The 112932-nt window shown below is 65.7% G+C and carries 105 protein-coding genes and 2 tRNA genes (2 of these 107 running past the window's edge); 71 read left to right on the top strand and 36 right to left on the bottom strand.

Features of this window, described 5'->3' with window-relative positions; all coding sequences use genetic code 11:
* On the top strand, nt 1-34 hold the 3' portion of the coding sequence (locus ACORJG_RS07730; protein WP_427792998.1) for an amidohydrolase family protein. 1238 nt of this gene lie to the left of the window's left edge; the window shows 34 of its 1272 coding nt (coding positions 1239-1272); the start codon falls outside the window, past its left edge; it ends in the stop codon at nt 32-34.
* A 95-nt stretch (nt 35-129) separates the two neighbouring features.
* On the opposite strand, the gene ACORJG_RS07725 is transcribed toward ACORJG_RS07730, so the two are convergent.
* The 3 genes from ACORJG_RS07725 to gltX all read right to left on the bottom strand — a co-directional run bounded on the left by ACORJG_RS07725 (nt 130) and on the right by gltX (nt 3444).
* Nucleotides 130-519 carry a cupin domain-containing protein gene (locus tag ACORJG_RS07725; protein WP_427792872.1) on the bottom strand — a complete coding sequence of 130 codons (390 nt, stop codon included), beginning with the start codon at nt 517-519 and terminating at the stop codon, nt 130-132.
* 139 nt (nt 520-658) lie between these two features.
* Nucleotides 659-1960, bottom strand: a complete 1302-nt coding sequence (gene gltA, locus ACORJG_RS07720; RefSeq protein ID WP_427792871.1) for a citrate synthase — start codon at nt 1958-1960, stop codon at nt 659-661.
* Nucleotides 1961-2028: 68 nt separating this feature from the next.
* A complete protein-coding gene (gltX, locus tag ACORJG_RS07715) occupies nt 2029-3444 on the bottom strand; it encodes a glutamate--tRNA ligase (protein ID WP_427792869.1) in 1416 nt (471 codons plus the stop codon).
* A gap of 58 nt (nt 3445-3502) precedes the next feature.
* Here gltX and ACORJG_RS07710 point away from each other — a divergent pair, with 58 nt between their 5' ends.
* On the top strand, nt 3503-5596 hold the full coding sequence (locus ACORJG_RS07710; RefSeq protein WP_427792867.1) for a ComEC/Rec2 family competence protein: 2094 nt from the start codon (nt 3503-3505) through the stop codon (nt 5594-5596).
* 198 nt (nt 5597-5794) lie between these two features.
* Here ACORJG_RS07710 and lexA read toward each other — a convergent pair whose 3' ends face one another.
* From lexA to ACORJG_RS07695, 3 genes are all read right to left on the bottom strand, one after another.
* Complete coding sequence (lexA, locus tag ACORJG_RS07705) at nt 5795-6499, bottom strand: transcriptional repressor LexA (RefSeq protein WP_346530062.1); 705 nt, start codon at nt 6497-6499, stop codon at nt 5795-5797.
* A gap of 156 nt (nt 6500-6655) precedes the next feature.
* Nucleotides 6656-8743, bottom strand: a complete 2088-nt coding sequence (locus ACORJG_RS07700) for a prolyl oligopeptidase family serine peptidase (RefSeq protein ID WP_427792865.1) — start codon at nt 8741-8743, stop codon at nt 6656-6658.
* 118 nt (nt 8744-8861) lie between these two features.
* The gene (locus ACORJG_RS07695; protein WP_427792864.1) at nt 8862-12083 is read right to left on the bottom strand and encodes an autotransporter outer membrane beta-barrel domain-containing protein; all 3222 of its coding nucleotides are present in this window, start codon (nt 12081-12083) and stop codon (nt 8862-8864) included.
* Nucleotides 12084-12366: 283 nt separating this feature from the next.
* Here ACORJG_RS07695 and ACORJG_RS07690 point away from each other — a divergent pair, with 283 nt between their 5' ends.
* The gene (locus ACORJG_RS07690; RefSeq protein ID WP_427792862.1) at nt 12367-13617 is read left to right on the top strand and encodes a glycosyltransferase; all 1251 of its coding nucleotides are present in this window, start codon (nt 12367-12369) and stop codon (nt 13615-13617) included.
* Nucleotides 13618-13725: 108 nt separating this feature from the next.
* Here the strand turns inward: ACORJG_RS07690 and ACORJG_RS07685 are convergent.
* Nucleotides 13726-13802: transfer RNA gene (locus tag ACORJG_RS07685), tRNA-Asp, on the bottom strand.
* Nucleotides 13803-14250: 448 nt separating this feature from the next.
* Between ACORJG_RS07685 and ACORJG_RS07680 the strand changes: the two genes are divergently transcribed.
* The 21 genes from ACORJG_RS07680 (at nt 14251) to ACORJG_RS07580 (ending at nt 32989) form a co-directional block, all read left to right on the top strand.
* Nucleotides 14251-14628 (top strand): NADH-quinone oxidoreductase subunit A, encoded by a 378-nt coding sequence (locus tag ACORJG_RS07680; RefSeq protein ID WP_427792860.1) that lies wholly within the window; start codon nt 14251-14253, stop codon nt 14626-14628.
* A complete protein-coding gene (locus ACORJG_RS07675) occupies nt 14598-15209 on the top strand; it encodes a NuoB/complex I 20 kDa subunit family protein (RefSeq protein ID WP_427792858.1) in 612 nt (203 codons plus the stop codon). The genes ACORJG_RS07680 and ACORJG_RS07675 overlap by 31 nt, the downstream gene beginning before the upstream one ends.
* On the top strand, nt 15206-15829 hold the full coding sequence (locus ACORJG_RS07670; RefSeq protein WP_427792856.1) for an NADH-quinone oxidoreductase subunit C: 624 nt from the start codon (nt 15206-15208) through the stop codon (nt 15827-15829). The genes ACORJG_RS07675 and ACORJG_RS07670 overlap by 4 nt, the downstream gene beginning before the upstream one ends.
* Nucleotides 15830-15921: 92 nt before the next feature.
* Nucleotides 15922-17100, top strand: a complete 1179-nt coding sequence (locus tag ACORJG_RS07665; protein ID WP_427792997.1) for an NADH-quinone oxidoreductase subunit D — start codon at nt 15922-15924, stop codon at nt 17098-17100.
* Nucleotides 17097-17282, top strand: a complete 186-nt coding sequence (locus ACORJG_RS07660; RefSeq protein WP_346530048.1) for a hypothetical protein — start codon at nt 17097-17099, stop codon at nt 17280-17282. Before ACORJG_RS07665 ends, ACORJG_RS07660 begins: the two co-directional genes overlap by 4 nt.
* Nucleotides 17282-17956, top strand: a complete 675-nt coding sequence (gene nuoE, locus ACORJG_RS07655; RefSeq protein ID WP_427792854.1) for an NADH-quinone oxidoreductase subunit NuoE — start codon at nt 17282-17284, stop codon at nt 17954-17956. Before ACORJG_RS07660 ends, nuoE begins: the two co-directional genes overlap by 1 nt.
* Nucleotides 17956-18225 (top strand): hypothetical protein, encoded by a 270-nt coding sequence (locus tag ACORJG_RS07650; protein ID WP_346530044.1) that lies wholly within the window; start codon nt 17956-17958, stop codon nt 18223-18225. Before nuoE ends, ACORJG_RS07650 begins: the two co-directional genes overlap by 1 nt.
* Before the next feature lie 6 nt (nt 18226-18231).
* Nucleotides 18232-19545: an NADH-quinone oxidoreductase subunit NuoF gene (gene nuoF / locus ACORJG_RS07645; protein WP_346530042.1), complete on the top strand. Its 1314-nt coding sequence runs from the start codon at nt 18232-18234 to the stop codon at nt 19543-19545.
* A gap of 5 nt (nt 19546-19550) precedes the next feature.
* Nucleotides 19551-21596 (top strand): NADH-quinone oxidoreductase subunit NuoG, encoded by a 2046-nt coding sequence (gene nuoG, locus ACORJG_RS07640; protein ID WP_427792851.1) that lies wholly within the window; start codon nt 19551-19553, stop codon nt 21594-21596.
* A 3-nt stretch (nt 21597-21599) separates the two neighbouring features.
* Nucleotides 21600-22676, top strand: coding sequence for an NADH-quinone oxidoreductase subunit NuoH (gene nuoH / locus ACORJG_RS07635; RefSeq protein ID WP_346530037.1), 1077 nt, complete (start codon nt 21600-21602; stop codon nt 22674-22676).
* Nucleotides 22677-22693: 17 nt separating this feature from the next.
* Nucleotides 22694-22888 carry a hypothetical protein gene (locus ACORJG_RS07630; RefSeq protein ID WP_427792849.1) on the top strand — a complete coding sequence of 65 codons (195 nt, stop codon included), beginning with the start codon at nt 22694-22696 and terminating at the stop codon, nt 22886-22888.
* Nucleotides 22888-23379 (top strand): NADH-quinone oxidoreductase subunit NuoI, encoded by a 492-nt coding sequence (gene nuoI / locus ACORJG_RS07625; protein ID WP_003170180.1) that lies wholly within the window; start codon nt 22888-22890, stop codon nt 23377-23379. Before ACORJG_RS07630 ends, nuoI begins: the two co-directional genes overlap by 1 nt.
* Nucleotides 23380-23492: 113 nt before the next feature.
* Nucleotides 23493-24119: an NADH-quinone oxidoreductase subunit J gene (locus tag ACORJG_RS07620; RefSeq protein WP_040345165.1), complete on the top strand. Its 627-nt coding sequence runs from the start codon at nt 23493-23495 to the stop codon at nt 24117-24119.
* Entirely contained in the window at nt 24119-24427 is a 309-nt protein-coding gene (gene nuoK, locus ACORJG_RS07615) for an NADH-quinone oxidoreductase subunit NuoK (RefSeq protein WP_003164596.1), read from the top strand. Before ACORJG_RS07620 ends, nuoK begins: the two co-directional genes overlap by 1 nt.
* A 14-nt stretch (nt 24428-24441) precedes the next feature.
* Nucleotides 24442-26481, top strand: coding sequence for an NADH-quinone oxidoreductase subunit L (gene nuoL, locus ACORJG_RS07610; protein ID WP_427792996.1), 2040 nt, complete (start codon nt 24442-24444; stop codon nt 26479-26481).
* 5 nt (nt 26482-26486) lie between these two features.
* Nucleotides 26487-27974 (top strand): NADH-quinone oxidoreductase subunit M, encoded by a 1488-nt coding sequence (locus ACORJG_RS07605; RefSeq protein ID WP_427792847.1) that lies wholly within the window; start codon nt 26487-26489, stop codon nt 27972-27974.
* Between the two features lie 7 nt (nt 27975-27981).
* Nucleotides 27982-29424 (top strand): NADH-quinone oxidoreductase subunit NuoN, encoded by a 1443-nt coding sequence (gene nuoN, locus ACORJG_RS07600; RefSeq protein ID WP_427792845.1) that lies wholly within the window; start codon nt 27982-27984, stop codon nt 29422-29424.
* A gap of 6 nt (nt 29425-29430) precedes the next feature.
* Entirely contained in the window at nt 29431-30177 is a 747-nt protein-coding gene (locus ACORJG_RS07595; RefSeq protein ID WP_427792843.1) for a biotin--[acetyl-CoA-carboxylase] ligase, read from the top strand.
* Entirely contained in the window at nt 30174-30968 is a 795-nt protein-coding gene (locus tag ACORJG_RS07590) for a type III pantothenate kinase (RefSeq protein ID WP_427792995.1), read from the top strand. The genes ACORJG_RS07595 and ACORJG_RS07590 overlap by 4 nt, the downstream gene beginning before the upstream one ends.
* A gap of 6 nt (nt 30969-30974) precedes the next feature.
* Entirely contained in the window at nt 30975-32651 is a 1677-nt protein-coding gene (locus ACORJG_RS07585; RefSeq protein WP_427792841.1) for a ribonuclease J, read from the top strand.
* Nucleotides 32651-32989, top strand: a complete 339-nt coding sequence (locus ACORJG_RS07580) for a DUF3088 family protein (RefSeq protein WP_427792840.1) — start codon at nt 32651-32653, stop codon at nt 32987-32989. Before ACORJG_RS07585 ends, ACORJG_RS07580 begins: the two co-directional genes overlap by 1 nt.
* A gap of 3 nt (nt 32990-32992) precedes the next feature.
* Here the strand turns inward: ACORJG_RS07580 and ACORJG_RS07575 are convergent, their stop codons facing one another.
* Complete coding sequence (locus ACORJG_RS07575; RefSeq protein WP_427792838.1) at nt 32993-33412, bottom strand: GFA family protein; 420 nt, start codon at nt 33410-33412, stop codon at nt 32993-32995.
* 1 nt (nt 33413) lies between these two features.
* Nucleotides 33414-33773, bottom strand: a complete 360-nt coding sequence (locus ACORJG_RS07570; RefSeq protein ID WP_427792836.1) for a 5-carboxymethyl-2-hydroxymuconate Delta-isomerase — start codon at nt 33771-33773, stop codon at nt 33414-33416.
* Between the two features lie 70 nt (nt 33774-33843).
* On the opposite strand from ACORJG_RS07570, the gene ACORJG_RS07565 reads away from it, so the two are divergent.
* The 4 genes from ACORJG_RS07565 (at nt 33844) to ACORJG_RS07550 (ending at nt 37537) form a co-directional block, all read left to right on the top strand.
* Complete coding sequence (locus ACORJG_RS07565) at nt 33844-34110, top strand: DUF1467 family protein (RefSeq protein WP_427792834.1); 267 nt, start codon at nt 33844-33846, stop codon at nt 34108-34110.
* Between the two features lie 61 nt (nt 34111-34171).
* Nucleotides 34172-35488: a proline--tRNA ligase gene (gene proS / locus ACORJG_RS07560; RefSeq protein WP_427792832.1), complete on the top strand. Its 1317-nt coding sequence runs from the start codon at nt 34172-34174 to the stop codon at nt 35486-35488.
* The gene (locus ACORJG_RS07555) at nt 35485-36798 is read left to right on the top strand and encodes a lipoprotein-releasing ABC transporter permease subunit (RefSeq protein ID WP_427792830.1); all 1314 of its coding nucleotides are present in this window, start codon (nt 35485-35487) and stop codon (nt 36796-36798) included. The genes proS and ACORJG_RS07555 overlap by 4 nt, the downstream gene beginning before the upstream one ends.
* Entirely contained in the window at nt 36791-37537 is a 747-nt protein-coding gene (locus tag ACORJG_RS07550) for an ABC transporter ATP-binding protein (RefSeq protein ID WP_427792829.1), read from the top strand. Before ACORJG_RS07555 ends, ACORJG_RS07550 begins: the two co-directional genes overlap by 8 nt.
* On the opposite strand, the gene ACORJG_RS07545 is transcribed toward ACORJG_RS07550, so the two are convergent.
* Nucleotides 37534-37983 (bottom strand): hypothetical protein, encoded by a 450-nt coding sequence (locus tag ACORJG_RS07545; protein WP_427792827.1) that lies wholly within the window; start codon nt 37981-37983, stop codon nt 37534-37536. The genes ACORJG_RS07550 and ACORJG_RS07545 overlap by 4 nt on opposite strands.
* A gap of 101 nt (nt 37984-38084) precedes the next feature.
* Between ACORJG_RS07545 and ACORJG_RS07540 the strand changes: the two genes are divergently transcribed.
* The 17 genes from ACORJG_RS07540 (at nt 38085) to lpxB (ending at nt 57374) form a co-directional block, all read left to right on the top strand.
* The gene (locus ACORJG_RS07540) at nt 38085-38744 is read left to right on the top strand and encodes a response regulator transcription factor (RefSeq protein ID WP_427792825.1); all 660 of its coding nucleotides are present in this window, start codon (nt 38085-38087) and stop codon (nt 38742-38744) included.
* 232 nt (nt 38745-38976) lie between these two features.
* A complete protein-coding gene (dnaE, locus tag ACORJG_RS07535) occupies nt 38977-42432 on the top strand; it encodes a DNA polymerase III subunit alpha (protein ID WP_427792823.1) in 3456 nt (1151 codons plus the stop codon).
* Nucleotides 42433-42605: 173 nt separating this feature from the next.
* Nucleotides 42606-43454: a 30S ribosomal protein S2 gene (gene rpsB, locus ACORJG_RS07530; RefSeq protein WP_427792822.1), complete on the top strand. Its 849-nt coding sequence runs from the start codon at nt 42606-42608 to the stop codon at nt 43452-43454.
* Between the two features lie 99 nt (nt 43455-43553).
* Nucleotides 43554-44492, top strand: coding sequence for a translation elongation factor Ts (gene tsf / locus ACORJG_RS07525; RefSeq protein WP_427792820.1), 939 nt, complete (start codon nt 43554-43556; stop codon nt 44490-44492).
* A 137-nt stretch (nt 44493-44629) separates the two neighbouring features.
* Nucleotides 44630-45367 (top strand): UMP kinase, encoded by a 738-nt coding sequence (gene pyrH / locus ACORJG_RS07520; protein ID WP_427792818.1) that lies wholly within the window; start codon nt 44630-44632, stop codon nt 45365-45367.
* 42 nt (nt 45368-45409) lie between these two features.
* On the top strand, nt 45410-45967 hold the full coding sequence (gene frr / locus ACORJG_RS07515) for a ribosome recycling factor (RefSeq protein WP_427792816.1): 558 nt from the start codon (nt 45410-45412) through the stop codon (nt 45965-45967).
* A gap of 34 nt (nt 45968-46001) precedes the next feature.
* Nucleotides 46002-46760 (top strand): polyprenyl diphosphate synthase, encoded by a 759-nt coding sequence (gene uppS, locus ACORJG_RS07510; protein WP_427792814.1) that lies wholly within the window; start codon nt 46002-46004, stop codon nt 46758-46760.
* Between the two features lies 1 nt (nt 46761).
* Nucleotides 46762-47580 (top strand): phosphatidate cytidylyltransferase, encoded by an 819-nt coding sequence (locus tag ACORJG_RS07505; protein WP_427792813.1) that lies wholly within the window; start codon nt 46762-46764, stop codon nt 47578-47580.
* Nucleotides 47577-48773 carry a 1-deoxy-D-xylulose-5-phosphate reductoisomerase gene (gene dxr / locus ACORJG_RS07500; protein ID WP_427792811.1) on the top strand — a complete coding sequence of 399 codons (1197 nt, stop codon included), beginning with the start codon at nt 47577-47579 and terminating at the stop codon, nt 48771-48773. The genes ACORJG_RS07505 and dxr overlap by 4 nt, the downstream gene beginning before the upstream one ends.
* 23 nt (nt 48774-48796) lie before the next feature.
* Nucleotides 48797-50014 (top strand): M50 family metallopeptidase, encoded by a 1218-nt coding sequence (locus tag ACORJG_RS07495; RefSeq protein ID WP_427792994.1) that lies wholly within the window; start codon nt 48797-48799, stop codon nt 50012-50014.
* 53 nt (nt 50015-50067) lie between these two features.
* The gene (gene bamA / locus ACORJG_RS07490; protein ID WP_427792809.1) at nt 50068-52482 is read left to right on the top strand and encodes an outer membrane protein assembly factor BamA; all 2415 of its coding nucleotides are present in this window, start codon (nt 50068-50070) and stop codon (nt 52480-52482) included.
* Nucleotides 52483-52516: 34 nt separating this feature from the next.
* Complete coding sequence (locus ACORJG_RS07485; protein WP_427792807.1) at nt 52517-53101, top strand: OmpH family outer membrane protein; 585 nt, start codon at nt 52517-52519, stop codon at nt 53099-53101.
* Between the two features lie 8 nt (nt 53102-53109).
* Nucleotides 53110-54129, top strand: a complete 1020-nt coding sequence (lpxD, locus tag ACORJG_RS07480; RefSeq protein WP_427792805.1) for a UDP-3-O-(3-hydroxymyristoyl)glucosamine N-acyltransferase — start codon at nt 53110-53112, stop codon at nt 54127-54129.
* The gene (fabZ, locus tag ACORJG_RS07475) at nt 54126-54590 is read left to right on the top strand and encodes a 3-hydroxyacyl-ACP dehydratase FabZ (RefSeq protein WP_003166913.1); all 465 of its coding nucleotides are present in this window, start codon (nt 54126-54128) and stop codon (nt 54588-54590) included. Before lpxD ends, fabZ begins: the two co-directional genes overlap by 4 nt.
* Nucleotides 54587-55375 carry an acyl-ACP--UDP-N-acetylglucosamine O-acyltransferase gene (lpxA, locus tag ACORJG_RS07470; protein WP_427792803.1) on the top strand — a complete coding sequence of 263 codons (789 nt, stop codon included), beginning with the start codon at nt 54587-54589 and terminating at the stop codon, nt 55373-55375. The genes fabZ and lpxA overlap by 4 nt, the downstream gene beginning before the upstream one ends.
* On the top strand, nt 55372-56211 hold the full coding sequence (lpxI, locus tag ACORJG_RS07465) for a UDP-2,3-diacylglucosamine diphosphatase (protein WP_427792801.1): 840 nt from the start codon (nt 55372-55374) through the stop codon (nt 56209-56211). The genes lpxA and lpxI overlap by 4 nt, the downstream gene beginning before the upstream one ends.
* The gene (lpxB, locus tag ACORJG_RS07460; RefSeq protein ID WP_427792799.1) at nt 56208-57374 is read left to right on the top strand and encodes a lipid-A-disaccharide synthase; all 1167 of its coding nucleotides are present in this window, start codon (nt 56208-56210) and stop codon (nt 57372-57374) included. Before lpxI ends, lpxB begins: the two co-directional genes overlap by 4 nt.
* Before the next feature lie 153 nt (nt 57375-57527).
* Here the strand turns inward: lpxB and trpC are convergent, their stop codons facing one another.
* From trpC to ACORJG_RS07445, 3 genes are read right to left on the bottom strand one after another with little or no spacing between them, the layout of a single operon-like run.
* Nucleotides 57528-58331, bottom strand: a complete 804-nt coding sequence (trpC, locus tag ACORJG_RS07455; protein ID WP_427792797.1) for an indole-3-glycerol phosphate synthase TrpC — start codon at nt 58329-58331, stop codon at nt 57528-57530.
* Complete coding sequence (gene trpD / locus ACORJG_RS07450) at nt 58331-59368, bottom strand: anthranilate phosphoribosyltransferase (RefSeq protein ID WP_427792796.1); 1038 nt, start codon at nt 59366-59368, stop codon at nt 58331-58333. The genes trpC and trpD overlap by 1 nt, the downstream gene beginning before the upstream one ends.
* Complete coding sequence (locus tag ACORJG_RS07445; RefSeq protein WP_427792794.1) at nt 59365-59955, bottom strand: anthranilate synthase component II; 591 nt, start codon at nt 59953-59955, stop codon at nt 59365-59367. The genes trpD and ACORJG_RS07445 overlap by 4 nt, the downstream gene beginning before the upstream one ends.
* 126 nt (nt 59956-60081) lie before the next feature.
* Here ACORJG_RS07445 and ACORJG_RS07440 point away from each other — a divergent pair, with 126 nt between their 5' ends.
* Nucleotides 60082-60270 (top strand): hypothetical protein, encoded by a 189-nt coding sequence (locus ACORJG_RS07440; protein WP_427792793.1) that lies wholly within the window; start codon nt 60082-60084, stop codon nt 60268-60270.
* Here the strand turns inward: ACORJG_RS07440 and trpE are convergent.
* Both trpE and ACORJG_RS07430 read right to left on the bottom strand, forming a co-directional pair.
* Nucleotides 60267-61784, bottom strand: a complete 1518-nt coding sequence (trpE, locus tag ACORJG_RS07435) for an anthranilate synthase component I (RefSeq protein ID WP_427792791.1) — start codon at nt 61782-61784, stop codon at nt 60267-60269. The genes ACORJG_RS07440 and trpE overlap by 4 nt on opposite strands.
* Nucleotides 61784-63712: a SurA N-terminal domain-containing protein gene (locus tag ACORJG_RS07430; RefSeq protein WP_427792789.1), complete on the bottom strand. Its 1929-nt coding sequence runs from the start codon at nt 63710-63712 to the stop codon at nt 61784-61786. Before ACORJG_RS07430 ends, trpE begins: the two co-directional genes overlap by 1 nt.
* 130 nt (nt 63713-63842) lie before the next feature.
* On the opposite strand from ACORJG_RS07430, the gene tpiA reads away from it, so the two are divergent.
* The 5 genes from tpiA (at nt 63843) to ACORJG_RS07405 (ending at nt 69182) form a co-directional block, all read left to right on the top strand.
* The gene (tpiA, locus tag ACORJG_RS07425; protein WP_427792788.1) at nt 63843-64592 is read left to right on the top strand and encodes a triose-phosphate isomerase; all 750 of its coding nucleotides are present in this window, start codon (nt 63843-63845) and stop codon (nt 64590-64592) included.
* Between the two features lie 74 nt (nt 64593-64666).
* On the top strand, nt 64667-65080 hold the full coding sequence (secG, locus tag ACORJG_RS07420) for a preprotein translocase subunit SecG (RefSeq protein WP_427792786.1): 414 nt from the start codon (nt 64667-64669) through the stop codon (nt 65078-65080).
* Nucleotides 65081-65203: 123 nt separating this feature from the next.
* Nucleotides 65204-66856 (top strand): CTP synthase, encoded by a 1653-nt coding sequence (locus tag ACORJG_RS07415; protein WP_427792784.1) that lies wholly within the window; start codon nt 65204-65206, stop codon nt 66854-66856.
* Between the two features lie 70 nt (nt 66857-66926).
* On the top strand, nt 66927-67055 hold the full coding sequence (locus tag ACORJG_RS07410) for a hypothetical protein (protein ID WP_427792782.1): 129 nt from the start codon (nt 66927-66929) through the stop codon (nt 67053-67055).
* Nucleotides 67056-67166: 111 nt separating this feature from the next.
* Nucleotides 67167-69182 (top strand): TonB-dependent receptor, encoded by a 2016-nt coding sequence (locus ACORJG_RS07405; RefSeq protein WP_427792781.1) that lies wholly within the window; start codon nt 67167-67169, stop codon nt 69180-69182.
* Between the two features lie 8 nt (nt 69183-69190).
* Here ACORJG_RS07405 and ACORJG_RS07400 read toward each other — a convergent pair whose 3' ends face one another.
* Together ACORJG_RS07400 and ACORJG_RS07395 are read right to left on the bottom strand one after the other, a co-directional pair.
* Nucleotides 69191-70249 carry a GGDEF domain-containing protein gene (locus ACORJG_RS07400; protein WP_427792780.1) on the bottom strand — a complete coding sequence of 353 codons (1059 nt, stop codon included), beginning with the start codon at nt 70247-70249 and terminating at the stop codon, nt 69191-69193.
* Nucleotides 70250-70329: 80 nt separating this feature from the next.
* On the bottom strand, nt 70330-71793 hold the full coding sequence (locus ACORJG_RS07395; protein ID WP_427792779.1) for a DEAD/DEAH box helicase: 1464 nt from the start codon (nt 71791-71793) through the stop codon (nt 70330-70332).
* A gap of 223 nt (nt 71794-72016) precedes the next feature.
* Here ACORJG_RS07395 and ACORJG_RS07390 point away from each other — a divergent pair, with 223 nt between their 5' ends.
* Entirely contained in the window at nt 72017-72388 is a 372-nt protein-coding gene (locus tag ACORJG_RS07390; RefSeq protein ID WP_427792778.1) for a hypothetical protein, read from the top strand.
* Nucleotides 72389-72445: 57 nt separating this feature from the next.
* Here the strand turns inward: ACORJG_RS07390 and topA are convergent, their stop codons facing one another.
* A complete protein-coding gene (topA, locus tag ACORJG_RS07385; protein WP_427792777.1) occupies nt 72446-75079 on the bottom strand; it encodes a type I DNA topoisomerase in 2634 nt (877 codons plus the stop codon).
* A 153-nt stretch (nt 75080-75232) separates the two neighbouring features.
* Between topA and ACORJG_RS07380 the strand changes: the two genes are divergently transcribed.
* Nucleotides 75233-75418 carry a hypothetical protein gene (locus ACORJG_RS07380; RefSeq protein ID WP_427792776.1) on the top strand — a complete coding sequence of 62 codons (186 nt, stop codon included), beginning with the start codon at nt 75233-75235 and terminating at the stop codon, nt 75416-75418.
* Nucleotides 75419-75468: 50 nt separating this feature from the next.
* Here ACORJG_RS07380 and ACORJG_RS07375 read toward each other — a convergent pair whose 3' ends face one another.
* Nucleotides 75469-76170: an MBL fold metallo-hydrolase gene (locus ACORJG_RS07375; RefSeq protein WP_427792775.1), complete on the bottom strand. Its 702-nt coding sequence runs from the start codon at nt 76168-76170 to the stop codon at nt 75469-75471.
* Nucleotides 76171-76342: 172 nt separating this feature from the next.
* On the opposite strand from ACORJG_RS07375, the gene tig reads away from it, so the two are divergent.
* From tig to ACORJG_RS07360, 3 genes are all read left to right on the top strand, one after another.
* Nucleotides 76343-77686, top strand: coding sequence for a trigger factor (tig, locus tag ACORJG_RS07370; protein ID WP_427792774.1), 1344 nt, complete (start codon nt 76343-76345; stop codon nt 77684-77686).
* 168 nt (nt 77687-77854) lie between these two features.
* Complete coding sequence (locus tag ACORJG_RS07365) at nt 77855-78496, top strand: ATP-dependent Clp protease proteolytic subunit (RefSeq protein WP_003165321.1); 642 nt, start codon at nt 77855-77857, stop codon at nt 78494-78496.
* 102 nt (nt 78497-78598) lie between these two features.
* On the top strand, nt 78599-79141 hold the full coding sequence (locus tag ACORJG_RS07360; protein ID WP_427792772.1) for a cytochrome b: 543 nt from the start codon (nt 78599-78601) through the stop codon (nt 79139-79141).
* 70 nt (nt 79142-79211) lie between these two features.
* On the opposite strand, the gene ACORJG_RS07355 is transcribed toward ACORJG_RS07360, so the two are convergent.
* Both ACORJG_RS07355 and ACORJG_RS07350 read right to left on the bottom strand, forming a co-directional pair.
* Nucleotides 79212-80384, bottom strand: coding sequence for a GSCFA domain-containing protein (locus tag ACORJG_RS07355; RefSeq protein ID WP_427792770.1), 1173 nt, complete (start codon nt 80382-80384; stop codon nt 79212-79214).
* Complete coding sequence (locus tag ACORJG_RS07350; protein WP_427792769.1) at nt 80381-81253, bottom strand: WcbI family polysaccharide biosynthesis putative acetyltransferase; 873 nt, start codon at nt 81251-81253, stop codon at nt 80381-80383. Before ACORJG_RS07350 ends, ACORJG_RS07355 begins: the two co-directional genes overlap by 4 nt.
* Nucleotides 81254-81608: 355 nt before the next feature.
* On the opposite strand from ACORJG_RS07350, the gene ACORJG_RS07345 reads away from it, so the two are divergent.
* Nucleotides 81609-81685: transfer RNA gene (locus ACORJG_RS07345), tRNA-Arg, on the top strand.
* Here ACORJG_RS07345 and metC read toward each other — a convergent pair.
* Nucleotides 81644-82837, bottom strand: a complete 1194-nt coding sequence (metC, locus tag ACORJG_RS07340) for a cystathionine beta-lyase (RefSeq protein ID WP_427792993.1) — start codon at nt 82835-82837, stop codon at nt 81644-81646. The two genes, ACORJG_RS07345 and metC, sit on opposite strands and share 42 nt — an antisense overlap.
* A gap of 78 nt (nt 82838-82915) precedes the next feature.
* Between metC and ACORJG_RS07335 the strand changes: the two genes are divergently transcribed.
* Nucleotides 82916-84043, top strand: a complete 1128-nt coding sequence (locus ACORJG_RS07335; protein ID WP_427792767.1) for an amino acid ABC transporter substrate-binding protein — start codon at nt 82916-82918, stop codon at nt 84041-84043.
* A gap of 56 nt (nt 84044-84099) precedes the next feature.
* On the opposite strand, the gene ACORJG_RS07330 is transcribed toward ACORJG_RS07335, so the two are convergent.
* Together ACORJG_RS07330 and ACORJG_RS07325 are read right to left on the bottom strand one after the other, a co-directional pair.
* Nucleotides 84100-84993, bottom strand: a complete 894-nt coding sequence (locus ACORJG_RS07330; protein WP_427792765.1) for a pirin family protein — start codon at nt 84991-84993, stop codon at nt 84100-84102.
* Nucleotides 84994-85056: 63 nt separating this feature from the next.
* The gene (locus tag ACORJG_RS07325) at nt 85057-85929 is read right to left on the bottom strand and encodes a pirin family protein (RefSeq protein ID WP_427792764.1); all 873 of its coding nucleotides are present in this window, start codon (nt 85927-85929) and stop codon (nt 85057-85059) included.
* 126 nt (nt 85930-86055) lie between these two features.
* Here ACORJG_RS07325 and ACORJG_RS07320 point away from each other — a divergent pair, with 126 nt between their 5' ends.
* Nucleotides 86056-87039 (top strand): LysR substrate-binding domain-containing protein, encoded by a 984-nt coding sequence (locus ACORJG_RS07320; RefSeq protein WP_427792762.1) that lies wholly within the window; start codon nt 86056-86058, stop codon nt 87037-87039.
* A 296-nt stretch (nt 87040-87335) separates the two neighbouring features.
* Nucleotides 87336-87545, top strand: coding sequence for a cold-shock protein (locus ACORJG_RS07315; RefSeq protein WP_427792760.1), 210 nt, complete (start codon nt 87336-87338; stop codon nt 87543-87545).
* Nucleotides 87546-87667: 122 nt separating this feature from the next.
* Here the strand turns inward: ACORJG_RS07315 and ACORJG_RS07310 are convergent, their stop codons facing one another.
* The 3 genes from ACORJG_RS07310 to ACORJG_RS07300 all read right to left on the bottom strand — a co-directional run bounded on the left by ACORJG_RS07310 (nt 87668) and on the right by ACORJG_RS07300 (nt 93431).
* Nucleotides 87668-89770, bottom strand: a complete 2103-nt coding sequence (locus ACORJG_RS07310) for a DNA topoisomerase IV subunit B (RefSeq protein WP_427792758.1) — start codon at nt 89768-89770, stop codon at nt 87668-87670.
* Nucleotides 89771-89838: 68 nt separating this feature from the next.
* Nucleotides 89839-91086 (bottom strand): O-antigen ligase family protein, encoded by a 1248-nt coding sequence (locus ACORJG_RS07305; protein ID WP_427792757.1) that lies wholly within the window; start codon nt 91084-91086, stop codon nt 89839-89841.
* A complete protein-coding gene (locus tag ACORJG_RS07300) occupies nt 91083-93431 on the bottom strand; it encodes a UvrD-helicase domain-containing protein (protein ID WP_427792755.1) in 2349 nt (782 codons plus the stop codon). Before ACORJG_RS07300 ends, ACORJG_RS07305 begins: the two co-directional genes overlap by 4 nt.
* A 160-nt stretch (nt 93432-93591) precedes the next feature.
* Here ACORJG_RS07300 and ACORJG_RS07295 point away from each other — a divergent pair, with 160 nt between their 5' ends.
* Together ACORJG_RS07295 and ACORJG_RS07290 are read left to right on the top strand one after the other, a co-directional pair.
* Nucleotides 93592-93801 (top strand): hypothetical protein, encoded by a 210-nt coding sequence (locus ACORJG_RS07295; protein WP_427792753.1) that lies wholly within the window; start codon nt 93592-93594, stop codon nt 93799-93801.
* A 4-nt stretch (nt 93802-93805) separates the two neighbouring features.
* A complete protein-coding gene (locus ACORJG_RS07290) occupies nt 93806-94153 on the top strand; it encodes a DUF488 domain-containing protein (RefSeq protein WP_427792751.1) in 348 nt (115 codons plus the stop codon).
* Between the two features lie 172 nt (nt 94154-94325).
* Here the strand turns inward: ACORJG_RS07290 and ACORJG_RS07285 are convergent, their stop codons facing one another.
* Genes ACORJG_RS07285 through ACORJG_RS07275 form a run of 3 tightly spaced genes read right to left on the bottom strand, consistent with a single transcriptional unit; the run spans nt 94326 to nt 95713 of the window.
* The gene (locus ACORJG_RS07285) at nt 94326-95057 is read right to left on the bottom strand and encodes an SIMPL domain-containing protein (RefSeq protein WP_427792749.1); all 732 of its coding nucleotides are present in this window, start codon (nt 95055-95057) and stop codon (nt 94326-94328) included.
* Nucleotides 95054-95293, bottom strand: coding sequence for a ribbon-helix-helix domain-containing protein (locus ACORJG_RS07280; protein ID WP_427792748.1), 240 nt, complete (start codon nt 95291-95293; stop codon nt 95054-95056). The genes ACORJG_RS07285 and ACORJG_RS07280 overlap by 4 nt, the downstream gene beginning before the upstream one ends.
* A gap of 3 nt (nt 95294-95296) precedes the next feature.
* Nucleotides 95297-95713 carry a YbaY family lipoprotein gene (locus tag ACORJG_RS07275; RefSeq protein WP_427792747.1) on the bottom strand — a complete coding sequence of 139 codons (417 nt, stop codon included), beginning with the start codon at nt 95711-95713 and terminating at the stop codon, nt 95297-95299.
* 130 nt (nt 95714-95843) lie between these two features.
* Between ACORJG_RS07275 and ACORJG_RS07270 the strand changes: the two genes are divergently transcribed.
* Nucleotides 95844-96788, top strand: a complete 945-nt coding sequence (locus tag ACORJG_RS07270; protein WP_427792746.1) for a DMT family transporter — start codon at nt 95844-95846, stop codon at nt 96786-96788.
* Here the strand turns inward: ACORJG_RS07270 and sseA are convergent, their stop codons facing one another.
* Entirely contained in the window at nt 96789-97634 is an 846-nt protein-coding gene (sseA, locus tag ACORJG_RS07265) for a 3-mercaptopyruvate sulfurtransferase (protein ID WP_427792744.1), read from the bottom strand.
* Nucleotides 97635-97765: 131 nt separating this feature from the next.
* Here sseA and kdsA point away from each other — a divergent pair, with 131 nt between their 5' ends.
* From kdsA to ACORJG_RS07245, 4 genes are read left to right on the top strand one after another with little or no spacing between them, the layout of a single operon-like run.
* Nucleotides 97766-98662 carry a 3-deoxy-8-phosphooctulonate synthase gene (gene kdsA / locus ACORJG_RS07260; RefSeq protein WP_427792992.1) on the top strand — a complete coding sequence of 299 codons (897 nt, stop codon included), beginning with the start codon at nt 97766-97768 and terminating at the stop codon, nt 98660-98662.
* 18 nt (nt 98663-98680) lie between these two features.
* Entirely contained in the window at nt 98681-100141 is a 1461-nt protein-coding gene (gene rfaE2 / locus ACORJG_RS07255; protein ID WP_427792743.1) for a D-glycero-beta-D-manno-heptose 1-phosphate adenylyltransferase, read from the top strand.
* 34 nt (nt 100142-100175) lie between these two features.
* Nucleotides 100176-101177, top strand: a complete 1002-nt coding sequence (rfaD, locus tag ACORJG_RS07250) for an ADP-glyceromanno-heptose 6-epimerase (protein WP_427792741.1) — start codon at nt 100176-100178, stop codon at nt 101175-101177.
* Nucleotides 101177-102286: a DUF3089 domain-containing protein gene (locus ACORJG_RS07245; RefSeq protein WP_427792740.1), complete on the top strand. Its 1110-nt coding sequence runs from the start codon at nt 101177-101179 to the stop codon at nt 102284-102286. Before rfaD ends, ACORJG_RS07245 begins: the two co-directional genes overlap by 1 nt.
* 33 nt (nt 102287-102319) lie before the next feature.
* Here ACORJG_RS07245 and ACORJG_RS07240 read toward each other — a convergent pair whose 3' ends face one another.
* The 3 genes from ACORJG_RS07240 to trmFO form a co-directional block, all read right to left on the bottom strand.
* Entirely contained in the window at nt 102320-102697 is a 378-nt protein-coding gene (locus ACORJG_RS07240; protein ID WP_427792738.1) for a response regulator, read from the bottom strand.
* Nucleotides 102694-104217: an HWE histidine kinase domain-containing protein gene (locus ACORJG_RS07235; RefSeq protein ID WP_427792736.1), complete on the bottom strand. Its 1524-nt coding sequence runs from the start codon at nt 104215-104217 to the stop codon at nt 102694-102696. Before ACORJG_RS07235 ends, ACORJG_RS07240 begins: the two co-directional genes overlap by 4 nt.
* A gap of 255 nt (nt 104218-104472) precedes the next feature.
* Nucleotides 104473-105894: a methylenetetrahydrofolate--tRNA-(uracil(54)-C(5))-methyltransferase (FADH(2)-oxidizing) TrmFO gene (gene trmFO / locus ACORJG_RS07230; protein ID WP_427792735.1), complete on the bottom strand. Its 1422-nt coding sequence runs from the start codon at nt 105892-105894 to the stop codon at nt 104473-104475.
* Nucleotides 105895-105996: 102 nt separating this feature from the next.
* On the opposite strand from trmFO, the gene ACORJG_RS07225 reads away from it, so the two are divergent.
* The gene (locus tag ACORJG_RS07225) at nt 105997-106935 is read left to right on the top strand and encodes a hypothetical protein (RefSeq protein WP_427792734.1); all 939 of its coding nucleotides are present in this window, start codon (nt 105997-105999) and stop codon (nt 106933-106935) included.
* 20 nt (nt 106936-106955) lie between these two features.
* Nucleotides 106956-107846, top strand: a complete 891-nt coding sequence (locus tag ACORJG_RS07220) for a hypothetical protein (RefSeq protein WP_427792732.1) — start codon at nt 106956-106958, stop codon at nt 107844-107846.
* A gap of 63 nt (nt 107847-107909) precedes the next feature.
* Here the strand turns inward: ACORJG_RS07220 and uvrA are convergent, their stop codons facing one another.
* Nucleotides 107910-110849 (bottom strand): excinuclease ABC subunit UvrA, encoded by a 2940-nt coding sequence (uvrA, locus tag ACORJG_RS07215; RefSeq protein WP_427792731.1) that lies wholly within the window; start codon nt 110847-110849, stop codon nt 107910-107912.
* 96 nt (nt 110850-110945) lie between these two features.
* Nucleotides 110946-111473 (bottom strand): group III truncated hemoglobin, encoded by a 528-nt coding sequence (locus ACORJG_RS07210; protein ID WP_427792729.1) that lies wholly within the window; start codon nt 111471-111473, stop codon nt 110946-110948.
* 154 nt (nt 111474-111627) lie between these two features.
* Between ACORJG_RS07210 and ACORJG_RS07205 the strand changes: the two genes are divergently transcribed.
* On the top strand, nt 111628-111765 hold the full coding sequence (locus tag ACORJG_RS07205) for a hypothetical protein (protein ID WP_427792728.1): 138 nt from the start codon (nt 111628-111630) through the stop codon (nt 111763-111765).
* Nucleotides 111731-112932, top strand: partial view of an ABC-F family ATP-binding cassette domain-containing protein gene (locus ACORJG_RS07200; RefSeq protein WP_427792727.1) — the 5' portion only. 400 nt of this gene lie beyond the right edge of the window; 1202 of the gene's 1602 nt are visible here — the first part of the coding sequence; its start codon is at nt 111731-111733; its stop codon lies beyond the right edge, outside the window. Before ACORJG_RS07205 ends, ACORJG_RS07200 begins: the two co-directional genes overlap by 35 nt.

The raw sequence follows: 112932 nt of genomic DNA, 5'->3' as shown, positions 1-112932 counted from the left end.
GATGAAGACGGGCAACGTCTACGTCCAGCCCTGAACAGGGCGACGAGATCAGGAGCGCTGAAGACGCTCCGATGAGGGGGACTTCAAGGAGGCCGGCGTCAGCTGGCCCCCTTTTTTATCGTCCGAAGCCTATTCCGAGGTCACGCCGTCGAAATGCTCTTCGGTCTCGTCGGCCTTGGCGGGGTGCAGCACGCCGTGGCGATGCTCGGGCGGGCCATAAAGGGTGTAGAGCTTCAGTGGCTCTGCCCCCGTGTTGATCAGATTGTGGCGCGCGCCTGCGGGCACGATGATGCCGGACTCCGCTTGGGCCGGGCGCGACTGGCCGTCGATGACGATCTGGCCCTGACCCTGTTCGATGCGGAAGAACTGGTCGTGGCCTTCATGGACCTCTTCGCCGATTTCCTCGCCGGGTTGGAGCGTCATCAGCACCAGTTGCAGGTGGCGGCCGGTGTAGAGCACCTGGCGATAGTCGTCATTGTCGAGCGTCGCGCGTTCGATGTCGTCCAGATAGCCTTGCATGTCGTCTTCCTTGTCGATGATGGGCCAGTGAGCAGCTTAGCCATGGTTCATGGCCCCGGTGCGTTGATCCTGCGCAAGGCCAAGAAAAAACGCCGGAGCTTTCGCCCCGGCGTTTGTGCATTCTGCATTGTGCGAGGCCTTAGCCGCGCTGGGCCAGCGGCACGTAATCGCGCTCGGTCGGGCCGGTGTACAGCTGACGCGGGCGGCCGATCTTCTGCGACGGATCGGCCATCATTTCCTGCCACTGGGCGATCCAGCCCACGGTGCGCGCCAGGGCGAACAGCACGGTGAACATGGTGGTCGGGAAGCCCATGGCCGACAGGGTGATGCCCGAATAGAAGTCGACGTTCGGGAACAGTTTGCGCGAGGTGAAGTACTCGTCCTTCAGCGCGACGGCTTCCAGTTCCTTGGCGACCTGGAACAGCGGATCGTTCTCGCGGCCCGTGGCGGCCAGAACTTCATAGGCCGACTGCTGCATGACCTTGGCGCGCGGATCGTAGTTCTTGTACACGCGGTGGCCGAAGCCCATCAGCTTGTACTTGCGGTCCTTCACGCCCTGAATGAACTCAGGAATGCGGTCCGGGGTGCCAATTTCCTTCAGCATGTTCAGCGCCTCTTCGTTGGCGCCGCCGTGCGACGGACCCCACAGGCAGGCGATGCCCGCGGCGATACAGGCGAAGGGGTTGGCGCCCGACGAACCGGCCAGGCGGACGGTCGAGGTCGAGGCGTTCTGCTCGTGGTCGGCGTGCAGGATGAAGATGCGGTCCATGGCGCGAACCAGGGCCGGATCGACGTGATAGTCCTCGGCCGGGACGGCGAAGCACATCCGCAGGAAGTTCTCGGCGTAAGACAGGTCGTTGCGCGGCGAAACGAACGGCTGGCCGATGTGGTATTTATAGGCGCGGGCCGCGATCGTCGGCATTTTGGCGATCAGGCGGATGGCCGAGATGTTGCGCTGGATCGGATCATGGATGTCCAGGCTGTCGTGATAGAAGGCCGACAGGGCGCCGACGGTGCCGACCATGATCGCCATCGGATGGGCGTCGCGGCGGAAGCCTTCGAAGAAGCGGTCGAATTGGGCGTGCAGCATGGTGTGCCGCGTGACGTTCTGCTCGAACTCTTCATATTCGGCGGCGTTGGGCAGCTCGCCGTGCAGCAGCAGGTGGCAGACTTCCAGGAAGTTAGACTTCGAGGCCAGCTGGTCGATGGGATAGCCGCGGTGCAGCAGCACGCCCGCATCGCCGTCGATATAGGTCAGACTTGATTCGCAGGCGGCGGTGGAGGTGAAGCCCGGATCGAAGGTGAAGGCGCCGGTGCCGCCATACAGCTTGCGGATGTCGATGACGTCCGGGCCGGTCGAGCCGGAGAGGACGGGGAGCTCAACAGTCCTGTCCTGGTAGGACAGGGTCGCCGAGCCGGCGGGTTTCGCTTGTTCAGTCATCTTGGCCCCTTGTTCTTCTTCGCGACCGGCGCGCGGGGAGGCGGTCGGCCTGAGTTGGTTATGGATGTTCACTTAGTCTGTTGCAGCGCATCATCCAAGCGTCCGAGACTTTCGTCACGGCCCAGAGCGCACAGCGTTCTGGCGATATCGGGCGATGCAGAACCGCCAGTCAAGGCCGCCCGTAGGGAAGGCCCTATTTTTCCAAAGCCTACGCCCTCTTCTTCGGCGAAAACCTTAAGTTCAGCTTCGAGAGCGAAGACGTCCCAGCTCTGGAAAAGCCCCAGTCGTTCACGCAGTCGTGAAATTCTGGCGCCGCTTTCGCCCTGCAGCAAAGCGGCGGATTTCTCGTTGAGGGCGATTGGACGCACCTGCAACACGAATGTGGTCTGATCGGCCAGTTCAGGGATCGTCTTGGCCCGATCCTTGATGAAGGGCATGGCGCGCAACAGGCGTTCTTCATCGTCCGGCAGCAGGTCGCGGCCGCGCGCCAGATGGGCGTCCAGCGTCAGCTTGGCCAGTCGGTCGTCGTCCGCCAGCCGTATCCAGTGAGCGTTGACGTGGGCCAGTTTGTCGAAGTCCAGACGGGCGGGCGCCTTGTTGACGCCGGTCAGGTCGAACCATGCCAACGCCTGCTCGTCGCTGAACAGTTCGTCGTCGCCGTGAGCCCAGCCCAGACGGGCCAGATAGTTGCGCATGGCTTCGGGCAGATAGCCCATGTCGGCGTATTCATGCACCGCCTGCGCCCCGTGCCGCTTGGACAGTTTGGCGCCGTCCGGGCCGTGGATCAGCGGGATGTGGGCGAAGGTCGGTCGCGTCCAGCCCAGCGCATCGTAGATCAGGCTCTGGCGGGCGGCGTTGTTCAGATGGTCGTCGCCGCGAATGACGTGCGTCACGCCCATGTCGTGGTCGTCCACGACAACGGCCAGATTATAGGTCGGCGCCCCGTCGGAGCGCAGGATGACCAGATCGTCCAGCGACGCCGATTCCCAGCGTACCGTCCCCTGAACGGCGTCATCGACCACGACCGCCTGATCCAGCGGGCGGCGGAAGCGCACGGTGTGCGGCTTGGCCAGATCATCGACGGACGGTTCGCGGTCGCGCCACGGCGACACGAAGTCCCGCCCCTCGGCCTTGGCCTGATCGCGCAGCGCGCCGGTTTCTTCAGCCGTCAGGAAGTCGCGGTAGGCGTGGCCGCTGGCCAGAAGCTGGTCGATGACCTCGCGGTGGCGGTCGGCGCGGGTGAACTGGAAGACGGGCTCTTCGTCGCCGAACAGTTCCAGCCACGACAGGCCGTCGAAGATGGCCTTCACCGCCTCATCGGTCGAACGCTCGCGGTCGGTGTCCTCGATGCGGATCAGGAATTTGCCGCCGCGTCCTTTGGCGTACAGCCAGTTGAATAACGCAGTTCTCGCCCCGCCGATATGCAGGTAGCCTGTGGGCGAGGGGGCGAAGCGGGTGACGACGGTCGAGGAAGGGGAGGTCATAGAGGCAGCATCCATAGGGCAGGGTCTTATACGCCCGCCCGTGGGGAAGCGAACCCTTATGGCCCGCTTATTTGAAAGCCTGCGCGCGGACGTAATGGCGCAGGGGGACCGCTGGCCCATGTGGTCGTCGGTCTGTTTCGGAGCGGGCTGCGGCGCCTATTTCGTGCTGAAGCAGGAACCGACGACGTGGCCGCTGGCGCTGGTCGCCCTTGTCCTGCTGACGGCATGGATCATCGGCAAGGCGAGAGGCCTGCCGCGCTGGGCGACGCTGATCCTGCTGATGGCGGCCTGTTTCAGCGGCGGTCTGGCGGTCGCCAGTCAGCGAGCCGGTGCGGCGGCGGCGCCGATAGCGCCCGCCGATATGAAGCCGACGCAGGTCGAAGGCTGGGTCATGGACGTGGATTCGTCCGGTCGGAACGGCGCCCGCATCGTCGTGGCGCCGGTTCGCGTGCGAGGGCTGGCGCCCGAAGCGACGCCCGAGCGTCTGCGCGTCACGGTGAAGGGGCCGCCGCCGCCGCCCGGCGCGGCTGTTCGCGTCTTCGGCATACTGAACCCGCCGCCGCCGCCCGCCAGTCCGGGGGCCTATGACTTCGGCCGCAACGCCTATTTTCAGGGACTGGGCGGGACGCTGTTTGCGCTCGGGCCCACGCGCAGCGCCGACCTGTCGCCGCCGCCGTGGCGGGTGCGGATGGAGATGAAGGTCAACGCCGTCCGCTTCGCCCTGGCCCAGAGGATCGTCGCCCGTCTGGGCGAGCGCACGGGCGGGGTGGCGGCGGCCATGACCACGGGGCATGAGACGTGGATTCAGGATCCTGATCTGGACGCCATGCGGGATTCAGGACTGGCGCACATTCTGTCGATCTCGGGGCTGCACATGGCGGTCGTAGGGGGCTTTGTCTTCTTCGCCGTGCGTCTGTCGGTCGCGGCGTGGCCGTGGCTGGCGCTGAGGGCCTCGGGCAAGAAGATTGCGGCGGTCGCGGGCCTGATTGCGGTCGGGACCTATCTGATCATATCAGGCGCGCCGGCGCCGGCGGAACGGGCGGCGGTCACGGCTTCCATCGCCTTTCTGGCCATATTGGCGGACCGGCAGGCGGTGACGATGCGGGCTCTGTCGGCGGCGGCCTTCGTCGTCCTGTTGCTGCGGCCCGAGGCCGTGGTGACGCCGGGGTTCCAGATGTCGTTCGCCGCGACGGCGGCTCTGGTCGCTCTGGTCGAGATATGGCCGCGGCGGATTCGCGAACTGTCTGTTCCGTGGCCGATCGCGGCTGTGCAGCGGTTCGCAAGCTGGTTGCTGGCCGCGTGCTGCGCCAGCCTTGTGGCAGGCATGGCGACCGGGCCGTTCGCCATGCAGCATTTCAACCGCACAGCCGTCTATGGGCTGATCGCCAATATGGCGACCGCTCCGCTGGCCGACTTCATCATGATGCCCATGCTGGCGCTGGGCGCGGCGTTGGAGCCTCTGGGGCTGGGCGCGCCCTTTCTGTGGCTGGCGGGGCAGTCGGTCGACGCCATGCTGGTGATCGGCCACTGGGCGGCGAACCTGCCCGGCGCCGTGCAGACGATCCCCAGCGCTCCGGCGGCGGCCCTGCCGGTCGCCTTTCTGGGCATCCTTTTCATGTGCCTGTGGCGCGGATGGTGGCGTCTGCTGGGACTGCCGTTCGCCGCAGCCGTGCTGATCTGGCCGCGCCCGGCGCCGCCGGATGTCTGGATCGGAGACGGCGGCGCCAATGCAGCCTATCGGCAGGGAGAAGAGGCGGTCGTGATCCGGCCGTCGGTGCGTCAGTTCGCCAGCGACCTGTGGTCCCGGCGACGGGGACTGGAGGCGGTCGGGCGTCCGTCCGAGGGCTGGGCCTGCAAGCGGTCCTTCTGCGTGCCGGAAGGCGAGAGCGGCGTTCTGGCGCTGTGGTGGGGCAAGGCGTCGCCGGGTGAAGCTCAACTGGACCAGATGTGCCGAAGTGCTGAGGTGATCAGCGTGCGGGCGGTCGTGTCGCTCCTGCCGCCGTCATGCGAAGGGCGGCTGGTGCTGGATGGCGCTGACTATGCGCGCGGCGGTTCCGTGGAGTTGTGGCGCGATGACGCCGGAAGCTGGCGCGCCCTGTGGGCGGCAGAGGTGCGGGGCAGGCGGCCGTGGAGTGATGGGGGTGCAGATTAGGCGCCGCCTCCTAATCCCGCTCATCCCGGCGGACGCCGGGACCCAGTAAGTGCTACACGTGCTGACGGTGAGTTACGGACAGGTCCGGGTGGGGAGCAGATTTCAAAGGCTGCGCCTGAGGCCAAAGCACTGGGGCCCGGCGTCCGTCGGGATGAGCGGAGTTCATAGGACGGTGCTTTAAACCGACCGCAGAGGCTATCAGTGATAGCGGCGCAGCAGGCCGACCAGCTTGCCCTGAACCTCGACCTGATCGGGGCCGAAGATGCGGGTCTCATAGGCGCTGTTGGCGGGCTCCAGCGCGATTGACTGACCCTTCTTGCGCAGGCGTTTCAGCGTGGCTTCCTCACCCTCCACCAGGGCGACGACGATCTCGCCGGAAGAGGCGTTTTCGACGCGTTTGATGATGACGGTATCCCCGTCGAGGATGCCCGCTTCGATCATGGAATCGCCCTCGATCTCGAGCAGATAATGCTCGCCCGCGCCCAGCATGGCCTCGGGGACCGGCAGGCGCTCTCGTTCGTGCTGAATGGCGGCGATGGGGGTGCCTGCGGCGATCTTGCCCAGCAGGGGCAGGTCGCGCACGTCGTTAGCGGCCTCGGGCGCAGCGGCGCCGGGGTTCAGGCCGCCCCCCTGAATCACGTCGGGCCTGAAGGGGGCGCGGCCCTTGGCCGGGGCGGCGGTCGTCGCCTGTTCGGGCAGTTTGACCACTTCCAGCGCGCGGGCGCGGTGGGCCAGGCGGCGGATGAAGCCGCGTTCCTCCAGCGCCGTGATCAGGCGGTGGATGCCGGATTTGGACGCCAGATCCAGCGCCTCCTTCATCTCGTCGAAGGAGGGGGAAACGCCCGTCTCCCGGATGCGCTCATGAATGAACATCAGGAGTTCGTGCTGTTTCTTCGTGAGCATGGCGCAGAATCCAGAACAAGGCGTGAACCGACTGTGATGTTCTGTAAGTGTTCTGGTTAAAAGTCAACTAACGCCACGCTTGGGCGTCTGAAAGCAAAAACCCGCGCCTGCCGATCGACGGCGGGCGCGGGTTTTCAGTTTAGGTCGAGGCTGGCCTTAGCGGGCGGCCGGGGCGCCGTCCTTATAGCGGTCGAACCATTCCAGCATGGTGTTCATGCGGGCGGCGTTCTGGGACGGACGGACGGCCAGGCTGTGGCCGACGCCGGGGATCTTCACCAGAGCCGTCGGCACGCCGCGCAGTTGCAGGGCGGTGTAGTACTGCTCCGACTCGCTGACGGGGGTGCGATAGTCCTCGTCGCCGACGACGACCATGGTCGGGGTCTTGACGTTGCCGACCAGCGACAGCGGCGACCGGCGCCAGTAGGCCTCCGGGTTCTCCCACGGATATTCGCCGAACCAGTAGCGGGCGAAGGTGGCCGGGTTGTCGGCGGTCAGCGCAAAGCTGGCCCAGTTGATGACCGGCTTCTGGACCACGGCGGCCTTGAAACGGTCGGTCTTGCCGACGATCCAGCTGGTCAGCACGCCGCCGCCCGAACCGCCGGTGACGAACAGCTTGTTCGGGTCGGCGATGCCCTGGGCGATGATGTCATCGACGCTGCTGATCAGGTCGTCATAGTCGTTCGACGGATAGTTGTGGTGGATCAGGTTGGCGAACTCATACCCATAGGAGGTCGAGCCGCGCGGGTTGACCGACAGCACGGCGTATCCGGCGGCGGCGAACAACTGGTTGTCGGTGGCGAAGTGCGGGCCATAGGCGGCGAACGGACCGCCGTGGATTTCCAGCACCAGCGGGTAGCGCTGGCCCTCGACATAGTCGACCGGCAGCGTCAGCCAGCTTTCGACCGCGCGCTGGTCGTGGGATGAGGCGACCTGAATGCGGCGCACCTCGCCCAGACGGCGGGCGTTTAGGAAGTCGGCGTTCAGGTGGGTCAGCTGGATGCTGCGGCCGCCCTTCAGGACGTGAACATCGGCCGGGCGGCTGGTGGTGCCGCGCGTGTAGGCGATGGCGCCGTCATTGGCGACCGAGTAGTCGCCGCCGGTGTAGGGACGGCCGAAATCGTCGCCGGTCAGGTCTTCGATCAGATTGGTCAGGGCGCCGTCCAGCGACACGCGGGCGACCTTGGTGCGGCCCTGATCGTCATAGGCGACGTGGATCGAGCGGCCGTCGCGGCTCCACACCGGCGAGCGGACCGAGCGGTCCAGATTGCCGGTCAGCAGGCGGCTGTTCGAGCCGTCGGCGTCCATCACATAAAGGCCGGTGTTGTGGTAGCCCATGCCCTTGTCGTCATAGCCGAGATAGGCGATGCGGCGGCCGTCGGGCGAGGCGACGGGCGAGTTGTCGGGGCCTGCGCGGCTGGTCAGTGCGGTCAGGCCGCCGGTCTGCACGTTCAGGGCGTAGACTTCGCTGTCGGCTGTTTCACGCTGCCAGTCGGGGCGGCGGTTGGCGCTGAGGTACAGGGTGCGGGAATCGGGCGACCAGGACAGGCCGCCGCCGTGGTTGAAGTCGCCGTGGGTCAGCTGGCGCGCGCCGCCGCCCTCAGAGCCGACGACGAAGACCTGGCGGAAACCGGTCTTCAGATAGCCCTGACCGTCCGAGCGGTAGGCGACGGTATCGATGATCTCCAGCGGCGGAGCCCATTTGGCGCCTTCCGGCTTGGGCAGAGGCGAGCCTATCTTGGGCTTGTCGGCCGGAACCAGAACCGAATAGGCCAGTTGCTCGCCGTTCGGCGACCAGCTGATGCTGGACGGGGTGTTGGGCAGGTTGCTGACGCGCACGGCCTGACCGCTGGCCATCCAGCGGACGAACAGCTGGGGCGCGCCGCCCTCGGCGTTCGAGATGTAGGACAGGCGCGTACCGTCCGGCGACCAGCGCGGCTGGCGGTGCGATCCGGCCGAGGCGACCAGCGGCGAGTGTTGGCCCGTCTTGACGTCGATCAGCCAGATGGTCGGGCGCATCTGGTCGGTCATGATGTCGGCCGTCTGGCGGACATAGGCGATCTGGCTGCCGTCGGGGCTGATCTGGGCGTCGGAGGCGACCTCCATGCCGAACAGATCCTGGGCCGTGAACAGGCCGCGGTCGACGGAGGGCAGGGCGGCTTGAGCAGCCGCAGGCGCGGTCTGCGCCAGCGCGGGCGCATGGGCGCTCAGGATCAGGGCGCAGGCCGCCCAGGCGAATTTGTTCATCAGGAAACCCCCTATGGTTCGGCGGGGATCATAGGAGAGCGCGGGCAGGCGACAAGACATGGAAAAGGCCGCCGGAACGAATCCGGCGGCCCTTTTTAATGCGCGTTCCGAAGAAAAATCAGAACTTGAAGCTGGCCCGCAGCAGAAGCGTGTAGCGGACGTAGTCTTCCAGCAGTTCGGCGTCGCCGGTGATGGACAGCAGCCCCAGGTCGTTGCCGACATTCAGGCGGAAGCCCAGGATCGGCCCGCCGCCCTCGATGCTGGCGGGGTCCAGGGTGAAGGAATCGCCGCCCGAAGCCAGACGGGCGATGGTCTTGCCCGCATCGACCGAGAAGTTCTGGCGCCAGCCCAGGCGCACTTCCGGACGGATCCAGCCGTCCTTGCCGAAGCCGTATCCGATGTTGACCGCCGCGACGCCCGAGAACATGTGGCCGTCGCGCTTGTCGATATCGAGGTCGAACCCGTCGCCGCCGCCCTGTTCGGTGCGGGCGTCCTCGTTCAGCGAGAAATATTCGACATAGGCTTCCGGCCGCACGTTGATGCGGCCGAAGTGACGCTCATACGAGGCGCCGCCCGCGGCAGCCACGGTGAAGCCGTGCCAGGTCGACTTGTTCTTCAGGTTGATGCCGTCGGCCACCAGCTTGCGCGTGGCGTCGAAGGAGGCGTAGCCGCCTGCAGCCCGCGCCCAGGTCGACCAGTACTGCCCCTGTGCGCGCCAGTAGAGGCCCAACTCCAGCAGGTTGGCCGACAGGACTTCTTCGGCGGCCGCTTCGGGGTCTTCCAGGTCGGACGAGGTGAAGGCCGCCGTGACGCCGAAGGCGCCGACCTTGGTGCCGCGCTCGACGCCGCCCGCCAGGCCGAAGCCCTCGGAGCGGAAGCCGTAGGTGTCGGTCTTGTCCTTGTCGGCGTAGAAGTTGATTTCCTGCACCCAGGCGCTGGTTTCGCCCGGCGCAGCCGAGGCGTTGCGGCCGGTCAGGGCGCGGGTCACGGCGTCGACGCCGCTAGCCAGCGACAGCAGCGGACCGCCCGAGTGGTCGGGCAGCAGTTGCTGATAGATATGGAAGAAGCCGTCGCGGGTCGTCTGGTTCAGCATGGCCGCGCGGATCAGTTCATTGTCGGCCAGCCCGGCATAGAGCACATCATAGGCGGCGGCCTCGGCCTTGATCATGCCGGCTTCTTCGGCCGTACGGCGGCGGGCGTCGACGGTCAGCTTTCCAGCCGCCTGATCGACGTTCGACTTGACCACGAAGGCGTAGGGAGAGTTGTCCTGCAGCGCGCTCTGATCGATGGCGCCGACCTTCAGATCGCCCGCTTCGATGACGGTGAAGGAAGTCGGGTCCTTGATCAGGGAATCGAACCGCACGCCCAGACCGGCGCCGTCGGCCAGGGTCGCGTTGCCGCTGACCTTGAAGCCGCCTGCCGTGTTGTTCGCCGGGTCCAGGGTGACGATCAGCTTACCGTCGCCGCCCACGTTCAGGCTGCTGGCGGCGACCTGACCGGACTGACGGGCGTCCAGCGTGCCTTTGGAGATGTTGATGTCCAACTGGCCATCGCCGTTCGACAGCTTGCCGGTGACCACGGCGCCGCCGCTGATCGACAGGCGGTCCTTGCCGGTTCCAAAGGAAATGTCGCCGTTGACCGTGCCGTTGCGGATATCCAGCACGTCATCGCCCGATCCAAGGCGGATGTCGCCGCGAATGACGGGCTCATTGGCGTCCGGCACGCCGTCGCCGTCGGCGTCGGGCAGCTTGTGGTCGGGAATGACCACGCCGTCCTGAATCAGGGTGAAGCCCGTGGTGTTGGCGCTGACGTCGATGGCGATCGCCGAGCCGGTCCGCGCCACGTCCTTTTCAGGCGTGATGGCGGCGATGATCTTGCCGGTGTTGTTGATCGAGGAAAGCGTGCCCGACTCATCGCGCACGGCGACGGCGTCGCCCTTGGAGCCGCTCATCCCGGCAGTGATGGCGCCGGAATTGTCCAGCGCGCCGACGTTGGCGCCGCTGCTGATCAGAACGCCCGATGACTGATGCTCTCCGGAGCCGGTGGACAGGCTCTGGATCGCGCCGGAGTTGAGGATCTTGCCTGCCGTGACGCCGTCGCCGAAGTGCAGGGCGGTGCTGTCCGCCGTAACGGCGGTCGAGGTGATCGTGCCCTGGTTGCGCAGGCCGCCGCTGAGGGTGACGTCGTGGCCCGTGCCGCCGATCTGAACGCCCGTGGCGTCGACTTCCTTATAGATGCCGGAAGCCTCGATCGTGCCGCGGTTGATGAAGCCATAGGCGTCATCGCCGGTTCCGACGGCGCCGAGGCTGATGGCCTTGGTCTCCGATCCGACCAGCACGGCGGGCGCGCCGCCGAAGGTGCGGATCGTGGCCGTCGTTTCCTGAGCGTCGGGGATGCCGTCCTTGTCGCGATCCGGATCCTTCTTCTCTTCTTCCGTGGCGTCGTCTGGCAGCGGCGGCGGCGGGGCGTCGAACACCACGCCCTTGGTCACGTCACCCGCGATGCGGACAGCGGGACCGCCCTGCAGCATGTCTTCCGGCTTCAGGTTTTCCAGATAGGGCCGACCCTTGATCGGATCGCCCGTGGTCGGTTTGGGCGGCGGGGCCGTGGTGAAGCGGTAGCCCGTGGAGCTGACGGCGCCCTGAATCTTGACGGCGCCGTCGACGTCTCCGTCGATGGCCACGCCGGTGGCGTTTTCGCCCAGCACGCCGACGCTGCCCAGCACGGTCACATCGCCTGTCACGTCGCCTGTGGTGTGGATGCCGTATGCGTCGGCGCCGACGACGGTGATCTGACCCTGGCTGAAGATGTTTCCGGTCAGGGGAGCCTCGACCGTCAGGCCCGAGGACTGATTGCCCTCGACCTTGATGGAGCCGCTGGACTCGATGCGGATGTCGCCGACGAACGGCGCCGTGCCCGTGACGCGGACGCCGTGGCGGTTCGTGCCGTCGGCGAAGGGGCCGTCGGGAATGCCGTCCTCGTTCTCATCCTTATACTCCTCGATGGAGTCGGTGATGTTGATGGCGCCGGCGATGGTGACCTTGCCGGTGTTGCCGCCTTGAACCTCAATGCCCGTGGCGCCGTCGGCGGCCTTGAGCATGTCGATCTTGGACCCGGCATCCAGCTTCACGTCATGGCTGGAATCCAGCGTCACGGCCGTTCCCGAGGTGACGACGACAGAGCCTCCGCTGGCCAGCCGTACGGCGTCGGGCGCGCCGTTGTTGGCGGTCGAGGTGCGGACCGGGGTGGTCCGCTCGTTCGAAATGACCTGTTCGGCCTGAACGCCGGAAGCGACCATCAGGGGAGCGATCGCAACAGCGCTCGCGAGCAGAATACGCATTCGTAAGAAACCCCTCGTGGTCGCACGCGCAAGGATTGAAGGCGCCCCTCCTAACAGGGTCTGCGCCAGCATGCCCCAAGTTTCTCTAATTTGAGGCGAATGCAAGACCGGGCGTAGGGCGATCAATCTGAACGGCAGATGAAAATGCGCGCCTGCCGTCTTTCTCTTGAGCGTAGCCGTTACGGGCGTTACGGGCGAAAGAGCGAACTACAACCGTATCCGTCGCATCCAAAGCCGGAGCTTTAGCGTTAGCGTGAACAACGACAGGCAGAAGGTCCGCCGGATGAGCATGAATCCCATCGATGTGCAGGAAAGCGAGCTGCGGCTGTTTCCCGGCCTTGATGAAGACGTCGCCGACACCTTGCGGGCCATGAAGGCGGCGGCGACTGATTCCCGGCCGCGTCTGGTCGACACCACCATGCTTTTCGCGCCCCGTTCGGGTGGGGTGAAACGCTATCTGATGTCCAAAAAAGCCTGGTTGGAGGCCGAACGTCCCGGCGTTGCTCATAATCTGGTGGTGCCGGGTTCGGGCTATCGGACGGGATCGGACGGCATTGTCCGTCTGCAGGCGCCCAAACTGCCTTTCGGCGACGGATACCGCTGGCCGGGCTCGGTGCGACGCTGGGGCGCGTGGGTGTCGTCGCTGAACCCCGCGCTGATCGAGGCGGGCGATCCCTATACGCCCGGGCAGGGCGCGCTGGAGGCGGGACAGAGGGTCGGTTGCCCGGTCGTGGGTTTCTGCCATTCGGACCCTGCGGCGCTGGCGGCCCTTCATTTCGGCGAATGGGCCAAGAAGCCGGTTGAAAAGCGCTGGGCCAAGCTCTTCTCGCAGTTCGACCGCGTCGTCTCGCCCAGTCGATTCATCGCGCGGAGGCTGGAAGAGGCGGGCGTGGGCGGCATTGTGATTCGGCCGCTGGGGGTCGATGTCGACGCCTTCCATCCTGAGCGTCGCGACCGCGAGGCGCTGCTGAAGAAGCTGGGGCTGGATGCGGATGCGCGTCTGCTGTGCTTCGCCGGTCGCCCGGCCAAGGAGAAGAACGTCGGCGTCCTGATCGATGCGGTGCAGCGTCTGGGCGCGCCCTATCATCTGGTGCTGGTCGGCGCGGGGGCGGGGATGCCGCCTGAAGATCGCGTCATCTCCTTGCCGTATGAAAAGGACCCGCGCGCCGTGGCCCGCATCATCGCCAGCTGCGACGCCTTTGTTCACGCCAATGACAAGGAGCCGTTCGGCCTGATCGTGCTGGAGGCCATGGCCTGCGGCCGCGCTGTGGTCGGCGTCAATTCGGGCGGCGTGGCCGAGACGGTCGATGACAGCGTGGGGCAATTGGCCGCCTCGGCTGATCCGGTTGAATACGCCGCTGCGATCGAGGCGCTGTTTGCCCGTGATGTTGAAGCTCTGGGCCGTGCAGCGCGTATCAAGGCGGTTGAACACTTTGCCTGGAATCGAGTGTTCGAGGACCTGACCATGCTCTACGGCGAACTGACCGGTAAGGCGGAGTTCGTCACGCCTGCGCAGAGGCTGCCGATCAACTAAGATAGGACAGGATGGCGCATGATGAGAACGTCATCTGCGGTCGGTCTGGATGTTCATGAAATGCAGAAGGGGAGGGCGGCGCGCCACTCCCTCATTGCTGAGAAGGAGTGGCGCGAGTGACGGGGCTCGAACCCGCGACCTCCGGCGTGACAGGCCGGCACTCTAACCAACTGAGCTACACCCGCGTTCCCATCCGAAGCGCTGGTGCGCTGCGGCGAGGGGCGTCGTTTAGGCGGGGCTGCGTCGCACGTCAAGCGACCCGGCTGTGGATAAATGAAAACATCTCGCCGTCCGGCTGAAATGTGCCCGCATCCTCCATCACGCGCTTGGCTGAGAGAGCGGACGCGCCTTGTCATCGCCATTTCATGCTGCTTCTGGCGGTCGCGTGACGAGGCGAGAGGCGTGACCGCGCGGCTCAATCTGTCTCGAGGCTGATTTATGGACATCTGCGCCGCCTGTTTCGCGGATCATTGAAATGCCGGGAGCCTTCGAATGAGCCGGAATAAAACAGCCAAAAAAGTGCGAACCGTTCGCAACAAAAAACCTTTGCCGACATGGGTTTGAACCCTGACGAGGTTGGGTCTAAGAAGCCCCGAATCCGCCCTCTACCTCCCGGCGGGCGAGGCAGCTCGAATGAACGAATTTCTTCTAGAATATCTTCCGATCGTCGTTTTCCTGGGCATCGCGATCGTGCTCGGCGCCGGCTTCATGCTGGCGGCCTGGGTGCTGGCCCCCAAGAACCCCGACACCGAGAAGCTCTCGGCTTATGAGTGCGGTTTCAACGCCTTTGACGATGCGCGCATGAAGTTCGATGTGCGCTTCTATCTGGTGTCGATCCTCTTCATCATCTTCGACCTGGAAATCGCCTTCCTGTTCCCGTGGGCGGTGTCGATGTTCGATCTCTCGACCGGCGGCATGGTGTTCGCCTTCTGGTCGATGATGGTCTTCCTCGGCATTCTGACGGTCGGCTTCATCTACGAATGGAAGAAGGGAGCCCTGGAATGGCAGTGATCGCCCCCACCAGCCCCCTGGTCCCCGCCGGCCCAAGCTACGGCTCTGGCGCGCGTTCGACCGTCGAGGGCTATGATCCCAAGATCCACGATAAGTTCTTTGAGTCCGTCAATACGGAGCTGGGCGAGCGCGGCTTCCTGACGACCTCGCTGGACGACGTCATCACCTGGGCGCGCACGGGTTCGCTGATGTGGATGTCGTTCGGTCTGGCCTGCTGCGCCGTGGAGATGATCCACCTGTCGATGCCGCGTTTCGACCTGGAGCGCTTCGGCACCGCGCCGCGCGGTTCGCCGCGCCAGTCGGACCTGATGATCGTCGCCGGGACGCTGACCAACAAGATGGCTCCGGCCCTGCGCAAGGTCTACGACCAGATGCCGGACCCGCGCTACGTCATCTCGATGGGGTCGTGCGCCAACGGCGGCGGCTATTATCACTACAGCTACAGCGTCGTGCGCGGCTGCGATCGCGTGGTGCCGGTGGACGTTTACGTTCCGGGCTGCCCGCCGACCGCTGAGGCCCTGCTGTACGGCATCCTGCAACTGCAGAAGAAGATCCGCCGCACGGGGACCATCGAGCGATGAGCGAACTGGTGCGCGTTGCGGAGCGCGAATCCGCCCTTACGCCCCTGGGCACGGAAATGGTCGCGGCGCTCGGCGTCGAGGCTGTGGTGGCCTATGGCGAATTGACCCTGATCGCCCCGCGCGAGAAGATCGTCGAGGTCATGACGGCCCTGCGCAATCAGTTCGGCTTCCAGCTGTGCATGGATGTCTGCGGCGCCGACTATCCCGACCGCGCCGAGCGGTTCGAGGTCGTTTACCACCTGCTGTCGCTGACGCGCGCCGCGCGCGTTCGCGTCAAGGTGTCGACCGACGAAGTGCAGCCGGTCCCCAGCGTGACCTCGGTCTATCCGTCGGCGGGCTGGTTCGAGCGTGAAGCCTTCGACATGTACGGCATGATCTTCTCGGATCACCCGGACATGCGCCGCATCCTGACCGACTACGGCTTCCAGGGGCACCCGCTGCGCAAGGACTTCCCGATGACGGGCTACGTCGAAGTCCGCTACGATGAAGAGCAGAAGCGCATCGTCTATGAACCGGTGAAGCTGACGCAGGAATTCCGTAACTTCGACTTCCTGTCTCCGTGGGAAGGCGCCGACTATCCGACCGTCCTGCCGGGCGATGAAAAGGCGGGAGCGCAGTAATGGCCGACGTCAAGAACATGCCGGCGCCGATCGGTTCGGCCATCGACCCGTTCGAGGACTATGAAGACGGCCTGACCCCGCACGCGCGGGCGATGGACGACCGCAAGTTCACCATCAACTTCGGCCCGCAACACCCGGCCGCGCACGGCGTGCTGCGTCTGGTGCTGGAGCTGGACGGCGAGCTGGTCACGCGCGTCGATCCGCACATCGGCCTGCTGCACCGCGGCACCGAGAAGCTGATGGAGGCGCGCACCTACCTCCAGAACATCCCCTACCTGGACCGGCTGGACTATGTTTCGCCGATGAACCAGGAGCATGCCTTCTGCCTGGCCATCGAGCGGCTTCTGGGCGTGGACGTGCCGTATCGCGGCCAGCTTATCCGCGTACTCTACGCCGAGATGGGCCGCATCCTGAACCACCTTCTGAACGCGACCATGCAGGCCATGGACGTGGGCGCTCTGACCCCGCCGCTGTGGGGCCACGAAGAGCGCGAGAAGCTGATGGTTTTCTATGAGCGGGCCTGCGGCGCGCGTCTGCACGCCAACTACTTCCGTCCGGGCGGCGTCCATCAGGACCTGACGCCCGAGCTGATCGACGACATCGGCCGCTGGTGCGCCGAGTTCCCGGCGGCGCTGAACGACATCGAAAGCCTGGTCACCGAAAACCGCATCTTCAAACAGCGGAACGTCGACATCGGCGTGGTGTCCAAGGAAAACGCCATGGCCTGGGGCTTCTCGGGCGTCATGCTGCGCGGCTCGGACATCGCCTGGGATCTGCGCAAGGCCCAGCCGTACGACTGCTACGCCGACATGGAGTTCGACATCGTCGTCGGCAAGAACGGCGACTGTTGGGACCGCTACCTGTGCCGCGTCGAAGAGATGCGCCAGTCGGTGCGCATCATGGAGCAGTGCATCCACAAGCTGCGCAACTGCCCCGGCGAGCCGGTCCTGTCGGAAGACCACAAGGTCACGCCGCCGCGTCGCGGTGAGATGAAGCGTTCGATGGAAGCGCTGATCCACCACTTCAAGCTCTACACCGAGGGCTTCAAGACGCCGGAAGGCGAGGTCTATGCGGCCGTCGAGGCGCCCAAGGGCGAGTTCGGCGTCTATCTGGTGTCGGACGGCACCAACAAACCCTACCGCGTCAAGCTGTCGGCGCCCGGCTTCCGTCACCTGCAGGCGATGGACTGGATGAACCGCGGCCACATGCTGGCGGACGTGTCCGCCATCCTCGGCTCGCTCGACATGGTGTTCGGGGAGGTGGATCGATGAACCGACCGCTTTCCGAACGCCTGAACCAGGGCTGGGAACTGGTCAGCTATTCGACGACCGCCCCTTATGGCGAGCAGCAGCAACACTGCTTCCTGATCCGCCGTCAGGGCCAGCACCGGGTTCTGACCGTCCGCAAGAAGGTGCTGGGCGAAGGCACTGTTGTTTCTGAGATGGAAGTCTGATGTCCGTTCGTCGTCTCGCCAAGGAGCAGCCTGCCTCTTTCGAGTTCTCGAAAGAGACGATGAAAAAGGCTCAGTGGTGGATCCAGAAATACCCGGAATCGCGTCGTCAGTCGGCGGTGATCCCGGTGCTGTGGCTGGTCCAGAAGCAGGAAGGCTGGGTCTCGGAGCCCGCCATCCGCGCCATCGGCGACCTGCTGGGCATGGCCTATATCCGGGTGCTGGAGGTCGCGACCTTCTACACCATGTTCCAGTTGACGCCGGTCGGTAAGGCCGCGCTGATCCAGGTCTGCGGCACGACGCAGTGCATGCTGCGCGGCTCCAACGAGCTGATGCGCGTGTGCCGCGAGAAGATCGGTCCCAAGGACGAACTGTCCGCCGACGGCCGCTTCACCTGGCAGGAAGTCGAGTGCATCGGCGCCTGTTCGAACGCGCCGGTGGCCCAGATCAACGACCTCTATTACGAAGACCTGACGCCGGAAAACATGGCCCAGATCATCGATGATTTCGCTGCGGGCAAGACGCCGAAGGCGGGCAGCTATGTCGGTCGCCACTCGTCCGAGCCGGTGGGCGGCGCGCGCGTTCTGACGGACCCGGCGCTGTATGACGGCTCGGCCGCGAAGAAGATCAAGAAGCTGCCGAACTCGGAGCCCGTCGCTGAAAAGGCGCCGGTCTGATGGGGCGGCCGGACCTCGAAACTGAAGCGGGCAGGGCGGCCTATCGGGCCGAGCTGCGTCGCGTCGGCTGGCGCCCGCGTTGGGCGGGGCTGGCCTGTATCGTGGTCGCGGCCGCACTGGTTTTGTTCGCGCGCGAGGGCCGTTTCGGCCTGACTGAAAACGCGGTGATGGCGGCCTATGGCCTGTTGGCCGTGGGATGGGTGCTGGTGATTTACGCCGTCTTCCAGCGCACCCGCCACCATAAACGCCGCATGGCGGAAGGACTTTAAGGGATCATGGTCGGCATCCTCCAAGACAAGGATCGGATCTTCACCAACCTCTATGGCTTCCATGACTGGGGCCTTGAGGGTGCGAAGACGCGCGGCGCGTGGAACGCCACCAAGGACATGCTGGACCTTGGCCGCGACTGGATCATCAACAACGTCAAGAACTCGGGCCTGCGCGGACGCGGCGGCGCCGGTTTCTCGACCGGGCTGAAGTGGTCCTTCATGCCCAAGGAAGTGAAGGATCGCCCTCACTACCTGGTCATCAACGCCGATGAGTCCGAGCCCGCGACCTGCAAGGACCGCGAGATCATGCGTCATGATCCGCACCTGCTGATCGAAGGCGCGATGATCGCCTCCTTCGCCATGCAGGCGCACGCCTGCTACATCTATCTGCGCGGCGAATACATTCTTGAGCGCGAGCGCATGGAAGCCGCCGTCAAGCAGGCCTATGAGGCCAGGCTGATCGGTGACGACAACGTCCACGGCTGGGACTTCCACGTCTATATCCACCACGGCGCCGGGGCCTATATCTGCGGCGAAGAGACGGCTCTGCTGGAAAGCCTGGAAGGCAAGAAGGGCCAGCCGCGCCTGAAGCCTCCGTTCCCGGCGGGCGCGGGCCTCTATGGCTGCCCGACGACCGTGAACAACGTCGAGTCGATCGCTGTCGTCGGCACCATCCTGCGTCGCGGCGCCGACTGGTTCGCCAGCTTCGGCCGTCCGAACAACGCGGGCACCAAGCTGATGTCCCTGTCGGGTCACGTGAACACGCCCTGCGTGGTCGAAGAGGCCATGTCGATCCCGCTGCGCCAGTTGATCGAGGATCACGGCGGCGGCGTGCGCGGCGGCTGGGAAAACCTGAAGGCCATCATTCCGGGCGGCGCGTCCTGCCCGGTCATCACGCGCGAACAGGCCGAAGTCGCCCTGATGGACTTTGACTCCATGCGCGAAATGCGCTCGACCCTCGGCACGGCGGGCGTGACGGTCATGGACCAGTCGACCGACATCGTGAAGGCAATCGCCCGCATCAGCTACTTCTTCAAGCACGAGAGCTGCGGCCAGTGCACGCCGTGCCGTGAAGGCACCGGCTGGATGTGGCGCGTGCTGGAACGCATGGCGATCGGCGATGCCGACCCGTCCGAGATCGACCTGCTGCTCGACGTGGCTGGTCAGGTCGAAGGCCACACCATCTGCGCCCTCGGCGACGCCGCCGCCTGGCCCGTTCAGGGTCTGATCCGGCACTTCCGTCACGAGATCGAAGAGCGCATCCACACCTACCGCAGCCGCCGCGCGAACTTCGCCGGCCACGCGATCGCGGCGGAGTAATCGTAATGCCTATCGCCAAGGTCAACGGCGTTGAAGTCGAGTTCGAACCGGGCATGACCGTGCTGCAGGTCGCCGAGCGCGCCGGGCAGGAAATCCCGCGGTTCTGCTACCACGAGCGCCTGTCCATCGCCGGCAACTGCCGCATGTGCCTGGTCGAGGTGAAGCCTGGACCGCCGAAGCCGCAGGCTTCGTGCGCGCTGCCGGCCGCCGAAGGTCAGGAAATCTTCACCGACACGCCGATGGTGAAGAAGGCCCGCGAAGGGGTGATGGAGTTCCTGCTCATCAACCACCCGCTGGACTGCCCGATCTGCGACCAGGGCGGCGAATGCGACCTGCAGGATCAGGCCGTGGGCTATGGCCGCGACGGCTCGCGCTATGGCGAGAACAAGCGCGCGGTCGAAGAAAAGAACATGGGCCCGACGGTCAAGACGTTCATGACGCGGTGCATCCAGTGCACGCGTTGCGTTCGCTTCATCACGGAAGTGGCGGGCGTTCCTGACATCGGCATGATCTCGCGCGGCGAAAGCGCCGAGATCACCACCTATCTGGAAAAGAACATCGACAGCGAACTGTCGGGCAACGTCAACGACCTGTGCCCGGTGGGCGCCCTGACGCACCGCCCGTGGCAGTATCACTACCGCCCGTGGGAGTTGAAGAAGACCGAGACCATCGACGTGATGGACGCGCTCGGCTCGAACATCCGCGCCGACTCACGCGGCGCCGAGGTCATGCGCGTGCTGCCGCGCGTGAACGAGGGCATCAACGAGGAGTGGCTGTCGGACAAGAGCCGCTACGCCGTCGACGGCCTTCAGGCGCGACGTCTGGACCGCCCGTGGGTGCGTGAGAACGGCAAACTGCGTGCAGCGTCGTGGGACGAGGCCCTGTCGGTCGTGGCTGACAAGCTGAAGGCGGCCCCGGCCGACCGTATCGGCGTCATTGCGGGCGACCTTCAGGACGCCGAGTCGATGAAGGCGACGCTGGACCTGTTCCGCGCGCTGGGTTCGGCCAACACGGACTGCCGTCAGGACGGCGCGGCGCTGGGAGGCGAGGCTCGCGAGGGCTGGCTGTTCAACTCCGGCCTGCAAGGCATTGAAAACGCTGACGCCATTCTGATCGTCGGCGCCAATCCGCGCACCGAAGCGCCGCTGCTGAACGCGCGCATCCGCAAGACCTGGCTGAAGGGCGGCGTCGAGATCGGCGTTATCGGCCCGCAGGCCGATCTGACCTATGACTACAACTACCTCGGCGCCGGTTCGAAGACCGTCGGCAAGCTGCCCAAGGCGGCGACCGACTTCCTGACCAAGGCTGAACGCCCGGCGATCATCGTCGGCGCGGGCGCCCTGATCGGCGAGACCGGCCCGGCTGTGCTGAACGCCCTGGGCGCGCTGGCCAAGAAGGTCGGCGTGGTCAAGGACGGCTGGAACGGCTTCAACGTCCTGCACAGCGCCGCCGCGCGCGTCGGCGGTCTGGACATGGGCTTCCTGCCGGGCGAGGGCGGTCTGGATGTGGCCGCCATGCTGAAGCCGGGCGCGCTGGACGTGCTGTTCCTGCTGGGCGCCGATGAGGTGAACGCGGACGCATCGGGCGCCTTCCGCGTCTATCTGGGTTCGCACGGCGATCGCGGCGCGCACGGCGCGGACGTGATCCTGCCCGGCGCGGCCTATACCGAGAAGTCGGGCCTGTACGTCAACACCGAGGGCCGGGTGCAGATGGCCGAGCGCGTGGTCTTCCCCAAGGGCGAGGCCAAGGACGACTGGGCCATCATCCGCGCCCTGTCGGAACGCGTCGGCCACAAGCTGCCGTTCGACACGCTGGCGCAACTGCGCACCAAGCTGATGGGCGACCATCCGACCTTCGGCCGTATCGACTATCTGGCGCCGGCTGCGACGTTCGACGTCGCCAAGCTGGGCGCCAAGGGAGACCTGGGCGACGTCGCCTTCGTCTCCGTCATCGCCGATCCCTACCTGACCAACCCGATCGCGCGCGCCAGTGAAACCATGGCCCAACTGTCCGCTGAGCGGACGGCGCCGGTCGCCCTGGCGGCGGAGTAAATCATGGACGCTGCGACTTCCTTCTGGACCACGCCTCTCGGTTGGACCCTCGCCACGGTCGGCGGGATTCTGCTGGTGGTGGTCGGTATCCTGATCTCCCTGGCCTTCCTGTTGCTGGCCGACCGCAAGATCTGGGCGGGTGTTCAGCTGCGCAAGGGGCCGAACGTGGTCGGCCCCTTCGGCCTGCTGCAATCCTTCGCCGACTTCTTCAAGTTCGTGCTGAAGGAGATCGTCATCCCGGCCGGGTCGGACAAGGTGGTCTTCATCCTGGCCCCGCTGATCAGCTTCGTGCTGGCCTTCGTGGCGTGGGCGGCGATCCCGTTTGCGCCGGGCTGGGTGGTTGCGGACCTGAACGTCGGCATCCTGTATATTCTGGCGATCAGCTCGCTGGGCGTTTACGGCATCATCATGGGCGGCTGGGCTTCGAACTCGAAGTATCCGTTCCTGGGCGCGCTGCGTTCGGCGGCGCAGATGGTGTCGTATGAAGTCTCGATGGGCCTCATCATCATCAACGTCATCCTGCTGTCGGGGACGATGAACCTGACCCAGATCGTGACCCAGCAGTCGGGCTGGATCTGGAACTGGAACGCCTTCGGCGGTGGCCTTGAGACTCTGCCGACCATCATCGTCATGCTGCCGATGACCGTGGTCTTCTTCATCTCGGCGCTGGCCGAGACGAACCGCCCGCCGTTCGACCTTCCCGAAGCAGAGTCGGAACTGGTGGCCGGTTATCAGGTCGAATATTCCTCGACCCCGTACCTGCTGTTCATGATCGGCGAATACGCCAACATCGTCTTCATGTGCGCCATGATCACCCTGCTGTTCTGCGGCGGGTGGAACCCGGGCTTCCCGACCGACTTCCTGAACAGCGTCCCGGCCTTTGTCGCCAACCTGTTCTACCTGCTGGTCTTCATCATCAAGGTGGTCGGCTGGTTCTTCATGATCGCGCTGGTGAAGGCTTTCGTGCCGCGTTACCGCTATGACCAGTTGATGCGCCTGGGCTGGAAGATCTTCCTGCCGGCCTCGCTGGTGGCTGTGGTCTTCGTGGCGGCGTGGCGCGTGTTCGCGGTGGGGGCATGATGGGCGTTCGCGCCACAATGCTGACCGGCCTGGCCGTCCTCGCGACGGCTGGCGCCTGCGCGCCCTATGAGGCCGACCCCGTGTCGGTCTATCAATGGGAGCGCAAGGTGCAGGACGTTGAACGGCGCGCGGCGGAACGCCAGCGCCTTTGCCAGACCCTCGACAAGGAAAGCGCCCGCTATCAACGCGAGTGCGCCGGAGTGAAATCGTAATGCTGACCCGTATCGTTCAGGCGGCCAAGGGCGCGATGCTGACCGACGTGTTCGGCGCTGTCGGCCTGTCGCTGAAGTACATGGCCAAGCCCAAGGCCACGGTGAACTATCCGTTCGAGCGCAACCCGCAGTCGCCGCGATTCCGTGGCGAACACGCGCTGCGCCGCTATCCGAACGGCGAGGAACGCTGCATCGCCTGCAAGCTGTGCGAGGCCATCTGCCCCGCCCAGGCGATCACGATCGAGGCCGAACCGCGCGCCGACGGCAGCCGCCGCACGACGCGCTACGACATCGACATGGTCAAATGCATTTACTGCGGCCTGTGCCAGGAGGCCTGCCCGGTGGACGCCATCGTCGAGGGGCCGAACAGCGAGTTCGCCACCGAGACGCGCGAAGAACTGCTCTATGACAAGGCGCGCCTGCTGGACAACGGCGACCGCTGGGAGCGTCTGATCGCGAAGAATCTGGAACTCGACGCTCCGTATCGCTAAACGGAGCGGCGATTCCGCCACGCTGACCCTGACCTTCGGGCCGGGGCCGATTTTGGAAGGGTCCGGGGTTCCCCCTTGGGCCATTGGTTTTGAAGAGGGGCGTCGTCCCGCACATGTTGCAAGGCCTGGCCTTCTATCTTCTGGCGACGGTCGCCGTGGTTTCCGCCCTGCTGGTGGTGACCGCGCGCAATCCCGTGCACTCCGTTCTCTGGCTGATCCTGACCTTCTTCTCGGCAGCCGGTCTGTTCGTTCTGCTGAGCGCCGAGTTCCTGGCGATGCTGCTGGTCGTCGTCTACGTCGGCGCTGTGGCGGTGCTGTTCCTGTTCGTCGTCATGATGCTGGACGTCGACTTCGTGAAGCTGCGCGAAGGATACGCGCGCTACCTGCCGCTGGCGGGCATCGTGGCGGGCGTTCTGCTGGCCGAGATGATCATGGTGTCGATCACCGTCGTTCAGGGCGGCGCCGCCCGCGACGCGACCTCGCCGGTTCCGGCCGGGCCTGATGTCACCAACATCGAGACGATCGGCCGCGTGCTCTACACGGACTACGTCTACTTCTTCCAGGCGGCGGGCGTGGTCCTGCTGATCGCCATGATCGGCGCCATCGTCCTGACCCTGCGTCACCGTCCGGGCGTGCATCGCCAGGATCTGGCGGCCCAGGCCAACCGCGAACGCGCCAAGGCCGTCGAGATCAAGTCCGTGACCACGGGCCAGGGCGTCACCCCCGAGGAGCTTCTGTAATGGATATCTCGCTCCAGCATTATCTGGCGGTCGCCGCCATGCTGTTCACCATCGGCGTCTTCGGCATCTTCGTGAACCGCAAGAACGTCATCATTATCCTGATGTCGGTCGAGATGATCCTGCTCGCGGTGAACATCAACTTCGTGGCCTTCTCGACCCACCTGAACGACGTGTCGGGTCAGCTGATGGCCATGTTCGTCCTGACGGTCGCCGCGGCCGAGGCCGCTGTCGGCCTGGCCATTCTCGTGACCTTCTTCCGTAACCGCGGCGACATCGCGGTCGACGACGCCTCCGTGATGAAGGGCTGATCGGAACCGTGACTATCCAGACTCTCGTCACTCTCGGCGTCTTCGCCCCCCTGCTGGGGGCCATGATCGCCGGTTTCTTCGGTCGCCGGATCGGCGACGTCGCCTCGCAGGCCGTCACTACGGGCCTGCTGTTCTTCTCGTGCGCGATCTCGTGGATCGTGTTCAGCCAGTGGACCTGGGGCGGGCTGGAAGCCTTCACCGTGCGCCTGGCGCCGTTCATTCACGTGGGCGACTTCCAGTCGAACTGGTCGATCCGCGTCGACGCCATGTCGGCTGTCATGCTGATTGTGGTGACGTCGGTGTCCTCGCTGGTTCACCTCTATTCCTGGGGCTACATGAAGGAGGACGACAGCCGTCCACGCTTCTTCGCCTATCTGTCGCTGTTCACCTTCATGATGCTGGCGCTGGTGACGGCCGCCGACTTCTTGCAGATGTTCTTCGGCTGGGAAGGCGTGGGTCTGGCGTCGTATCTGCTGATCGGTTTCTGGTTCAAGAAGCCCTCGGCCACCGCCGCCTCGATCAAGGCCTTCGTGGTCAACCGCGTCGGCGACTTCGGCTTCCTGCTCGGCATGATGACCGTGTTCTGGATGTTCGGCACGATCGAGTTCGCCAAGCTGTTCCCGCAGATCGCGGGCAAGGCCGGTACGGGCTGGGAATTCCTGGGCCACACCTGGTCGGCGCTGGATCTGGCCGGTCTGCTGCTGTTCATCGGTGCGATGGGCAAGTCGGCGCAGTTCTTCCTGCACACCTGGCTGCCGGATGCGATGGAAGGCCCGACGCCTGTGTCGGCCCTGATCCACGCGGCCACCATGGTTACGGCCGGCGTCTATATGGTCTGCCTGCTGTCGCCCCTGTATGAGCACGCGCCTGTCGCGTCGCAGTTCATCGCCATCATCGGCGGGATCACGGCCATCTTCGCCGCGACGGTCGGCATGATGCAGAACGACATCAAGCGGGTGATCGCCTATTCGACCTGTTCGCAGCTGGGCTACATGTTCTTCGCGGCGGGCGTCGGCGCTTATCAGCCCGCCATGTTCCACCTGTTCACGCACGCCTTCTTCAAGGCCCTGCTGTTCCTGGGCGCCGGTTCGGTGATCCACGGCATGCACCACGAGCAGGACATGCGGAAGATGGGCGGCCTGTGGAAGCTGCTGCCCGTCACCTATGCGACCATGATGATCGGCACCATCGCCATCACCGGCCTGGGCATGCCTGGCGTCGGCGGCTTCGCCGGCTTCTACTCCAAGGACTCCATCCTCGAGAGCGCCTATGCGGCAGCGACGACCGGCCACTCGGCCGCGGGCATGTTCGCCTTCGTCATCGGTATCTCGGCGGCCCTGCTGACGGCCTATTATTCGTGGCGTCTGATTTTCATGACCTTCCACAACAAGCCGGTGTGGAAGGAAGAGGAGGGCGCCCATCATGCGGACGCTCACGCTCATGACGCCCATGACGATCATGCGCACGACGACCACCACGGTCCGTTGAAGCCGCACGAGAGCCCGCTGGTCATGGTCGTGCCGCTGTTGCTGCTCGCTGTCGGTGCGGTGTTCGCGGGCATGGTCTTTGCTCCGCACTTCATCGGCCATCATGAGGCCGAGTTCTGGCGTGGCGCCATTTTCGTCGGCGGCGACAACCACGTCCTGCACGAAAGCCACAACGTCCCGACCTGGGTGAAGTGGGCGCCGCTGATCGTGACGCTGTTGGGCACGTTCATCGCCTGGTGGCTGTATGTCGTGAAGGAAGGCGCGGCCAAGGAGATGGCCGACCGCAAGGGCCCGCTGTGGACCTTCCTCTACAACAAGTGGTTCGTCGACGAGCTGTATGACGCCACCTTCGTGAAGGGGACCAAGGCGCTTGGCGACTTCTTCTGGAAGATCGGCGACGTGAAGATCATCGACGGTCTGGGCCCGAACGGCGCGGCCTGGGCTTCGCTGAAGTCCGGTGGCTGGCTGTCCCGCTTCCAGTCCGGTTTCGTCTACTTCTATGCATTCGTGATGCTGATCGGCGTGGCTGCGTTCCTTGCCTTCGCCATCTTCACGTGGGGAGCCTGAGCCTCGTGCCTCACATTCTGAGCATCGTCACCTTCCTGCCGCTTCTCGGTGCGGCCGCGATCCTGATCGCGCGCCTGCTGAACAAGGACGGTCAGGACGCCGCGGCCCCGGCCGCTCGCTGGATCGCGCTGGGCACCACCCTGGTGGTGCTGGCCGTGTCCGTCCTGCTGGTCGCGCAGTTCGATCCGTCGAACCCGGCCTATCAGTTCGTCGAGAACCACGCCTGGTTCGCGGGCGCCGCCTATCATCTGGGCGTTGACGGGATCTCGATCCTGTTTGTCCTGCTGACGGCCTTCCTGCTGCCGATCTGCATCGTGGCCAGCTGGAAGTCGATCGAGACGCGCGTCGTCGAGTACATGATCGCCTTCCTGATCCTGGAAACCATGGTCATCGGGGTGTTCACCTCGCTGGACCTGTTCCTCTTCTACATCTTCTTCGAAGGCACCCTGGTGCCGATGTATCTGATCATCGGCATCTGGGGCGGCGCCAACCGCATCTATGCGGCGTACAAATTCTTCCTGTACACCCTGCTGGGATCGGTCCTGATGCTGCTGGCCATGCTGTGGATGGCCCATACGACCGGCACCACCAGCATTCCGGAACTGAAGCAGTACGCCTTTGATCCGGCGGTGCAGCCGCTGCTGTGGCTGGCCTTCTTCGCCTCCTTCGCGGTGAAGATGCCGATGTGGCCGGTGCACACCTGGCTGCCCGACGCCCACGTTCAGGCGCCGACGGCGGGTTCGGTCATCCTGGCCGGCATCCTGCTGAAGCTCGGCGGCTACGGCTTCATCCTGTTCAACATTCCGATGTTCCCGCAGGCGTCGCAGATGTTCACGCCTCTGGTGCTGACGCTGTCGGTGATCGCCATCGTCTACACCTCGCTGGTCGCCTTCCGTCAGACGGACATCAAGAAGCTGATCGCCTATTCGTCGGTCGCCCACATGGGCTTCGTGACCATGGGCATCTTCGCGGGCAACGACACCGGCATTCAGGGCGCCGTCTTCCAGATGCTGAGCCACGGCCTGATCTCGGGCGCGCTCTTCCTGTGCGTCGGCGTGGTCTATGACCGGATGCATACCCGTGAGATCGCATTCTACGGCGGCCTGACGGCGCGGATGCCCTGGTACGCGGCCATCTTCCTGATGTTCACCATGGCCAACGTCGGCCTGCCGGGCACCTCGGGCTTCATCGGCGAAGTGCTGACGATGACGGGCGCCTATCAGGTCTCGACCTGGACGGCCCTGATTGCGGCCTCGGGCGTGATCTTCTCGGCGGTCTATGCGCTGACGCTGTTCCGCAACGTCATGTATGGCCCGATCACCAATCCGGCGCTGGAAAGCATCACCGACATCGACAAGCGCGAACTGCTGATCTTCGTGCCCCTGATCGTCGGCACCATCTGGCTGGGCCTCTATCCCAACGCCGTTCTGGATTACACCGGGCCGACGGTTGAGGCCCTGACGACCGCCTATCGCGCAGCCATCGGCGGGTGAGAGCATAATGACTGATCTGTCTTCCGCCCTTCATCTCTCGGCTCCGGAGCTGACCCTTGCGGTCGGCGGCCTGGTGCTGCTCATGCTCGGCGCCTTTAGCGGCGAGAAGTCGACGCGTCTGGTTTCGGGCCTGTCGGTGCTGCTGCTGCTGGCGGCGACGGCGCTGGCCGTTGTCGGCCCGCTGGGCTCCGCCTTCAACGGGGCCTATGTGGCCGATCCGCTGGCCGTATACGGCAAGGTGGTGATCTTCCTGTCCGCCGCCGTGGCCGTGGTGCTGGGCGACGGCTGGATGCATCGGAACAACATCGCCAAGTTCGAATATCCGATCCTGATTGTGCTGGCCTCGGTCGGCATGGGCATGATGGCGTCGTCGGGCGATCTGATCTCGCTCTACATCGGCATCGAGATGCACTCGCTGGCCCTCTACGTCCTGGCCGCCTATCGCCGTGACGATCTGAAGGCCTCGGAAGCGGGTCTGAAGTATTTCGTGCTGGGCGCCCTGTCGTCGGGTCTGCTGTTGTACGGCGCCAGCCTGATCTACGGTTTCGCTGGTTCGATGCGGTTCGAGGACATCGCCGCCTTCGCCACCGCCAACCCGGGTCCGGGCCTGATCTTCGGCCTGGTCTTCCTGATCTGCGGTCTGGCGTTCAAGGTTTCGGCCGCGCCGTTCCACATGTGGACGCCCGACGTTTATGAAGGCGCGCCGACGCCGGTCGTGGCCCTGTTCTCGACCGCGCCCAAGGTGGCGGCCATGGTCCTGATCATCCGCGTGCTGGTCGAAGGTTTCGGCCTGGCCCATGCGCAGTGGGCGCAGGTGCTGATCCTGATCTCGTTGATCAGCTTCGCCGTCGGCGCCTTCGGCGGTCTGATGCAGAAGGACATCCAGCGCCTGCTGGCCTATTCGTCCATCATCAACATCGGCTACGCCCTGCTGGGCGTGGCGGCGGGCACGCAGGTCGGCGTTCAGGCGACTCTGATGTTCATGACCCTGTATGTCGTGGACCAGATCGGCTTCTTCGCCATCCTGCTGTCGCTGAGCCGCAATGGTCGTCCGATCCGCAAGATCGCCGATCTGGCCGGTCTGAAGAAGGATCGCCCGGTGACAGCCGTCGCCCTGACGATCCTGTCGCTGTCGGCCGTCGGCATTCCGCCGATGTCGGGCTTCTGGGGCAAGTTTTATGTCTTCGGCGCGGCCGCCGACGCCGGTTACTGGATGGCGGGCGCTGCGGGTCTGGTGGCCTCGGTCGTCGCGGCCTTCTACTACCTGCGCATCATCAAGGTGATGTGGTTCGATACGCCGGAGTTCGACGTGTCGACGGACAAGGCGCCCACCGGCGCGCAGTGGATCGGCTGGGCGGCTGCGGCCTTCAGCTTCCCCGTGCTGCTGATCGCCCTGACCTGGCTGGAGCCGCTGACGCGCGCGGCGGCCGCGGGCGTCGGGATCGGATAAGGGGCCTTGGCGGCTCCGGTCCTGATCCTCGAAGAGACCAACTCCACCAATGCCGAGGCGCGTCGTCGCGCCGAGGCGGGCGAGGCCGGGCCGCTGTGGATCGCGGCCCGGCGTCAAACCGCCGGGCGGGGCCGTCGCGGCCGCGCCTGGGACAGCCGGGACGGCAATCTGGCCACGACCCTGCTGCTGACGCTGAACCGTACTCCGGCCGAGGCGGCGCAATTGACCTTCGCCGCTGCGCTGGCGGTGGCCGACCTGCTGGACCGCTATGTCCCGCCCGCGCTGGTCAGCATCAAATGGCCCAATGACGTTCTGCTGGACGGGCGCAAGTCGTCCGGCATCCTGATCGAATCCGGCCCGGCGCCGTCTGGCGGTCTGTGGCTGGCGGTCGGCATCGGCGTGAACCTGTCCCACGCGCCCGAAGGGACCGAGCGGCCGACTACCTGCATCGCCGAGCATCTTGGTCACGACGTGGCTTCGGCGCCGTCGATGGAGGAGGGGGCCAAGGCGCTGGCTGAAACCTTCGACGCATGGCTGGAACGCTGGACGCAGTTGGGCTTTCAGCCCGTGCTGGACGCCTGGGTTGCGCGCACGCCGGGTCTGTTCGGTCCATGCACGGCGCGATTGAGCCATGAAACCCTGAGCGGGATTGCCGACGGCGTCGAAGCCGACGGCGCCCTGCGCCTGAAACTGCCGGACGGAAGCCTTCGAGTGATCTCGGCGGGCGATGTCTTCTTCGGAGAGGCCGCCTGATGCTGCTGGCGATCGAGCAAGGCAACACCAACACCCTGTTCGCCGTCCATGACGGGCAGGAGTGGATCTTCCAGTGGCGCACCGCCACCGATCCCATGCGCACGGCCGATGAATACGCCGTCTGGCTGCATCAGTTGTTCGAGATGCGCGGGCATGGGCTGACGATGGCCGACATGGACGGTTGCATCATCTCCAGCGTGGTGCCGCAGTCGATCTTCAATCTGCGCAATCTGGCGCGGCGCTATCTGAGCGTCGAACCTCTGGTGATCGGTGAGAACGTCGAGCTGGGCATCGAGGTGCGTATCCATAAGCCCAGCGAGGCCGGTGCTGACCGTCTGGTCAACGCCATCGGCGCCTTGCAGGCCTATGAAGGCGACCTGCTGCTGGTCGACAGCGGCACGGCGACGACGTTCGACATCGTGTCCGGCGCGAACGGGCAGGGCGGCGGCGCCTTTGAGGGCGGGTTGATCGCGCCGGGCATCAATCTGTCGCTTCAGGCCCTGCACGAGGCGGCGGCCAAGCTGCCGCGCATCGCCATTCAGCGCCCCGACACCGTGATCGGGCGCGACACCGTGACCTCCATGCAATCGGGCGTCTTCTGGGGCTATATCGCCCTGATCGAAGGGCTGGTGGACCGTATCAAGGCCGAGTGGGGCAAGCCCATGACGGTCATCGGCACCGGCGGCGTCGCCTCTCTGTTCGAGGGCGCAACCGACTCTATCGACCGGTTTGATCCGGACCTGACCATCCGCGGCCTACTCGAAATATGGCGGCGGAACTCCCATCTGTAAGGCCGTATGACTAAGAAAAATCAAAACGACGAACTCGTCTTCCTGCCGCTGGGCGGCTCGAACGAGGTCGGAATGAACCTGAACGCCTATGGCTTCGGCCCGGCGCATGACCGCAAATGGATCATCGTCGACGTCGGCGTGACCTTCGGCGACCAGTCCACGCCGGGCGTGGACGTGATCGTGCCGGACCCGACCTTCCTGGAAGGCGAGAACATCCTCGGCATCGTGCTGACGCACGCGCACGAGGACCACATCGGCGCGCTTGGCTGGCTGTGGCCGCGCATCAAGGCGCCGCTGTACGCTACGCCTTTCACTGCCTTCCTGATCCGCGAAAAGCTGCGCGATGCGGGCATCTATGAGGATGTCGAGCTGATCGAGGCCCCGCTGGGTTCGACCGTGGACCTTGGCCCGTTCGAGGTGACCTATGTCACCATCACCCACTCGATCGCCGAGCCGAACGGTCTGGCGATCAAGACGCCGCTGGGCACGGTGCTGCACACCGGCGACTGGAAGATCGACAACGATCCGGTCGTGGGAGAGCGCACTGACGTCGACTTCATCCAGAAGCTGGGCGACGAGGGCGTTCTGGCGATGGTGTGCGACTCCACCAACGTCTTCGTGGACGGCGTCGCCGGGTCCGAGGGCGATGTGAAGGTCAAGCTGGCTGAGCTGATCCAGGGCCTGAAGGGCCGGGTCGCCGTCGGCTGCTTCGCCTCCAACGTCGCGCGGATGCACAGTGTCATCAGCGCCGCCGAAGCAGCCGGTCGTCGCGTGGCGCTGGCCGGGCGCTCGATGCACCGCATCACCGCCGCCGCCAAGTCGGTCGGCATGCTGAACGACATCAAGCCCTTCCTGTCCGAACAGGAGGCCAAGGTCTGGCCGGCGGACGAGATCCTGTATCTGTGCACCGGCAGTCAGGGCGAGGCGCGCGCCGCTCTGTCGCGCGTGGCCGAAGGCACGCACCCGTTCATCAAGCTGGGCGAGGGAGATCACTGCATCTTCTCGTCGCGCGTCATTCCGGGCAACGAACTGTCCATCGGCCGCCTGCAGGACAGGATGGCCGAGCGCGGAATTCGCATCTACACCGAGAAGGATCGCCCCGGCATCCACGTCTCGGGCCACCCGTGCCGTGACGAACTGAAGCAGATGTATGAGTGGGCGCGGCCGCAGATCGCCGTGCCGACCCACGGGATGCGCCGCCACCTGATCGAGCACGGAGCCCTGGCCAAGGCCATGGGCGTGCCGGAGGCGGTGACGCCGCGTAACGGCGACATGGTGCGTCTGGCCCCGGGCCGGGCCGAGATCATCGACGAAGTGCCCTGGGGCCGCCTGTTCGTCGATGGCGGCATGCTGGTGGAGGAACTGGGCGAGGCCCTGCGCGAGCGCAAGCATGCGGCCAACAACGGCATCCTGATCGTCAGCTTCGCCCTGGACCGTCGCGGGCGGATCGCCAGCGACATCGACGTGCGGGGCATCGGCCTGCCCGGCGATCCCAATTGCCCGCTGGGCGATGTGCTGGATGACATGGCCGAGCGTGTCGAGAACACGGTGCGCGGCCTGAAGGGCAAGGCCCTGCAGGACGAGATGGTCATCGAACAGGCCGTCAGCCGCACGCTGAAGAAGGCCAGTCAGCAGATCTGGGATCGTCGCCCCATCGTCGAAACCGTGGTGCTGAGGCTCTGATGGCGGATCGTCTGTATCTTCTGAACGCCGACTGGTTTGATGATCAGGGCGGGCCGTGGTTCTGCCCGCCCGGCGCGCGGATCGAAGGCGTTCTGGGCCTGTATCCGCGCCTGCGCGAGCAGATCGAGGTGATCCACGTCGATCACCCGCGCCCGCGCCCGGTCGTGATCGCTGAAGTGGGGGAGGCGAACCAGAGCTGCCCCCTTCTGGTGCTGGATGGCGCGTTCGACTGGCCCGATGCACAGGTCAGTGAAGAGACCGGCGCGCGCTTCCTACAGGATGACGACATCCTGCCTTACTGGACGGCGCGCTATGGGATCGGACGGCCGCATCCGTAAAGATCAGTCGCCCGGTTCAAACCTGAGCACCCCAGCGATCCGGGACACGCCGGTGTCGCTGGGGTGAGCCTGGCCATCCATTACTGGAACTGCCGCAAAATCGAAGGGGCTTACGCCGTCCAGGCAGGCGGCGTTGATCCCATATTCCAGCGGGTTCGAGCGACGCTGGTGATGGGTGTAAATTCCGCAATGGCGGCAAAACCAGTGCGATGCCGAGCCTGTGTTGAAGCGATAGAGCGACAGCGCCTCTTCGCCTTGAGTGATCGTCAGACCGTTCAATGCGCTTGAGACCGCCACCGCCCCCCGCATCCGGCAATAGGAGCAGGTGCAGCGACGAGCGGTGTTCAAGCCGTCGCTGAGTTCGACGCGAAATCGCACCGCGCCGCAGTGACGGCCGCCTTCTCTGGCTTCTGGCGTCGACATCTCAGCCTCCCAGCGTGACCTTGCGGTAGTTGTCGCGATCCAGCGCGCCGATCTCGACCGAGATCTGGCGCGGGCCGTCATAGCCGGACACGCCCGCCAGCAGGGCGGTCTGCACGGCTTCGCCCAGAGCCGTCTTCTGCTCCTGGGTGCGGCCGGTCAGGATGCGCAGGTCGCAGTGGACCATGGCCTGCGCCGGGTCGCCGTCGGCGATGATCAGGTTTTCACAGCGCACGATCCGCGTCTTGCAGGCCGGAAGGGTCGCGCCGACGACGTCGACGCACAGCCGGTGAATCTCCAGCGACAGGGCGCGCCAGTCGGTCGCGTCGAAATGGGTGGAGTGTTCCAGCGTAATCTGTGGCATTCAGGGAGTCCTTGCTGATGCGCCTCACCAGAGGCGCCGCACGAAGAAAGCGATAAACGGACTTTTGTCGATGCCCCTTGGCCCATTTACCCTGATCGCCACCTATCTGACCGTCTGGTGGATCGTCCTGTTCGCCATTCTGCCGCTGGGCATGTCCGAACAGGTCAAGGAGCCGCCGACCGACGGCACCCAGTGGGGCGCGCCGAGCGAGCCGAAACTGAAGAAGAAATTCATCACCACCACCTGGGTTTCGGCCCTGGTCTGGGTGCTGATCGTCGCTCTGGTGTGGCTGGGCTGGATGCCGATTCCCCACATCTCTCACGCCGGCGCGCTCTAGATTTCGCGCCATTCGCCCGGTTAAATCCCGGACCTGACTGACTTTGCAGAGACTTACGACCATGCGCCTGTCGCGCTACTTCCTGCCGATCCTGAAAGAAGCCCCTTCCGACGCCCAGATCGTGTCGCATCAGCTGATGCTGCGCGCGGGCATGATCAAGCAGGAGGCCGCCGGTATCTACGCCTGGTTGCCGCTGGGCCTGCGCGTGCTGCGCAAGGTCGAGAACATCGTCCGTGAAGAGCAGACCAAGGCGGGCGCGGTTGAGCTGCTGATGCCGACGCTGCAACTGGCGGACCTGTGGCGCGAGTCGGGTCGTTACGATGCCTATGGCCCGGAGATGCTGCGCATCACCGACCGTCATGAGCGCGAACTGCTGTACGGCCCCACGAACGAGGAGATGATCACCGACATCTTCCGCAGCTATGTGAAGAGCTACAAGTCGCTGCCGCTGAACCTCTTCCACATCCAGTGGAAATTCCGGGACGAGCGCCGCCCGCGCTTCGGCGTCATGCGCGGTCGCGAGTTCCTGATGAAGGACGCCTATTCCTTCGATCTGGACGAGACCTCGGCCCGCGTCGCCTATAAGCGGATGTTCGCCGCCTATCTGAACACCTTCGCCCGTCTGGGCCTGAAGGCCGTGCCGATGCGCGCCGACACCGGCCCGATTGGCGGCGATCTGAGCCACGAGTTCATCGTCCTGGCCGAGACCGGCGAGAGCGAGGTCTTCTGCGACCGCAAACTGGTCGAGATGGCGGCGCCTGGGCACAACCTCAGCGTCGAGCAACTGGAAGGCGTGTTCAACGAGCGCACGGCCCTCTATGCCGCGACCGAGGAAATGCACGACGCGGCCCAGTTCGAGGCTCAGACCGCCGAGGGCGACCGCCTGTCGGCGCGGGGCATTGAAGTCGGCCACATCTTCTATTTCGGCACGAAATATTCGGCGCCGATGAAGGGCAAGGTCGCGGGACCGAATGGTCAGGACACCGACGTGCACATGGGCAGCTATGGCGTGGGCGTATCGCGCCTGCTGGGCGCCATCATCGAGGCCAGCCATGACGAGGGCGGCATCATCTGGCCGGACTCGGTTGCGCCGTTCGATGTGGTGGTGATCAACCTGCGCGCCAGCGACGAGGCCGTCTCGGCCGCCTGTGAAGAGGCCGTCGCCAAGCTGGAAACGCTGGGCAAGGACGTCCTCTACGACGACACAGACGAGCGTCCGGGCGGCAAGTTCGCCACCGCCGATCTGATCGGCGTGCCGTGGCAACTGACCATTGGTCCCAAGGGGCTGGCTGACGGCGTGGTCGAACTGAAGCGCCGCGCCACCGGTGAGAAGCAGAGCCTGCCGCTGGACGCCGCCCTGGAGCTGCTTACGAAATGACCGACGCTGCGACGGCTTCGGCACCGCCGCCCGCATCCCCGCGAACCGGCCCCTTCTCCAGCTGGGAGATCGGGCTGGCGCTCCGTTACCTGCGAGCGAAGCGCAAACAGGGCGGGGTGGCGCTGATCGCCATGATCAGCTTCATCGGCATCATGCTGGCCGTCGCCGTGTTGATCAGCGTCATGAGCATCATGGCGGGTTTCCGCGGCACGCTGATGGACCGGATCCTGTCGTTCAACGGTCATATGTATGTGCAGGGGCCGGTGCTTTATGCGCCGGACCGCGACGCCGCGCTGAAGCGGATCGCCGATGTGCCCGGCGTGGTGGCGGTGACGCCGTTGGTTGAAAGCCCGGCCATGTTCCGTGCAGGCGGGGCGGCCACCGGGGGCATCGTGCGCGGCGTGCGGCCACAGGATCTGACCTCGACGAAATTCGTCTATGACAGCCTGACCCCTGAGGCGCGCGAGCGCTTCGGCAAGGGCCAGTACGGCGGCGATCACGTCCTAATCGGCAAGAGCCTAGCCGAGCAGATGGGCCTGCGTGAAGGCGACCCGATCTCCCTCTATACGCCGACCGGCGCCGGCAGCGCCTTCGGCAATCTGGGCGGGCTGGAGAAGACCTATATCGTCGGCGGAATCTATACGTCGGGCGCGGCGGACTATGATCGCGCCTTCATCTTCATGCCGCTGGAGCAGGCGCAGCTCTTCTTCGGCAAGGACGGCGTCTGGGACGTCATCGAGATGAAGGTGGCAGAGCCGGACAAGGTCGAGGCCCTGCTGACGCCGGTCCAGCGGGCCGCTGGCGCAGGCAGTATCGTTCAGGACTGGCGCAATCGCCAGGCCGCCATCTGGGGCGCGCTGAAGGTCGAGCGCGTGGCCATGAGCATCATCCTGGGCATGGTGGTCGCCATCGCCGCCATGAACATCATCAGCGGCATCGTCATGCTGGTGAAGAACAAGACGCGCGACATCGCCATTCTGCGGACGGTCGGCGCCAGCCAGTCGTCGATCCTGCGTATCTTCTTCATGTCGGGTGCGGCCATCGGCATCGGCGGCACGATCGCGGGTCTGGTTCTGGGGCTGCTGTTCTGCTGGAACATCGGGGCGATCCAGCATTTCCTTGAGGCTCTGCTGGGCGTCCAATTGTTCAACGCCGAGGTCTATATGCTGGATTCCGTTCCGGCCAAGGTGGACGCATGGGACGTGACCTGGATCGCGGTCTTCTCCTTCTTCATGAGTTGCCTGGCCAGCCTGCCGCCGTCGTGGAACGCGTCGCGCATCGACCCGGTGGAGGCCCTGCGTTTTGAATAGGCTGCTGAAGAAGAAGCCCGCCTCTGTCGAGGTCGAGACGAACGGCGCCATCCTGTCGCTGCGCGGGGTGACACGCACCTATCCGACGGCCCAGGGCGGGCTGACGGTGCTTAAGGGCGTCGATCTGGAGGTCATGCCGGGCGAGGTCGTCGGCCTGATCGGACCGTCCGGCTCGGGCAAGTCCAGCCTGCTGCACGCGGCGGGCCTACTGGAGCGTCCGACCAGCGGTCAGGTGCTGATTGATGGCGAGGACGTTGGCGGACTGGACGAACGGGCGCGCACGCGTCTGCGTCTGCACCGCATCGGATTTGTCTATCAATTCCATCACTTGCTGCCGGAATTTGACGCTCTGGATAATGTGGCCCTGCCCATGCGGATCGCGGGCGTAGGGGAGGGGGAGGCGCGCCGTCGTGCGACCGCAACCCTGACGGCGCTGGGTCTCGGCCAGCGCGTCACGCACCAGCCCGCGCAACTTTCAGGCGGCGAGCAACAGCGCGTCGCCATCGCCCGCGCCCTGGCCAACGACCCGCGCCTGCTGCTGGCCGATGAGCCGACCGGAAACCTGGACCCCGTCACCAGTCAGGCTGTGTTCGAGGCCCTGCGTGAACTGGCCAAGACCACGGGCGTGGCCGCCCTGATCGCCACTCACAACATGGAGTTGGCCGGGCATATGGACCGGGTCTTCGCCCTGAAGGACGGCCATCTGGAACAGCGGGCGGCTGAAAGTCAGGCCTATTAAGAGGCGATAAGCCGTGTCGTCGCTCTCAGCGGTAGGCGATACGGCAGCATCGCCCAGCGCATGGCCGCAGCGCCGAGCAACGGCGGAATGTCCGCATAGGCCGGGCGAAGGGGATCAAGCGCACGCCGCAGGGCGGCCGCCTCGTCAGGCCTCAGAACCGGCTGCGACAGAGCCAGCACGCGCTGAAACCGGAACCGGACCGCCGCGCGCCACATCTCGGCCGTCACCGCCTGACACGGGCTGACGACCAGCAGACTCAAGAAATCATCCAGAGCCGCCGGCGCGCCTTCCATGGCGTAGACGATGTCGTCATCAACCGCGACAACCACGCCGGCCAGGCTCAGGCTGCGGGCCTGATCCCGACGCATGTCGACCAGGGCGGGCCAGCGTGCGCTGGCCATGTAACCGGATGGCGGCCGGGCCAGAAAAACGGCGCTTTGCAGCACGTCGAGCCTCCACGTCCCCAGTAGTGTAACCGAGATATCGTTCGGCGATGCGCGACAGCGGATCAACTGCGTGGGACTACGGGGTTTTCACGCGCGAAAGCTTGCGTATTTTCAACTGTATGATGCTTGGTGGCGCAGTCGGCGAACGAAATGATCAGAATGCGAACAGAACTGGGCGCCCCATCACTGAAATCGCCATTATCGATGATGATCGGGCGCTGCTGGAACTGACGCTTCTGGCCGTGCGTGAGGCGGGTTTTTCCGCCGTGGGTTTTCATGAGCCGCTGGACGCCCTGATGTGGGCCTCGGACGCCGATCCGACCTGTATTGTCGCGGACCTGAAGATGCCGGGCGTTGAGGGGCTGGATCTTGTGGCGGCCTTCTGCGCCCTGAACCGACACGCTGTGATCATCGTCAGCGCCTTTGTCGATGTACGGGTGACGGTCGACGCCATGCGGCTGGGCGTCGATGACGTCCTGCCCAAACCTGCGACCGTTGATGATCTGGTCCGCGCCCTGCGGCGTGGCATGCAGGCGCTGGCCGCGACGGCCCCGCGTGAGGAACTGACCTTCACCAGACGCGAGCGCCAGGTGGCCGAAATGTTGGTCGAAGGACTGACCACCAAGCAGATCGCCCAAAATCTGGAACTCAGCCCGCGCACAGTGGAATTCTTCCGGGCAAGCCTGCTGCGTAAGACCCAGTCGCCGAATTCCGCAGCTCTGGCCTCAGCCCTGACCCGTCTCGGCTTCCTCGCGAATTGAGGTTGACGAGAACAAAGAGGAAACTTAGAACAAATGAGCAACATTTGATCTGGGGATAAATCCGATGACGCGTTGGGTGAGGGAACTGCTGTCGCTTGCGTCCTGCGGCGGCTTCGTCTGGATGGTCTGGCAGGCGGCCTTTCTGGTGACATGACCGCGCCTCACTGAGGTGCGACTCCCTGCATGATGACGACGCGCCTTTTGATGCGGCGCTGCGATGCGGAGTTTTCGATTGGCGGATGCGGTGAACAGTCAGGGCTTTGTCCACCTGCGGGTCCGCAGCGCCTATTCGCTGCTGGAGGGCGCCATCAAGGCCGGCAAGATCGGCAAGATGGCTGCGGATGCGGGAATGCCGGCGGTCGCCGTGGCCGATCGCGCCAATCTGTTCGGCGCCCTTGAGTTCAGCCAGACGACCAGGGACGCGGGTGTTCAGCCTATCGTCGCCTGCGCCCTGCCGGTGTTGGGTATCGGCGGTCAGGTTGCGGAACGTTGGGCCAAGACGCCGACCGTCGTCTTGATTGCTCAGAATATGCAGGGGTGGCTGAACCTGTGCGCCCTGTCGTCCGCCGCCTACCTGGACGCGGGCGAGATGGCTGAACCGGGCGTGCCCTGGGCGCTGGTTGTGGATAAGTCTGAGGGGCTGATCCTGCTGTCTGGCGGTCCTGACGGTCCTGTTGATCCGCTGTTCGTGCAGAAAAAGCCTGTTGAGGCTGCGACTGCGCTAGTCGAAATGAAGCGGGTTTTCGGCGACCGTTTCTATGTCGAGTTGCAACGCCACGGCCTGTCCAGCGAGACCGTGGCCGAGGGCGGGTTGGTCGAATGGGCCTACGCCAACGACGTGCCGCTGGTCGCGACCAATGACGTCTATTACGCCAAGGCCGGTCAGGCGAAATCGCATGATGCTCTTCTGTGCATCTCCGACGGCGCCTTCACGGGGCAGGAGGATCGTCGCCGCGTCACTGGGGAACACTGGTTCAAGTCGGCCGAGGCGATGCGCGAGCTGTTCGCGGACCTGCCGGAAGCCTGTGACAACACCATTCAGATCGCGCGCCGCTGCGCTTTCCTGGTCAATACGCACAAGCCGATCCTGCCTCGCTTTGATACCGGCGCGGGCCGTTCTGAAGCCGACGAATTGGCCCACCAGGCGCGCGAAGGGCTGAAGGCGCGTCTTGAGAAGAACAAGGCCTATGCGCCTGAAGAGGACTACTGGAATCGCCTTGAATGGGAGGTCGGGATCATCCAGCAGATGGGGTTCCCCGGTTACTTCCTGATCGTTGCGGACTTCATCAAATGGGCCAAGCTGCATGATATCCCGGTCGGGCCGGGACGGGGGTCGGGGGCGGGCTCGCTGGTGGCCTGGTCACTGACCATCACCGATCTGGACCCCTTGCGGTTCGGCCTGCTGTTCGAGCGCTTCCTGAACCCCGAACGCGTGTCGATGCCCGACTTCGACATCGACTTCTGTCAGGAGCGGCGCGAAGAGGTCATCGACTACGTCCAGGACCATTACGGCAAGGACCGCGTCGCCCAGATCATCACCTTCGGCACCCTTCAGGCGCGCGCTGTCCTGCGGGACGTGGGGCGGGTGTTGCAGATGCCGCTGGGCCAGGTGGATCGTCTGGCCAAGATGGTGCCGGCCAACCCTGCGAACCCGGTGACGCTTGCTCAGGCCATCGACCTTGAGCCGCGCCTGCGCGAGGCGCGCGACGCCGAGCCTGCCGTCAAGGCGCTGCTGGAGACGGCGCTGGAGCTGGAAGGCCTCTATCGCAACGCCTCGACCCACGCGGCGGGCATCGTCATCGGCGACCGCCCGCTGACGGAACTGGTGCCGCTGTATCAGGACCCGCGCTCCACTATCCCGGCCAGCCAGTTCAACATGAAGTGGGTCGAGCCGGCGGGGCTGGTGAAGTTTGACTTCCTGGGCCTGAAGACGCTGACCGTGCTTGATCGGGCCAAGGGTTATCTGGAACGGCGTGGGGCGGCGCCGGAATGGAACCTGCTGCCGCTGGATGACCCCAGGACCTATGAACTGATGGCCTCGGGCCAGACGGTCGGGGTGTTCCAGCTGGAATCCCAGGGCATGCGCGACACCCTGCGCAAGATGCGCTGCGGCTCGATCGAGGAGATCACCGCCCTTATCTCCCTCTACCGGCCGGGGCCGATGGAGATGATCGACACCTACATCGACCGGAAGTTCGGCCGGGCCGAGGTCGATTACCTGCACCCCAGCCTGAAGGAGGTGCTGACCGAGACCTATGGCGTCATCATCTATCAGGAACAGGTGATGAAGATCGCCCAGATCCTGGCGGGCTACAGCCTGGGCGAAGCCGACCTGCTGCGTCGCGCCATGGGCAAGAAGAAGAAGGAGGAGATGGATTTCCAGCGTGCGCGCTTCGTCAAGGGCGCGTCCGAAAAGGGAGTCCCGGAGGCCCAGTCCGGCTCGATCTTCGACCTGGTGGCCAAGTTCGCGGGCTATGGCTTCAACAAGTCGCACGCGGCGGCCTATGCGCTGATCTCGTTCCAGACGGGCTGGCTGAAAGCTAATCATCCGGTCGAGTTCTTCGCGGCGTCGATGAGCCTCGATCTGTCGAACACCGACAAGCTGGCGGTCTTCTATCAGGATTGCCGCCGGTTCGAGGTTCCGGTCCTGGCGCCGGATATCAACCGTTCATCCGCCGACTTCGACGTGTCGTGGAAGGACGGGCAGGGCAGCGTGCTTTATGCTCTGGGCGCCATCCGCAACGTGGGTCTTGAGGCGATGAAGCACGTCATTGAGGTGCGCGAGACGGGCGGGCCGTTCGCCGACATCTTCGATTTCCTGGAACGAGTTGATCCCAGAGCGGTGAACAAGCGGGCGCTGGAAGGTCTGGCGCGCGCGGGCGCGTTCGACAGCATCCATCCCAACCGTCGCCAACTGTTCGAACAGGCGGATGTGCTGATCGCCTATTGCCAGAGCGTGGCGGCGGAGCGGGCCTCGTCACAGGTCAGCCTGTTCGGCGCTGATCAGGCGGCGGCCGCACGCCCTCGCCTGAAGAGCATGGAGCCGTGGGCCGGGCCGGACAAGCTGGATCAGGAGTTGTACGCTGTCGGTTTCTATCTGTCGGGCCACCCGCTGGAGGAGCTGACGCCTGCGCTGAAACGGAAACGCGTGACCTTCGTGGCCGAGGCGCAAGGATTGGCTGAGGCCGGTCACGAGGCCTTCCAGATGGCTGGGGTCGTGCGACGTCGGCAGGAACGCGCCAGTTCCCGCACCGGCGAGAAGTTCGCCTTCGTCACCTTCTCGGATCCGACGGGCGAGTTCGAATGCCTGTTTCCGCCTGAGCAGTTGCGGCGTTGCCGCGAAGTCCTGGAGGTCGGGACATCAGTCCTGGTCAAGGTCCGGGCCAAGGCGGCGGACGGCGAGGTGCGCTTCTTCGGCGACGACGCCAGCCGCATGGATGTGCTGCTGGATGATGCCCAGATCGGGTTGCGCGTCATCCTGTCGGCCCAGTCTGCGGACGCCGAGGCGCTGAAGGCGCGGCTGGACCGGGCGCGGGCTCAGGGGAAGGGCGGCGAGGTCTGGCTTCAGGCGACGCTGGGCGGCCGCACCGAGGTGGAGATCAAGCTGCCGGGTCGATACAGGCTGGATGCTGCGCTGCGCGGGGCCCTGAAATCAGCGCCGGGCGTGGTGATGTTGGAGGATGCGTGACGCGCTAGGCTAGCGCCTTGTGTTTTCCGGCGCTTTCACCTATATGCGCGGCGCACTTCGCACGTGGGCGTGGCGCGGCCCGGGGAGACATCCCGGTCTGCACCGTTCCGAGGGATCAGCCGATCCTTTTAACCGCCCGCGCTAGGTTTGATCGGAAAAAGGAAAACACGATCATGGCTCTGCCTGAATTCTCGATGCGTACGCTGCTGGAAGCCGGCGCTCACTTCGGCCACCAGACGCACCGCTGGAACCCGAAGATGGACCGCTACATCTTCGGCTCGCGCTCGAACATCCACATCATCGACCTGTCGCAGACGATGCCGCTGCTGCACCAGGCCCTGGTCGCCGTGCGCGACGTGGCCGCCAAGGGCGGTCGCGTGCTGTTCGTCGGCACCAAGCGTCAGGCCGCTGATCCGGTTGCGCAAGCCGCCACGCGCTGCGCCCAATACTATATGAACAACCGCTGGCTGGGCGGCACCCTGACCAACTGGCGCACCGTTTCGGGTTCGATCGCGCGACTGCGCGAGCTGGAAACCATCGTCGACGCCGGCGGCGAAGGCCGTAACAAGAAAGAGCTGCTGACCCTGCAGCGCGAGAAGGACCGTCTGGAACTGTCGCTGGGCGGCATCAAGGACATGGGGTCGGTGCCGGACATCATGTTCGTGATCGACACCAACAAGGAAGCGATCGCGATTCAGGAAGCCCGCAAGCTGAACATCCCGATCATCGCCATCCTGGACACCAACTCGGACCCGGACGGCATCACCTATCCGGTGCCGGGCAACGATGACGCCGCCCGCGCCATTCAGACCTACTGCGACCTGATCGCCGACGCCGTTCTGGACGGCCTGGCCGCCGGCGCTGTGGCTCAGGGCATCGATCTCGGCGCTTCGGAAGCTCCGGTCGAGCCGATGCTGCGCGAAGCCGAAGCCCCCAAGGCTGAAGCTGAAGCGGCTCCGGCCGGCACGGAAGGCGTGGCTGAAGAGCTGGTCGCCGCCGAAGTCGAGAAGGTCGAGGGCTGAGACTGACGTTCCGGCGCCGCCGCGCGCCGGACCGACGTCAACTTGACATGCGGCCGGGCTAAACAGTCCGGCCGCCCATTTGAATTTCAGGAGAAGAACATGGCCGAGATCACTGCCGCCCTCGTGAAGGAGCTTCGCGAGCGTTCGGGCGTCGGCATGATGGACTGCAAGAAGGCGCTGGTTGAGAACAACGGCGACATCGAAGCAGCGATCGACTGGCTGCGCGCCAAGGGCCTGTCCAAGGCCGCCAAGAAGGCCGACCGCGTCGCCGCCGAGGGCCTTGTGGCCGTTGCCGTGCGCGAAGACGGCAAGGGCGAAGTCGCCTCGGCCATTGAGTTCAACGCTGAAACCGACTTCGTCGCCCGTAATGACCTGTTCCAGGCTGCGGCCAAGGAATTCGCTCAACTGGGCCTGCATCACGACGGCGTCGACGCCATCCATGGCGCGACCCTGGAAAACGGCAAGACCGTTGAGGCCGAAGTCACCAACCTGATCGCCACTGTCGGCGAAAACATGCAGCTGCGTCGCGCGGCTCGCCTGTCGGTTGGTGAAGGCGTGGTTTCGACCTACGTCCACAACGCCGTTTCGCCGGGCGTCGGCCGCATCGGCGTGCTGGTCGCTCTGGAAGGCGCTGGCGACAAGGAAACCCTGCGTGAAGTGGGCCGCAAGATCGCCATGCACGTGGCGGCCACGGCTCCGCTGGCGCTGGACACCTCTGACCTGGATCCGGCCGCGATTGAAAAAGAGCGCGCTGTCCTGATCGAGAAGGCCAAGGAAGAAGGCCGCCCGGAAAACATGATCGAGAAGATCGTGTCGGGTCAGATCGCCAAGTTCCAGAAGGACGTGGTGCTGACCAAGCAGCCGTTCGTCATGGACCCGGACGTGACCATCGAGCAACTGGTCGCCAACACCGGCAAGGAGCTGGGCTCTGAGCTGAAGCTGGCCGGCTTCGTCCGCATGGCGCTGGGCGAAGGCGTCGAGAAGGTCGAGACCCCCGACTTCGCGTCGGAAGTCGCCTCGATGACCGGCGGCAACTAACTCGAAACCTCTTCCCGAAAGGGAAGAAATTTCAAAAGGGCGCGTTCGGCTTTGAAGGCTGACGCGCCCTTCGTCTATGATGAGCCGCCGATTCATATCGCGCGGATGCCAAACCCCTGTATCCCGGACCCCTGATCATGCCCGACGCACCCTCTGAGTTTCGTTACAAGCGCGTCCTGCTGAAGGTCTCGGGCGAGGTGCTGATGGGCGATCAGCCCTATGGCATCGACATGAAGACCGTGGATGTGGTCGCCGCCGCTGTCGCCGCCGTGGTGCGTCAGGGTGTCGAGATCTGCCTGGTCATCGGCGGGGGCAACATCTTCCGCGGCCTGTCCAAGGCGGCTGCAGGCATGGACCGCGCCAACGCCGACTACATGGGTATGCTGGCCACCATCATGAACGCCCTGGCCATGCAGGGCGCGCTTGAGAAGATCGGCGTCGACACGCGGGTCCAGAGCGCCATCCCGATGGCGGCCATCGCCGAGCCCTACATCCGCCGCCGCGCCCTGCGCCATCTTGAAAAAGGCCGTGTGGTGATCTTCGCCGCTGGCGTGGGCGCGCCCTTCTTCACCACGGACTCCGGCGCCGCCCTGCGCGCGGCTGAGATGGGCTGCGACGCCTTGCTCAAGGGCACCAGCGTCGACGGCGTCTATACCGCCGATCCGAAGAAGGATCCGACCGCGACCCGTTATGAGACCCTGACCTATCAGGAGGTTCTGGCCAGGGACCTGCGGGTCATGGACGCTTCGGCCATCGCCCTGATGCGCGACAGCGGCATTCCGATCGTCGTCTTCTCGATCCGCGAGGAAGGCTCGATTCATAAGGCGTTGACGGGTGAAGGCACCTTCACCGTCATCGCCAACAAGGCCGCCTGAGCGGTCACTTCATCGATTTAAGACAGGATCAAGGACACAGTCATGGCCAAACCCGATCTCCAGACGTTCCGTGACCGGATGGACAAGTCCGTTTCCGCGCTGAAGGACGACTATGCCGGTCTGCGCACGGGCCGCGCCAGCGCCGGACTGGTCGAGCCGGTCATGGTCGAGGCCTATGGCTCGACCTCGCCGCTGAACGCCGTCGCCGCCATCAGCGTGCCTGAGCCGCGCATGATTTCGGTCAGCGTCTGGGACAAGAGCATGGTCGTCGCTGTCGAGAAGGCCATTCGCTCGGCCGGTCTGGGCCTGAACCCGGTCGTGGACGGTCAGACCCTGCGCATCCCCATTCCGCCGCTGACGGAAGAGCGCCGCAAGGATCTGGCCAAACTGGCGGGCAAGTACGCCGAGGACAAGAAGGTCGCCGTGCGCAACGTGCGCCGCGACGCCAACGATGAGCTGAAGAAGGCTGAAAAGGCCGGCGACATCAGCCAGGACGAACAGAAGAAGATGGAAGCCGAGGTCCAGAAGGACACCGACGCCGCCATCAAGCGCATCGACGAGACCTTGAAGGCCAAGGAAGTCGAGATCATGCAGGTCTGACGTCATCGTCAGTCCTGTTTCAGGAAGGTCCCATATGTCGGCCGAGCCCGTCGCCACGGCGCCTGCAAAGGGGCCACGTCACGTCGCCCTGATCATGGACGGCAACGGCCGCTGGGCGCAGCGCCGGGGCCTTCCGCGCGCCGTGGGCCACCGCGAGGGCGTTCAGGCCCTGCGCCGCACCATCAAGGCGGCGCCGGAACTGGGCGTCCAGTGTCTGACGGTGTTCGGCTTCTCGACCGAGAACTGGAGCCGCCCGGCCGATGAAGTGTCGGACCTGATGGGTCTGGTTCGCGCCTTTGTCGGCAGCGACCTGAAACGTCTGGCCGCGGCCGGGGTGCGGGTTAAGGTCTTGGGACGCCGCAAGGGGTTGCCGGACGACATCGCCGCCATCGTCGACCGGGGTGAGGCCGAGACGGCGCATAATGACAAATTCCTGCTTCAGGTCGCCTTCAACTATGGCGGGCGGGCGGATCTGGTCGATGCAGCGCAGCGACTGGTCGATCGCGCCCGAATGGGCGAGGATGTGGTCGTGGACGAAGAGGCGTTGGGCGCTGGACTGTCAACGGCCGGGGCGCCGCCGGTTGATCTGATCGTGCGCACGTCGGGCGAGCAGCGCCTGTCCAACTTCCTGCTATGGGAAGCGGCCTACGCCGAGATGGTGTTCCAGGATATTCTGTGGCCCGACTACGGCGCCGAGGCGCTGGCCGAGGCGATCGCCTGTTTCGGCGCGCGTGAGCGACGCTATGGCGGGCGCGAAGCGATGACAGTGGCTTACGGCGAGGCGACAGGTTGATATGGCGTTGAAGCCCCGCGACATCGCTCTGCGCGCCGCATCGGCGCTGGTGCTGGCGCCGGCGGCCGTGCTGGCGACCTGGGCGGGCGGAGACTGGTTCTGCGCCCTGGTGGTGCTGGGCGCCGTGCTATTGGCCTTTGAGTGGGCGCGGATGTGCGCGCCGCGTCTGTGGCGCTCTGTCGGAACCGGCGTGGCGCTGGCGCTGGTGGTGGCGGTCATCGCGGCCCACGTCGGTCAGATTTCACTGGCGCTGGTGCTGATGGTGTTCGGCGCGCTGGCGGCGGGTCTGTTCGCGCGGACGCGCGGTGAGTCGATGCTGGATACGGCCTATGGGGTGCTTTACCTCGGCTGGCCCTGCATCCTGCTGATCTGGCTGCGTGACCTGAACGAGGTGCAGGGGCTGTACTGGACGGTCATGGTGTTCGCCGTGGCGTGGTCGGCGGATATTCTGGCCTATCTCGTCGGCAGTCTGGTCGGCGGACCCAAGCTGTGGCCGCGGTTTTCGCCGAACAAGACCTGGTCCGGCTTCATCGGCGGACTGACCGCCGGGATGATCGCGGGCGCGGGCATGGCCGCATGGCTGGAGATGGGCCGACTGAACATCTTCTGGGGCGGCGTGCTGGGCCTGACGGCGGCGCTGGCCACCATGGGCGGCGATCTGTGGGAATCGGCGCTGAAGCGACGGTTCGGGGTCAAGGATGCGGGCAACTTGATTCCTGGTCATGGCGGCCTGCTGGATCGCGTCGACGGGCTGATGTTCGCCGTGGTCGTAGTGTCGGCCGGGCGTCTGATCGTCCTGATGCTGGAGCGGACGGTATGATCGCGCGTCGAGTCACCATTCTGGGCTCGACCGGGTCGGTCGGCTCATCGACGCTGGACCTGATGGAGCAGGCCCAGACCGCAGGCTCGGCGACGTTTGAGGTCGAGGCCCTGACGGGCGGCGCCAATATCGCCCGTCTGGCCGCACAGGCGCGGCGCTGGCGCCCGCGCATCGTTGTGACGGCCGATCCGGCGCGACTGGATGAACTGCGCGATGCGCTGGCTGGAACCGGGGTCGAGGCGGCGGCGGGGCCGGACGCCATCGTCGAGGCGGCCGTGCGACCTGCCGACTGGATCATGGCCTCTATCGTCGGGGCGGCGGGTCTGCGCTCGGCCTGGGCGGCCGCGGGAACCGGAGCGACGCTGGCGCTGGCCAATAAGGAAAGTCTTGTCTGCTGCGGCCCGGCGCTGATCGAGCGGGTGCGTCAGGCGGGCGGGCGGTTGATCCCCGTCGATTCCGAACATTCGGCGATCTTTCAGGTGTTTCCGGCCGATGCGCCTGAGCAGGTGTCAAAGCTGGTGCTGACCGCCTCGGGCGGGCCGTTCCGCACCCTGCCGCGCACGGCCATGACGCGCATCACCCCTGAACAGGCCGTGGCCCACCCCAACTGGAGCATGGGCGCCAAGATCTCGGTCGACAGCGCCACCATGGCCAACAAGGGGCTGGAACTGATCGAGGCCGCCTATCTGTTCGACATGCCGGAAGACCGGGTCGACGTGGTCGTCCACCCGGAATCGATCATCCACAGCCTTGTGGAATATGTGGATGGTTCGACGCTGGCCCAGATGGGGCCGCCGGATATGAGGACGCCGATCGCCTGCGCCCTGTCGTGGCCGGACCGCATCGTCTGGCCCGCGCCCCGGCTTGATCTGGCGGCGCTGGGCCGGTTGACCTTTGAAGCGCCGGACCATGATCGTTTTCCAGCCCTGCGTCTGGCGCGCGAGGCGCTGGCGGCGGGCGGCGCCGCGCCGATCGTTTTCAACGCGGCGAACGAAATGGCGGCTCTGGCTTTTCTTGACCGGCGGCTGGGCTTTCTCAATATTGCCGCAGTCGTCGCCGACACCCTTGAGAAGGCGACGGGCGCGGGCGTGTCTTGCGGTTCCGACGATGCCTGCGACGCGGCCCTTGCGGTCGATGCGGAGGCGCGAAGGATCGCGAGCAACGTCATCGCCTCGCTGACCATCGCTGCCTGAGGGCGCAGGAGACATTGACCGGTATGCTAGGCGCTTTCGGCCAGGTCCTGATGTATGTCGTGCCGTTCCTACTCGTCCTCACGGTCGTGGTGACGGTGCATGAGTTGGGACATTTCCTGACAGCGCGCGCCTTCGGCGTGAAGATGGACCGTTTCTCCATCGGCTTCGGCCGCGCGATTTTCCAGCGGGTCGACCGGCGGGGCGTCGAGTGGCGCCTGGGCTGGCTGCCGCTGGGCGGCTATGTGAAGTTTTCCGGCGATCTGGACGCCACGGGCGTGCCGGACCGCGCGGGCCTTGAGGCCATGCGCAAGGCGGTGACCGCAGAGCATGGGCCAGGCGCCGAGCGCGACTATCTGTATTTCAAGCCCTTGTGGCAGCGGGCTCTGGTCGTGGCGGGCGGGCCGATCGCCAACTTCATTCTGGCCATCTTCATCTTCACCCTGCTGTTCAGCCTGGTAGGCGTCGAACTGCGTCCTGCCCGGGTGATGCAGGTCCAGCCCGGATCACCGGCCGCTGCCGCCGGTTTCCAGCAGGGCGACCTGATCACTCACGTCAACGGCAAGCTGATTTCCGATGGCGGCGAAGTGACCCGCGTGGTCGCCCTGAGCAGCGGCGATCCGGTGCGCTTCACCGTCGAACGCGGCGAGCAGCAGGTGCAGTTGACGGCCACGCCTGAACGCCGCGTCGAGACGGACCGTATCGCCGGGCGCGTCAGCGTCGGCCGCATCGGGCTGGGGCTGGGGTCGAACCGCAATGAAATCCGCCATGTCCGCTATGGCCCGATCGCGGCGGTGGGGCAGGGCGTGCGTGAAACCGGCGCCATCCTGAACACGACCTTCACTTACATTGGGCGCATCTTCAGCGGCCGCGAATCCGGCGATCAGTTCAGCGGCCCGCTGGGCATCGCCAAGGCTTCGGGCGCCCTGACCAACGCCGCCGTGGAAGCGAATCCGGAGCCCTGGGCCATTGTCCGCAATCTGTTGCTGACGTTGACCAGCTTCGCCGCCATACTTTCGGTCGGAATCGGTTTTCTTAATCTCATGCCCATTCCGGTTCTGGATGGAGGGCACCTGCTGTTCTACGCTTATGAAGCCGTGGCGCGTCAACCGATGGCGGCCAGGGTTCAGGAAGCCGGATACCGGGTCGGTCTTGCTTTGCTGGCGAGTTTGATGTTGTTCGCGACCTGGAACGATCTGCAGAAGCTCAATCTCTTCAAATTCCTCGGCGGGCTCGTCTCGTGAGCCGACGCCAGCCCCCGATGGTTTCCCGCATGAATCAAAACGACAGTCGCCACATGAATCAGACATCCGGCCGCATTTTTGGGGTCAGCGCCCTGGCCCTGGCCTTCGCCGCCGGTCTGGCTCAACCCGCATTGGCGCAGCAGGCGCCTGCCGCTGCGGCTCCGGCTGACGCGGCTGCGGCGCAGACGCCTCAGGTCCAGATGGCGGCGCCGGAAGCCGAGCGCGCGGTCGTCAACCGCATCGTGGTGCGGGGCAACCAGCGGATCGACCAGACGACGGTCCTGTCCTATCTGCCGATCCAGCCGGGCGACACCATCGACGCCGTGACCATCGACGTGGCGGTGCGGACCCTGTCGCGCACGGCTCTGTTCGCCGACGTCCAGATCGGCCTTCAGGCCAACGGCGACCTGATCGTCGAGATCGCCGAGAACCCGATCATCAATCAGGTGACGTTCGAGGGTAACAAGGCCCTGGCGATCAAGAAGCTGACGGATGAAGTCACCATCAAGCCGCGCGGCATCTACACCCGCGCACGGGTTCAGGAAGACGTCGGCAAAATCGTTGAACTGTATCGTCTGTCGGGCCGCATTTCGGCGACGGTGACGCCCAAGCTGGTCCAGCTGGAGCAGAACCGCGTCGACGTGGTGTTCGAGATCGACGAAGGCCCGGAAACGGGCATCGCCGCCATCACCTTCCTGGGCAATACGGCGTTTTCCGACAGCGACCTGCGTCAGGTCATGGTCACCAAGCAGTCGGCCTGGTGGCGTCTGTTCAGTTCGAACGACAACTACGATCCGAACCGGCTGGATTACGACCGCGAGCAACTGCGGAAGTTCTACACCAACCGCGGCTATTATGATTTCCGCATCCTGTCGTCGGTGGCTGAACTGAAGCCGGACAACAGCGCCTTCGGCGTGACGGTCACGGTGAACGAAGGCGATCGCTATAACTTCGGCGAGATCAAGGTCGTCACCGAGAATGATCGCCTGAACGCTGATTTCCTGCAGATGCTTCTGCCGATCCGCAAGGGCGACCTGTATGAAAGCGATCGTATTCAGGCGGCGGTCGACACCCTGACGTTCGCGGCTGGTTCGGCTGGTTACGCCTTCGTCGAGATCAACCCGACCTATCGCGCCGATCCCGAGACCGACACGGTCAACGTCACCTTCAATGTGCGTGAAGGTCAGCGTGTCTACATCGACCGCATCAACGTCGTGGGCAACACCCGCACGCTGGACACCGTCATCCGCCGCGAACTGATGGTGGGCGAGGGCGACGCCTTCAACCGCTCGCTGGTCGAGCGGTCGCGCAACAACCTGCGCGCGCTGGGCTTCTTCAAGGACGTCAAGATTGAAGAGACGCGCGGCAGCGCGCCGGACCGTTCGGTCGTCAACGTCACCGTGGAAGAACAGCCCACCGGCGAACTGTCGGTCGGCGCGGGCTTCAGCTCGGTCGACTCCTTTGTGCTGAACCTGGGCATCACCGAGCGGAACTTCCGTGGTCGGGGCCAGAACGTGGTGGCGCGCGCCGAATGGGGCTCGCTGCGTCAGCAGATCGACTTCCGTTTCACCGAGCCCAAGTTCCTGGGGCGTGACGTGCGGGCGGGATTCGACCTGTTCCACATGCGTTATGATCTAAGCAAATACTCGTCCTACGACTATCGCTCGACCGGCGGCGGGGTGCGCATCACCTATCCGCTGAACGGCTATGCCTCGTTCAGCACCCGCTACTTCCTGAAGAGCGACGAAGTCGTCATTCCGTTCGGCTACTGCGGCGCCGTGGGCGCGGGCTCATCGGCGCTGTGCGACCAGGCAGGCTCCTACATCAACTCATCGGCGGGCTATACGCTGATGGTGAACCGCCTCAACGACCCGGTGCGGCCGACGCGCGGCTGGACCACCTCCCTGCGTCAGGACTTCGCTGGCATCGGCGGCGACGTGAACTACATCAAGACCGAGGCGGACGCCTCCTGGTACTATGGCATCCGTCCGAACTGGGTGGTCAGCCTCCAGGGCCAGACTGGCTATGTCAGCGGCTGGAACGGCGACCCGATCCGCATCAACGACCGCTTCTTCAAGGGCGGCAACACCTTCCGCGGCTTCGAGACGGCCGGTATGGGCGCGCGTGACCTGACCACGACCGACGCCCTGGGCGGCAACTTCTACGCCATCGGCACGGTTGAGCTGACGGTGCCGAACTATCTGCCTGACGAATACGGCATCAAGACCTCGCTGTTCGCCGACTTCGGCACGATCGGCAAACTGGATGACCGCTATCTGATTGATGCGACGACAGGGCAGCGGAATCCGAATATCGTCGACAAACTGTCTCTGCGTGCGGCCGCTGGCGTCAGCATCCACTGGCGTTCGCCGATGGGGCCGATCCGTTTCGACCTGTCGAAGGTCCTGTCCAAGGAAGACTACGACAAGACCGAGACCTTCCGCTTCTCGACTTCTACCCAATTCTAACCGCGGCCTGACCGCCGCCACCAAGGCTCAGATTATGAAACTCATTGCTATCGGCGCCTTCGCCCTCGCTTCGCTGACCGCTTCGGCTGCTCTGGCCCAAACGCAGGGTCCGTCCAACCCCGGTCCCGCCATTCCCGGCGTCTGCGTCTATTTCAACCAGCGCGTTCTGGCCCAATCGACCGCTGGTCAGGCCGTCCAGACCCGCATGGAGCAACTGGCGCAGGAAGTTCAGGGCGAGCTTCAGCCCTACGCCACCGCCATCCAGACCGAGGCCCAGGCCCTGCAACAAGGCGCCTCGACCATCCCGGCCGATCAGATGAACCAGCGCCGTCAGGCCCTGCAACAGCGCATCCAGGAAGCCCAGCAACTGGAAGGCACGCGCGACAACGAACTGCGCTACACCCTGGCTGAACAGCGCCGCAAGATCTCCGAGGCCATCGAGCCCCTGCTGGTCGCCGTCTATCAGGAAAAGGGCTGCGGCATCATGATCGACCGCGAAAGCGTCTTCATCATGAACCCGTCGATGGACGTGACGGACACCGTCATCCAGCGCCTGAACGCCCAGCTGCCGACCCTGAGCTTCAACCGCATGCCGGTTCCGGCCCAGCCGCAATCCTAAGGCGGGCCATGCCCGATCCGAGGTTTTTCGAGACCCTGTCGCCCCTCACGGTCGCCGCCCTCGCCGAGCACATCGGCGGGGAGGTGCTACGGGGCGGCGAGGTCGTCATCTCGGCCGTTGCGCCCCTGTCCAGTGCGGACCGGGGCGCGATTGCGTTTCTGGGCGACCGCAAGTTCGCCGCAGCGCTGGCTGAAACGAAGGCGGGATGCGTGATCGTGCCGCCGTCGGCGGTGGACGCGGCGCCGGCCGACGCCGCCGTCATCGTGTCGGGTGAGGCGCAGGCCGCCTGGGCGCGAGCCTCGGCGCTGCTGCACCGGCCGATCCGTCTGGATCGCACCATCAGCGCCGCCGAAGCCGCCGAGGACGACACCGTGGTGGTCGAGCCGGGCGCCATTCTGGGTGAGGGCGTACGCATCGGACGCGGCAGCCGCATTGGCGCCAACACCGTCATCGGGCCGGGCGTCCAGATCGGCCGCGACTGCCTGATAAGCCCCGGCGTCACCGTCGGCTTCGCCCTGCTGGGTGACCGGGTGAAGCTTCTGGCGGGCGCGCGGATCGGCGAGGCGGGCTTCGGCGCTGCTGGGTCCAAGGCCGGGCCGGTGGACATTCCGCAACTGGGCCGCGTCATCCTGCAGGACGGGGTGACGATCGGCGCGAACTCCTGCATCGACCGTGGCGCCTATGACGATACCGTCATCGGTGAGAACACCAAGATCGATAATCTGGTCATGATCGGCCACAACTGCGTCATCGGCCGAAACAATCTGATGGCGGCGCACACCGGCATCTCGGGTTCGGTCACCAGCGGCGACAACTGCATCTTCGGCGGTCGGGCGGGCGTGGGCGACCACATCACCATCGGCGAAGGCGCGCGCGTGGCGGCCGGCGGCGGCGTCCTGGCCGACATTCCGGCGGGCGAGACCTGGTCCGGCTATCCCGCCAAGCCCATCCGCCAGTTCTTGCGCGAGACGGTGTGGCTGTCCAAAGAGGCGTCCCGGAAGAAGGGCGCAAAGGAATCGAAAGAATGAGCGAAGACAACACCATCGACTACGCAGAGGTGATGCGTCGCCTGCCGCACCGCTATCCCTTCCTGCTGGTCGACAAGGCGCAGGACTTCGTGGCGGCGACCTCGATCGTCGGCATCAAGAACGTCACCCACAACGAGCCCTTTTTCCCCGGTCACTTCCCGATCGACCCGGTCATGCCGGGCGTGCTGATCGTCGAGGCCATGGCCCAGACGGGCGCCCTGCTGATGTCCAAGTCGCTGGACGTGGCGGTGGCCGACAAGGTCATCATGTTCATGTCGATCGACGGCGTGCGTTTCCGCAAGCCCGCCCGTCCGGGCGATCAGCTGCGCATGGAGGTCAAGGTGATCAAGGCGCGCGGCGACGCCTATAAGTTCCGCGGCGAGACCTTCATCGACGGCAAGCTGGCCGCCGAGGCCGAGTTCATGGCCATGGTCGTGACCGTGGCGGAGCCTGCCCAGTGACCATCCACCCGACCGCCGTTGTGGACGCCTCGGCGACCTTGGCGGACGGGGTCGAGATCGGCCCGTTCTGCACCGTGGGGCCGGGCGTAACGCTGGCCTCCGGCGTGCGTCTGGTCAGCCATGTGGTGGTCCAGCAGGATGTGAGCGTCGGCGCGAACACGACGATCCACCCCTTCGCCGTCATCGGCGGCGACCCGCAGCACGGCGGCTACAAGGGCGAGCCGGTCCGGCTGGAGATCGGCGAGAACAACCTGATCCGCGAGCACTGCACCTTCAACCGGGGCACGCCGCAGGGATCGGGCGTCACCCGCGTCGGCTCGAACAACCTGTTCATGACCGGCGCCCACGTCGGTCACGACTGCGTGGTCGGCGACAGTGTCACCATGGCCAACAACGCCACCCTGGGCGGACATGTTCATGTCGGCGACAGGGTGTTTCTGGGCGGCCTGTGCGCCATCCACCAGAACGGCCGGGTGGGGCAGGGCGCCATCGTCGGCGGTCTGGCGGCCGTGACGCGCGACGTCATTCCCTACGGCTCGGTCTGGGGCAATCACGCCAGCCTGCATGGCCTCAACCTGATCGGGCTGAAGCGCAAGGGCTACGGCAAGGACGCGGTGCGCCGCCTGCTGGCCGCCTATCGCGACCTGTTCGAGGGGCAGGGCGTCTTCGCCGAGCGTCTGGATCGGGTCGAGCAGGCCTATGCCGACCTGCCCGAAATCATGGAGATCACGTCCTTCATCCGCGACGGCGGCAAGCGCCCGCTGTGCCTGCCGGGCGCGGAATGATCGAGGCCCCCAAGCTGGCCCTGATCGCGGGTTCGGGCGACCTGCCCATCCGCGTCGCCCAGCGCTGCGAGGTCGAGGGGCGCGAGGTGTTCATCATTCGCCTGAAAGGCTTCGCCGACGCCCACCTGCACCGCTGGTCGGGACAGGACTTCGGCATGGCCGAGATCGGCAAGATCGTGAAGGCCATGCGCGGCGAAGGCTGCCGCGCGGTCTGTCTGGCGGGCTACGTCAACCGACCGGATTTCAAGACGTTGAAGCCCGATCTGAAGGGCGCGTCCCTGTTGCCCGGCATCATTGCGGCGGCGTCAAAGGGCGACGACGCCCTGCTGCGCAAGATTCTGTCGGTTTTCGAGGATGAAGGCTTTGCCGTCGAGGGGGCGGACGACATTCTGGGCGGCGAGACGCTGGCGGCGGGCGCGCTGGGCCGCGTGGCCCCGACGGCGGAGCAGCTTTCAGACCTGAAGAAGGCGCTGCACGTCGCTGAAAAATCAGGCGAACTGGATATCGGTCAGGGCGCGGTCGTCTGCGACGGGCTGGTGCTGGCGGTCGAGGCTCAGGAAGGCACGGACGAGATGCTGCGGCGCGTGGCGCACCTGCCCGCCGACCTGCGCGGCTCGCCCGGCTTTGCGCGCGGGGCTCTGGGCAAGGCGCCCAAGCCGATTCAGGATCTGCGCGTCGACATGCCCGTTATCGGACCTACGACGGTCGAACTGGCTGCCGCTGCGGGCCTGGCCGGGATCGGCGGGTTCGAGGGGCGGCTGATCGTCATCGACCACGAAGGTCTGGTCGAGGCGGCTGACCGTCTGGGCCTGTTCGTCTGGGGAGAGCCGCGATGAGCCGTCCGTTGAAGGTCATGCTGGTGGCGGCCGAGGCGTCGGGCGATGCGCTGGGCGCCGGCCTGGCGCGGGCGTTGAAGGCGCGGCTGGGCGAGGACGTGGTCTTCGTCGGCGTGGGCGGCCCCAAGATGGCGGCCGAGGGCGTCGTCAGCCCCTTCGACATCGCCGAACTGTCGATTCTGGGCTGGATCGAGGGCCTGAAGGCCTATGGCCGGGTCAAGAAGCGCGTGGCCGAGACGGCGGCGCTGGCGGCGGCGGAAAAGCCGGACGCCGTGGTGCTGATCGACAGCTGGGGCTTCACCATCCGCGTGGCTCAGGCGATCCGGGCGGCCTCGCCGAAGACGCCGCTGATCAAATACGTCGGGCCGCAGGTCTGGGCCTCGCGTCCGGGCCGGGCCAAGACGTTGGCCGGGGTGGTGGATCACCTGCTGGCCCTCTATGCGCTGGATGCGCCGTGGTTCGAGAAGGCGGGCCTGCCGACGACCGTCGTCGGCTCGCAGGCGCTGCACGTTGATATGGCGGGGGCTGACGGCGCCCGCTTTCGCGCGGCGCGAGGCGTTGCGGCGGACGCGCCGCTGCTGCTGGTCCTGCCGGGCAGCCGCCCCAGCGAGATCACGCGCATGACGCCCGTCTATGAGCAGGCGGTGAAACAATTGAAGGCGAAGATTCCGGGGCTGGAGGTCGCCGTCGTCGCGGCGGGCACTGTCGCCGCCGATGTGGCGGGCCGCGTCGCCGCCTGGCCGTTCCGCGCCCATGTCGTGCAGGAGGCTGACAAGTACGACGCCATGAAGGCCGCCAACGCGGCCCTGGCGACCAGCGGCACGGTTTCGACCGAGCTGGCGCTGGCGGGCGCGCCGATGGTCATCGTCTATAAGATCGACGGGCTGAGCTACGTCCTGATGAAGCGGCTGGTGACGGCCAAACACATCACCCTGTTCAACATCGCCGCCGACGAGTCCATCGCGCCGGAGTTCATCCAGCATGAGGCGACGCCGCAGGCGCTTGCAAAGGCGGTCGCGCGGTTGCTGACCGATCCCGAGGCGGCGGCCGATCAGGCGCGCCGTCAGACCGAGGCGCTGGATCTGATGGGACGTGGCGGGCCGGACCCGTCAGAACTGGCGGCGGACGCCGTGCTGCGGGTGATCGCGGCGAAGGCGGGGTAGGTGCCCCTACTTCCGCTCATCCCGGCGGAGGCCGGGACCCAGTAAGAACCACGCGCGCAATTTTTAGTGAACCGAGCTTGGGACGGCCACGGTTGCGTACTTAGCCAAAGCACTGGGTCCCGGCCTCCGCCGGGATGAGCGGGTTAGAAGGACTTAGGCTAGCAAAGCCCGCGTCGCGGCTTCCACGTTCGCCTGACGCATCAGGCTTTCGCCGACTAGCAGGGCGCGGGCGCCAACCTTGGCGACACGCGCCACGTCGTCTGGCGTGAACAGGCCGCTTTCGGCGACCAGCAACGCGCCTTTCGGGCTGAGCGCGGCCAGTTGCTCGGTCGTGGCCAGATCCACCTCGAAGGTCCGCAGCGAGCGATTGTTGACGCCGATCAGGGCGTCGTCGCGGCCCTCGACCAGCTTGGCGGCGCGCGCCATCTCGTTCGCGTCGTGCGTCTCGATCAGGGCGTCCATGCCCCAGCGGGTCGCCTCGGCCAGCAGGTCGGCGGCCAGGGCGTCGTCAACCATGTCCATGATGATCAGGATGCAGTCGGCGCCTAGCGCCCGGCTTTCGACGACTTGCCACGGATCGACCAGGAAGTCCTTGCGCAGGCAGGGCAGGGCGACGGCCGTGCGCGCGGCGGTCAGATAGGCGTCGTCGCCCTGAAAGCTGGGGCCGTCGGTCAGCACGGACAGGCAGGACGCGCCGCCTCGCTCATAGGCCTGCGCCAGAACGGGCGGGTCGAAGTCGGCGCGGATCAGGCCCTTCGACGGGCTGGCCTTCTTGATCTCGGCGATCAGGGCCGGGCGGCCGGTCTCGGCGAAACGGCTGGCCAGGGCGGCGCGGAAGCCTCGCGGGGGCGAGGCCTCGCGGGCGCGCGCTTCGATGGCGTCCTGCGATACGGCGGCCTTGCGGGCGGCGACATCCTCGCGCTTGTAGGCGGCGATACGGTCCAGAACGTCGCTCATCAGGCGTCCTCGTCTTCGATCGGCGCGTGGGAGACGCGCACCAGTTCAGCCAGGGCGGCGGCGGCGCGACCGTCGTCGATGACGGCGGCGGCCAGTTCGGCGCCCGATTTCAGGTCTTCGGCCCGCCCGGCCACCACCAGGGCGGCGGCGGCGTTCAGCAGGACGATGTCGCGGTAGGGCCCGCGCTCGCCCGCCAGCAGGGCGGTCAGGGCCGCCGCATTATGTTCGGCGTCGCCGCCGCGCAGGTCCTCCAGCGTGGCCAGCGGCAGTCCGGCGTCAGCGGGCGTGACGGTGAAGCGGCGCACGGCGCCGTCCTTCCATTCCGCCACATCGGTCGGGCCTGTGGTGGTCAGCTCGTCCAGACCCTGACCGTTGACGGTCCAGGCGCGCCGGGCGCCCAGTCGGCCCAGAACCTCGGCCAGAGGCTCCAGCAGGGCGGGGTCATAGACGCCCATGACCTGATGTGTCGCGCCCGCCGGATTGCACAGCGGTCCCAGCAGGTTGAACACGGTGCGGAAGCCGATCTCGCCGCGCACCGGCCCGACGTGGCGCATGGCCCCGTGGTAGGTCGGCGCGAACAGGAAGGCGATGCCCGCCTGATCCAGCGCCCGCGCCTGCTGGGCGGGTGTGGCGTCCAGATTGACTCCCAGCGCGGCCAGAACGTCGGACGAGCCGGACTTGGAGCTGATGGCGCGGTTGCCGTGCTTGGCGACCTTCAGGCCTGCGCCCGCCAGAACGAAGGAGGCCGCCGTCGAGACGTTGTAGGTGTGCTGGCCGTCGCCGCCGGTGCCGCAGGTGTCGATCACCTGATCGAACGGGTGCTCCAACGACAGGGCGGCTTCGCGCATGGCGCTGGCGAAGGCGACGATCTCGTCCACCGTCTCGCCTCGGATACGCAGGGCGGTGACGGCGGCGGCGACCTGTGACGGGGTCGGCTCGCCGCGCAGGCAGGCGGCGAAGAAGCTCTTGGCCTCGTCCAGGGTCAGCACCTGTCCGTCGACCAGTCTGGCCAGCAGGGGCTTGATGCTGTCCATCACACGCTCGCCAGTCGTTTGACGCCCGCCAGATCGAGGAAGTTGGCGATCATCTCGTGGCCGTGCTGGGTGGCGATGGATTCCGGATGGAACTGGACGCCGTGGATCGGCCGCGTGCGGTGCGACAGGCCCATGATCTCGCCGTCCTCGGTCCAGGCGGTGACCTCCAGCACGTCGGGCAGGGTCTCGCGGCGCACGGCCAGCGAATGATAGCGCGTCGCCGTAAACGGCGAGGGCAGACCGCCGAAGACGCCGCGCCCTTCATGCAGGATGGGCGAGGTCTTGCCGTGCATCAGGGTCTTGGCGCGCACCACCTCGCCGCCGAAGGCCTGGCCGATCGACTGGTGGCCCAGGCAGACGCCCAGGATGGGCATGGTCTCGGCGGCCGTCTCGATCAGCGACAGACAGATGCCCGCCTGATCGGGGGCGCAGGGGCCGGGGGACAGCAGGACGGCCTCGGGCTTCAGCGCCCAGGCCTCTTCGACGGTCAGGTCGTCGTTGCGGACGACGTGCGTCTGGGCGCCCAGCTCCGCGAGGTAGTGGACGAGGTTGTAGGTGAAGCTGTCGTAGTTATCGACGACGAGGATCATGGCGAAGGCTTCTTGAAGACGGGGGAGGCAAGGCGGCCCCAAACATGGAAGACAGTCGGGCCGATTGAAAGCGGACGTTAAGCTGTCCGGGCGATAGAGGGGCATCGCCATCGGAAGAAATCCGTCTTGACCCCTGTAGAATGCATCCGTGACGCCCGCGCCCTGTTGAACGAGGCGCCCAGCGAACAACCCAGACCGCTGCGCCTGCTGGCGGCGGCCGCCTTCGCCGCGACGACGGCGATGCTATTGGCCGGGACCATGGTCGTGGGCCCCGGCGTAGTGTTTGACCAGGCTGCCACGGTTTCCAATCCCTAGCCGTCGGAACCCTGGCCGCGCGTGGTCGCGGTGAAACGCCACGCCTCGGCAGCGGCTTTCATCGGCGCGCGGGCCTTGGCCAGTGTTTCAGCATATTCGGCCGCCGGGTCGCTGTCGGCGACGACGCCCGCGCCTGCCTGAACGAAGATCTGGTCCTTGGCGAACATGGCGGTGCGCAGGACGATGCAGATGTCCGCCTCGCCATTGGCCGAGATGTAGCCGACGCCGCCGCCGTAACCGACGCCGCGCTTTTCGCTCTCAAGCTCGTCGATGACCTCCATCGCCCGCACCTTGGGCGCGCCCGACAGGGTGCCGGCGGGCAGGGCGGCCAGCAGGGTGTCCACCGCGTCCAGCTTCGGATCGGCGTCGCCGTTGACGTTGGAGACGATGTGCATGACCTGGCTGTAGCGCTCGACCACGAAGCTTTCCGTGACCTCGACCGAGCCGGGTTTGGAGACGCGGCCCACGTCGTTGCGGCCCAGGTCCAGCAGCATCAGATGCTCGGCCCGTTCCTTGGGGTCAGCCAGAAGTTCGACTTCCAGCGCCTTGTCCTGCTCGGGCGTGGCGCCGCGCGGGCGGGTGCCCGCCAGCGGGCGGATGGTGACGCGCCCGTCCTTCAGCCGCACCAGGATTTCGGGGCTGGAGCCCGCCAACTGGAAATCCACATAGTCGAGGAAGAACAGATAGGGCGACGGGTTTCCGCGACGCAGCGACCGGTAGAAGGCGAACGGATCCTGGCTCCACGGCGCCGAGAAGCGGTGCGCCAGCACGACCTGGAAGATGTCGCCGGCGGCGATGTAGTCCTTGGCGCGCGCCACCATGTGGCCGAAGGCGGCCTCGTCCACGTCGGAGTGGAAGTCGGGCGCCGGGACGGGCTCGATCTCGCGCTGGATGGGCAGGGGGCCGCGCAGGCGATCCTCGAAGTCCTCCAGCCGCGCCTCGGCGGCGACGTGGGCTTTGGCCGGGTCGATGCCGGAGTCGGGATAGGCGGCGGAGATCAGGACGATCTCGTGCTTCACCGAATCGAAGATGGCGACCAGCGCCGGGCGCGCCATGACGGCGTCGGACAGGTCCAGCGGGTCCGCATTGGGGGCGCCCAGCGGCTCCAGCAGGCGCACCATGTCATAGCCGAACACGCCGAACAGACCAGCGGCCATCGGCGGCAGATCGGCGGGCAGCTCGAACTTCGTCGCTGCGATCAGGGCGCGCAGGGATTCCAGCGCGGGGCGGTCTTCGGGCGTGAAGGTTTCCGACAGGACATCAGCGCCGCGCGCGATCTCGGCCTTGCCGTCCCGGCAGCGCCAGACCACGTCGGGCGACAGGGTGACGAAGGAATAGCGGCCGTTGACGGCGCCGCCTTCGACCGACTCGAACAGGCTGGCGTAGCGCCGTCCGTGCCCGACCTTCAGAAAGGCCGAGACGGGGGTTTCAAGGTCATCGACCAGGCGGCGGACCAGAACCTGGGGGCGGCCCGCCGTCAGGCCGGCGATGAAGGCGTCGCGTTCTTGCAGCATTACTTCTTGGCGGGAGCGGCCGGAGCCGCCGCCGGGGCGGCGGCGGGGGCCTCGACGCCCAGAGCCTGAAGGGCCAGGGCGGGATCGTTACGCGACTTGGTGCGCGAAGCGGCGGCGGTCAGGGTGCGGTCGGCCAGCGTATTGGCCAGTTCCTCGGTCAGACGCGGGCGGGCCTGTTCGGCCAGCGGCGCAGCCAGAGCCGGGTCCGCGGCGTGGATGGCGTCCACGCGACCGACGACGAAGGCGTTCTGGGACTGGGCGTCCGAGAAGACCTGCCCCTTGCCCTGACCGAACAGGCCGCGCAGCACGCCGTCGCCGACCTGGGCCTGAGCCTCGCGGCTCTGTTGCACGCCGGTGCGGACGATCAGTTGGGCGCCGACATCAGAGGCGACCTTGGCGATGTCCTCGCCGCCGCGCACGCGACCGGCCAGTTCCTCGGCCTTGGCCGACAGGCGGCGGGCGTTTTCGCGCATGGTCCATTGCATGCCCAGCGGGGCGCGCACTTCGTCCAGCGTCGGCAGGGCCGAGGCGCGAATGTCGTCCAGACGGACGGCGAAATACTGGCCTTCACCGGCGTCGATCACGTCGCTCTCGCCGCCCTTGGACAGGGCGTAGGCGCTTTCCAGAACCTGACGCGGGGCGTTCATCGGCTGGCCGTCCGGCAGTTGGCCCTGTTCGGTGAAGGGCGGCAGCTGGATGATGCGGGCCTTGGCGGCGGCGGCGGCGTCGGCCAGGTTCTTGCCTTCCTGACGCGCCTTTTCATATTGCTCGACCTTGGCGTAGGTCGCGGCCTTGACGGCCTCGGCCTGCAGTTCCTGAACCAGAGCCGGGCGGGCGCTTTCCAGCGTCACGTTCTGACCGGCCTGAATGGCGGCCAGCTTGGCGACGGTGAAGCCCAGACGGCCCTGAACGGGCGCCGAGACCTGATCGACGGTCATGCCGAAGACGGCGGCGCCGACGGCCGGGTCGCCCACGGCGGCCTGCGGCGTGGCGGCGTATTCGCCCAGCTGGATGTTGTTGGCCTTGGCGACCTCAGCGGGGCTCTTTCCGGCGCGCAGGTCGGCGGCGATCTTGTCGGCGGCGGCCTTGGTCGGGACGGTCAGGGTGACGAAGGTGCGCTTCTCGGGCTCGACCAGCGAGGCCTTGCGGAACTCGAACCGCTCCTTGATCTGCTCTTCGGTTACGGGCGGCAGGGCATCGCCGGCGCCCGGCGTGAACAGGACCAGCGAGATCATGCGGAACTCGGGGCTGCGCAGGCGGGCCTCGTTTTCCTTCATGAAGGCGGTCAGCTGGGCGTCGGTCGGAGCGCCTGCGCTGCCGGCCATGGCCTGAGTGACCTGGAACCAGCGGCCGTCGCGCGTTTCCAGCGCCTGACCCGCCAGCAGGGCGGCATAGGCGCGCGGCGCCTGCAGACCGGCGAACACGGCGGAACCGACGTGCGAGGTGACATACTGGTCGCGCAGGTCCTGCTCGAGCATTTCCGAGGTCAGGTTCTGCTGGGCCAGGGCCTGGGCGTAGAGGTCTTTGTCGAACTGGCCGGTGATCTGGTTGAAGAAGGCCGGAATCTTGCGGATTTCCGCCAGCACCAGCTCCTTGCCGGGGCGGATGCCGCTCTTCCAGGCCCACGACAGGAAGCCCAGACGCTGGGTCTGGCTGTCGAGATACTGCTGGTGCAGGTTTTCCTTGACCATGTCGTCATAGCTGACGGGACGACCGGCCTGTTCCTGCAGATTGGCGCGAACGCGCTCGAAGTCGGTGCGGAACTGGTTGGAATCGACGCTGCGGTCCCCGGCGCTGATGATGTGGCGCGGCCCCAGATTGGCGAAGATGTCGGATTGCGCCCCGACAATCAGGAAGCTGAGGATGATCAGGGCGAAAAGGCCTGCGGCCCATTTCGACTTGGCGAAGTTTCGGAAGTACGTGATCATCGAAAAGAACCTGACGAGGGCCGGCGTCGAAAGGGCGCCAAGGGTCGCGTATAGGGGGTGCGGGGCCGCCGCCGCAAGTGAGGCCTGACGACATCTTGGCTTCTGTCGCGCTCGCCACTAGACAGGCCGCATGAAACAATCTGTGAAGCTGGTCGCCGGCAACTGGAAAATGAACGGTCTGGGCGCGAGCCTGGCCGAGGCTGAAACCCTCGAAAAGGCGCTGAAGGAACAGGCTGCGGCCTGCCGCGTGGCCCTGTGCCCGCCCGCCACCCTGATCGACCGGATGGCGCAGGCGCTGAAGGGCGGCGTCGTCGAAATCGGCGGGCAGGACTGCCACGCTGAAAGCTCGGGCGCCTATACCGGCTCGGTCTCGGCCGAGATGGTTCGCGATGCGGGCGCCGGTCTGGTGATTCTCGGCCACTCGGAACGCCGCGCCGGATTCGGCGAGACGGACGCCGATGTCGCCGCCAAGGTCGAGGCCGCGCTGGCCGCCGGTCTGGAGCCGATCATCTGCATCGGCGAGACGCTGCAGGAACGCGAGGCCGGGCAGGCGGTCGAGGTCGTCAGCCGTCAGGTCGCCGGTTCGCTGCCGTCTTCGCTGGCGGGCAAGGCTTTTGCTGTGGCCTATGAGCCGGTCTGGGCCATCGGCACCGGCCTGACGCCGACGCTGGAGCAGATTGAGGAAGTCCACGCCGCCGTGCGCGCCGCCATGGTCGCCCGGCTGGGCGAAGGCGGTCGCGCCCAGCCGATCCTGTACGGCGGCTCGGTCAAGCCGTCGAACGCGGCCGAGATTCTGGCTGTGGCCGAGGTCGGCGGCGCCCTGGTCGGCGGCGCCTCGCTGAAGGCCGAAGACTTCCTGGGCATCATCCGCGCGGCCTGACCGCGCGGACCATTTGCCCGAAACCTCCAACGGTGTTAGAGCCCGCCGCTTGATCGGCGCGCTTTTGCGCCCACATGAATGACGCCATGCTCCAGACCATTCTGCTCGTCGCGATGATCATCATCTCGGTCTCTCTGTCGGCCGTGATCCTGCTGCAACGTTCCGAGGGCGGCGCCCTGGGCATGGGCGGCGGGCCGTCGGGCTTCATGACGGCGCGTGGCGCGGGCAACCTTCTGACCCGCGTGACGTCGATTCTGGCGGTGGCCTTCTTCGTCTGCGCCATCGGCCTGACGATCGCGGGCAACTATGCGCGCGGTTCGCGTTCGGTGATCGACGCCGACGCCGTCGGCTCCATCGCCGTGGATCAGCCGCAACAGACGGCGCCTGCGCCGGAAGCCGCCCCGGCTGCGCCCGCCGCGCCGACCGCGCCGTCGCTGGATGACCTTGAGGCCAGCCTTCCGGCCGGCCAGCGCGCGCCCGCCAACTAAAGGCGACGTCGCCACCGAGTTCGGGGAAGCGCGCCGCAAGGCGCGCTTTCTTCTTTTGATCAACAGTTCGATTTTTCCTGGGCCCCTGCGCGCAGGACGAATCATGGAGTAAGGTGTCCGCCCATGGCTCGTTATGTGTTCATCACCGGCGGCGTGGTTTCCTCTCTTGGAAAAGGCCTTGCCTCCGCCGCTCTCGGCGCTCTTCTGCAGGCGCGCGGCTATAAGGTCCGCCTGCGCAAGCTGGACCCCTATCTCAACGTCGATCCGGGCACGATGAGCCCCTATCAGCACGGCGAGGTCTTCGTGACCGACGACGGCGCCGAGACCGACCTCGATCTAGGCCACTATGAGCGCTTCACCGGCGTCTCGGCGGCCAGGTCGGACAACATCACGACCGGTCGCATCTATCAGACCATCATCGAGAAAGAGCGTCGCGGCGACTATCTGGGCGCGACCGTCCAGGTGATTCCGCACGTCACCGACCAGATCAAGCAGTTCTGCCTGAACCCCGCCAAGACGGATGCGGGCGAGGATGTGGACTTCGTTCTGGTCGAGATCGGCGGCACCGTCGGCGACATCGAGGGGTTGCCCTTCTTCGAGGCGATCCGCCAGCTGGAGCAGGACCTGCCGCGCGGCCAGTCGTGCTTCGTCCACCTGACCCTGTTGCCCTTCATCAAGACTGCGGGCGAGATGAAGACCAAGCCGACGCAGCACTCGGTCAAGGAGCTGCGCTCCATCGGCATCCAGCCGGACATCTTGCTGTGCCGCTGTGAAGAGCCGATCCCGGCCGACGAAAAGCGCAAGATCGCCCAGTTCTGCAACGTCCGTCCCGACAGCGTCATTCAGGCGATGGACTCGGCCGACATCTACGCCGTGCCGCTGGACTATCACCGCGAGGGTCTGGACACGCAGGTGCTGGCTCATTTCGGCCTGACCGAGGCGCCCGAGCCGGAACTGAAGGGCTGGAATGAGATCGTCCGCCGTCGCCTGCACCCGGACGGCGAGGTCAACATCGCCGTGGTCGGAAAATACACCGTCCTGAAGGACGCCTATAAGTCGCTGATCGAGGCGCTGCAGCACGGCGGGGTGGCCAACAACGCCAAGGTGAACATCGACTGGGTCGAGGCCGACACCTTTGCGGGCGACCCGCAGGCCTGCGCCGAACGTCTGGAAGGCGCCCACGCCATCCTGGTGCCCGGCGGCTTCGGCGAACGCGGCGCTGAGGGCAAGATCGAGGCGGCGCGTTACGCCCGCGAGCGCAAGATTCCCTATTTCGGCATCTGCTTCGGCATGCAGATGGCGGTGATCGAGGCGGCGCGGAACCTGGCGGGCTTCCCCAAGGCGACCTCGACCGAGTTTGGCCCGGCGGACGAGCCTGTCGTCGGCCTGATGACCGAGTGGGTTCAGGGCAATGAGCGCGTGAAGCGTGAACTGGGCGGCGATCTGGGCGGCACCATGCGTCTAGGCGCCTATGACTCGACCCTGGCTGAAGGCTCGAAAATCGCAGAGATCTACGGCGCGACCGCGATCAATGAACGTCACCGTCACCGCTATGAGGTGAACATCAACTACCGCGAGGCGGTTGAGGAAAAGGGCGGCCTGTTCTTCGCTGGTCTGTCGCCCGACGGCGTCCTGCCCGAAACGGTCGAGCGCCGCGATCACCCGTGGTTCATCGGCGTCCAGTATCACCCGGAATACCGCAGCCGCCCCTTTGCGCCGCACCCGCTGTTCGCCAGCTTCGTCGCGGCGGCCCTGGTGCAGAGCCGTCTGGTCTGATCACGGACGTTTGTAGCGGCTGACGCCTGCCTCTGTGCCAAGCTGGAATTAACCTTTCGGGGGGCTCAGAATGGCAGGCGATATTCTCTACTTCCTGCACCGGCATTTCCGCGCGGTGTTTCTGATCGGCGCCACGATCAGCGTTTTGTCGCTGGGCGTGCTCGTTCGTGGTGTTCTGAGCCTGTTTTTCAGCGCCTGAGGCGTCGATCATTTGACGGGTCGGAGGCTACCGCGCCGCGCAGGCGACAAGGCTGACCTGATCCACTATCCCTGATCTCTGTCGGCGGGACGGATGACAGGGAGTTCAGCGGTGATCGAAGCTCAGCCGGTAGTTGTTGACGAAGTGGTGGTGACGGCGGCGCGGCTGCCGCCTGCTGCGGGCGAGGCGGCTTTTTCAGCCATCCGGCTGGACGAAGGCGTGCTGGCGCATGCCGCCCGTCTGGATGAAGCGCTGTCGAGCGTGCCTGCGGTGTCCCTGTTCCGGCGAACGTCCAGTCTGGCGGCCAATCCGACTACACAGGGCATATCCCTGCGCGCCATCGCGCCGTCGGGCGCGGGGCGGACGCTGGTGACGCTGGACGGCGTACCGATGAATGACCCCTTCGGCGGCTGGGTCATCTGGTCGCAACTGCCGACCGAAAGCCTTGAGAGCCTCGACATCGTGCGCGGCGCCGGGGCCGGTCCCTATGGTGCGGGCGCCCTGACGGGCGTGATCCAGTTGCGAGAGCGGGAGCGCGGCGGGGTGCTGTCGGCCTCGGTCGCTGAACGGGGAGGGGCGCGGCTGGCCGGATCTGGCGGCTTTGATATCGGGCAGGCGCGGCTGACGGCGTCCACCCTGTATGAGACCAGCGACGGCTATACGCCTGTGCGCGGCGCGGCGGCCGGGGCGGCGGATACGCCGCTGGATCTGGAAGCCCGTGCGGCGGCTCTGAGACTGGATGCCCCGCTGGGCGAGGCCAGTCTGTCGCTGCGGGGGTCCATCTATGACGAAGAGCGCGGCTCGGGTCTGGCGGGCGCCAGGTCCAGCGCCAGCGGCCATCTGCTGTCCGCCACGGCGGCGCGCAGGCCGGATGAAGGACGCTATGGCTGGCGGCTTCAGGCATGGCGGCGCGAAAGCGATTTCGCCAACACCTCGGTTGCTGTCGCGGCTGACCGCAACACCACCACGCCCGCCAATGACCAGTATGAAACCCCGGCGACCGGATGGGGCGTCAACGCCGCCCTGCGTCGTTCTGCGCGCGACATCGCAGGCGGGCGTCTGGAGTGGGAACTGGGCGCGGACGCCCGCTTCAACGAAGGCGAGACGCGAGAGCGCTTCCGCTACATGGGGGGAGAGTTCACCCGCGACCGCGTGGCGGGCGGCGAAACGTCCGTGGCGGGCCTCTATGGCGAGGGGTCATGGAGCGACGATCTGTGGCTGATCGCGGGCGGGCTGCGGCTGGATGGCTGGCGCAATGAGAGCGGCAAGCGGCGCGAATGGGATCGGGCGACGGGCCTGCTCACGCTGGACGAAACCGACCCGGACCGCTCAGGCGAAGTGGTCAGCGCCCGACTGGCGGCGCGGCGCTTTATCGGCGGGGGCTGGGCGGCGCGCGCGGCGGCCTATTCCGGTTTCCGTCCGGCGACGCTGAACGAATTGCACCGTCCGTTCCGCGTCGGCAACGACCTGACCGAGGCCAATGCCGCCCTTGTTCCCGAGACGCTGCAAGGCATTGAGGCAGGGCTGGTCTTCGAAGGTCAGATCTCGGCCTTCGGCGTCAATCTGTTCTGGAACCGGATCGAAGACGCCATCGTCAACGTCACCATCGCCGAGGGGCCAGGGACCTTCCCGCGTGCAGGCTTTGTTCCGGCGGGCGGCGTGCTGCGTCAGCGCCAGAACGCCGGGACCATTGAGGCCAAGGGCATCGAACTGACGGCGCGTCAGGCCCTGCGCGATGGGTTGAATCTGAACGGCGCCCTGTCGATCACCGACGCCCGCATGGACGGCGGTTCAGCGGCGCGGCAACTGACCGGCCTGCGTCCTGCGCAGGCGCCGATCTGGAGCGTGACCGGCGGCGTGGACTGGCAGGCGTCACAGCGTCTGGGGCTGTCGGCACAGGCCCGCTATGAAAGCAAGCGCTTCGAGGATGATCTGAACAGCCGTGTGCTGGGCGGCGCCGTCACCGTGGATGCCCGTGCGGAATGGCGGGCCGGGCCGCGCACCCTGTTGTGGCTGGCGGCTGACAATCTGTTCGATGCGGATGTAGAGGTGTCTGAAACGGCGGGCGGCGTGGCGGGATATGCGCCGCCGCGCACCCTGTCGCTGGGCATACGCCTGTCCTACTGAGAACTCGCTCAGGCGGCGGCTGAGGCGGCGGCTTCGGCGTTGGAGACGCGGTTCCGGCCTGTGCGTTTCGACGCATAGAGGGCTTCATCCGCCCGGCCGAGGAGCTGTTGGGCTGTTTCTCTGGCGTGGCGCAGAGCGAAGCCGACGGAAATTGTCACGGCGCCGAGATCGTCGTTGGTCGAGCGTCGTCGCAGGTTGCGCGAGGCGATCTCTTCACGGGCGGCGTTCAGGGCGGCCTCGATGGCGCCCGCTGTTTCGCGCGGGAAGATGACGGCGAACTCTTCGCCGCCATAGCGGGCGGCGATGCGCGGCGCGCGCGCGACCCGGCCAAGGACGCTGGCGACATAGCGCAGCACCTGATCGCCGGTCTGGTGGCCCCATGTGTCATTGAAGCGCTTGAAGTGGTCGATGTCGATCAGCGCCAGGCCTATCGGCGCGCCTTCGCTCTCGGCTTCCTTGCACATACGCTGCAATTGTTCATCAAAGGCCTTGCGGTTGGCCAGATTGGTCAGGGCGTCGGTCATGGCGTCGCGACGGACCTGCTCCAGATGATCGCGCAGCTTGATGACTTCACGGTTCGAGGATTCCAACCGCCTTTCCAGCGCCGACGTGTGCCGCCGGATCCGCCGTGTGGCGTCGCTTAGCGAGGTGACGATGACGCCCAGACTATCGGTATCAGGCGCCGAGGCGATACTGTCGACGGCCTGGGACAGGGTGTCGCCATAGTCGGCCTGGCTCTCGCGGGCCTTGTCGATGGCGGCGGCGACGGCGGCCAGTTCGCGGTTCAGCACGGCGCCGGCGTCGCGAATCTCTTCGGACAGGCGACTGCGAGGCAGAAACTCCGCCGCCAGCATTTCCGCCGTGGCGTCGGTGAAGGGCGCGTCGCCCGCCAGCAGCCGCGCCATTTCCTGCCCCAGCGCGCTGTCAGGCGCACTGAGATAATGCAGCCAGAGCTCGAAATTCAGCGGCGTCGGCCAGACCGACGCCCGCTGCATGGAGTCCACTGCCCGGTGAGCCAGCGCATAGGCCTCAGGGCTGCGGACGGTGGTTTCCACCTGACTGGACATGACTTTGGACGCCCTTGGGAAGTTCTGACAAGAAATCTAGCCTGCGCTTCCTAAACCGGGGTTTAATCAAAGTCGTCCGTTCAGTCTGTGAAAACGACCGGGCGCCGCAGGAAAGCCGGAACATCGTCGCCGAAGGCGCTGCCCCGGATTGGCGCAGCGACCGGGGCGGAAGCTGCGACAGGAGCCGGAGCGTCGGACTTCTTGCGGCTGCGTGAACGGCGCGGAGCTTCATCGGCCTTGGTCGGAGCGACTTCGCCAGCAGTTGAAACATCAGGTTCGACGATCTCGACAGGAGCGGCTTCGACGCTCTTGCGGGAGCGGCTGCGTTCGCCGCGTTCCGGACGGTCGCCGCGGCTGCGGCTGCGGCCCGAACGGCTGTCCTCGCGCGGACGGTCCTGAATAGAGGCGAAGTCGATGTCGTCCAGCGGCAGTTCGACCGGCTCTTTCTTGATCAGCTTCAGCACCTTGTCCAACGACTTGTCGTCGGCGGGCGTCACGATCATGAAGGCTTCGCCAAGGCGTCCGGCCCGGCCGGTGCGGCCGATGCGGTGGACGTAGTCGTCGGCGTGGTGCGGAACGTCATAGTTGAAGACGTGGCTGACGGCCGGGATGTCCAGGCCGCGCGCGGCGACGTCGGACGCGACCAGCAGTTTCAGTTCGCCGCTGCGGAAATCGGCCAGGGTCTTCATCCGCAACGACTGGTCCAGGTCGCCGTGGATCGGCGCGGCGTTGAAGCCGTGGACCTGAAGCGACTTGGCGACGATGTCGACTTCCGACTTGCGGTTGCAGAAGACGATGCCGTTCTGGACGTCGCCGCGTTGGACAAGGGCCCGCAGAGCCGTGCGCTTGGCCTTGGGGTCCGAGGTCGGCAGGCGGGTCACGTGTTGGGTGATGGTGTCGGCGGTCGTGGCTGGGCGCGAGACCTCGATCCGGGTCGGGTCCTTGAGGAACTGCTGCGTCAGGCGCGTGATCTCCGGCGGCATGGTGGCCGAGAAGAACAGGGTCTGGCGACGCGGCGGCGTCAGCTTGAAGATGCGCTCGATGTCCGGGATGAAGCCCATGTCCAGCATCCGGTCGGCTTCGTCGACCACCATCAGTTCGACCCCGGTCAGCAGCATCTTGCCGCGATCGAACAGGTCCAGCAGACGGCCCGGCGTGGCGATCAGCACGTCGACGCCCTTGTTCAGCGCGGCGACCTGGTCGCCCATGGAAACGCCGCCGATCAGCAGCACCCAGTTCAGCTTGGTGCCCTTGGCGTATTTGGCGAAGCTTTCGGCAACCTGGTCGGCCAGTTCGCGGGTCGGGGCCAGCACCAGGGCGCGCGGCATCCGGGCGCGGGCGCGGCCCGAAGCCAGGCGGTCGACCATGGGCAGGGTAAAGGCGGCGGTCTTGCCTGTGCCGGTCTGGGCGATGCCGAGGACGTCGCGTCCGGCGAGAGCCACCGGGATGGCCTGTTCCTGAATGGGGGTGGCGGTCGTGTAGCCGGTATCGGCGACCGCCTGCAGGGTCGTGGGCGAAAGGCCCAGCTTGGAAAACTCAGTCATGCAGTCCTGAAGGGACGGAGGATAACGTTCGCAAACGCCGTTAGCTGACGGAACCGCCCCTCTTGGGCGAGCGGGCGGCGCGCATCGCCAGTCCTGTTCCGAGCCTGCGGCCGTATAAAGAAAGCCCTACGCCTCAGTCAAGTATTTCTGTTCGTAATGGCCCCGCTTGGCAATGCCGCAGGCGGCTGTATGGTCAGCTTGGGGACTGGGAGAAGGATATCGAATGCGCGCTGCCGTATTGATCGCGGTGATGCTTGTCGCTCCAGTCAGCGCCAAGGCGTCGGATCGCGGCCGGGCTGTTGACGCCATGCAGGCGGCGTTCGGCAATACGGTTGTCTCCCACTATCCTGACGGGGATTGGGTCAAACACTGGTTTGATCGCGACGGGGCCTATCGCGCCCTGTTTTCAGACGGGCGCCGTCTGACGGCCCGTTGGGCGCGCGAGGGCGACAAGGTCTGCCTGAACGAGATTCGCCCCCGCATGATCATTTCGCGCTTCTGCACCCCGTATATCGAGGCGTCCGTGGGCGAGAGCTGGCCGGGGCGCGATCCACTGGGACGCCGCGTCCGCAATGAACTGGTCGCGGGACGGTAGATCAGGTTCGCTTCCAGGAAAAAACGCCCCCGTTCGCAAGAGCGGGGGCGTTTTCCTTTATTCGGCTTCGGCGGCCTTGGCTTTCTTGGCCGGAGCCTTCTTCGCGGCCGGCTTCTTGGCCGCGGGCTCCTTCTTCGCCGCGGGTTTTTTCGCAGCAGCCTTCTTGGCGGGCGCTTTTTTCTTCGGCGCGGCGCCGGCCTTGGCGGCCAGCAGGGGCAGGGCGGCCTCCATCGTCATGTCTTCGGGCGCCGTGCCCTTGGGCAAGGTGGCGTTGATCTTGCCCGACTTGACGTAGGGGCCGTAGCGCCCGGCCATAACCTGAACGGCCTCGCCCGTTTCCGGGTGAGCGCCCAGTTCCTTCAGCGGCGCGGCGGCTGACGCGCGGCCCGCTCGACCGGCTCGTTTTTCAGCCAGCAGGGCCACGGCGCGGTTCAGGCCGACGTCGAACACTTCCTCGATGTCCGCGACGTTGGCGTAGGTGCCCGCGTGCGCCACGAACGGACCATAGCGGCCCAGGCTGGCGGTGATCATCTTGCCGTCTTCGGGGTGCGGACCCACGTCGCGCGGCAGGCTGAGCAGGCGCAGCGCCTTCTCCAGGTCGATCGAGGCCGGGGACCAGCCCTTGGGCAGGGAGGAGCGCTTGGGCTTGTCCGCGTCCGGGGGCGTGGTTTCGACATAGGGGCCGAAGCGTCCGATCTTCAGGTGCACGGGCTGGCCGGTCGCTGGATCGACGCCCAGTTCGCGATCGCCGCTCTCGGCGCCGCCGTCGGCCGCATCAGGCGAGGCCACCGGGCGGGTGTATTTGCATTCAGGATAGCGCGAGCAGCCGATGAAGGCGCCGAAGCGGCTGGTCTTCAGGCTCAGCTGGCCTTCATGGCAGACCGGGCATTCGCGCGGGTTGGAGCCGTCGCCCTTGTCCGGGAAGATGTGGGCGCCGAGCGCCTCGTTCAGGTGGTCGAGGATGGCGGTGGTGCGCAGCTCGCCTGCGGCCTGGGTCGCGGCGTGGAAATCCTGCCAGAAGCGGCGCAGCAGGGTTTTCCAGTCCAGATCGCCCGCCGACACCTCGTCCAGCTGGGTCTCCAGCGCGGCGGTGAAGTCGTACTCGACCCACTTGGCGAAGAACTGCTCAAGAAAGGCTGTGACCAGCCGTCCCTTGTCCTCGGGATAGAAGCGGTTCTTGTCCATGCGGACGTATTCGCGGTCCCGCAGCGTCGTCAGGATCGAGGCGTAGGTCGACGGACGGCCGATCCCCAGCTCTTCCAGCTTCTTGACCAGGGTGGCTTCCGAGAAGCGCGGCGGCGGCTCGGTAAAGTGTTGATCGGTGCGGATAGCCTCGACCTTGGCCTTGGCGCCTTCCTTCAGCGCGGGCAGGCGGCCGCATTCGTCCTCGTCTTCCTCGGCGCCTTTCTGCTTTTCGTCGCGGCCTTCTTCATAGGCGGCGATGAAGCCGTCGAAGACCACGACCTGACCCGTGGCGCGCAGGCCTGTCCGGCCGTCCGGCGTTTCGATCTCGACCGTGGTGCGGTCCAGGCGCGCGGACTCCATCTGCGAGGCGATCATCCGCTTCCAGATCAGCTCGTACAGGCGCTGCAGGTCGTTTTCGAGCCGCAGGGTGTCGGGGCTGCGCAGGATGTTGGTCGGACGGATGGCTTCGTGCGCTTCCTGGGCGTTCTTGGCCTTGGTCTTGTAGTAGCGCGGCTCGGCCGGGACATAGGCGGGGCCGAAACGCTGGCCGATGGCCTCGCGGGCCTGGGCGATGCCTTCGGGCGTCACATAGACGCCGTCGGTCCGCATATAGGTGATCAGGCCGCCGGTGTCGTCGACGCCCTCGTACAGCTTCTGCGCCGCCTGCATGGTGCGCTGGGCGGTGAAGCCCAGCTTGCGCGCGGCTTCCTGTTGCAGGGTCGAGGTGGTGAAGGGCGGGGCCGGGGACCGCTTGGCCGGCTTCTTCTCGACCGACTTGATGGTGAAGTCGCCGCTGTGGACGGCCTCGCGCGCGGCTGTCGCCATCGCTTCGGACACGATGTCCAGACGCTGGACGCGCTTGCCTTTGTGCTTGACCAGACGGGCGGTGAAGGGCGGGCTGTCCGCGATCAGGTCGGCCTCGACCGACCAGTATTCCTGCGCCTTGAACCGCTCGATCTCCATCTCGCGGTCAACGACGATGCGCAGGGCGACCGACTGGACGCGCCCGGCCGAGCGCGCGCCCGGCAGCTTGCGCCACAGCACCGGCGACAGGTTGAAGCCCACCAGATAGTCCAGCGCCCGGCGCGCCAGATAGGCGTCCACCAGCTCCATATCCAGCTGGCGCGGGTTGGCCATGGCCTCCAGCACGGCGGACTTGGTGATGGCGTTGAAGGTGACGCGCTGGACATCCGTGTCCTTCAGCGCCTTCTTCTTGTTCAGGATTTCCAGAACGTGCCAACTGATCGCCTCGCCTTCGCGGTCGGGGTCGGTGGCCAGGATGACGCGGTCGGCGGCCTTGGCGGCCTCGGCGATCTCGGACAGGCGCTTGGACGCCTTGGCGTCGACCTCCCAGTGCATGGCGAAGTCATCGTCGGGCAGAACCGAGCCGTCCTTGGACGGCAGGTCGCGGACGTGGCCGTAGGAAGCCAGAACCTTATAGTCCGAGCCCAGGTATTTATTGATGGTCTTGGCCTTGGCGGGGCTCTCGACGATAACGAGATTCATGGCGCTCAATCGGGGGAAAACGGGGCGCGAACGTGGTTGCGGCGAGCGCGGAAGTCAATCGGCCCATTTTATATGAGCAACCTTTCCGGGTAACAACAGTTTACAAACTGCCTTTAGTTGTGTTTCTCTCAGACGTTCTCGGGAGGGTTGACGATGAACAAGGCAGCGCCAAAACGAAGAAAGACGACGAGCCCGGATCTGACGGATTATCCGGTCCGGGAGTATGTGGCGGCCATGGCGGCGGAACTCGCCGGAATGGCGCGCTGGGACGGTGATGAGCGATTGGCAGGACTGCTGGAAAACGCTGCGGACATGGCGCGCCGCGCGGCCCCCGCCTAGCTGTTTGATCTGGCGTTGTGGTTAAACAGCTTCGCCTTTAATCAAGGACGTCACGCCGGGCCGGAAGCCGGGCGCGCGATCGGTGTCGCCTGCATCGCCTGATCCGAGACGAAGGGGTTGCTGCGGCGCTCGGCCCCAAAGGTTGAATGCGGCCCGTGCCCCGGCACGAAGGTCACGTCGTCGCCCAGCGGCCACAGCTTGGTAGTGATCGCCGTCAGCAGGGCCTGATGGTCGCTGCGCGGGAAGTCTGTGCGCCCGACCGAGCCCTGGAACAGCACATCGCCGACCTGGGCGAAGCGGGCCTCGCGGTTGAAGAAGATCACATGGCCAGGCGTGTGGCCGGGGCAGTGGAACACTTCCCACGTCGTCTCGCCCAGCGTTAGAACGTCGCCATCCTCCAGCCACCGCGTGGGGGTGAAACTGCGCGCCTCGGGCAGGCCGTACTTCTGACCCTGCGTGGGAATCAGGTCGATCCAGAACTGATCTTCAGGATGAGGCCCCACGATGTCGAGGCCGGTCTTTTCCTGCATCTCGGCGGCGGCGCCCGCGTGGTCCAGGTGGCCGTGGGTGATCCAGATGGCCTCCAGCGTCAGGCCGCGACGCGCGACCTCGCCCAGGATGGCGTCGACCGAGCCGCCCGGATCAATGACGGCGGCCTTCTTCGTCTGCGTGCACCAGACGGTGGTGCAATTCTGCTGAAGCGGCGTGACGGGCGTGACGAAGACGCCGATGGGGGCTGATGACTGGCTCATGGACCATGAGATAGCGGCCCTCTGACCACAAAGGAACCGCGTTGCGTTGACGTTTCGGCCCCTTCTCGACATAAGGGCGGGCTCCGAGGCGCCGCTCCCGAAAGGGGCGGCCCTGTTGCTTTATCCACCGCGCGCCTTTGCGGCGTCGCCACAGAGCGTCAGATATCCGACCATGCAAGTCGTCGAAAAGTCGAACGAAGGCCTCAGCCGCGTGATTGCGGTGACCATTCCCGTCGCCGAGCTGAATGAAAAGCTCGAAGCCCGCATCAAGGAAGTGGCCCCCCAGATGAAGCTGAAAGGCTTCCGTCCGGGCAAGGTGCCTGCCTCGTACGTCAAGAAGACCTTCGGTCGCGACTTCATGGGCGAAATCATCAACGCCTCGCTGAACGAGACCAGCCAGGGCGCTCTGGACGAGCTGAAGCTGCGTCCGGCCGCTCCGGCCGAGATGAACCTGACCTCCGACATGGACAAGGTCATCGCCGGTCAGGAAGACCTGGCGTATGAAATGTCGCTGGAAGTCATGCCGGAATTCACCCCGGTCGACCCCAAGACCCTGAAGCTGACCCGCCCGACCTATGAAGCCACGGACGAAGATCTGGACGAGGCGCTGAAGGAACTGGCCTCGCAGGCCAAGTCCTACGAGGACAAGAAGGGCAAGACGGTCAAGGCCGCCGACGGCGACCAGCTGACCATCGACTTCCTGGGCAAGATCGACGGCGAGGCCTTCGACGGCGGCGCCGCCACCGACGCGGACCTGGTGATCGGCTCGGGCCGCTTCATCCCCGGCTTCGAAGAGCAGCTCAAGGGCGCCAAGGTCGGTGAAGAAAAGACCATCGAAGTGACCTTCCCGGAAGAGTACCAGGCCAAGCACCTCGCCGGTAAGGCCGCGACCTTCGACGTCACTGTCAAGGCCATCAAGGCCGAGGTCGAATCCAAGATCGACGACGAGTTCGCCAAGCGCATCGGCCTGGAGTCGCTGGACCAGCTGAAGGAACTGCTGAAGTCCAACCTGAACCAGCAATACGCCGGCGCCACCCGCTTCAAGCTGAAGCGCGCCCTGCTGGACGTGCTGGACGAAGGCCACGACTTCGCCCTGCCGCCGAAAATGGTGGACGCCGAGTTCGAAGGCATCTGGGCCCAGGTTTCGGCCGACAAGGACGCCGGCCAACTGCCGGAAGAAGACGCCAAGAAGTCGGAAGACGAACTGAAGGCCGAGTATCGCAAGATCGCCGAGCGCCGCGTGCGCCTGGGTCTGGTCCTGGCCGAGATCGGCCGCGCCAACAACGTCGGCGTGACGGATCAGGAACTGTCGAACGCCATCATGGCCGAAGCCCGCAACTATCCGGGTCAGGAAAAGATGGTGCTGGACTTCTACCGCCAGAACCCGAACGCCGCAGCCCAGCTGCGCGCCCCGATCTATGAAGAGAAGGTCGTCGACCTGATCGTCTCGGTCGCCGAGGTGAAGGACGAAGCCATCACCAAGGAAGAGCTGATGAAGGAAGAAGACGAGGCCTAAGCCCTTCTTCTTCAGGCCCTGAGCCTTGCGATCCCCGTCCCGGTTTTCCGGGGCGGGGATTTTGCTTTCCGGCGCCGCCTTGCGCCGAAGCCTCATGAACGCGATATCGTAGGGGACAGGCGCGCGCCGTGTGAGTCGCGTGACCTCCCTGAATTCGAGAAGGCCTTCATGCGCGATCCGATTGACTACATCTCCAATAACCTGGTGCCGATGGTGGTGGAGCAATCCAGCCGCGGCGAGCGCTCCTTCGACATCTTTTCGCGCCTGCTGCGCGAGCGGATCATCTTCCTGACCGGCCCGTTCGAGGACGGCATGGCCTCGCTGATCTGCGCCCAGCTGCTGTTCCTGGAATCGGAGAACCCGAAGAAGGAAATCAGCATGTACATCAACAGCCCCGGCGGTCAGGTGACCTCGGCGCTCGCGATCTACGACACCATGCAATACATCAAGTCGCCGGTCTCGACCGTGGTCATGGGCATGGCCGCCTCGGCCGGTTCGCTGATCCTGACGGCCGGTGAAGCGGGCCAGCGCATCGCCCTGCCGAACGCGCGCGTTATGGTGCACCAGCCCTCCGGCGGCTTCCGCGGCACGGCCTCGGATATCGAGCGCCACGCTGAGGACATCATCGCCACCAAGCGCCGCCTGAACGAGATTTACGTCCAGCACACCGGCCGCACCTATGAAGAGGTCGAGCGCACCCTGGACCGCGACCACTTCATGACGGCGGAAGAAGCCAAGGCCTGGGGCATCGTCGACCACGTCTATGACAAGCGCACCCAGGCTGATGACGACGGCGTGAAGGCTCCCTAAGCCTTAGAGCTTTCGTCTGCGACAATCTGCGAGGCGGAATCCGGCGACCGATTCCGCCTCGAATCGTGTTTGAGACTGGTTATCAGCGGGGAGGGCGCATCAATGGCGATGCAGTGGAGAGACGACGGTTTCCGATACGGCGCCGTCACGCGCGTGCTGCACTGGGCGATGGCCCTGCTGTTGGCGTGGCAGTTTGCGGGGATGGTCGTGAAGATCGTCGTCGGCAAGGCGCCGATCACCGCCTTCTGGGTCGGCACGCACAAGGGGATCGGCGTGATCCTGCTGACCCTCATCGTGCTGCGCGCCCTGTGGGGCCTCTACAACATGAAGACGCGCCCGGCGCACGGCGGAGGCTTCTGGGGTCTGGCGGCCAAGGCCGGACATCTGGCGCTCTACGCCCTGATGCTGATCGTCCCGGCGCTGGCTCTGCTGCGCCAGTATGGATCGGGCAAGCCGCTGGATGTGTTCGGCGTGCGCCTGATCGACGGCGGCTGGGCCGAAGTTTCGTGGATGACCGCCCCGGCCAACGCCGCCCACGGCCTGCTGGCCTGGGTGCTGCTGGCCGCCATCGCGGGCCACATCCTGATGGTGTTGGTCCACCGCTTCATCTGGAAAGACGACACGGTCGGCCGGATGATTGGCTAAGGAGTTTTCTTTTCAAGTGTCTGCAAGACCTGTCCGGCAGGTTTGTCTGACAGCTTCCTTCTTCTTCCGGTTACCGGCTGAACAGCCTTTCCAGCAGATTGCGCGGCTTTACGGGTTTCATTTCTGCGGCGGCGTCATCGCGGGGGGCGGCCTGAGCAGATCGGCTGACGCCCGCCGACGGCAGGAAGCCGCCGTCCCTCAGTGCCTGCTCAATGACCTCTTCGTCACAGACGACATCGGTACTTGATGGGGCGATCGCCAGGATTGCGGGCGCCGGAGTCCGGCCTTCGCCATCCATGAAGTGACGCGAGAAAACTCTCATGACGTGCGCCACGCCAACCTCACGGACCCCTCGCAGGTCAGGTTCAAAGTAGGCCCCTTGGCTGTGCGCCGAGGTGATGATCTCATAGGAGGGGAAGTAGCTGACCTGTGCATTCGCCCGGGATACTTCCCCGGCGGCTACGCGCAGGACAGACTTGGAATAGGAGGTGGCCGTCAATACGTGCTGATCCTCCTGGTGCGTCGCGATCAGCGGCACAGGCGAGACTGTCAGCAGGATGCGGGCGTCAGGGTTGATGCTTCGGATACGATCGCACAGGGCCTGAAGGTCGTCACAGACATCGCGCGATGAGAAGTTGATTTTCTCGTGCCGCGCCGGATCGAAGGAGCCTCCGCTGACTCCGGGCGCGGCCGCAAACACTGCGCCATCTTCCAGGCTGCGCCAGCCTTCAGTCAAGCCGAGCGTGAAGACGATGATGTCCGATTCGCCAAAGACGCGCCGGACCTGCGCCAGATGCTCCTTCGCCGCCGCGCGTACAGCTTCGGGCGATGCAAACCCATCCGGCTCGATCAATGGGCGGAAGGGGTCGACGAAGACGTCGCCACGAGCCCAGACGTCTTCCTTCGGATGAAAGGCGCCATAGGCCCGATCGAACAACTGCACAGCCTGGCGAACGGTGTAAATATTGCCATAGCGCGCCGAGAACAGTCCGAACTGACGGGCTGCCGCCTCATCAGCCGGCATGTCTTCCGGTGCGGCTTCCGCTACGAAATAGTTCAGACCTGAACGGGCCAGATGGCGCGCGATATGTTGGGCGAAACAACTGCCCATGGTCGCTACCTTCAGGTCCGGCGTGATGCGGAAAGGCGCCTCGACCATCGGATCTAGATGCCCCGGCGCAATCCACGAGACAGAGCGGGACCAGAAGCAGTGATCGGGGAGGGCGCGATAGGGATTGGTCATTGCATGCCTGCCATTTCGCGCATCGCCGTGTTCAGGACCGCATCGTCCAGCCGCGGAGACTGCCATTCATAAGCATTTTCAGCCTCATAGATCCGATAGCTTTCTTCCAGCCAGGCGCGCAGCGTGGAGAAGAAGGTGTCGGGGCCGATTTTCCAGACATAACTGCCGTCAATCCCGAACCGCCGGGCTATGTGCGGATACACCGGCCAGACGGTTCCAGTCGCCAGGGTGTCCTGCAAGGTTCGCTCCAACGGGGCGGAAATCAGGCTTTCATCCCCGCCGATTTGTCTCGCCACAAGACGCGAAAGTTGCACCATGGCGGCGCCTGTCGGGTGGTTGATTGTATGCATGAAGGGTCCAGTATGGACCAGCGCGCGAAAGAAGTCGTCGAACCGCACATCGACGGGCTCGAACCGTTGGCGCAACCTCGAAACGGAAGTGTTCCACCGATCGAAGTATCCGATGCGCTCAAACGTTTTTTCGTTGAATATCGATTCGCAATGATCGACCGATAGACGATTCTGGAATGACCACAGCGCAATATAGGAGTGATAATCCGATCTGCCGACTCCTGTAAGGTGTCGTCCCTCCGAATTGTTCACGTAAAGAATATCGGGATGGAATGCGTCAAACTCGACTTGTGGAATGCGGATCAAACGCGTCTGTGTCTCTATGGCGGAAATGACATTGTTTCCTGCGGAAGTAACCCAGACGTCGGCGCCTGCCACTGCCTGCTGGAGCTCCTCAAAACCCTTGCCTCCGGGCGCGGCAAGCAGGGCGATGTTGACGGAGGACTCTGGCAGCATGGCCTTGAGCGCCAAGGCGACCCCGGCCGTCTGGCAGTTGCTGGTTACGACAATGTTCTGCACGTATGAACTGCCTTGATGTCCGAAGCGGGAACCCTCCTGTATCTTCTGATCTGCAATGCGTCCATCATCAACTGTTATCAGAAGTTTTGATGAGCGAGCGAACGGATTTCTGCAAGCAGATGCGGCCTGATTGTACCTCATAATGGACAGGTCGCGCGTGATTCACGGGGGCGTGCCTGTCGTGCGGCCGCAAGACGGCATTTTCGGCTCCAGGCTTTGCTATCGTATTTTTGCGGAAGGCGCGACGCGATTTGCTGGGCGCGGCTCTGTCGGGCGAGCGGCTCGGCGCATGGTCGCGCCGTTCTCTTGCCGTGAACTGCGAACCCCCTTACGGAACGACATCTTCCAGCCTTCAGCGCCCATAGCTCAACCGGATAGAGCACCTGCCTTCTAAGCAGGGGGTTGCAGGTTCGAGTCCTGCTGGGCGCGCCACGCTTCAAATCCCATTTCAAGGTCGGCCATCAGGTCGGCGGGGTCTTCCAGACCGATATGCAGGCGCAGCAGTTCGCCCGGCAGCGCCGGCGCGTGCAGGCGATGGGCCAGTTGCGGTGTTTCGTGGGTGATCAGGCTTTCAAAGCCGCCCCATGAATAGCCCATGCCGAACAGGTTCAGCGCGCGCATGAAGGTGTGGGCAGCCGCCGTGTCGCCGCCCTTCATGACCACGCCCATCAGAGAGGCGGCGCCGGTGAAGTCGCGGCACCACAGGTCGTGGCCGACTGAACCGGGCAGGGGCGGATAGAGGACGTCGGCGACTTCTGGCCGTGCTTCCAGCCATTTTGCGACGGTCAGTGCAGATCGAGACTGAGCCTCATACCTCAGCGGCAGGGTTCGTATGCCGCGCAGCGCCAGCCAGGCGTCGTCGGGCGAGACGTGCCAGCCCATGTCTTCGATCGTATGGGCGATGGCGCGGGCGACAGGCGTTGAGCCTGCTGCGATTCCGCCCATCAGCAGGTCGGAATGGCCGCCGACATATTTGGTCAGGGCCTGAACGCTGACGTCGACGCCGTGCGCCAGCGGGCGGAAGGCCAGGCCCGCCGCCCAGGTGTTGTCCATGATCGTCAGGACGCCACGGTCCCGGCATGCGGCGGCCAGTGCGGGGACGTCCGCCATATCGAAAGTCAGAGAGCCGGGCGCCTCGATCAGCAGAACCCGCGTGCGCGGGGTCAGGGCGTTCAGAATGGCTTCGGTCGAGGCGTCGGCCGGGTGAAAGACGGTCTCCACGCCGCGCGCGGCCATATGGCGGGTCAGGAAACGCCGGGTCGGACCATAGACTGCGTCAGTCGTCAGCACGCCGTCGCCGGGGCGCAGCAGGGCGGTCAGCGGCACGGTGACGGCGGCCAGGCCGGACGGAACCAGAAAAGCCTCTGCGGCGCCTTCCAGCCCGGCCAATAGCGCCTGCAGTTCACGCGCGGGGGAGGTTCCATCCAGCCCATAGACAGGCCCGTCCGAGGCGTCCTGCATTTTGGCAGGGTCGTCGCTCAGCATCGTGGAGGCGCGCTCGAGGGGCGGATTGACCGGGCGTCGGCCCTGTCCGCGACGCGTGGCGCTGGAGATCAGCCGGGTTCGGTCGGAAATGGGCGGCATGGAAGCTCCGGCGGGTTGCGGTTCGCGGCCCAGAGGGCTCTAAACTGTCGCGGGGCGCAAGATGGAGCGGCGGAACGAATGCGGAGATGGCGAGGCGGTGCGCGTGTGACGCTCAAGGCGACGGCGGGCGCGGCGGTGATGCTGGCCCTGGCGACCGGCGCCTGTCAGAGATCGCCCGAACCACAGACGCAGGAGCAGCGTCAGCCTGCGCGTCAGGCCCCGGTCATTGCGTCGGATACCGAGCCCAGCGCTACTCTGGCTGCGGTGCGCCAGCGCGGTCGTCTGAACTGCGGCGTGCATGAAGGGTTGGTCGGCTTCGCCTATACGGACAATCGCGGCGCCTGGCGGGGCTTTGATGTCGACTTCTGCCGGGCCACGGCGGCGGCGATCTTCGGCGATCCGGATGCGGTCCGGTTCGTGCCGCTGACGACGGAACAGAGATTCGACGCTCTGCGCGACGGGCGGGTCGATGTGCTGTGGCGCAACACCTCATGGACCATGAGCCGTGATACGGGCGCGCAACTCAGCTTTGCCGGGATCAACTATTACGACGGGCAGGGCTTCATGGTGCGCCGCTCGCTGAACCTGAGCAGCGCGGCCGAGTTGAACGGCGCCCGGATCTGCGTCCAGTCCGGCTCGACCACTGAACTGAATGTCGAGGATTATTTCCGCCGTCGCGGTATCGAATACCGGCCGGTCGTCGTCGCCACCGAGGGCGAGGCGCGTCAGGCCTATGCTCGTGAGGAATGCGACGCCTTCACCGCCGATATCTCGGCGCTGGCGGCGGCGCGTACGACCCTGCCCAATCCGCAGCAACACGTCATCCTGCCGGATGTGATTTCCAAGGAGCCGCTGGGACCGGTGACGCGCAGCGGCGACGATCGCTGGACGGCGGTGATCCGCTGGACCCTGAACGCCCTGATACTGGCTGAGGAACTGGGCGTCACGCGAGCGAACGTCGGGGACATGACCAAGAGTTCAGCCGACCCGCGCGTCAAACGCCTGTTGGGCGAAGAGGGCGATTTCGGGCCGAGCATCGATCTGTCGCGGACCTGGGCGACCGACGCCATTTCGGCGGGCGGAAACTATGGCGAGATTTTCAGCCGCAATCTGGGCGCCCAGTCTTCGCTGGATCTGGATCGGGGCCTGAACGCCCAGTGGTCCGCGCGGTCCGGCGGGCTGATCTATGGCCTGCCGGTGCGGTGAAAAACGCTGACGGGACCGGCGCTGCTGTCGGCGCCGGTCCCGTGCTGTCCGGGAAATCAGGACATTGGATTGGGCGGCGTCCGGTCCGGGGGCAGGGGAATGAACTCCTGATCGTCCAGGTCGGGCAGCTTCATGCGCCTCGCACGCCAATCGGCCTTGGCCTGTTCGATCCGCTCCTTAGAGGACGAGACGAAGTTCCACTCGATGAAGCGCTCGCCCACCGGCTCGCCGCCCAGCACCATCAGGGTGGTCGGTTGCTGGGCCACGATTACCGAAGGCAGGCCCTTCTCAAGCACGGCCATCTGGCCGGGACCGACAGGACGGGCGTCGTCGATCTCGACCATGCCCTGAACCACATAGACGGCGCTTTCAGCGTGGTCCGTCGGGGTCTGGAAGCGGGCGCCCGGCTCCATTTCCAGGTGCATGTAATGCAGGGGCGAGAAGGTGCTGACGCCGGCCTTCATGCCCATCGTCTCGCCTGCAACCAGACGGCCCTTCACACCAGCCTCCATCCAGGTCGGCAGGTCGCCTGAGCCGACGTGCTGGAACGACGGATCGATTTCTTCCTGACCATTCGGCAGCGCCAGCCAGGCCTGAATGCCCTCAAGGCGGAGGCCTTCCATGCGCGCCCGTTCAAAGCGTTCGGAGTGGGTGACGCCGCTGCCGGCCGTCATCCAATTCACCTCGGCCGGGCGGATGTCCTGCTGAACACCCAGACTGTCGCGGTGTGTGATCTCGCCGTCGAACAGATAGGTCAGCGTCGAGATGCCTATGTGCGGATGCGGGCGCACATCGACGGTCTTGGGTATGCCCGCAGGCATGTCCACAGGCCCCATGTGGTCGAAGAAGACGAAGGGGCCGACTGTTCTGCGCTTCGCATAGGGCAGGACGCGACCAACCTCGAATCCGCCGAGATCCTTGCGGCGCTGGTCGATGATGAGTTCGATCATTGGATGCTCCTCTCGGTCGGCGGCGGCCCGGTAAACGCGCCGGGCCGCCGGTTGTTCTCTTTGTCAGGCGACTGCGGCGATGTCGCCGAAGCGGCCGCTGTTGAAATCCGTGATGGCCGTGCGGATCTCGTCCTCGCTGTTCATCACGAAGGGGCCGTAGCCGACGATGGGCTCGTCGATCGGCTCTCCGGTCAGGATCAGCAGGGTCGTGTCCGCATCGGCGTTCAGGGTCACGCTGTCGCCCTGACGGTCCAGCAGCAGGGCCTCGGCGGCGCCCGCGGGCTGGTCGCCGTTGACGGTGACATGACCCGACAGAACCACCACCATGGCGGTGTGCCCTTCCGGCAGATCCAGCGTCGTCTCGGCGTCCCGGTTCAACCGCACGTCCCACACGTTGATGGGGGTGAAGGTGGTGGCCGGGCCCTTTGACCCTTCCATCGCGCCGGCAATGATCCGCGCGGTCCCTGCATTGTCGGGCAGGGCGACGGACGGAATGTCGGCGTTCAGGATCGACTGGTAGCCGGGGCGGGTCATCTTGTCCTTGGCGGGCAGGTTGACCCACAGTTGAACCATGCGGAAGGGACCGCCGGTCCGCGCAAAGGCGGGCGAGTGGAACTCTTCGTGCAGGATGCTGCCGCCCGCCGTCATCCACTGGACGTCGCCGGGACCGATGACGCCGCCCTGGCCGGTGGAGTCGCGGTGCTCGACTTCGCCGTCATAGACGATGGTCACGGTCTCGAAGCCGCGGTGCGGATGCTGGCCGACGCCACGCCGCTTGTCGGTCGGCTCGAAATTGTGCGGACCGGCATAGTCGAGCAGCAGGAACGGGCTGACCTGCTTGCCCACTGCGTTGTAGGAAAACAGAGAACGTACGGGGAAACCGTCGCCGACCCAGTGGCCGCGGTCATTGCCGTAACGGCCCAGAACCTTCTTCATGGTCTTGTCTCCATTCGGTGTACCGGCCGTCAGAGGGGTGGCCGATCGCGTTGAAGACCATATGCCCATGAAACGATGAGGCGGACAGATTGCGAAATCGCCTCGCTGCGTTCTATCAATAGAACGATGAGAGACCTCAACGACCTCTATTATTTCGTGCAGGTGGTGGACCACCACGGCTTCGCCCCGGCCGCACGCGCGCTGGGGATGCAGAAGTCCAAGCTCAGTCGTCGCATCGCCGCGCTGGAAGACCAGTTGGGCACGCGGCTGATCCAGCGCTCATCGCGCAAATTCTCGGTCACCGAGATCGGCCAGGCCTACTACCAGCACTGCCTCGCCATGCTGGTCGAGGCCGAGGCGGCGCAGGCGTTGATCGATGGCGCCAGATCCGAGCCGTGCGGCACGATCCGGGTCGCCTGCGCGCCGGGCCTGCTGACCTATCAGATGAGCGGCCTGATCGTCCGCTTCATGGCCCTGTATCCCGAACTTGAGGTGCAGCTTCACAGCACCAGCCGTCGTGTGGACGTCATCGGCGAGGGCTTCGACCTGGCGATCCGCGTGCGCGAACCGCCGCTGGAAGAGACTGATCTGGTCATGCGCAAGCTGGACGAGAGCGTGCATCGCCTTGTCGCCAGTCCCGACCTGATCGCCCGCATGGGCGCCCCGACCGGCCCGGCGGACCTGGCGGGCTGGCCCAGTCTGGACTTCGGTCCGGCGCATCGTGACCACATCTGGACGCTGCATCACGCGGACGGGATGACAGCCTCGGTGCGCCATAAGCCGCGCCTGACCACTGATGACCTGCTCATGATGCACGATGCCGCCGTTCAGGGATTGGGCGTCGCCCTGCTGCCCACCGTGGCGGTCATGCGCGATATGGAGGTCGGACGGCTGGTCGATCTGTTGCCGGACTGGCGGCCCAAACGATGGATTGTCCACGCCGTCTTCCCATCACGACGCGGCCTGCTTCCGTCCGTGCGAATGCTGCTCGACTTCCTTGTCGCCGGGTGCGCCGAACATCAGGTCCACGGTGAAACGCCTGAGTCTCAGCGTTCGCCTGTTTCACGCCCCGGCTCATCGCGTTCCAGGCTCATAGCCCATTTTCAATAATTTCCGTCGGCGATACCCGTTGAGAAATATGTCTGTCACCGTTGTGGAGATTTAGTCGACAAGCCTGTAGGGGTTCCATTAGTGCGCTATAATTGCTTGATATTAAGATCGATGCGGTGTTTATTTCAAAATAAGTAATGTTTATCCTTGCTTGTTGTGCCGTTGTGGCTCATCGTTTGTATGTCGATATCTCTGCGTAACGCCCTATTTCTTTGCGACGCATCGAGATTTCCGTTTCCTTAGACCCGACAGCCCTCTGGACTTTTCCAGGGGCAAATTTTTCGGAGGTCATTGAAATGGCTACTGGTATTGTTAAATGGTTTAACCCCACCAAGGGTTTTGGTTTTATCGCGCCTGACGCTGGCGGCGGTGACGTCTTTGTTCACGTTTCTGCTGTCGAGCGCGCAGGTCTTGGTAGCCTGAACGAAGGCCAGGCTCTGTCGTACGAGGTTGAACATGATCAACGCTCCGGCAAGGCTTCGGCAGGTCAGCTCCAGGTCGCATAAGCGAACATCCGGTTTACTGGAACTATCGAGGTCCGCTCTTTTCGGAGGGCGGGCCTTTCTTCGTTTATGCGGGGGCGTCCTTGACCTCGGCGGCTTTATTTGCCGCCGTCTGAATGTGGTCTTCAAACGTCCAGGTCGGCCTGGGCGAAGCGGGCGTTTTCCTGGATGAAGTTGTAGCGGGCCTCGGCCTTGCGGCCCATCAGGCGCTCGACCAGATCCTCGATTTCTTCCTCGCTGTCGGGGAGGGCGATGCGGGCCAGGGTCCGCTTCTTCGGGTCCATGGTGGTCTCTTTCAGCTGAGAGGCCATCATCTCGCCCAGGCCCTTGAACCGGCCGATCTCGGTCTTCTTGCCCTTGAAGGTCGTGGCCAGCAGCTCGTCGCGGTGGGCGTCGTCGCGGGCGTATTCCGACAGCGGCCCCGCCGAAATCCGATAGAGCGGCGGCAGGGCCATATACAGCCGCCCCTGACGGATCAGGTCCGGCATCGAGCGATAGAAGAAGGTGATCAGCAGGGCCGCGATGTGGGCGCCGTCGACGTCGGCGTCGGTCATGATGACCACGCGCTCATAGCGCAGGTCGTCGACGCTGAAGCGGCTGCCCGCCTGCACGCCCAGCGCCAGCATCAGGTCGGTCAGTTCGACGTTGGCGCGCAGCTTGTCCGCCGTGGCCGAGGCGACGTTCAGGATCTTGCCGCGCAGGGGCAGGATGGCCTGGGTCGTGCGGTCGCGCGCCTGCTTGGCCGAGCCGCCGGCCGAGTCGCCCTCGACGATGAACAGTTCGGTGCCCTCGGCGGCTTGCCGCGAGCAGTCCGACAGCTTGCCGGGCAGGCGCAGCTTGCGCGTGGCGGCGGCGCGCTGGACTTCCTTGTCCTTGCGGCGGCGCAGGCGGTCCTCGGCGCGGTCGACGACGAATCCGAGCAGGGCGTTGGCCTGTTTCGGGCTTTCGGTCAGCCAGTGGTCGAACGGGTCGCGCAGCAGTTGTTCGGCCAGACGCGCACCCTCGGGCGAGGACAGGCGGTCCTTGGTCTGGCCCTGGAATTCCGGGTTGCGGATGAAGATGGAGATCAGGGCGCCCGCATTGGCGATGACGTCCTCGGCCGTGATCTGGGCGGCGCGCTTCTCATTGGTCAGCTCGCCATAGGCCTTCAGGCCCTTGACCAGTGCGGCGCGGAAACCCGCCTCGTGCGTGCCGCCGTCGGGCGTCGAGACGGTGTTGCAGTAGGAGGCGACGAAGCTGTCAGCGTCGCCGAAGCCGATCGGCGACCAGGTGACGGCCCATTCCAGCGCGCCCGCCTCACCCTTGCGCTCGACGCGCCCGGCGAAGACGGGAGTGACGGTTTCCAGTTCGCCCACGCGCTCGGCCAGGGCGTCGGCCAGACCGCCGGGGAAGTGCAGCGTCGCCTGTGCAGGGGTGGCGTCCGTGATGCGTTCCGGCGCGCAGGTCCAGCGGATTTCGACGCCGCGGAACAGATAGGCCTTGGCCCGCGTCATGCGGAACAGGCGGGCGGGCTTGAAGGCGGCGCCGACGCCGAAGATCTGTTCGTCCGGCTTGAACCGGATCAGGGTGCCCTTCTTCTTCGACGGGCCGACCTGCTGGATCGGTCCCTGCGACAGGCCGCGGCTGAAGGACTGCCGCCACTCGAAGCCGTCGCGCCAGACGGTGACGTCCAGGCTTTCCGACAGGGCGTTGACGACCGAGACGCCGACGCCGTGCAGGCCGCCCGATGTCTCATAGGCCTTGCCCGAGAATTTGCCGCCCGAATGCAGCACCGTCATGACGACTTCCAGCGCCGACTTGCCGGGGTGCTTGGGATGAGGGTCGACCGGGATGCCGCGCCCGTCGTCGCGGACTGACAGATAGCCTTCGGCGTCCAGATCGACGGTGATCAGCCTGGCGTGCTTGGCGACGGCTTCATCCATCGCATTGTCCAGCACTTCGGCGAACAGATGGTGCAGGGCGCGTTCGTCGGTGCCGCCGATATACATGCCGGGGCGTTTGCGGACGGGTTCCAGCCCTTCCAGCACTTCGATCGAGGAGGCGGAATAACCGGTAGCGGCCGCCTCGGTCGCCGTCGCCGAGACGACAGGCGTCTTCACGACCTTGGGCTCAGGCGCGGCCGGAGCCGCCGCCACAGGAGCGGGCGTCGCAGCGGGCGCCCGGGGAGCAGCAGGGGCGGCGGGCTTGGCCGGTTCGGCGTCGTCGATGTTGGAAAACAGGTCGTCCATCAGGGCTTTTTGCGGCGATTCGGGGCAGGGTCTGGTAGGCTTCGAACGGGGCAGGGGCAAGGCCCGCGTCAATCCGGTGGATCAGGGATCAGGTTACGCGCCATCAGCGCCATGAACAGGGTCCAGGGCAAGTCCTGGTGCCGCATCAGCACGCTTTCCGACAGACTGAGCAGCAGGAAGGCCGCCAGCCAGGCCAGACTCCAGTAGCCCTCGCGTCGCCCCTGACCGGACAGGCGCATCAGCACTGCCGCCGAAGTCACGGCGACAACGGCGCCCACCAGGCTGACGCCCGCCCAGCCCAGTTCCGCGCGCAGGTCCAGCCAGCCCTGGTGGGCCGACGGCACGCGCCAGCCGGTCTCATGCCGGATCCATTCCATTGGCTCCGAATGCGGCAGCCAGAACGCGCTGTAGCCATAGCCCAGCCACGGCCGACGCTCGGTCATGCGGGTGATGGCGTCCCAGATTTCGGTGCGGCCGGTCAGACTGGGGTCCTTGCCGAACAGGGCCAGTATCTCGACCGAGAACTCGCTCCACACCCAGAAGCCTCCGACCAGGGCGACGCCCAGACACCAGACGGCGATGACGCCGAACACCGGCCCTGTTCGCCGGATCAGGCGGCACAGAACGACCAGTCCGCCGCCCAGCATGGCCATGATCAGGGCGGTCTTGGACTGTGATCCCAACAGAGCCAGCGCGCACACCGCCATGGCCGCCAGCGCCAGCCGCCGGTCCCAAGCCTCGCCCGGCGCCGACCACAGGGCCGTGGCGGCGATCAGCCCGGCCGACATCAGCATCCCCAGCTGGTTCTTCTCATACCAGACGCCGCGCCACATGCCGGGGTTGGCCTCGTGGTGGATGCCGAAGCCGGGAAAGGCGAAGACGGCGATCAGGCTGCACAGGCCGAGAGTCAGAAAGGTCGCCGTCAGCATCCGGGGTAGGGCGGCGCCGCGAAAAACGGCGCCCAGATAGATGGCGAAGACCCCGGTCAGGCCCAGCGCCAGCACGCGCCGCTCCGTCACCTCCGGCGCCTGTGACCACAGGCTGGAGGCCAGCGCCAGGGCGATCATCAGCAACAGGGGAATGAAGGCGGGCCAGGCCGTCGCCATCCGCCGCGCGCGCCACCCGGCCAGCCCCAGGATCATCAGATAGACCGGCGGCCAGATCAGCCGCAGCACCGGCGTCTCCTGCTGATCGGGCGCGAAGATCGGCCCCAGCAGGGCGCCGGACAACAGGGTCAGGATCAGCCCCGCCGCCGCCTGTTCCCACAGGGTGGGGGCGTTACGGTCCGGGCGTAGAAGGGCGCTCGCCCCCGTCACGCCTTCTCCACGAAGGTGTCGATGACCTTCTTCTCGCCAGCCTTGTCGAAGTTCACGACCAGCTTGTTGCCCTCCACCGCCCGAACCTGACCATAGCCGAACTTCTGGTGGAACACCCGGTCGCCGCGCGCCCAGCCGGACGCCGCCTTGGGATCGGCCGTGGCGATCAGGCGGCCTTCGCCCTCGATCACCGCGCGGCGGGCATAGGCGGGCTTGGGCGTCTGGGCGGCGGTATAGGTCTGGGCGCGCTTCCAGCCGGGGCTGGAATAGCTGCCGCCGAACGACGGGGCGTCGTCCCAGCGGCTCTTGGCCTCCTTCATCCCGGTCGAGGCGCCGTAATAGCCGGTGTCCGACTGCGGCTCGACGTGTGCGATCGGCAGTTCATCGACAAAGCGGCTGGGCAGCTGAGAGGTCCAGCGGCCATAGACCATGCGGTTGGCGGCGAAGCTGATGCGCGCATCCTGCTTGGCGCGGGTGACGCCGACGTAGGCCAGGCGGCGTTCTTCCTCCAGGCCCTTCACGCCCTTCTCGTCTATGCTGCGCTGGCTGGGGAAGACGCCTTCCTCCCAGCCCGGCAGGAAGACCAGCGTGAACTCCAGCCCCTTGGCGCCGTGCAGCGTCATGATCTGCACCGAGCCTGAACCGTCGGCGTTCTCGTCGCGGCGCTCAAGGTCCATGACCAGTGAAACGTGTTCCAGATAGGCCTGCAACGTCTCGAACGACTGCATCGACTGGGTCAGTTCCTTCAGGTTGTCCAACCGCGTCTGGCCGCTGGTGCGGTCGGCCTTCTGCATGGCGGTGTATCCGCTCTCGTCCAGCAGGGTCTCCGTCACCTGCCAGTGCGGCGTGCCCATGGCCATCAGGTCGCGCCAGCGGTCCAGATCGCGCACGAAGTTGGCCAGCGGCGTGCGGGTGCGCGCCTGAAGCTCATCCGTCGTGATCAGATGGCGCACCGCCCGCATGGCCGAGACGCCGTTCTCGCGCGCGATGTGCAGGATCTTCTGGACGCTGGTGTCGCCGATGCCGCGCTTGGGCGTGTTGACGATGCGCTCGAAAGCCAGGTCGTCGTCCTCGGACTGGATCAGCCGCAGATAGGCGTGGGCGTCGCGGATTTCCGCCCGCTCGAAGAAGCGCGGCCCGCCGATGACGACATAGGGAATGGCCAGCATCAGGAAGCGTTCTTCAAACGCCCGCATCTGAAATGATGCGCGAACAAGAACAGCCATGTCCTTGTAATTCATGCCCTGCTTGCGCGCGGTCTCGATCTCGTCGGCGATCAGGCGGGCCTCGGCCTCGCCGTCCCAGACGCCGCGCACGCGCACCTTGTCGCCGCTGTCGTCCTCGGTCCACAGGGTCTTGCCCAATCGGTCCTGATTGGCCGCGATCAGGGCCGAGGCCGCGCCCAGGATGTGCTTGGTCGAACGGTAGTTGCGCTCCAGCCGGATGACCTTGGCGCCGGGGAAGTCGCGCTCGAACCGCAGGATGTTGTCCACCTCGGCCCCGCGCCAGCCATAGATCGACTGATCGTCGTCGCCGACGCAGCAGACATTGCCGGTCGACGACGTCAGCAGCCGCAGCCACAGATACTGGGCGACGTTGGTGTCCTGATATTCGTCCACGAGGATGTAGCGGAACCGGCGGCGGTATTCCTCCGCTAGATCAGCATGTTTCGACAGGATGGTGATGTTGTGCAGCAACAGATCGCCGAAGTCGCAGGCGTTCAGAGTCGCCAGCCGCGCCTGATAGGCGGCGTACAGCGTCGGGCCCTTGCCGTTGGCGAAGTCCTCGCCCGGCGGCAGCTTGTCGGGCGTCCAGCCGCGGTTCTTCCAGTGGTCGATCATATGGGCCAGCGACTTGGGCGTGAACCGCTTGGTGTCGATGTCAGCCGCTTCCAGAAGCTGCTTCAGCAGCCGCTCCTGATCGTCGGTATCCAGAATGGTGAAGCTGGACTTCAGCCCGACCAGTTCCGCATGGCGACGCAGGATCTGCGCCGCGACCGAGTGGAAGGTGCCCAGCCAGCGCAGACCCTCGGACGACGGGCCGATCAGGTGACCGATCCGTTCGCGCATCTCGCGCGCGGCCTTGTTGGTGAAGGTGACGACCAACAGCTCCCACGGCTTGGCCCGGCCGGTCGCCAGAATGTGCGCCAGGCGAGTGGTCAGGACGCGCGTCTTGCCCGTGCCCGCGCCCGCCAGCACCAGCACAGGCCCCTCGGTCGTCTCCACCGCCTCGCGCTGTTCGGGGTTCAGGCCCGACAGATAGTCGGCCGCTGGGCCTTGCGGAGTCTGGGCGCGGGCGAGGTCGGAAATGCGGGGGGCGGGCAGGTCGGTCACAGGGGCAAGCACTCGGCGGCGGCGGGACGGGCAGGGAACCCGCCGGAATCTGAAAGGGAGAACATAAGCAGCACAGCGGCCAAAGTCAGTCCCATTCGCACGGGTTGCGTCCGGAACCGCGCCTGTTGGTCTCCGTTTCCTTGAAACAGCGGCCATCAAGGGAGGATGTCTGATGGCGAAGATTTCCCGTGGCGGCGTCAATCCCGCTCTCGCCTTCATCATCGGCGCGCTAGTGATGGTCGTCGCCGTGCTGGCGTGGTTCCTGTTCGGGCGGGGCGAACCGACGCTTCCCGCAACGCCGAACCTGAATGTTGACATCACCGCGCCCGCGCCGCCTGATCTGCCCAAACCGGCCGCGCCGCCCACAGTGGTGGAAGGCTGAGGCGATGCAGGTCGCGCTCAAACGCGTCTATGAGCCGCCCTCGCCGACGGACGGGACGCGTATTCTTGTCGACCGGCTGTGGCCGCGCGGCCTGAGCAAGAAGAAGGCCCGCGTCGACCTGTGGCTGAAAGAGATCGCGCCGACGACCGAACTGCGCCGCTGGTTCGATCACGATCCGGAGAAATGGGCGGAGTTCCAGCACCGCTATCGGGCCGAGTTGGACGCCAACGCCGATGCCGTGTCCGAACTGAAGGCCGCGCTTTCTGACGGTCCGGCGACGCTGGTCTATGGCGCGAAGGACGAAGCGCACAACGACGCCGTCATGCTGGCGGACTATCTGTCAGAGAGATGAGAAACCTCGCTTCCCCCTAACGTCATCCCCGGGCTTGTCCCGGGGATCCATAGACTCAGGCATTCGTATTTATGCGCCGCGCTTCAATGGGGGCTCGTCGTGTTTATGGATTCTCGGGACAAGCCCGAGAATGACGACAGCGAGGGGGCGTTTAGGAACGGCGTCTCCAACCCTACTTCAGCCGATAGCTGATCGTCGTCACGACCCGCACCTTCTTGTTCGGCGTGCCGGCTTCATCGCCCGTGCCGTCGCGCGACAGGATCTCGAACGAGCCTTGCCCCGCCGTTTTGATCGGTCCCAGCGGTGCGCCGGAATCCTTGGCGAACTGTTCGGCGCCGCTGCGGGCGGCGGCGGTGGCCTCGGCGATCATGGCGGGACGCACGTTATTCAGCTTGGTGAAGATGTAGGACGGGCCGTTGAAGTCCTGCAGCACCACGCCCTGACGCACCAGATCGTTCAGATTGCGCGTGGTGGTCTGGACCCGGTCCACGTCCGTGGTGCGCACGATGACCGTCTGGGTCAGGATGAAACGCGGCCCGCCGGTCTGGCTCATGTATTCGCGCGAGCGGGTGTCGGCCACGCCCAGTTGGCCCAGATCCACGGCGTCGTCGGCATAGCCCTGCGCCTTCAGGAACTGACGCACGATGGCCAGATCGCCGTCGATGCGCGCCTGAACCTCTGACAGCACATCGCCCGAGGCGGTGAAGCGGATCGGCAGCACGGCCAGATCGGCCTTCACGTCCTTTTCCGCCAGGCCGCGCACGGTGACGGAGCGGTCGCCCGCGCGCGCATTGACTACGCCCTGACCGATCAGCGCGCCGCCGCCGATCAGCCCGAGCGCGACGAGGCCGCCGAAGACGGCGGCGGGAATCAGACGATTTCTGTCGATACGGATGTCGCTCATGGCGTCTTCTCTTCTGCGAAGCTGTGGTCGCCGCCGGCCCATTGCAGGGCCAGTATGCGGCAGGCGGAGGCGAGGGGACGGCGGCCTCGCCAGGCGTCGATGCGGATCAGCAGGCCGGACCGGCTCAGCGCCAATTCGACCGCGACAGCGTCCAGCACGGCCCAGAACTCAGGCTCCAGCGCCACCGATGTGGCGTGGCCGGACAGCAGCACCGATCGTTTGACGAGGCCGCCCAAGGTTTAGCGCACGCCCACCATGACGATCTCGACGCTGTTCGGCGCGCCGCGCGTCAACACCGAGTGGCGCGTGTCCGTGGCGAAACGCAGGGCGCCGGACGGATCGTGGATTTCAGCACGGGCGGCGTATTCCATGCGGCTGTCGATTCTGTCGTTCGGCACTGACAGGACGACGTTATAGGGCGGGGCGCGGCCTTCCAGCGGCTGGCTGACCTCGGCGATGACGCGGGCGGGCGCGTCGGCGCGGCTGACGTCCTCGACCTTGACGGTCAGAACGTGGCCGGGCGGCAGCATGATGCGCTCGCGATAAAGGGCGCTGACCTGAACTTGCGTTGTGTCTTTGGATGATTCCGGCAGGGTGGAGCAGGCGGCGGCCATCAGGGCCGGAACCAGAACGAGCGGGGCAAGATGTGAGCGCATCGGCGTCTCCATTGAGAGGGGCAGCGTAGCAGAACGCGCCAGCGTCACATATGGCTGCAACAGTTGAGAGACGGCGCAATAAAGCGGTGCTATCGCGGTTTTCCGTTTTCGCCCTGTCGAGTCTCCCTGCGTGTCCCAGCCCGAAACGCCATCGCCTGAAAGCGGATCATCGCCTGTCGTATCGCCCGCCGCCCTGGCCCTTGGCGGCGTCGGGGTCTGCGCCCTGATCTGGGGCACGACATGGTACGCCATCACCTTCCAACTCGGCGCGGTCGATCCGGTGATTTCAGTGGTGCTGCGGTTCGGTATCGCCTCGGCCCTGCTGGCGCTGATCGTCAAGGCGACCGGCGGGCGGCTGGCCCTGACGCGGGCTCAACATATGGCGGCGATGGCGCAGGGGCTGTTCTCCTTCGGCATCAGCTACGCCTTTGTCTATGCCTCCGAGGAGAAGATCGCCTCGGCGGTGGTGGCGGTGATCTTCGCGGCTTTGGCCTTCCTGAACCTGATCCTGTTCCGTGTCGCCTCGGGCCAGAAGGCCGCCGTCGCCGCATGGCTGGGCGCCGGGCTGGGCGTGGTCGGCGTCGGCGTCCTGTCGGCGGGCGAAGTGATGGGCGCAGGTCTCGGCGTCCACGCCGTCGCGGGCGTCAGCTTCGCCGTGATCGCCGTCTTCGCCTCGGCTTTCGGCAACTGGTTCGCATGGCGCGGGCAGCAGGCGGGGTCTCAGGTGCTGCCGTCGACCGCCTGGGCCATGGCCTATGGCGCAGGCTCGCTGACCCTCTACGCCCTCGTAACCGGCGTTTCGTGGTCGGTGGCGTGGAGCCCGGCCTATGTGATCTCCCTGCTGTATCTGGCGGTGTTCGGCTCGGTCATCGCCTTTGGCCTGTATTTCACCATCGCACGGGCGAGGGGGTATGCGACCGCCAGCTATATCTCGGCCCTGACGCCGCCGATCGCCATGCTGGTGTCGGTAATGTTCGAGGGCGCCCGCTTCGGCGTTCTGGCTTTCGTGGGGCTGGCCCTGGTGCTGGCGGGGCAGGTGTTCCTGATCCGCGCGCCCAAGCGTTCGGCGGCCTGATCAGGCGGCGCCGGTCGCGATCGGCGCATCCGCCCGCGCGCCCCATTCGGCCCATGATCCGTCATAGAGCCTCGACGACCGCCCCAGCACGGTCAGCCCCAGCGTCAGGATCGCCGCCGTCACGCCCGAACCGCAGCTGGTGATGACGGGCCGCTCCAGATCGACGCCCGCCGCGCGGAAGGCGTCTTCCAGCGCCGCGCCCTGCTTCAACGTCCCGTCCGCGTTCAGCAGGCTGGAGAAGGGCAGGTTCAGCGCCCCCGGCATGTGTCCGGCCCGCACGCCGGGGCGAGGCTCGGCCGCTTCACCCCGGAAACGCGCGGCGCCGCGCGCATCGACGATCTGAAGACCATCAGCCAGCGCCGCGCCGACCTGATCGAAGTCCGCCACAGCCTCGGCGTCGAACCGCGCCTCGAACCGCGCAGGGGCGGGCGTTTCGCCGGCGCTGCTCTCCACAGTCCGCTCCTCGGCCTTCCATTTGGGCAGGCCGCCATCCAGCACGCGCACGCGCTTGGCCCCCATCGTCCGCAGCGTCCACCAGACCCGCGCCGCCGAGAACAGCCCTTGCGCGTCATAGACGACGATGTCGTCCGTCTCGCCGACGCCCAGCGCGCCCATCGCCTCGGCGAAGGCGTCCGGCGTGGGCAGCATATGCGGATAGGGGCTATCCCGATCCGACACCGCCTCCAGATCGAAGAAGACGGCGCCCGGCAGCCGCTCGCGCTCGAAATCGGCTCGCGCGTCACGACCATCCAGCCACCAGCTGGCGTCGATGATCCGCAGGTCCGCCGCGCCCATCAGCGAGGCCAGCGCTTCGGTTGAAATCAACGGCGTGTCGGTCTGGGTCATTTCGTCAGCCTATCATGATCACACGGCCGATGGTCAGCGCCTGAGTCGCCGGATAAGTTGCGAAAACGCATCCGCGACGCCACCTGTCCGACTTACAAGTCGCGGCACAGGCCCGCGAAGCACAGTTGACCATAGTCGAAAGCGCCGCCGTGACCTCTCCCAACGCCGTCATCACCCTGTCCGAAGGCCTCAAGAAACCCGTCGTCATCGGCGGCGGCGCCCGCATCGTCTTCATCGCCGGTCCTTGCCAGATGGAGAGCCGCCAGCACGCGCTGGAGACCGCCCACCAGTTGAAGGAGATCGGCGAGCGCCTGGACCTCGGCATCATCTACAAGACCAGCTTCGACAAGGCGAACCGCACCAGCGCCAGCGCCGCGCGCGGCATCGGCCTGAAGGACGCCCTGCCGATCTTCGCCGAAATCCGTGAAGTCACCGGCCTGCCGACCCTGACCGACGTCCACTCCGAAGCTCAGTGCGCGGGCGTGGCCGAGGCCGTCGACGTGCTGCAGATCCCGGCCTTCCTGTCGCGCCAGACCGACCTGCTGCTGGCCGCCGCCGCCACGGGCAGAGCGATCAACATCAAGAAGGGTCAGTTCCTTGCCCCGTGGGACATGAAGAACGTCATCGCCAAGGTCACGGGCGCGGGCAACCCCAACGTCATGGCCTGCGAGCGCGGCGCCAGCTTCGGCTACAACACCCTGGTCAGCGACATGCGCGCCCTGCCTGTGCTGCGCGAGATCGGCTGTCCGGTGGTGTTCGACGCGACCCACAGCGTCCAGCAGCCGGGCGGGCAGGGCACGTCCTCGGGCGGCCAGCGCGAGTTCGTGCCGGTGCTGGCCCGCGCCGCCGTCTCGGTCGGCGTCGACGCCGTCTTCATGGAGACGCACGAAGATCCAGACAACGCCCCCTCGGACGGCCCCAACATGGTGCCGCTCAGCCAGTTCGAGGCTCTGGCCGCCGAACTGATCGCCTTTGACGACCTGGCCATCAAGCTGGGTCACAAGGGGCCGATGGCGAAGACGGCGTGAATCCGCTAGTTCGGCGTCATGGCTGAACGTTCTCTTGATCTCGGCGCCCTGCAGTCCCTGCTGGAGCGCGTGCGCGACCTGAAGGTCGCCTGCGTCGGCGATCTGATGCTGGATCGCTATGTCTATGGCGAGGTCAGCCGCATCTCGCCCGAGGCGCCGATCCCCATCCTGCGCGCGCGCCGCACAGTGGCCATGCCCGGCGGCGTGGGCAACGTCGCCCGTAACGTCGCGGCGCTGGGCGGTCAGGCCCGTCTGGGCGCCGTGGCGGGCGATGACGCGGCAGGCGCCGAATTGGCCGGTCTGATCGCCGCCGAGGAGCGGATCGAGGACGCCCTGATCCGTCCTGAAGGCGCGGCCACCATCGTCAAGACGCGCTTCGTCGCCGCCGGCCAGCAACTTCTGCGTCTGGACGACGAGACCGCGACCCATTCCGGCTATGCCGACAAGGCGGTGTTCCGAGGCGCGGGCGCCATCCTGCTGTCCGATTACGCCAAGGGCGTGGTGGATGACGGCGCCATTCAGGCGGCGCTGTGGGCCGGAGCCGAATACGGCGCGCCGGTCATCGTCGATCCCAAGGGCCGCGACTTCGCCCGCTATGGCGCGGTGGATGTCATCAAGCCGAACGCCAGCGAACTGGCAGGCGCCACCGGCCTGCCGACCGAGACGGATGAACAGGTCGAGGCGGCGCTGGCCGCCCTGCTGGCCTCGACGACCGCCAAGGCCGTCATCGTCACCCGCGCGGGCAAGGGCATGACGCTGGCGCGACGCGGCGGCGGCGTCACCCACTTCCCTGGCCGGGCGCGCGAAGTGTTTGACGTCTCGGGCGCAGGCGATACCTGCCTCGCCGCCCTCGGGCTGGCGTTGGGCGCAGGCGCGACGTTGGAGCAGGCGGTGCAGTTCGCCATCCTGGCGTCCGGCGTGGTCGTGGGCAAGAGCGGCACCGCCGTCGTCACGCCCGCCGAACTGATCGAGGCCGAGATGAGCCAGCACGCGGCCCTGGCCCAGTCCAAGGTCACGCCGCTGGACGAGCTGGCCGATCAGGTCGAGGCGTGGAAGCGTCAGGGCCTGAAGGTCGGCTTCACCAACGGCTGCTTCGACATCCTGCACCGCGGCCACGTCGCCTATCTGGCCCAGGCGCGCGGCTGGTGCGACCGGTTGGTGGTGGCGCTGAACACCGACGCCTCGGTGCGCCGCCTGAAGGGCGAGGGACGTCCGGTCAACGATCTGGACAGCCGCGCCGCCGTCATCGGCGGTCTGGCCAGCGTCGATCGCGTCACCGCCTTCGACGACCCGACGCCCATCGCCCTGATCGAGCGGCTGAAGCCCGATGTGCTGATCAAGGGCTCGGACTACACCAAGGACAAGGTGGTCGGCGCCGCCGAGGTCGAAAGCTGGGGCGGCGAAGTCCGTCTGGCCGACTTCGCTAACGGCTATTCCACGACGAAGACCATCGAGAAGATGAGCGGAGACAAGGCATGAGCCCCTCAAGCAGCGTAGCGGTAGGGGAACAAAAATGACGCCGCGCATGATCGTTGTGACCGGCGGCGCGGGCTTCATCGGCTCCAACATCGTCGCCCGCCTGTGCGAGAGCGGCGCCTGGGACGTGGTCGTCTGCGACCGGCTGGAGACGGCCGACCTCGCCAAGTGGAAGAACATCGCCAAGCACCCCATCGCTGATCTGTGGGCGCCCGAGGAGCTGTTCGACCAGCTGGAGCGTCACGCTGACCGCATCGAGGCGGTGATCCACATGGGCGCCATCTCCTCGACGACGGAGCCAGACGCCGACCTGATCCTGCGCACCAACTTCAGCCTGTCGCGCGACATCTGGGACTGGTGCGCTGTGCGGAACGTGCGGATGATCTACGCCTCTTCGGCGGCTACCTACGGCGACGGCGAGGCCGGGTTCGAGGACCGCGACGATCCTGAGAGCCTGAATGCGCTGCGCCCGCTAAACGCCTATGGCTATTCGAAATATCTGTTCGACCAATATGCTGTGCGTCAGGCCGATCGTGACGAGGCGCCGCCTCAGTGGGCCGGGCTGAAGTTCTTCAACGTCTATGGCCCGAACGAAGGGCACAAGGGCGGCATGAAGTCGGTCGTCGCCCAGATCTGGCCCAAGGTGCAGGCGGGTGAGACGGTCAGCCTGTTCCGCTCGCACAACCCCAACTACCCCGACGGCGGACAACTGCGCGACTTCGTCTTCGTCGACGACGTGGTCAACATCATCCTGTGGCTGCTTGAGCGCGAGGACATCTCGGGCGTGTTCAACGCCGGATCGGGGCAGGCGCGCTCCTTCGCCGATCTGGCGCGGGCTACTTTCGCGGCGGTAGGAAAGGAAGCCTCCATCGCCTATGTGGACATGCCCGAGGCGATCCGCGACCGCTATCAGTACTTCACCGAAGCCAGCATGGATCGCATCCGCGCCCTCGGCTACGGCGGCCAGTCGACGCCGCTGGAGGAAGGCGTGCGCCGCTACGTCCAGGACTACCTGGCCCAGACGGACCAATACCGCTGATGCGGCCCCGGCTGACCTTTCGCCAGTGGGTCGGCTACACCGGCTTTGCGCTGATCCTGCTGCTGACGGCGGCGGTGGCGGTCTGGCGCGGCGACATCCTGCGCGCCGGGCTGGACCCGAAGATCCCGTTCCAGACCTATAAGCCGCCCGCCGCACCCGACTACAGCGACAGCAAGGCATGGGCGCTGCTGGACGCACGCGCGTCAGGCGCCGGTCGGGCCCACGTCTTCTTCATCCATTCCACCACCTATGACGGCGGCAGCGATTGGAACGGCGCCATCGACGACCGCCGCGCCGTGGCCAAGCTGAGCGCAGTGGTCCTGCCCAACCATGCCGGGCCGTTCGCCGCTGCGGGCGATGTCAGCGCGCCGCTCTACCGTCAGGCCAGTCTCTATAGCCGTCTGACCCTGCGCGAAGACGCGCGCGAGGCGCGGGCCTTCGCCTATGGCGATGTGAAGGCGGCTTTCGAGACATGGCTGGCTCTGAACCCTGACGGCCCGATCATCCTGGCCGGGGTGGAGCAGGGCGCCGATCTGGCCGATCGCCTGTTGCATGAACGCATCGCCCGCGACCCGACGCTCCGCTCACGTCTTGTGGGGGTCTATCTGATCGAAGGCGTAACGCCGGCCAGCCGATTCACCGACATGCCCCTGTGTCGTTCTGCCGATGAAACCGGATGCGTTCTGGCGTGGCGCTCCGTCGAACAGAATGCTGAAGGCGAGGCCAAGCGTATCCGTCGCCGCGCCCTGACATGGAATGAGCGCGGCGCTCTTGTAGAGGTTTCAGGCGCGCCGATCGCCTGCGTTAATCCTGTGACCGGATCGGTCGACGCCCCCGTGTCCGAAGCACGTGAAAGCCGGGGCGCCACCAACGCGACCAATCTGGAATGGGGCGCCCGACCCGCCTTCCAGCGCCGACTGGTCGCGGCCGAGTGCCGTGACGGCATCCTGTGGCGTTCACGTCTGAACTCGGAATCCTTCCGCGACGCCGGCTCATGGGCCGACCAGCGCCGGATTGCGCCTTTCAATCTCTTTTATGCGGATGTCGAAGCGGACGCCCTTCGGCGCCTTAAGGCCTGGCAAGAGCGTCAGACTGCGCCTGTCGCCTGAACTGGCGCTCGGCGCAACCCGCCTGGTTCGGACTCAGACCTGCGCTATGTTAAGGGCCGCCATCAGGGCGTCGCGGATGGCTGCGTCGGTGAAGGGTTTCTGGACGGTAGGGTTGCCCCGCCACTCTTCAGGCAGCCCGCTCTCACCATAGCCTGTCGAGAAGACGAAGGGGATGCCGCGAGCCTTCAGCGCTGACGCCACAGGGAAGACTTCCTGCCCGGCCACATTGACGTCCAGCAGGGCGGCGTCCAACTGGACGTCGCTGGCCACGACGCGCAGGCCGTCTCCGATATTGGATTCCGGTCCGACCACCATGCAGCCCAGGTCGCTCAGAATGGCCTCCAGCAGCATGGCCACCAGCGATTCATCTTCCACAATCAGCACGCGGCGGCCGGAAAGCGCATGGGTCATAGGGTTTCCGTTTCCATAGGCAAGCTGATTTCGGCGCAGAATCCTTCGGGACGATATGACAGACTTACGTCGCCGTGCAGATCGTGACGCACGTTGCGCTCTATCAGGCGGGTGCCGAAACCGCGGCGTACCGGTTCTGGGATAGGGGCGCTGCCTGTTTCGCGCCAACAGATTTCGAGGCGAGGCGAGTTGTGATCGGCCAGCCTCCACCTGACTTCGACGTACCCGTCGGCGCAGGACAGGGCTCCGTATTTGGCGGCGTTGGTGGCCAGTTCGTGAAAGATCATGCCCAGAGAAACCGCTCGCGCCGGCGACAGGGCGACATGCGGTCCTTGCAGGCTCAGACGCCCCGAACCATGGGCCTTGGTTTCATGTTCCAGCACGGCGCGAAGATCGGCGCCTTCCCAGTGGCTGCGTGTCAGCAGGTCGTGTGTATGGGACAGGGCCAGGATGCGTGACTGAAACGCCTGGGCGAAAGATCCGGGATCGGCATGGGTGCGCGCTGTCTGCATGGCGATCGATTGAACCGTGGCCAGGGTATTCTTCACCCGATGGTTCAACTCGTCGATCATCAGCTTCTGTCGCTCGGCGGCCAGCACGACCTCCGTGACATCATGGCCCTGTACGAAAATGCCGATGATCCTGAGATCTTCGTCGCGAATGGGCTGGTAGGCGAAATCGATATAGCGGTTGTCCAGAGGCCCGTCCTGCGTATGCCGAAGGGTGAAGGCCCTCTGTCGCCCATAAACCGGCTCCCCCGTTTCATAGACGTCGTTGAGGAAGTCCAGGTGCCCCTGGCTGCCCAACTCCGGCAGGGCGTCACGAACCGACAGGCCCAGGATTTCGCGATGGCTGACCAGCCGATAGCAGGCCTCATTGCAGAACTGGATGATGTGATCCGGGCCGTTCAGCACCGCGACGAAGCCCGGAGCGTTCATCAGCATGTCGGTGATCTGGCGATGTTCGGCTTCAAGGCGCTGGTGGTTGGCCTCGATCTTCATGGCGCGCTGGAAAATTCCGCTTCGGGCAATGGCGTCCAGAGCGGTCCTGGCGTCCACGGGGCGGCTTGAAGTGTCCGGGGTATCGCGATCGGAGCGAAATTCAAGGACATCCGTGATATCGGTGCTGTCCTGCAGAATATGGGTGACCTGTCCGCGCTCATCCTTGATCGGGGTGTGGGTGCAACTCCAGTAGCGGTCGATCAGGGCGCGCCCGCCGTCAGCCTGCGCGCGCATCATCGGATGATGCAGGACGGCCAGATGGTCCGGCTCTCCCGTTTTGATCACCTTGTCGATGGACGCTTTCATACGGGCGTTGGCGGCGCGGCTGTTTTCATCATCGCCAGGCGCGAAGAAATCCAGCAGGCTGTGGCCGACCAATTCTTCGCGCTCACGCTGAATGACGCCGAGATAGGCCTGGTTCATTCCGATGAACCGCAGGTCGCGGTCTATCAACGCATAAGGGTTGGGAGAGGAATCGAACGCCGCCACCAGATCAATTTTTTGGGCGACCCGTTGCAAACTTCATCCCCTGCTTCGCTGCGTCCCTAACGCGCGATACGCTGAAACGGCGCCAATTTTTCTGCTCAAAACAGCCGGCGTAACGGTTAAAGCCCGACCCATGATAAAGTCGGCATCCTGTGGATGCGTCGCGCCCGCCCGCCGCCAGCGACCTTTGCCGCATCATCACATGCCGCATTCATGATTAACATCCCCTGGCTGAATATTAACACCTGCACCAAACAAGCGATGTGATCGCCGCTGCGGACACGTCGTTCAGCTCTGCTGCCGATCGCGCCACGCCTTGAGCGCATCCATGGCGCGGATGCTCTGCAGGCGCTTCTTGGCGCGGCCGCGCTCCTTGGGATGGATGCGCTTGCCGTCTTCATCGACCTTGGGCGCTTCCAGCGGGGGCAGCAGGCCGTAGTTGATGTTCATCGGCTGGAACTTGGAGCCTTCCAGGTGGCCGCCGGTGATGTGCTCGACCAGGGCGCCCATGGCCGTTTCTGGCGGCGGCGCGGCCAGATCGCGTCCCAGCGCCTGAGCGGCGGCTAGACGGCCGGTCAGCAGGCCCATGGCCGCGCTTTCGACATAGCCTTCGACTCCCGTCACCTGACCGGCGAAGCGCAGGCGTGGAATGGCCTTCAGCCGCATCTGCTTGTCCAGCAGTTTCGGGCTGTTCAGGAAGGTGTTGCGGTGCAGACCGCCCAGACGCGCGAACTGGGCGTTCTCAAGCCCGGGAATCATGCGGAAGACGTCGGTCTGGGCGCCGTATTTCAGCTTGGTCTGGAAGCCGACCATGTTGAACAGGGTCCCCAGCGCATTGTCCTGACGCAGTTGCACGATGGCGTAGGGCTTGACCGTCGGGTTGTGCTGGTTGGTCAGGCCGACCGGCTTCATCGGACCGTGGCGCAGGGTCTCGCGGCCGCGCTCGGCCATGACCTCGATCGGCAGGCAGCCGTCGAAATAGGGGACGTTCTCCCACTCCTTGAAGTCGGCCTTGGGGCCGTCCAGCAGGGCGTCGATGAAGGCTTCGTACTGGGCCTTGTCCATCGGACAGTTGACGTAGGCCGCCTTGTCGCCGCCCGGGCCTTCCTTGTCATAGCGCGATTGGCGCCAGGCCACGTTGAAGTCGATGCTGTCGGCATGAATGATCGGCGCGATGGCGTCGAAGAAGCTGAGGCTTTCCTCGCCGGTCGCCTTCAGGATGGCGTCGGCCAGGGCGGGCGAGGTCAACGGGCCGGTGGCGACGATGACGTTGTCCCAGTCTTCCGGCGGAATGCCTGCGATCTCCTCGCGCACGATGGTCACGAGAGGGTGAGCCTCAAGTTTGGCCGTCACGGCGTCTGAGAAGCCGATGCGATCGACCGCCAGGGCGCCGCCCGCGGGCACCTGGTTGGCGTCGCCCGAGGCCATGATCAGGCTGTCCAGCGCGCGCATCTCGGCGTGCAGCAGGCCGACGGCGTTGTATTCCCAATCGTCCGACCGGAAGGAGTTGGAGCAGACCAGTTCGGCCAGACCCGTGGTGTGGTGGGCGTCGGTGCGAACCTGCTCCGGCTCGTCCCGGCGCATTTCGTGCAGGATGACGGGCACGCCCGCCTGGGCGATCTGCCAGGCCGCTTCGGAACCGGCGAGGCCTCCGCCGATGACGTGCACAGGAGCGGGGGCGGGGCGGGGTGCGGGAGACGCGTTCGACATGGCGGCCTAATAGCCTTGCACGCGTCGCCTGTCATGCGGGGCGTGTGGCCGGGCCTGTCGCCGAGCGGGGTTCATCGCTACAGATGGCGACGGAGGCTGTTCATGACCCACGGATTTGAGATCGGAGAAGCGCTGGCGGAAGGTTTCCGCCTGATCCGGCGGCGGCCAGGGGCAGTTGCCGGGTGGGGCATCGTTATGGCCCTGCCTGTTCTGCTGTCCTTTATCGCGCTGATCGACCTGTTCCTGACGCTTGGACCGACGGCTTTGACCGCTGAGGGCGACCCCAGCCCGCAGACGCTGGGCGCCATGATGCGGTTCCAGGCCTTCGCCATGCTGATCAATGTCGTCCAACTGGCCGGGTTCGTGCTGGTGATCGCCGCCGTCTATCGCGCCGTGTTGTGGCCGGAACGCGCGCCGGGCCGCTTCTTTGACCTGCGTGTCGGTATGGATGAGGCGCGGGTCGCCGTGATCGGGCTGGCCGTTATGGCTGGCTGTTATGGTGTGATGCTGCTGGTCACCTTGCTGGCCTTCGCCTTCGGCGCCGCCTTCTGGATGGTGTCTGAAACAGCGGCGCTCATCATGGGCGTGGTGGTCGGGCTGGCGGGCATCGCGGGCATCGTCTGGGCGGCTTTGCGATCATCGATGATCATGCCGCTCAGCCTTGCAACGCAGGACTTCGCCTTTGTGCCCGGCTGGAAGATGACGCGAGGGCGCGTTGGGGTGCTGCTGGGGCTGTTCGTCTCGACCTATGTCATCGCCTTTATGGTTCAGTTGCTGTTCCTCCTTTTGGCGGGCCTGCTTCTGTTGGGAGCCAGCATTCCGTTCTGGCCTCAACTGGCCGTCTGGGCAGACAGCGCGCAGAGCGGCGTGCCGGACCTTAATCCGGGCCTGATCGCAGGGGCGGCCGTGGCGGCTTTCATCGGAGCGTCGATCTATTACGGCGTCATCATCACCATTTGTATCGCCCCCGGCGTTTCGGCCTGCCGCCAGATGCTGACGACGCAAAACCGCGACGAAACCGGCGCGGCTGCGTTAAGCTGAGCGAGAATCGAGGAGCCAGCATGAGTTTCAATCCCACCGAATCCGCCTTTGAGGGTTTCCGTCTGGCCCGTCGGGCGCCCATGGCCATCCTGGCCTGGGCTGCGGCCTATATTGTGTTCTTTGCGGTCTTCTTCGCCGTGGCGGGCGGTAGTCTGGTCAACATCATCAATCTGGCGCAGCAGATCGAACAGAGCGCTGAACCGTCGATTGATGAGTTGATGGTGGTGTTCCGGGCCTATGGCGCAATGATGATTCTGGCCCTGCCGCTGTCGCTGTTGTTCAGCGCAGTGCTGACAGCGGCGGTCGCGCGGTCGGTGATCAGGCCTCAGGACAAAGGGTTCGGCTATCTGCGCCTCGGCCGCGACGAACTGCGCATTCTGGGGGCGAGCCTGATCGTGGCCTTGCTGATGTTCGGCGTCGTCATGATTGGAACCACCGTGGTCAGCGCGCTCATTGGTCTGGCAGGGCTCATGAGCGCGCCCTTCCTCGTTCTGCCTGCGGTTCTGGCGGGGCTGGCGTTGGCGGCGGCCTGCGTCTGGCTGGCGGTTCGTCTCTGCCTCGTCGCGCCGATGACCTTCGCCGAGCAGAAGATCGCCATCAGGGAAAGCTGGGCGATGACCAGGGGCCGCTTCTGGCCGCTGCTGGGCATGGCGGTGCTGGCGGGCGTGATGTCCATGCTGGTGGGGCTGCTGGGCTCCATCGTCATCGCGCCGGTGAATCTGATCTTCGGCGGGCTGGACAGTATTGCGGGCGCCGGAACGACGAATGTCGTCACACTGCTGGTGAAGTTCTGGCCGGCCCTTTTGGTGTGGTGCGTCGTTAATTCCCTACTGTCGGCGGCGCAGGCGGCCGTCATCTATGCGCCGTTCTCGGCGGCCTATCTGGGCATCAAGGGCGTGTCGCGCGCCTGATCCGACGGCATCGCTGGAAATGAAAACGCCGCGCTCCGAGAGGGGCGCGGCGTTCTTTTGAGGTCAGGCGCTCTTGCGGGCCTTGGCGCGCTTGGCGGGCGCGGGGGCGGCGGTCAGAGCGGCGACGCGGCCCTTGCGACGTTCCTCGTGCCGGTTCAGCACTTCCTTGAGGTAGCGGCCGGTCCAGCTGGCGGGGTTCTCGGCGACCTGTTCCGGCGTGCCGACGGCGACGATCTCGCCCCCGCCGTCGCCGCCTTCGGGGCCGAAGTCCAGCAGGTGGTCAGCCACCTTGATGACGTCGAGGTTGTGCTCGATCACCACGATGGTGTTGCCGTTTTCGACCAGTTCCTGAAGCACCTCCAGCAGCTTGCGCGTGTCCTCGAAGTGCAGCCCGGTCGTCGGCTCGTCGAGGATGTAGAGCGTCTTGCCCGTCGCCCGCTTGGACAGCTCCTTCGACAGCTTGACCCGCTGCGCCTCGCCGCCCGACAGGGTGGTGGCGGGCTGGCCGACCTTGACGTAGCCCAGCCCCACGCGCTCCAGCGTCAGCATCTTGTCGCGGATCGAGGGCACGGCGGTGAAGAAGCGCGCGGCTTCTTCAACCGTCATGTCCAGAACGTCGGATATGCTCTTGCCCTTGAAGACGATTTCCAGCGTTTCGCGGTTGTAGCGCTTGCCCTTGCAGACGTCGCAGGTGACGTAGACGTCGGGCAGGAAGTGCATCTCGATCTTGATGACGCCATCACCCTGACAGGCCTCGCAGCGGCCGCCCTTGACGTTGAAGCTGAAGCGGCCGGGGCCATAGCCGCGCGCCTTGGCCTCGGGCAGGCCCGCATACCAGTCGCGGATGGGCCCAAAGGCGCCGGTATAGGTGGCCGGGTTCGAGCGCGGCGTGCGTCCGATCGGCGACTGGTCGATGTCGATGACCTTGTCGAAATGCTCCAGCCCCTCGATGCGGTCGAACGGGGCAGGGGCGTCGGACGTATTGTTCAGACGCCGCGCGGCGGCCTTGTAGAGGGTCTCGATGGTGAAGGTCGACTTCCCGCCGCCCGACACCCCGGTGATGCAGGTGAAGACGCCGACCGGGATCTCTCCCGTGACGTTCTTCAGGTTGTTGCCCGTCGCGCCCGAGACTTTCAGCATCCGCTTGCGGTCGATGGGGCGGCGGCCTTCGGGCGGCAGTTCGATCTCGCGCGCGCCGGTCAGATACTGACCGGTCAGGGAGTTGGGGTTGGCCATGACCTCGGCGGGCGTGCCCTCGGCGCAGACCGTGCCGCCGTGGACGCCGGCGGCCGGCCCCATGTCGATGACGTAGTCGGCGGTCAGGATGGCCTCTTCATCATGCTCGACCACAAGCACCGAGTTGCCGAGGTCGCGCAGCCCCTTCAGGCTGTCCAGCAGGCGGGTGTTGTCGCGTTGGTGCAGGCCGATGGACGGCTCGTCCAGCACATAGAGGACGCCGGTCAGGCCCGATCCGATCTGCGACGCCAGACGGATGCGCTGGCTCTCGCCGCCGGACAGGGTGCCGGAACTGCGCGACAGGTTCAGATAGTCCAGCCCGACATTGTTCAGGAAGCGCAGCCGGTCGGTGATCTCCTTCAGGATGCGCCGGGCGATCTCGACCTGCTTTTCGGTCAGGGCGTCTTCCAGCGTCGAGAACCACAGGAAGGCCTTGGAGATCGACAGGTTGGAGATGTCGGCGATGTCCTCGCCCCCGACCTTGACCGCCAGCGCCTCGGGCTTCAGGCGCTTGCCGCCGCACACCTCGCACGGGGTTTCGGACTGATAGCGGCCCAGTTCCTCGCGCACCCAGGCGCTGTCGGTCTCGCGCCAGCGACGCTCAAGGTTCGGCAGCACGCCCTCGAACGGCTTGGAGACCTCATATTTGCGGGCGTTGTCGTCATAGACGAACTTGATCTTGTCGCCGCCCGAGCCGCGCAGGATGACGCTCTGCGCCTTTTCCGGCAGGTCGCGCCACGCCTTATCCATCGAGAAGCCGTAGTGCAGGGCCAGCGACTGCAGCGTCTGCGTATAGAGCGGCGACGGACCGCGCGCCCACGGCGCCACCGCGCCCTTGTGCAGGGTCTTGTCGCGATCCGGGATCACCAGATCGGCGTCGAAGGCCAGCTTGACCCCCAGACCGTCACAGGCCGGGCAGGCGCCGAAGGGGTTGTTGAACGAGAACAGCCTGGGCTCGATCTCGCTGATGGTGAAGCCTGAAACGGGGCAGGCGAATTTCTCGGAAAAGACGATGCGGCGCGGCTCTTCGCCTTCGGGCGCATTCGCCCATTCCGCCGTGGCGATCCCGTCGGCCAGACCCAGAGCGGTCTGGATGCTGTCGGCGTAACGCGGCTCAAGACCTTCTTTGGTTACAATGCGATCGACGACGATATCGATGTCATGCTTGAACTTCTTGTCGAGCGCGGGGGCGTCCTCGATGGCGTAGAATTCGCCGTCGATCTTCAGCCGCTGGAAGCCATGACGCTGCCACTCGGCCATTTCCTTCTTGTATTCGCCCTTTCGGCCGCGAACGACCGGGGCCAGCAGCAGGATGCGTTCGCCGTCGGGCAGGGCGGTCAGCTTGTCGACCATCTGGCTGATGGTCTGGCTCTCGATAGGCAGGCCGGTGGCGGGCGAATAGGGAACGCCCACGCGCGCCCACAGCAGGCGCATATAATCATGAATTTCGGTGACGGTGCCGACGGTCGAGCGCGGGTTTTTCGATGTCGTCTTCTGCTCGATGGAGATGGCCGGGGACAGGCCCTCGATCAGGTCCACGTCCGGCTTGCCCATCAGCTCCAGGAACTGGCGCGCATAGGCCGACAGGCTCTCGACGTAGCGGCGCTGACCCTCGGCATAGATGGTGTCGAACGCCAACGAGGATTTGCCCGAACCCGACAGGCCGGTCATGACCACCAGCTGCTCGCGCGGAATGTCGAGATCCACGCCCTTGAGGTTGTGCTCGCGGGCGCCGCGAACGCGGATGAAGTTGTGCTTTTCGATCATGGAATCCGAGAACGCGGAAGGCCCCGGAACGGTTCGGGGCGACGACGCTATATGGGGATCAATTCGCCGGAAACAGCAAGAACAATATGAGAACTTTTAGTCTGCGTCCGGCGCCCACGGCGCCTCGGGGCGGCGATAGCGTTCGCCGGGGCCGACCAGGACGCCGTTGGCGTTGGCCACGCCCAGTTCAAGGCTTTCGGCGATGCGGCGGGCGCGGACGATGAAGTGTTCAGCGGCGACCGGCGGGCACAGGTCGCGTGCGGTCGCCTCGAACAGGCCCAGCCAGTGGTCGAAATGGCGCGCGTCGATGGGCAGGGGCAGGTGCTTGGGCATGGGCCGCCCCTGATAGACGCCGGTCGACAGGGCGACGGACGACCAAAACAGCTTCATCTGCTCCAGATGCGGGCCCCAGTCATCGATATGGGCGGCGAAGATCGGGCCGATGACGTCATCCTCTCGCACCTTGGCGTAGAACCCTTCGACCAGCATATCGATCATGGCTTCGTCGATGCCGGTTTCGGCGCGGATGCGGGCGACGGCGGCTTCACGCCGGGCGGCGGCCTCGACGCGATCCGGCGCAGGACGGTCGATGCGGAAGGCGACGGGGCGGTCGGGCGTGCTCATTCCGGCAAGATAGGAAGCGGCGCCGCAGAAGACCATGACGCCGATTGTCCAGGGCGGTTCTGTGAAAGCTGAGCTGCAAATTGGGGGTTGCGTTACGAAACGTCCATCCCCATCCTTCACTCAGCCAACGCATCAGTGAGGAGGCGCGACGATCATGATCAGCACTTTGGAAATCGGTTTCGCCCTTTCCGTTCCGCTGCTCGTGTTCGCCTATGTCCTCGCACAACCCAAGCCCAAACCGGTCCGCATCCGCACTCGTGACGCTCAACAGCGTCGCGGCCCGTACGCCTGACGGTAGAGGTCTTTTCGACAATCTGACGCTCGCCTTCGGGCGCGAACGCACGGCCGTCGTGGGCCGCAACGGCGTGGGCAAGACCACGCTGCTGCGTCTTGTCGCCGGTCTGGCTGAGCCCGCTGAGGGCGCCATCTCGCGCGCCGGAACGGTCGGCTGGCTGGCGCAGGCCCAGACGCCTGCGGATGACGAAACGGCGGCGGATACGCTGGGCGTTGCTGGGCCTCTGGCGATCCTGCATCGCGTGCTGGCGGGCGAAGGCTCTCTGGACGAAATGGCCGAGGCGGACTGGACGCTGGAAGAGCGGATGCAGTCGGCTTTGGCCGAAGTCGGTTTGGCCGATCTGACGCTGGACCGCCGCACGGCGGACCTCAGCGGCGGCGAACAGACGCGCCTGCGCTTGGCGGGGCTGAAGCTGGCCGCGCCGGACCTGCTGGTGCTGGACGAGCCGACCAACCATCTGGACGCCGAGGCGCGCGCCATGATCGCTGATTTGGTGGCCGGCTGGCCGGGCGGGGTGGTGCTGGTCAGCCACGACCGCGCCCTGCTGCGCGGCGTGGATCGCATCGTGGAGTTGTCCAGCCTGGGCGCACGGGTGCATGGCGGCGGCTGGGATCTGTATGTCGAGCGCCGTGACGCCGAGCGGGCCGCCGCCGAGCGTGATCTGGAACAGGCCGAGCGCGCCATCGGTCGGGTGCAGCGTGAGGCTCAGATCGCGCAGGAGCGTCAGGCTCGCCGCGACCGCACGGCCAAGGCGGCGCGCGCCAACAGCTCCGATCCCAAGATCCTGCTCGATGCTCAGGCCCAGCGTGCCGAGGAGAGCGGCGCGCGCGGCCAGCGTCTGGCCGAACGCAAGCGTCAGGCGGTCGAAACCGATCTGGCCGAGGCGCGCGAACGCGTCGAGCGGGTGCGCCAGATGGCGCTGGCCATGCCGCCGACCGGCCTGCCTGCGGGACGTATGGTGTTGAACCTGAATGAGGCGGTCGTTACGGCCGACGACGGCCGCCGTCTGCTGGGGCCGATCTCGCTGCGCCTGACCGGGCCGGAGCGCATCGCTGTGGTCGGTCCCAATGGGGCGGGCAAGACGACCCTGTTGAAGCTGGTCGCGGGGCTGACCGAACCAACGATGGGATCGGTCGAACGGCCGGTTCGCGCGGCCCTGCTGGA

Origin of the sequence: Brevundimonas diminuta (assembly GCF_050310045.1) — a bacterium.
GTDB lineage: Bacteria > Pseudomonadota > Alphaproteobacteria > Caulobacterales > Caulobacteraceae > Brevundimonas > Brevundimonas diminuta_F.
This window is presented reverse-complemented; position numbering and strand designations above follow the sequence as displayed.

What these genes read in the sequence shown, in the direction of transcription:
- ACORJG_RS07295 (WP_427792753.1), top strand. Translation starts at nt 93,592, where the DNA reads ATGGCGAAGATTTCCCGTGGCGGCGTCAATCCCGCTCTCGCCTTCATC.
- nuoF (WP_346530042.1), top strand. Translation starts at nt 18,232, where the DNA reads ATGGTCGGCATCCTCCAAGACAAGGATCGGATCTTCACCAACCTCTAT.
- tig (WP_427792774.1), top strand. Translation starts at nt 76,343, where the DNA reads ATGCAAGTCGTCGAAAAGTCGAACGAAGGCCTCAGCCGCGTGATTGCG.
- gltA (WP_427792871.1), bottom strand. Translation starts at nt 1,960, where the DNA reads ATGACTGAACAAGCGAAACCCGCCGGCTCGGCGACCCTGTCCTACCAG.
- ACORJG_RS07585 (WP_427792841.1), top strand. Translation starts at nt 30,975, where the DNA reads ATGACTAAGAAAAATCAAAACGACGAACTCGTCTTCCTGCCGCTGGGC.
- trpC (WP_427792797.1), bottom strand. Translation starts at nt 58,331, where the DNA reads ATGAGCGACGTTCTGGACCGTATCGCCGCCTACAAGCGCGAGGATGTC.
- nuoE (WP_427792854.1), top strand. Translation starts at nt 17,282, where the DNA reads ATGTCCGTTCGTCGTCTCGCCAAGGAGCAGCCTGCCTCTTTCGAGTTC.
- ACORJG_RS07285 (WP_427792749.1), bottom strand. Translation starts at nt 95,057, where the DNA reads ATGAGCGACATCCGTATCGACAGAAATCGTCTGATTCCCGCCGCCGTC.
- frr (WP_427792816.1), top strand. Translation starts at nt 45,410, where the DNA reads ATGGCCAAACCCGATCTCCAGACGTTCCGTGACCGGATGGACAAGTCC.
- ACORJG_RS07445 (WP_427792794.1), bottom strand. Translation starts at nt 59,955, where the DNA reads ATGATCCTCGTCGTCGATAACTACGACAGCTTCACCTACAACCTCGTC.
- ACORJG_RS07220 (WP_427792732.1), top strand. Translation starts at nt 106,956, where the DNA reads ATGAGTTTCAATCCCACCGAATCCGCCTTTGAGGGTTTCCGTCTGGCC.
- ACORJG_RS07360 (WP_427792772.1), top strand. Translation starts at nt 78,599, where the DNA reads ATGGCGATGCAGTGGAGAGACGACGGTTTCCGATACGGCGCCGTCACG.
- ACORJG_RS07555 (WP_427792830.1), top strand. Translation starts at nt 35,485, where the DNA reads ATGACCGACGCTGCGACGGCTTCGGCACCGCCGCCCGCATCCCCGCGA.
- ACORJG_RS07675 (WP_427792858.1), top strand. Translation starts at nt 14,598, where the DNA reads ATGGAAGAAGGGAGCCCTGGAATGGCAGTGATCGCCCCCACCAGCCCC.
- ACORJG_RS07375 (WP_427792775.1), bottom strand. Translation starts at nt 76,170, where the DNA reads ATGAGCCAGTCATCAGCCCCCATCGGCGTCTTCGTCACGCCCGTCACG.
- ACORJG_RS07580 (WP_427792840.1), top strand. Translation starts at nt 32,651, where the DNA reads ATGGCGGATCGTCTGTATCTTCTGAACGCCGACTGGTTTGATGATCAG.
- sseA (WP_427792744.1), bottom strand. Translation starts at nt 97,634, where the DNA reads ATGACCCAGACCGACACGCCGTTGATTTCAACCGAAGCGCTGGCCTCG.
- ACORJG_RS07670 (WP_427792856.1), top strand. Translation starts at nt 15,206, where the DNA reads ATGAGCGAACTGGTGCGCGTTGCGGAGCGCGAATCCGCCCTTACGCCC.
- ACORJG_RS07290 (WP_427792751.1), top strand. Translation starts at nt 93,806, where the DNA reads ATGCAGGTCGCGCTCAAACGCGTCTATGAGCCGCCCTCGCCGACGGAC.
- nuoK (WP_003164596.1), top strand. Translation starts at nt 24,119, where the DNA reads ATGGATATCTCGCTCCAGCATTATCTGGCGGTCGCCGCCATGCTGTTC.
- ACORJG_RS07660 (WP_346530048.1), top strand. Translation starts at nt 17,097, where the DNA reads ATGAACCGACCGCTTTCCGAACGCCTGAACCAGGGCTGGGAACTGGTC.
- ACORJG_RS07495 (WP_427792994.1), top strand. Translation starts at nt 48,797, where the DNA reads ATGCTAGGCGCTTTCGGCCAGGTCCTGATGTATGTCGTGCCGTTCCTA.
- ACORJG_RS07410 (WP_427792782.1), top strand. Translation starts at nt 66,927, where the DNA reads ATGGCAGGCGATATTCTCTACTTCCTGCACCGGCATTTCCGCGCGGTG.
- nuoG (WP_427792851.1), top strand. Translation starts at nt 19,551, where the DNA reads ATGCCTATCGCCAAGGTCAACGGCGTTGAAGTCGAGTTCGAACCGGGC.
- topA (WP_427792777.1), bottom strand. Translation starts at nt 75,079, where the DNA reads ATGAATCTCGTTATCGTCGAGAGCCCCGCCAAGGCCAAGACCATCAAT.
- ACORJG_RS07395 (WP_427792779.1), bottom strand. Translation starts at nt 71,793, where the DNA reads ATGACTGAGTTTTCCAAGCTGGGCCTTTCGCCCACGACCCTGCAGGCG.
- ACORJG_RS07430 (WP_427792789.1), bottom strand. Translation starts at nt 63,712, where the DNA reads ATGATCACGTACTTCCGAAACTTCGCCAAGTCGAAATGGGCCGCAGGC.
- ACORJG_RS07570 (WP_427792836.1), bottom strand. Translation starts at nt 33,773, where the DNA reads ATGCCACAGATTACGCTGGAACACTCCACCCATTTCGACGCGACCGAC.
- rfaD (WP_427792741.1), top strand. Translation starts at nt 100,176, where the DNA reads ATGACGCCGCGCATGATCGTTGTGACCGGCGGCGCGGGCTTCATCGGC.
- lpxI (WP_427792801.1), top strand. Translation starts at nt 55,372, where the DNA reads ATGATCGAGGCCCCCAAGCTGGCCCTGATCGCGGGTTCGGGCGACCTG.
- bamA (WP_427792809.1), top strand. Translation starts at nt 50,068, where the DNA reads ATGAATCAGACATCCGGCCGCATTTTTGGGGTCAGCGCCCTGGCCCTG.
- ACORJG_RS07355 (WP_427792770.1), bottom strand. Translation starts at nt 80,384, where the DNA reads ATGACCAATCCCTATCGCGCCCTCCCCGATCACTGCTTCTGGTCCCGC.
- secG (WP_427792786.1), top strand. Translation starts at nt 64,667, where the DNA reads ATGAATGACGCCATGCTCCAGACCATTCTGCTCGTCGCGATGATCATC.
- ACORJG_RS07400 (WP_427792780.1), bottom strand. Translation starts at nt 70,249, where the DNA reads ATGTCCAGTCAGGTGGAAACCACCGTCCGCAGCCCTGAGGCCTATGCG.
- trpE (WP_427792791.1), bottom strand. Translation starts at nt 61,784, where the DNA reads ATGCTGCAAGAACGCGACGCCTTCATCGCCGGCCTGACGGCGGGCCGC.
- ACORJG_RS07505 (WP_427792813.1), top strand. Translation starts at nt 46,762, where the DNA reads ATGGCGTTGAAGCCCCGCGACATCGCTCTGCGCGCCGCATCGGCGCTG.
- lpxD (WP_427792805.1), top strand. Translation starts at nt 53,110, where the DNA reads ATGCCCGATCCGAGGTTTTTCGAGACCCTGTCGCCCCTCACGGTCGCC.
- ACORJG_RS07575 (WP_427792838.1), bottom strand. Translation starts at nt 33,412, where the DNA reads ATGTCGACGCCAGAAGCCAGAGAAGGCGGCCGTCACTGCGGCGCGGTG.
- rpsB (WP_427792822.1), top strand. Translation starts at nt 42,606, where the DNA reads ATGGCTCTGCCTGAATTCTCGATGCGTACGCTGCTGGAAGCCGGCGCT.
- ACORJG_RS07380 (WP_427792776.1), top strand. Translation starts at nt 75,233, where the DNA reads ATGAACAAGGCAGCGCCAAAACGAAGAAAGACGACGAGCCCGGATCTG.
- ACORJG_RS07275 (WP_427792747.1), bottom strand. Translation starts at nt 95,713, where the DNA reads ATGCGCTCACATCTTGCCCCGCTCGTTCTGGTTCCGGCCCTGATGGCC.
- ACORJG_RS07680 (WP_427792860.1), top strand. Translation starts at nt 14,251, where the DNA reads ATGAACGAATTTCTTCTAGAATATCTTCCGATCGTCGTTTTCCTGGGC.
- ACORJG_RS07665 (WP_427792997.1), top strand. Translation starts at nt 15,922, where the DNA reads ATGGACGACCGCAAGTTCACCATCAACTTCGGCCCGCAACACCCGGCC.
- uvrA (WP_427792731.1), bottom strand. Translation starts at nt 110,849, where the DNA reads ATGATCGAAAAGCACAACTTCATCCGCGTTCGCGGCGCCCGCGAGCAC.
- ACORJG_RS07620 (WP_040345165.1), top strand. Translation starts at nt 23,493, where the DNA reads ATGTTGCAAGGCCTGGCCTTCTATCTTCTGGCGACGGTCGCCGTGGTT.
- trmFO (WP_427792735.1), bottom strand. Translation starts at nt 105,894, where the DNA reads ATGTCGAACGCGTCTCCCGCACCCCGCCCCGCCCCCGCTCCTGTGCAC.
- gltX (WP_427792869.1), bottom strand. Translation starts at nt 3,444, where the DNA reads ATGACCTCCCCTTCCTCGACCGTCGTCACCCGCTTCGCCCCCTCGCCC.
- ACORJG_RS07700 (WP_427792865.1), bottom strand. Translation starts at nt 8,743, where the DNA reads ATGAACAAATTCGCCTGGGCGGCCTGCGCCCTGATCCTGAGCGCCCAT.
- ACORJG_RS07245 (WP_427792740.1), top strand. Translation starts at nt 101,177, where the DNA reads ATGCGGCCCCGGCTGACCTTTCGCCAGTGGGTCGGCTACACCGGCTTT.
- uppS (WP_427792814.1), top strand. Translation starts at nt 46,002, where the DNA reads ATGTCGGCCGAGCCCGTCGCCACGGCGCCTGCAAAGGGGCCACGTCAC.
- ACORJG_RS07690 (WP_427792862.1), top strand. Translation starts at nt 12,367, where the DNA reads ATGAGCATGAATCCCATCGATGTGCAGGAAAGCGAGCTGCGGCTGTTT.
- ACORJG_RS07565 (WP_427792834.1), top strand. Translation starts at nt 33,844, where the DNA reads ATGCCCCTTGGCCCATTTACCCTGATCGCCACCTATCTGACCGTCTGG.
- ACORJG_RS07365 (WP_003165321.1), top strand. Translation starts at nt 77,855, where the DNA reads ATGCGCGATCCGATTGACTACATCTCCAATAACCTGGTGCCGATGGTG.
- metC (WP_427792993.1), bottom strand. Translation starts at nt 82,837, where the DNA reads ATGCCGCCCATTTCCGACCGAACCCGGCTGATCTCCAGCGCCACGCGT.
- ACORJG_RS07695 (WP_427792864.1), bottom strand. Translation starts at nt 12,083, where the DNA reads ATGCGTATTCTGCTCGCGAGCGCTGTTGCGATCGCTCCCCTGATGGTC.
- ACORJG_RS07205 (WP_427792728.1), top strand. Translation starts at nt 111,628, where the DNA reads ATGATCAGCACTTTGGAAATCGGTTTCGCCCTTTCCGTTCCGCTGCTC.
- ACORJG_RS07630 (WP_427792849.1), top strand. Translation starts at nt 22,694, where the DNA reads ATGCTGACCGGCCTGGCCGTCCTCGCGACGGCTGGCGCCTGCGCGCCC.
- tpiA (WP_427792788.1), top strand. Translation starts at nt 63,843, where the DNA reads ATGAAACAATCTGTGAAGCTGGTCGCCGGCAACTGGAAAATGAACGGT.
- nuoN (WP_427792845.1), top strand. Translation starts at nt 27,982, where the DNA reads ATGACTGATCTGTCTTCCGCCCTTCATCTCTCGGCTCCGGAGCTGACC.
- ACORJG_RS07315 (WP_427792760.1), top strand. Translation starts at nt 87,336, where the DNA reads ATGGCTACTGGTATTGTTAAATGGTTTAACCCCACCAAGGGTTTTGGT.
- nuoH (WP_346530037.1), top strand. Translation starts at nt 21,600, where the DNA reads ATGGACGCTGCGACTTCCTTCTGGACCACGCCTCTCGGTTGGACCCTC.
- rfaE2 (WP_427792743.1), top strand. Translation starts at nt 98,681, where the DNA reads ATGGCTGAACGTTCTCTTGATCTCGGCGCCCTGCAGTCCCTGCTGGAG.
- dxr (WP_427792811.1), top strand. Translation starts at nt 47,577, where the DNA reads ATGATCGCGCGTCGAGTCACCATTCTGGGCTCGACCGGGTCGGTCGGC.
- proS (WP_427792832.1), top strand. Translation starts at nt 34,172, where the DNA reads ATGCGCCTGTCGCGCTACTTCCTGCCGATCCTGAAAGAAGCCCCTTCC.
- ACORJG_RS07335 (WP_427792767.1), top strand. Translation starts at nt 82,916, where the DNA reads ATGCGGAGATGGCGAGGCGGTGCGCGTGTGACGCTCAAGGCGACGGCG.
- tsf (WP_427792820.1), top strand. Translation starts at nt 43,554, where the DNA reads ATGGCCGAGATCACTGCCGCCCTCGTGAAGGAGCTTCGCGAGCGTTCG.
- ACORJG_RS07650 (WP_346530044.1), top strand. Translation starts at nt 17,956, where the DNA reads ATGGGGCGGCCGGACCTCGAAACTGAAGCGGGCAGGGCGGCCTATCGG.
- pyrH (WP_427792818.1), top strand. Translation starts at nt 44,630, where the DNA reads ATGCCCGACGCACCCTCTGAGTTTCGTTACAAGCGCGTCCTGCTGAAG.
- ACORJG_RS07330 (WP_427792765.1), bottom strand. Translation starts at nt 84,993, where the DNA reads ATGATCGAACTCATCATCGACCAGCGCCGCAAGGATCTCGGCGGATTC.
- ACORJG_RS07710 (WP_427792867.1), top strand. Translation starts at nt 3,503, where the DNA reads ATGGCCCGCTTATTTGAAAGCCTGCGCGCGGACGTAATGGCGCAGGGG.
- ACORJG_RS07225 (WP_427792734.1), top strand. Translation starts at nt 105,997, where the DNA reads ATGACCCACGGATTTGAGATCGGAGAAGCGCTGGCGGAAGGTTTCCGC.
- ACORJG_RS07390 (WP_427792778.1), top strand. Translation starts at nt 72,017, where the DNA reads ATGCGCGCTGCCGTATTGATCGCGGTGATGCTTGTCGCTCCAGTCAGC.
- ACORJG_RS07310 (WP_427792758.1), bottom strand. Translation starts at nt 89,770, where the DNA reads ATGGACGACCTGTTTTCCAACATCGACGACGCCGAACCGGCCAAGCCC.
- ACORJG_RS07320 (WP_427792762.1), top strand. Translation starts at nt 86,056, where the DNA reads ATGAGAGACCTCAACGACCTCTATTATTTCGTGCAGGTGGTGGACCAC.
- ACORJG_RS07325 (WP_427792764.1), bottom strand. Translation starts at nt 85,929, where the DNA reads ATGAAGAAGGTTCTGGGCCGTTACGGCAATGACCGCGGCCACTGGGTC.
- ACORJG_RS07210 (WP_427792729.1), bottom strand. Translation starts at nt 111,473, where the DNA reads ATGAGCACGCCCGACCGCCCCGTCGCCTTCCGCATCGACCGTCCTGCG.
- lpxB (WP_427792799.1), top strand. Translation starts at nt 56,208, where the DNA reads ATGAGCCGTCCGTTGAAGGTCATGCTGGTGGCGGCCGAGGCGTCGGGC.
- ACORJG_RS07725 (WP_427792872.1), bottom strand. Translation starts at nt 519, where the DNA reads ATGCAAGGCTATCTGGACGACATCGAACGCGCGACGCTCGACAATGAC.
- ACORJG_RS07240 (WP_427792738.1), bottom strand. Translation starts at nt 102,697, where the DNA reads ATGACCCATGCGCTTTCCGGCCGCCGCGTGCTGATTGTGGAAGATGAA.
- nuoI (WP_003170180.1), top strand. Translation starts at nt 22,888, where the DNA reads ATGCTGACCCGTATCGTTCAGGCGGCCAAGGGCGCGATGCTGACCGAC.
- ACORJG_RS07415 (WP_427792784.1), top strand. Translation starts at nt 65,204, where the DNA reads ATGGCTCGTTATGTGTTCATCACCGGCGGCGTGGTTTCCTCTCTTGGA.
- lexA (WP_346530062.1), bottom strand. Translation starts at nt 6,499, where the DNA reads ATGCTCACGAAGAAACAGCACGAACTCCTGATGTTCATTCATGAGCGC.
- fabZ (WP_003166913.1), top strand. Translation starts at nt 54,126, where the DNA reads ATGAGCGAAGACAACACCATCGACTACGCAGAGGTGATGCGTCGCCTG.
- ACORJG_RS07485 (WP_427792807.1), top strand. Translation starts at nt 52,517, where the DNA reads ATGAAACTCATTGCTATCGGCGCCTTCGCCCTCGCTTCGCTGACCGCT.